Source organism: Pseudomonas sp. CIP-10 (assembly GCF_020911845.1).
Taxonomy (GTDB): Bacteria; Pseudomonadota; Gammaproteobacteria; order Pseudomonadales; family Pseudomonadaceae; genus Aquipseudomonas; species Aquipseudomonas alloputida.
Genome location: NZ_CP087160.1, coordinates 426811 through 542153 on the forward strand (window position 1 = coordinate 426811; position 115343 = coordinate 542153).

Below are 115343 nucleotides of genomic sequence, written 5' to 3' on the forward strand. Positions count from 1 at the left end.
CACGTGCGGCACGTTGAGCCAGCTGCGGTGCAGGTTGGCAGCACCGACCTGCATCAGGCGGGTCAGGGCCACTTCTTCCACTTCACCGAACTTGCTGAAGTCCACGGCAGGGATCGGCGGGATGCCAGCACCACCGGTCGCACCGGCGGCTGCCGGCGCTTCCTTGGCCTTCTGCATCATGGCCTTGACGTAGACCTGCACGTCTTCTTTCAGGATGCGACCGTGCGGGCCGGTGGCAGCAACTGCACCCAGCTCGACACCGAATTCACGGGCCAGCTGACGAACAGCGGGGCCTGCGTGAACCTTGGCATTGCTGCCAGCGGCCGGTGCGGTAGCAGCCGGTGCAGGGGCAGCAGCCGGGGCTGCAGCGGCAGGTGCGGCAGCCGGAGCAGCCTCAGCCTTGGCTGGTGCAGGAGCAGCAGCCGGTGCCGGCGCGGCAGCCGGGGCGGCACCCGCCACTTTCAGCTTGAAGATCAGGTCGCCAGTGCCGACTTCGTCTTCCAGCTTGCACAGCACTTCTTCGACCACGCCGGCGGCCGGCGACGGGATTTCCATGGAAGCCTTGTCGGACTCCAGGGTAATCAGCGACTGGTCGGCTTCGACGGTGTCGCCGACCTTGACCAGCACTTCGATGATCTTGGCCTTGCCCGACGAACCGATGTCCGGCACGTGGATGTCCTGCACGCTGGCAGCAGCCGGGGCTGCGGCCGGAGCAGCCGGAGCGGCTTCAGCGGCTGGCGCTGGCGCCGCAGCCGGAGCAGCGGCAGCGGCCGGAGCCTCAGGGGCCGCAGCAGCGGCGCCCTCGGCTTCCAGGACCAGCAGCTCGTCGCCTTCTTTCAGGCGGTCGCCCAGCTTGACCTTCAGTTCCTTGATGACGCCGGCCTTGGGCGCCGGAATTTCCATGGAGGCCTTGTCGGACTCCAGGGTCAGCAGGCTCTGGTCAGCCTCGATACGATCACCGACCTTGACGAACAGCTCGATGATTTCACCTTCACCGCTGCCGATGTCAGGTACGCGAATGAGTTCGCTCACTTAAAAATACTCCTCAGCAGTCCAGTGGGTTGCGCTTGTCCGGGTCGATACCGAACTTGACGATAGCGTCTGCAACAACCTTGGGTTCGATCTCGCCACGGTCAGCCAGGGCTTCCAGGGCAGCCAGCACCACGAAGTGGCGGTCGACTTCGAAGAAGTGACGCAGCTTCTTGCGGCTGTCGCTGCGACCGTAACCGTCGGTACCCAGGACTTTGAACTCTTTGCTCGGTACCCACTGGCGAATCTGCTCGGCGAACAGCTTCATGTAGTCGGTAGAGGCGATAACCGGGCCTTTGCGACCGTTCAGGCACTGCTCGACGTAGGTCTGCTGTGGCTTCTGGCCAGGCTTCAGGCGGTTGGCGCGTTCCACGGCCAGGCCGTCGCGGCGCAGTTCGTTGAAGCTGGTGACGCTCCACACGTCGGCACCGACGTTGAACTCTTCACGCAGGATCTTCGCGGCTTCGCGGACTTCGCGCAGGATGGTGCCGGAGCCCATCAGCTGTACGTGGTGTGCGGCTTCGCGGGTGTCCTCTTCCAGCAGGTACATGCCCTTGATGATGCCTTCCTCGACACCGGCCGGCATGGCTGGCTGCTGGTAGGATTCGTTCATCACGGTGATGTAGTAGAAGATGTCCTGTTGCTCTTCGGTCATCTTCTTCATGCCGTCCTGGATGATCACCGCCAGCTCGTAGCCGTAGGTCGGATCGTAGGTGCGGCAGTTCGGGATGGTGCCCGCCATCATGTGGCTGTGACCGTCTTCGTGCTGCAGGCCTTCACCGTTGAGGGTGGTACGGCCGGCGGTACCGCCGATCAGGAAGCCACGGGTGCGGCTGTCGCCAGCGGCCCAGGCCAGGTCGCCAATACGCTGGAAACCGAACATCGAGTAGAAGATGTAGAACGGCAGCATCGGCTGGTTGTGGCAGCTGTACGAGGTACCGGCAGCGATGAACGACGACATGGCGCCGGCTTCGTTGATGCCTTCCTCGAGGATCTGGCCCTTCTTGTCTTCGCGGTAGAACATCACCTGGTCTTTATCAACTGGCTCGTAGAGCTGGCCGACCGACGAGTAGATGCCCAACTGGCGGAACATGCCTTCCATACCGAAGGTACGGGCTTCGTCCGGGATGATCGGGACGATGCGCTGGCCGATGTCCTTGTCCTTGACCAGCTGCGCCAGAATACGCACGAAGGCCATGGTGGTGGAGATTTCGCGGTCGCCCGAGCCGTCCAGGATCGCTTTCAGCGTTTCCAGTGGCGGGGTCGGCACGCTGAAGCTCTTGGCACGGCGCTGTGGTACGAAGCCACCCAGGGCTGCGCGGCGCTCGGCCAGGTACTTGGCTTCGGCAGAGCCTTCTTCCGGCTTGAAGAACGGCAGGTTCTCCAGGTCGGCATCCTTGACCGGGATGTCGAAGCGGTCACGGAAGTGACGCAGGCTGTCGACGTCGACCTTCTTGGTGTTGTGCGCGGTGTTCTTGGCTTCGCCAGCACCGGTGCCGTAACCCTTGATGGTCTTGGCCAGGATGACGGTCGGCTGCTCTTTGTGGTTCACAGCCTGGTGATACGCCGCGTAGACCTTGTACGGGTCGTGACCGCCACGGTTGAGCTTCCAGATCTCTTCGTCGGACAGGTCTTCGACCATGGCCTTGAGTTCCGGGGTGTTGAAGAAGTGCTCGCGAACGTACGCGCCGTCTTTGGCTTTGTAGTTCTGGTATTCGCCGTCGATGACTTCGTCCATGCGGCGCTGCAGGGCACCGTTGGTGTCCTTGGCCAGCAGTGGGTCCCAGAAACGGCCCCAGACGACTTTGTTGACGTTCCAGCCACCGCCACGGAACACGCCTTCGAGTTCCTGGATGATCTTGCCGTTGCCGCGAACCGGGCCGTCGAGGCGCTGCAGGTTGCAGTTGATGACGAAGATCAGGTTGTCCAGCTTCTCGCGGCCGGCCAGGGCGATTGCACCCAGGGATTCCGGCTCGTCGCACTCACCGTCGCCCATGAAGCACCAGACCTTCTGCTTGCCGGCCGGGATGAAGCCACGGGCTTCCAGGTACTTCATGAAGCGTGCCTGGTAGATCGCCTGGATTGGGCCCAGACCCATCGAAACGGTCGGGAACTGCCAGAAGTCAGGCATCAACCATGGGTGCGGGTACGAAGACAGGCCGTTGCCGTCCACTTCCTGACGGAAGTTGTTCATCTGGTCTTCGCTGATACGGCCTTCCATGAAGGCACGGGCGTAGACGCCAGGCGAAGCGTGGCCCTGGAAGAAGACCAGGTCGCCGCCGTGTTCTTCGGTAGGGGCCTGGAAGAAGTAGTTGAAGCCGATGTCGTACAGGGTGGCACTGGAGGCGAAGCTAGAGATGTGTCCGCCCAGGTCCGAGTCTTTCAGGTTGGTACGCATGACCATGGCCAGCGCGTTCCAACGCACCATCGAGCGAATGCGGCGTTCCATGAACAGGTCGCCAGGCATGCGTGCTTCGTGGGTGACAGGGATGGTGTTGCGGTATGGCGTGGTGATCGCATACGGCAGCTGGGAGCCACTACGGGTGGCCAGCTCGCCCATACGGGTCATCAGGTAATGAGCGCGGTCTTCGCCTTCTTTGTCGAGGACCGACTCCAGGGCATCCAGCCATTCCTGGGTTTCGATTGGATCGAGGTCTTGCATGGCTTGCTCCAGGGCGGAAAGGCAACCAGAATCGATTGCCTGAGATTGCGACTGGCCTTATGGGCAGACGTCGTGAATTCTTGGATTACCGGGGTGTCTTCCGGCGCGTTGTAGTTTTACTACATTTGCTTTCGCATTTCATGCTTTTACACGACACGAGTAGTAGTAAAACTACATTTGTGCGACGTTTGGTCGCACCTTGGCTTGTGAGGAAAAACGTTCATGTTGGTTGGCATTGTGTCGCGAACGGGTGGTTCTTGATGTTTGTTGCCAAGTTTTCGTTTTTTTCAGCTATTTCCAACTTTTGTACGACAGTCCAACCGTGGTCCGGCTTCCCCTTGGCCGCTTTTTCCCCTCTATTTCACGCCGATCAAGGATAGACCATGCGCCTACCTTTGCCCTCCGATCTGCCTGCCACCTTGCAGCCGCTGGTCACTCGCAACCAGCAGTTCATCAGCGATGCCGTGGCCGGCCACCCCGAACTCGACCTGCAGGCCTGGAGCCCGCTGCACCGGCAGCAGTTCGACCAGGTGGCTGCTGCCAGCGAGTTCGTGCTCAGCCTGGCCCAGCGCGAGCCCGCCATGCTGTTCGCCCTGCTGGCCAGTGGCGAGCTGGAGCGGCGATACGCCCCGGGTGAGCTGCGCGGGCAAATCGCCGCAACAGCCCAGGCGGCACAGAGCGAGGACGAGCTGGCGCGCAATCTGCGCCGCGCGCGCAACCGCCAGCAGTTGCGCATTATCTGGCGCGACATTACCCGTCAGGCGGAACTTGGCGAAACCTGCCGCGACCTGTCGGACCTTGCCGATGCGGCCATCGACGAAGCCTACCAATGGCTGTACCCGCGCCATTGCCAGCAATTCGGGACGCCCATCGGCAACCGCAGCGGCCAGCCGCAGCACATGGTGGTGCTGGGCATGGGCAAGCTGGGAGCGGTAGAGCTTAACCTGTCGTCGGACATCGACCTGATCTTCGGTTTCCCCGAGGGCGGTGAAACCGAAGGGGTGAAGCGCTCGCTGGATAACCAGGAGTTCTTCACGCGCCTGGGCCAAAGGCTGATCAAGGCGCTGGACCCGGTTACCGTCGACGGCTTTGTATTCCGCGTTGACATGCGCCTGCGTCCCTATGGTTCGGCGGGTGCCCTGGTGCTCAGCTTCAATGCACTGGAGCAGTACTACCAGGACCAGGGCCGTGACTGGGAACGCTACGCGATGATCAAGGCGCGGGTGGTGGCCGGCGACCAGGCGGCCGGCGCGCAGCTGCAGGAGATGCTGCGCCCGTTCGTGTACCGCCGCTACCTGGACTTTTCCGCAATCGAAGCGCTGCGCACCATGAAGCAGCTGATCCAGCAGGAAGTGCGGCGCAAGGGCATGGCCGAGAACATCAAGCTGGGTGCCGGTGGTATTCGCGAAGTGGAATTCATTGCCCAGGCTTTCCAGCTGATCCACGGCGGGCGTGACCTCAGCCTGCAGCAGCGGCCGTTGCTCAAGGTGCTGGCCACCCTGGAAGGCCAAGGCTACCTGCCGCCAGCAGTGGTGGCCGAGTTGCGCGAGGGCTATGAGTTCCTGCGCTACACCGAGCACGCCATCCAGGCCATTGCCGACCGCCAGACGCAAATGTTGCCGGAAGGTGAGACCGATCAGGCACGCGTGGCCTATGTGCTCGGTTTTGCCGACTGGCAGAGCTTCCACGACCAGCTGATGTACTGGCGTGGCCGTATCGACTGGCATTTCCGCCAGGTCATTGCCGACCCGGATGATGAAGACGGCGAAGGCGAACTGGTGGTGGGTGGTGAGTGGTCGCCGTTGTGGGAGCAGGCGCAGGATGAAGAAGCCGCTGGCCGGCAATTGCAAGAGGCTGGCTTCAAGCAACCCGCCGAAGCCTTGAGGCGCCTGGCCGGGCTGCGCTCCAGCCCGCAGTTGCGCTCGATGCAGCGCATCGGCCGTGAGCGACTTGACGCATTCATCCCACGGCTGCTTGCCCAGGCGGTGGAGCATGACAACCCCGACCTGGTGCTTGAGCGGGTGTTGCCATTGGTCGAGGCTGTGGCAAGGCGTTCTGCCTACCTGGTACTGCTGACCGAAAACCCCGGTGCCTTGCGCCGTTTGCTGACGCTGTGCGCCGCCAGCCCGTGGATTGCCGAGCAGATTGCCCTTTACCCGCTGCTGCTCGACGAACTGCTCAATGAGGGCCGCTTGTTCAGCCCGCCCTTGGCGCCAGAACTGGCCAGCGAGCTGCGCGAGCGCCTGACGCGCATCCCCGAGGACGACCTGGAGCAGCAGATGGAGGCGCTGCGCCATTTCAAGCTGGCCCACAGCCTGCGCGTGGCCGCCTCGGAAATCAGCGGCAACCTGCCGTTGATGAAAGTCAGCGACTACCTGACCTGGCTGGCGGAAGCCATCCTCGACCAGGTGTTGGCCTTGGCCTGGCGCCAGACCGTGGCCCGCCACGGCCAACCCAAGCGCAGCGACGGCAGCCTGTGCGACCCGGGTTTCATCATCATCGGTTACGGCAAGATGGGCGGCCTGGAGCTCGGCCACGGTTCGGATCTGGACCTGGTCTTCATCCATGATGGCGATCCGCAGGCGGAAACCGACGGTGCGAAGCCTATCGACAGCGCGCAGTTCTTCACGCGTCTGGGGCAGCGCATCATCCACTTGCTGACCACCCAGACCAACTCGGGCCAACTGTACGACGTGGATATGCGCCTGCGCCCGTCCGGCGCCTCGGGCCTGCTGGTCAGCTCGCTGGGCGCCTTCGAGCGCTACCAGCAGAACGAAGCCTGGACCTGGGAACACCAGGCGCTGGTGCGGGCCCGCGTGCTGGTGGGTTGCAAGCAGGTGGGTGCGGCATTCGAAGGTGTGCGCGCCAAGGTACTGGGCCAGGCTCGCGACCTGGAAAAGCTGCGCGGTGAGGTGAGTGAAATGCGCGCCAAGATGCGTGACAACCTCGGTACCAAGGCTACGGCAGCCGGTACCGCGGCGAACGCCTTCGACGCCGGTGTACCCTTCGATATCAAGCAGGATGCCGGCGGTATCGTCGATATCGAATTTATGGTGCAATACGCCGCTTTGGCCTGGTCCCATGACCATCCGGCCATACTTCGATGGACCGATAACATCCGCATTCTGGAAGAGCTGGAGCAGGCGAACCTGATGCCGGCCAGTGACGCGGTGCTGTTGCGTGAAGTGTACAAGGCGTTCCGCTCGGCCTCCCACCGCCAGGCCCTGCAGAAGCAGGCCGGGGTGATCGATGCGGCACAGTTTGCCGATGAACGCCGTGAAGTGCGGCGGATCTGGGGTGAACTGGGGCTGACTTGAGATTGTTGGGGCCGCTGTGCGGCCCTTTCGCGACACAAGGCCGCTCCCACCATTGGCCGGCGTATGCAGTACCTTTTGTGGGAGCGGCCTTGTGTCGCGAAAGGGCTGCAAAGCAGCCCCAAAGGCTCATGCCTCACCACCGGTGTTACACTGTCGGCCACATAGCCTGAATATAAAGAGGGGAGGCCAGGCTGTACCGCAGCCTGTAGCCTCCCCGAGCGTTTCTGGACTAAGCATGAGAATACTGATCATTGGCCCCAGCTGGGTCGGCGACATGGTGATGGCGCAGACCCTGTTCCAGTGCCTGAAACAGCAGCACCCCGACTGCGTGATCGACGTGCTGGCCCCTGAATGGAGCCGGCCGATCCTCGAACGCATGCCTGAAGTGCGTCAGGCCTTGAGCTTCCCGCTCGGTCACGGCGCGCTGGAGCTGGCCACACGTCGGCGCATCGGCAAGTCCCTGGCCGGCCAGTACGACCAGGCTATCCTGCTGCCCAACTCGCTCAAGTCGGCGCTGGTGCCCTTTTTTGCCGGCATTCCCAAACGCACCGGCTGGCGCGGTGAAATGCGCTTCGGCCTGCTGAACGATGTGCGCAAGCTGGACAAGGCCCGCTATCCGCTGATGATCGAGCGCTTCATGGCCCTGGCTTACGCACCCGGCGCCGAGCTGCCGCAGCCATACCCGCGCCCCAACCTGCAGATCGAAGCGCAAAGCCGTGACGCCGCCCTGGCCAAGTTCGGCCTGGAACTGGACCGTCCGGTACTGGCGCTGTGCCCTGGCGCCGAGTTTGGCGAAGCCAAGCGCTGGCCGGCAGAGCACTATGCCGCTGTGGCCGATGCGATGATTCGCCAAGGCTGGCAAGTGTGGCTGTTCGGCTCGAAGAACGATCACCCGGTTGGTGAGCAGATCCGCGACCGGCTGATTCCGGGGTTCCGTGAAGAGTCGTCCAACCTGGCCGGTGAGACCTCGCTGGCCGAGGCCATCGACCTGATGTCCTGCGCCCATGCCGTGGTGTCCAACGATTCCGGTCTGATGCACGTGGCCGCTGCGCTGAACCGTCCGTTGGTGGCGGTGTACGGCTCGACTTCACCCGGCTTCACCCCACCGCTGGCCGAACAGGTGGAAGTGGTGCGCACCGGTATCGAGTGCAGCCCGTGCTTTGACCGCACCTGTCGCTTCGGCCATTACAATTGCCTGCGTCTGCTGGAACCGGGCAAAGTGATTGCCGCCCTGCACAGCCTCAGCGGACCGGACCTGATCGATACCGTGGCCGAGGTCGACTAAGTGCGGGTACTGATCATCAAGACCTCGTCGCTGGGGGATGTCATCCACACCCTGCCGGCGCTTACCGATGCCGCCCATGCCATTCCCGGCATCCGTTTCGATTGGGTGGTGGAAGAAGGCTTCGCCGAAATCCCCAGTTGGCACCCCGCGGTCGACCAGGTCATCCCGGTGGCGATCCGTCGCTGGCGCAAGAACCTTTGGCAAACCATCAAGAGTGGCGAGTGGAAGGCGTTCAAGCAGCGCGTGCGCGAGCGCAAGTACGACCTTGTGATCGACGCCCAGGGCCTGGTCAAGTCGGCCTGGTTGACCCGTTACGTGAAGGCACCCGTAGCCGGCCTGGATCGCTACTCGGCGCGCGAAGGCTGGGCCAGCCGCTTCTACGACCGGCCTCTGTCGGTCGCTACCGGCCAGCACGCGGTGGAGCGGGTACGCCAACTGTTTGCCATGGCCCTGGCCTATGACCTGCCAGAAGGCATCGGCAACTACGGCCTGGACCTCGACCGCCTGCAACTGCCCCCGGCTGCGCCCTATGTGGTGTTCCTGCATGGCACCACCTGGGCGACCAAGCATTGGCCCGAAGCCTACTGGCGCGAACTGGCCGAGCGCATGGGCCGGCGCAAGCTGGAAGTGCGCCTGCCTTGGGGTAATCCGGCTGAGAAGGCGCGGGCCGAGCGAATTGCCCAAGGCTTGAACAACTGCCAGGTGCTCCCCAAATTGAACCTTGCCGGCGTCGCTCGTGTTCTGGCGGCGGCAAAGGCCTGCGTGGCGGTCGATACCGGCCTTGGCCACCTGGCGGCGGCACTCGATGTGCCCACCCTTTCGCTGTTTGGCCCAACCAACCCGGGCCTGACTGGCGCCTACGGACGGACCCAGATTCACCAGGCCAGTGACTGGCCTTGCGCTCCCTGCCTGCAGAAGAAGTGCACCTACAAACCGAGCGCCGATGACCTGGCCCGGTTCGATCTGAAACGCGAGTGGCCACTGTGCTTCACTCGCCTGAATCCCGAGCATGTGGCGAGCCGCTTGAGCGCGTTGCTGCTGGCTGAGGATGTCCGTTGATGCAACTGGCTTTCGTGCTTTACAAATATTTCCCCTTCGGCGGGCTGCAGCGCGATTTCATGCGCATTGCCCTGGAATGCCAGAAGCGGGGCCACCAGATCCGTGTGTATACGCTGATCTGGGAGGGTGACATTCCGCCGGGCTTCGAAGTGCTGGTGGCGCCGGTGAAGGCGATCTTCAACCACCGCCGCAACGAGAAGCTCAGCGCCTGGATGGCCGCCGACCTGGCCAAGCGCCCAGTCGACCGCCTGATCGGCTTCAACAAGATGCCGGGGCTGGACGTGTACTACGCCGCCGACGGCTGCTTCGAGGACAAGGCGCAGACCCTGCGCGGTGGCCTGTACCGCCGCTGGGGCCGCTACCGGCACTTTGCCGAGTACGAGCGTGCGGTGTTCGCCAAGGACGCCCATACCGAAGTGCTGATGATTTCCGAAGTGCAGCAGCCGCTGTTCATCAAGCATTACGGCACCCCAGTAGAACGCTTCCACCTGCTGCCGCCAGGCATTTCCCAGGATCGCCGTGCGCCGGCCAATGCCGCCGAGATCCGCGCTGAGTTCCGCAAGGAATTCAACCTGGGGGATGACGACCTGCTGCTGGTGCAGATTGGCTCAGGCTTCAAGACCAAAGGTGTGGACCGCAGCCTCAAGGCACTGGCCGCGCTGCCGTCGGCCCTGCGCAAACGCACCAGGCTGATGGTGATCGGCCAGGACGACCCCAAGGTATTCCAGCTGCAAAGCGCTACCCTGGGTCTGGGCGACCAGGTGCAGTTCCTCAAGGGCCGTAGCGACATCCCGCGCTTCCTGCTGGGCGCCGACCTGCTGATTCACCCGGCGTACAACGAGAATACCGGTACGGTGCTGCTCGAAGCGTTGGTCGCCGGCTTGCCGGTGCTGGTGTCCAAGGTGTGCGGCTATGCCCACTACATTGCCGAGGCCGACAGCGGCCTGGTGCTGGACGAGCCGTTCGAACAAGAGCAGCTCAACGGCTATCTGCAGCGCATGCTCGAAGACCCGCAGGCGCGTGCCAGCTGGTCGCGCAATGGCTTGGCATTTGCCGATAGCGCCGATCTGTACAGCATGCCGCAGCATGCTGCCGACGTGATCCTGGGGCAAAAAACCGCATGAAGCTGATATTGGCCGAACCCTTCAAACGCCTGTGGGCCGGGCGTGATGCCTTCGACGCCGTGGAGGCGCTGCAAGGCGAGGTCTATCGCGAGCTGGAAGGGCGCCGCACGCTGCGCACCGAAGTGGCTGGCGAGGGCTTTTTCGTCAAGATCCACCGTGGCATCGGCTGGGGCGAGATTTTCAAGAACCTGTTCACCGCCAAGCTGCCGGTGCTCGGTGCCGGCCAGGAGTGGAAGGCCATCCAGCGCCTGCACGAGGTGGGTGTGCCTACCATGACCGCAGTCGCCTATGGCGAGCGTGGCAGCAACCCGGCCGCGCAGCACTCGTTCATCATCACTGAAGAGCTGGCGCCGACCATCAGCCTGGAAGACTTCAGCATCGACTGGGTCAAACAGCCGCCTGAGCCGCGCCTGAAGCGTGCACTGATCGCCGAGGTGGCGAAGATGACTGGCGGGATGCACCGCGCCGGGGTCAACCACCGCGATTGCTACATCTGCCATTTCCTGCTGCACACCGACCGACCGGTGACGGCGGATGACTTCAAACTGTCGGTGATCGACCTGCACCGCGCGCAAACCCGTGCCAGAATCAGCCGCCGCTGGCGCGACAAGGACCTGGCTGCGCTGTACTTTTCGGCCCTGGACATTGGCCTGACCCAACGCGACAAGCTGCGCTTCCTGCGCGGTTACTTCCAGCGTCCGCTGCGGCAGGTGCTGAAGGACGAAGCCGCGCTGCTCGCCTGGTTGGAGCGCAAGGCCCAGAAACTCTACGATCGCAAGCAACGCTATGGGGACGCACTCTGATGGCGAGTTGGACACTGGCGCCGGGGTACGAACACCTGGCGGCGGACTTCGGCAGCCTCGACGCGGTGTTCGCCCTCCAGGGCGAACGGCTGACCCGCGACCCGCTCAGTGAGGTGGTACGCATCGAGCGTGACGGGATCAACTACTACGTCAAGCGCTACACCGGGGCCGGCAAGCACATGCGCCGGTACCTGGGGCGGCCACGCATCAAGGCCGAATGGCAAAACCTCAAGCAGTTCGCCAAATGGGGTATTCCCACTGCCGAAGTCGTGGCCTGGGGCCTGGAGCGCAACGGCCTGGCCTTTGGCCGTGGCGCTATGATCACCCGTGAGCTGCCGCACACCGAAGACCTGTCGGCCCTGGCCGATAACAACGATGCGCGCTTGGCCGACCGCAGCTGGGTCGACCATGTCAGCCGTCAACTGGCGCGCCATACCCGGGTCATGCACCAACACCGCTTTGCCCATAACGACCTGAAGTGGCGCAACCTGCTGGTCGATGACCAAGGCACGCTATTCTTCATCGACTGCCCCACCGGCGACTTCTGGCGCGGTTTCATGTGGCGCCACCGGATGATCAAGGACCTGGCATGCCTGGACAAAGTGGCCAAATACCACCTGTCAGCTACCCAGCGCCTGCGCTTCTACCTGCAATACCGTGGCCGCGACCGGCTGAATGTGCGTGACAAGAAGCGCATTCATCGGGTACTGGGCTTTTTCGAGGGAAGGGAATGACCGATTACCTGGCCAGCGCGGACCTCGCGCTGCTCAAGCGCCATGGCCTGGACAACTTCGAGGCACTGTGGGCGCTGCAACTTGATGCTGTGGACGAACCCAACACCGGCCGTGGTGGCTGGAGCAGCGTCTTCCGTCTGGAACTCGAAGGCAAGGGCTACTACCTCAAGCGCCAGAGCGACTACCTGACCCGTACCTTGCACCGGCCGTTCGGCGAGCCCACCTTCGCCCGCGAATTCCGCAACATCAGTCGCTACCAGAAGCTGCGCATTCCGGCATTGCAGGCGGTGTTCTACGGCGAGCGCAAGCAGGGCGGCAAGCACCGGGCTATCCTGATGACCCGCGCTCTGGACGAATGGGCCGACCTCGACAGCCTGCTGGCGCAGTGGCCGCGGTTGGGTGAAGCCGAGCGCACTGGCATCCTGCAGGCCTGCGGTCAGCTGGCACGCACCCTGCACAGCGCCGGCCAGGTGCATGGTTGCTTCTACCCCAAGCACATTTTCCTGCGTCAACGCCGTGAGGGTTGGGACGCGCAATTGATCGACCTGGAAAAGACCCGGCCGCTGCTGTTCGGCATGCGTGACCGCCTCAAGGACCTGGAGCCGCTGCTGCGCCGCGCGCAAGCCTGGCGCGTGCCGGATGTACGTACTTTGCTGGCGACCTACCTGGGGCAGCCGGCTGACGGCGCGCTGGTCGACACCTGGCTGCAACGGCTGACGCAACGCCGTCGTGAAAAAGAGGCTCGCTGATGCGTTTGTCTGAACTGAAGGATGCCGGGCGCAGCCCGACGCTGCCCCTGAGTATCACGTTGGTTGATGCCGCCGGCAGTGCCGACTTGCAACTGCTCACCCTGCTGCGTGTGCTGCCGGGCCAGCGTTATGTGGGCGCTGGTGTCTGGCGTGGCACACCGGTGCTGGCGAAGCTGCTGGTCGGTGGTAACGCCGCGCGGCATTTCCAGCGCGAACTGCAGGGTGTGAAGTTGCTGGCCGAACAAGGCCTGACCACACCGACGCTACTGGCCGACGGCCTCAAGGAAGGCGAGGGCGGCTGGCTGCTGTTCGAGTTCCTTGACGGTGCCCAAAGCCTGGCCGATGCCTGGGCCGCAGTGGAAAACCTGCCAGTGCTGGCGGACGAGCAGCACCTGGTACTGGGCGAAGCGCTCACGGCTGTGGCGCACATGCACGCTCAAGGCCTTTGGCAGGAAGACCTGCACCTGGACAACCTGCTGCGCCATGCCGGCAAGCTGTACCTGATCGACGGTGCGGGCATCAGGGCGGAAACACCCGGTCAGCAGTTGTCGCGTCCACGCGTGCTGGAAAACCTCGGGGTGTTCTTCGCCCAGTTGCCCAAGCGCCTGGAGCCGTTCATCGAAGAGCTGCTGGTGCATTACCTGCTGGCCAATGCCGAGCATGCGTTGCCGCTGGAAGCCCTGCAGAAACAGGTGGACAAGGTGCGCCACTGGCGGCAGAAGGACTATCTGGACAAGGCTGGCCGCGAGTGCAGCCTGTTCAGCGTCCAGCGCACCCTCTCGGGCTTGCAGGCGATCCGCCGCAGTGAGGTCCAGGCCATGCAGCCTGTACTGGATCAGGCCGATGCGCTGATCGACAAGGGCCATTTGTACAAGACCGGTGGCGCTGCCAGCGTGGCGCGCATCGAGGTCAATGGTCGCCCGTTGGTGATCAAGCGCTACAACATCAAGAACACCGCACATTGGTTCAAGCGCTTCTGGCGCCCGAGCCGGGCCTGGCATTCCTGGATTGAAGGCCACCGCCTGGAATTCCTCGACATCGCCACGCCACGCCCCCTCGCGGTGCTGGAGCAGCGGGTGCTGGGCCTGCGCAGCCGTGCTTACCTGGTCACCGAGTATGTCGACGGCCCGGACCTGACGGCATGCTTCGCGCCCTACGTCGAAAGCGGCGATGCGCCCGAGGAGCAGGTGGATGCTTTGGTGCACGTGATGCAGCAGCTGATTCGCGAACGCATCAGCCACGGCGACTTCAAAGGCCATAACCTGTTCTGGCACAACGGCCAGTGGTCGCTGATCGACCTCGATGCCATGTGCCAGCACGCCACCCAGCTCAGCTTCGCACCGGCCTATGCCCGTGATCGGGCGCGGCTGCTGCGCAACTGGCCCAATGGCAGTGCCTTGCATCAGCGGCTGGACCGGCTGTTGCCAAAACTGGTCGACTGAGGCCGCCGGTTCCGGCTGTCAGTGGGCCGGCGGTGGTTGATCTGGCAATGTCAGCCAGTCACTGCTGCGCCCTGCCTGACGAACGCGTATCAGCCACTGGCCGTTTTCGTGGCGCAGCACCGCCCACGGCACCACGCCGGCGTTGCTGGCAACGGCAATCTGCAAGTGGTAATGATCCGGCAGCAAGTGGCGGCGCACAGGCAACTGCCCGTCCTTGAGCGCCAGGTACAGCTGATCGTCAGCTTGAAAAAGCCCTTGTTCGATGTTTACCGGCAGGCCGTCCACAGGCGTTTGCAGATAGCAGTCCTGCAGTAATTGTGTCAGGTCGGGCAGCCCGTCGTACCAGAGCACCGGTGAGTCGATGACCCACTGCCCGTCGGCTTTGCGCTTGAGCGGTTGCTGCAGATAGGCATCTGGCTGGTCAGGGTCGATGGCTCGCCAGCGGTAGCCGTCGAAGCTGACCCGGTAATAGCGGTTGTCGTTGTCCTTGACGAAGTACAGCGATTGCCCACCAAACGCCGAGCTTTGCTCGTAGACACCTTCACCGTAGATACCGTCTATGCGATAGCGCAGGCTGCTGCTGCCCGGTTGTACCTGGAGGCGTGCGGGCAGCGGCAGTGGCGGTTGTTTGGGGATCCCGCGCAGGGATCGGCGCAGCACTCTGGAACCCAGAAAACTGGTTCCCGCATCGTTGATGTGGCTAAGCGCCTGATAGGCATGCCGTATCACCCCTTCGACATCCTCTTGCTTGAAGGCCTCGGCGCCGTCCCAGATATCGATTGCCATGCGGCCGATCGACAGCACCAGCAGCGCACGGTTCGGCAGCAGCAGGCTGATGAAGTCCAGTAAGCGCCAGCTCAGCGCCATGACCGACTCCACATTCACTTCCCTGGTCGTCATGCTTTCGGCATCGGCCTGAGCGATCAGCGCCCGGGCTTCGGCCATGTAGTAGACGAAGAACAGGTCGTCCTTGATCTCGGGTGTCGTCAAATGTGTGCTCATGCGACCCTTCTCCAGCAGCCGCTCCACCGTGGCGGCAGGCAGCAATGGCAGGCGCTGGGCTACGTATGCTCTCAACGTGGGCTGTTGGCGCAATGTGCGAAGCAGTTCGCGGGTCGTGCGAAAACGGCGCCAGGCCCTGCGGTCCGGGGCATCCGGGGTGTACAGCACGCATGCCGGAGACTTGTAGGGGAGGCTGTTGAGCAGAAGCACGCCCTGCAGGGTATGGCCCATGATGTTCAACTGCCGAACAGTGACCGGGTAGCCTGCTACTGGCGCACGCAAGGCATTGTGTGGTTGGTCCAGCACTGCGCGCACCCAGTTGTAGCCATGTTCGAAAGGGTCTTCGCCAAAGTGTCCGGCGTAGCGCGCCTTCACGGCTTCAGCGTGCATGCGTGCATGGTTGACCTTGCTGTGCGCAGTCAGGCGCCATTTGCCTGCTCTGGAACTGATCAGTTGGGTGTGCAGGTACTTTGCGTAGCTGTCACCCACGTTCAGTTCCCGGACCATGTGCTTGACATACTGCGGCGTGAGCCCGGCGGGCATGGCTTTGCCGTGGGCATGGATCACCCGGGCAGTCAGCCAGTAGTCGGTATCGAACCACGGCAAGTTCTTGAGGGCGATCTCTTCGAGGGTGTTGATTTCCTCGACCATCTCCACCATCTCGTGGCCCACGCGTCGCATGCCTACATAGGTGACATAGGATGAGAGGGCGAAGGGATGCATGATGGCGCCCGTGCGGCGGGCGCGTACGACCACGATCTTGATCTCGCGAGGATCTGTGTCGTACCCCAGGTCATGGCTCAGGCGCTCGCGAAGGCGTGCGTTGGCCCAGGCCAGCAGGCTATTGCGTTGTTTGAAGTCGTTAAGGCTCAGCACTCCCGGGGCAGCAGCCTGCTCGGCGATTGCCACCAGCGTTTGCATGGCCTGCATCATATGGCTCAGGCCTTGCGCAGATGTATTGCGCAGCCAGTTGGGCAGATTCTTCTCAAGCAATTGAGAGTAGCGTGTTTGCAGGATGGGTTTGGCGCCGACTTCGGGCCATAGCGCCAGGGCTTTATGTATTCGGGTGTGCTGGTCGGGTGAGCCGTTGCTCCACAAGCCGGTGTCACTCAGGCGTTGGCGTTGGGCTTCTATCACGCTGTCGATCTGGGCCTCCAGCAGGCTGTCGGCGTACCAGTCATAGCGCAGGCGCTGTGACCGGCGAGCGCGGTCTGCCTGCGCGTCAGAGTACAGCTGCAGCAGCGGTCTGCTCTGGAGGGGGGCTTCTAGGCGTTCGCAAAGCTCTAAATGCAGTGCGGCAAGGGAGTCGAAGGCCTCTATGCCTTGTGACAGGCTGCACAGCAAAGCAGCGCCTGCGGCATCCTGAGGCGTGAGCATAGGGCCTTCGGCGGTACCGGCAACGATGATCAGTGTGCCTGGCAGGTAGCTTCGCCAGTTGGGCCGTAGGCCTTCCAGCAGAACGCGGTAGACCTGTGGCCTTTTGGCCAGGGGCATATGCCTGCGCTGGGAGGGTAGTGGCTGTTGCAGGCAGGCCCATAGTTGATCGGCTGAGCGGTAGCCCAAGGTCTCGTCGCCCAGGCGCAGTTCAACCTCGGCCAGCATCAGCGCCTTGCGCAGTGCCAGCAGCTTTTGTCTGGGGGTTTCGCCTTGCTCATCGGCCGTGGTCCAGAAGCTGGCCAGTTCGCCGTGCAGCCAGGTGCGCGTGTCGGGGTTGATGGGGTGTTGAAGGTCGAGGGTCGGAAGGCCGTCGAGCAAGTCACCGATTTGTCGGTCGATCTGTTCCAGTTGTTCGAGGGGGCGCATGGGGCGGTTCCTTGGTTGAGGAAAACCCCATGCTTGGCAATACCTGCGGTTGCGGGGTGGTAGCGGGCTAGCGCCCCCGACGCCAGAGCAGCCCGCGTAGGCTCAGCAGGGCCGGCAGGCCCAGGCCGGCCCATGCCAGAACGTCCCAGCCACCGTCGCCGAGCAGTGCGGCGAACAGGCCCAGAAAGCCAAGCAGGGCAATCAACGCTGGCCAGGCGAAGAGGCGCGCAGTGGGTTGCGACCTGTGGCTCATGCGCGTGCCTCCCTGGGTTTGCGCTGCTTGCCCCACCACAGGTAGAGGCCGCTGCCGAGCACGATGATTGTCAGCACGTCCAGTAACGCCCAGAGGATCTGCATCGGTCGCCCGCCGTAATCGCCGAAATGCAGTGGCTGCGACAGGCCCATGGCATCCATGTACCAGGGACGGTTGCCGACGGCAGTCACTTCAAGGGTGCGAGCATCGATCAGTACTGGCGTGAACAGGTGCGAACTCAGGTGGGTGGCACCGTTCATGAACACCGCATAGTGGTGCTCGCTGGAGAAACGCGTGCCAGGAAACGCGATGAAGTCCGGGCGCATGCCGGGTGCGGCCCGCTCGGCAATGTCCAGCAGGCGAGAGGCTGGGGCGCGCTCGACGAGCGGCGGGGCGTCGCGGTAGGGGGCAACCATCGCAGCCAGGCTGTCGTTGCGCCAGGCTGCGATGACCAGGTCGGACAGGGCACTGATTACCCCGGTCACGCTCACCGTCAATGCCCAGGCCAGGGTGACCACGCCGATCAGGTTGTGCAGGTCGAGCCAGCGCAGGCGGCGGGACTTCTTGTGGCGTACGGTGCCGAATTCCAGGCGGCGCATGAACGGCGCATAGAGCACGGTGCCGGAGACAATCGCGACAATGAACAATACGCCCATGAAGGCCAGCAGCAGCTTGCCCGGCAGGCCTGCGAACATGTCCACATGCAGGCGCAGCATCACCATCATGAAACCGCCGTTGGCGGCCGGCATGGCCACCGCCTCGCCGGTGCGTGCATCGAGCATGAAGGTGTGCGACAGGTTGGGGTCGGTGCCGGCGGTGGCGGCGGTAATGGCGACTACGCCGTTGGGCTCGTCTTCATCGTAGCCGAAGTACTGCATGACCTCGCCGGGGCGATGTTGTTCGGCCTTGAGCACCAGTTGTTGCAGGTCGAGGTGCGGGGTGCCTGCCGGCATTTCACGCAGTTCAGGGGCGTCGCCTAGCAGGTGTTCGAGTTCGTGGTGGAAGATCAGCGGCAGGCCGGTGACTGCCAGCAACAGCAGGAACAGGGTACAGACCAGGCTGCTCCAGGTGTGGATCAAGGACCAGCGGCGGATGGTGGGGCTCTTCATCACGGTACCGATTGTTGTCGGTTGGAACCCGGGGCCGCAAGGCGGCCCCAGCTCACTCAGAACTTGTAAGTGGCGCTGGCGACAACGCTGCGCTCATCGCCGTAGTAGCAGTAGTACGCGTCACAAGTAGAGAGGTAGTCCTTGTTCAGCAGGTTGGTGGCGGTGACCGCGACCGACGCGCCCTTCAGGCTGCCGTTCAGGCGACCCAGGTCGTAATGCACCGACCCGTCGAAGACGGTGTAGGCCTTGGCCTTGCCCAGGTAGGTATTGCCTTGGTCGCCGTAGGTATTACCGGTATAACGCGCGCCCAGGCCGATGCCGAAGCCGTCGAGCACGCCCGAGTGCCAGGTATAGTCGCCCCAGATGGACGCTTGCTGGTTAGGCATCAGTTGCAGGCGGTTACCTTTGAAATCGCCATCCTGCACCTCGGACTTGGCCAGGGTGTAGGCGGCAATCACCTTCAGGTTGTCGGTCACATCGGAAACCGCTTCCAGTTCAAGGCCGCGGACTTTCACTTCACCGGTCTGGCTGGTGATGGTCACACCACCGACCGTATTGGTGACCGAGACGTTTTTCTGAGTCAGGTCGTACACGGCTGCCGACAACAGGGTGTTGGACCCCGGTGGCTGATACTTCACGCCCAGCTCCCACTGCTTGCCTTCGGTGGGTTTGAACGAGTCCGAGGCCGACACACTGGCATTGCTGGACGGCTGGAACGACTCGGCATAGGACAGGTACGGCACGAAGCCCGAGTCGAACACGTAGCTGATGGCTGCGTTGCCGCTGAACTTCTTGTCCCGCTGGGTATTGGTGGCATCGCCCTGGTTGAAGAACTTGGTGCCGGTGTGCACCCAGTCTTCACGACCGCCCAGGGTCAGGCGCCAGTTACCAAGCGCCATCTGGTCCTGCACATACAGGCCAGTCTGACGGGTTTTCTGGTTGTAGTCGTAAAACGCGGTCGAGCGATCCGGGCGAGTGATCGGCAGCCCGTAGACCGGGTTGTTGACGTTGCTGTCCGGCACGGTGAAGTCGAAGATCGACAGGTAGTTGGTGTTGATGCGCTGGTGGTCCAGACCGATCAACAGCGTGTGGTTGATGTCCCCGGTAGCGAAGTCCGCCTGGAAGTTGTTGTCCACCGCGAACTGGCTGATGTCTTCATCGGTGTTGGTGGACATGCGGCTGACAGTGCCATCGTCTTTGACCGGGCCGCCGGGCTCGTAGTAACTGCCAGGGGTGATGGTCTGGAACGACAGGTCTGACTTGGTGTAGCGCAGGTTCTGGCGGAACTGCCAGACGTCGTTGATGCGGTGTTCGAAGGCGTAACCCAGCGCGTAGTAAGTACGGTCGTAGAACTCGTAATCCGGGTCACCCAGGTTCTTGTGGTGCGAGATCTTGCCGAACGGCATGTCGATCTTGGTGCCCTGGATGGGCCGGAATTGGCTGGTGGCACCGGTATCGTCACGGGTGAACTGGGTCAGGAAGGTCAGCGTCGTGTCTTCGTCAATGTTCCAGGTCAGGCTTGGGGCAATGTTGTAGCGCTTGTTGTCGATGTGGTCGATCTGGGTGCCACTGTCACGGATAACGCCACTGACGCCATAGAGAAAGCGACCTTCATCGTCGATCTTGCCGGTGCTTGCGAAGTTGATCTGGCGATGGTTGTCGCTGCCGTATTGAAGCTCGATTTCGTGAGCGCTTTCCGCTTGCGGACGGCGGCTGACCATGTCCAGCAGGCCGCCAGGTGGGGTCTGGCCGTAGATCGAAGAGGCCGGGCCGCGCAGCAGGGCGAGGCGGTCGAGGTTCCAGGTTTCGGCTTTCGGGTTGGCGTACACGCCGCGTGGCAGCGGCAGCCCATCGAGGAATTGCGTTGGTTCGAAGCCGCGCACGCGCATCCAGTCATACCGCGTATCGCTGCCGAAGCTGGCGGAGACGATACCTGGCATATAGCGCACTGCATCATCCAGGCTGTGTACACCGCGGTCTTTCATTTGCTCGCGGGTGGCCACAGAGATGGAGCGGGGGACTTCCACAAGTGCCGTGTCAGTCTTGGTGCCAGCAGCAGTGCGCTTGGCCACGTAGCCCTCAACCGGGCCCCAGGCGCTTTCGCTGGCGCTGGTGGCATTCACGGTGGTTTCCGGCAAGGCCAGTGTGCCATCCGGCACGGCCACCAGGCTGTAGCTGCCCGCACTGCTCTGCTGCAACTGCAGGCCGGTACCGCTCAGGGCGGCTTGCAGGGCGCCCAGGCCGTCGTATTGGCCGCTTACCGGGGCCGAGGTGCGTCCGCTGACCAGTGCCGGGTCGATGGCCAAGGCAATGCCGGCCTGACTGGCGATCTGGTTGAGGGTGGTGGCCAGTGGCGCGCTGGGCAGGTTGTAGGCGCGCGACATGGATTGCTCGGCGGCGAACAAGGCAGGGCTGGTCAGCGGGGCCGCCAGGCCGATGGCCAGGGCCATCAGGCTGGGGCGCAGAATATGATCAACGGCACGGGACATGCGGCGGTTCCTCGACGGGTAAGTGCTTGCTGCTTCCTTGCCGAGCGAGATCTGAAAAGTGACAGGGTGAATCTGAAAAATATTGAGAATTATTTAAAAGGTGGTTTGCCAGCACCGGCCTCTTCGCGGGTGAACCCGCTCCTACGACGACCCCGATGTGTGCCCACCACCGTGGTAGGAGCGGGTTTACCCGCGAATACGGTGGTGGCGGCAACGGTGAACGGCGGGTGGAAATTGGCCAGCAGGCCCGGCCTATTTGGAAGTGACGTTCACCCACCACTGCGTATGCCGCTCGATCTTCACCGGCAACGCCGGCACCAGCGAGGTCAGCGCCAGGTCGGTGTTGGTCAGCGGGAAGCTGCCGGTCACACGCAGGTCGGCGACCTTGGCATCCACTCCGAGGTAGCCGCTGCGGTACTGGCCCAGTGTGGCGAGCAGGTCGCCCAGGCGTACGTTGTCGACCACCAGCATGCCGCGGGTCCAGGCATCGGCACCGGCAGGCACCGTGCCAACCTCGCCTAGGCCGTTGGCGTTCATCAACACCTGCTGGCCTTCGCGCAGCACCTGTTCGTCGCCGCTGTTATGCGGCATGGCGGCGACCGAGGCTTGCAGCACTTCCAGGCGCGTACCGCCGGCTTCGCGGCGCACCAGGAAGCGCGTGCCCAGTGGCCGCAAACGACCGTCCTCAGTGCGTACCAGCAGCGGGCGCGAGTCCTGGTGGCCGGTTTCGACCGAGATTTCGCCTTGGTGCAGCACGATCACCCGTTGCGCGCCGGCGTAGTCGATGTCCACGGCGGTGTGGGTGTTCAGGCTCAGCAGTGTGCCGTCTTCCAGGCGCAAGGTACGCAACTCTCCCGTGGCGGTGCGCTGGTCAGCCAGCCAGTAGCTGGGTGCCAGCGACGGGGCGCCGCCCCATGCCAGCAGCGCGCCGAGGAGAAACGTGCCAGCCAGCCCGCCGCCAACCTTGCCAATGCGTCGCCGCAGGCTGGCGCGTGATTGCAGCAGCGCCTGGCGTGCCGGGCCAGCCGCCGCGCTAACGCGTTGGTCCATGGCGCCGAGCTGGCGCCAGGCACGTGCGTGCTCTTCGCTGGCGGCATGCCAGCGCATGAATTCATTGCGCTCATCAGGCGTGCTGCTGCTGTCGCCGAGGCTGAGTTTCCAGGCAATCGCGGCTTCCAGGACCCGGGACGAAACCGGGACGTTGCTCACGTCGGCTCCCCATACAGGGCTACATAGCACTGGCGCATCCCTTGGGCGATGTACTGGCGCACCCGCGACACCGAAACGCCAAGGCGCTCGGCAATCTCGGCATGGCCCATGCCGTCCAGGCGGCTGTGCAGAAACGCCGCGCGAGCCTTGCTCGACAGCTTGCCGAGCGGGCGGTCGATGGCTTTGAGGTCTTCAAGGATCAGGTGCTGCATTTCTGGCGAGGGCTGTTCGGCTTCAGGGATCAATGCCAGTTCGGCCAGGTAGGCTTGTTCCAGCGCGGTGCGACGGAAGTGGTCGAACATCAGCCCCTTGGCCACGGCGGCCAGAAACGCGCGGGGTTCGCGGGGTGTCTCCAGTTGCTCACGACCAAGCAGGCGCACGAAGGTGTCCTGGCTCAGGTCTTCGGCACGTTGGCGGCAGGCCATGCTGCGTTGCAGCCAGGCGAGCAGCCAGCCGCGGTGGTCGCGGTACAGCGCACCGACCAGATCGGCGTGTGGGCTTTGTGCAGAAGACAAGCAGCGTCCCCCCGGAACGAATGCATTAACTAACGATAATTATTCTCGATTGTTGCAGAGGGGAGGGGGTGGGTGCAATGGACGCTTATCGGATTGCCATCATGGGGCTTGGTTTGAGTTATGTGGCGCCGGTGGGATCGAGCTTGCTCGCGATGCGCCGCACGGGCGGCGCTCGATCTCACCGGCGCTGCAAATCCCACGCCCTACAAACCATGACTCTGCATCTTGCGCCGTCGCCACCCGCGCAACCGTTGCTCCAGCTGCAGCGGGCTGTCCAGCTGCTGGCGCCGGGCCTGGCTGAACAGGATCAGCGCAAGCTCTGCGGTCACCTGGGCATCGGCACTGGCATGATGGCGTTCTTCAACCTGCAAGCCAAACCGTGCCACCCAGTCATCCAGCCCGGCCTCGCGCAGTACCGTGTCTGGGTTGAGCATCGGTGCCAGTTCGGCAACGTCGAGGAACATTGACTGCAAGCGATGCCCAAGGGTCTCTTTCAGCGCACGGGCCAGCATGCGCTGGTCGAATGACGCGTGAAACGCCAGCACCGGGCTGTTGCCAATGAAATCGAGTAAATCCAGCAAGGCCTCGGCCGGGTCGCAACCGGCAGCCAATGCGCTGGGGCCCAAGCCGTGGATCAGTACGCTGGCGTTGGTCTTCTGCAAAGGCCGGTGCAATGTGCGTTCGAACTGCTGGGCAAAGTCGATGGCACCGTCTTCGATGGCCACCGCCCCAATCGACAGTACCTGATCACGGTTGGGGTTGAGCCCGCTGGTTTCCAGGTCCAGCACCACCCAGCGCTGCTCACGCAGGGTACATACCCCCAGCGGCACGGGCTTGGGCAACCGGGCCAGGCGCTGGCGCTTGGCGTGGTCCAGCTCGGGCGCGCTGGGGCGCAGCCAGGCGAACAGGCTCACAACTGGTACCTCAAGGCCAGGCTGCTTTGCAGGCGCTGGGCCTGGCGCAGCGACTCGCGCAGGATGCGCCGGTCCAGGTGGTTGAGGCTGTCCGGGTCGACCCGGTTGGAGTAAGGCAGGTTGTCGCGTATCTGGCGTTGGTGCTGCTGCATGCGGGTTTGCTGGATGAAGTGGTAGGCCTCTTCATAGGCGGCGCCGTCCAACGGTTCGATCACGCCCTTAGCTACGAGTTGGCGCAGGCGCTCCAGGGTATTGCAGGCAGCTATGCCATTGGCCAGGGCCAGCAAACGGGCACCATCCACGAAGGGCGTCAGGCCCTGGACCTTGAGGTCGAGGGTCGCCGCCTTGTCGTTGCCCTGGCGTGTCAGCACGAACTCGCGCAACCGGCCCACCGGCGGGCGTTGGCGCAGGGCGTTGTCAGCCATCATGCGCTGGAAGATGCGGTTGTCGGCTACCTGTGCCAGCAGGCCTTGGCGCAGCTGCTCGCAGCCTTGCTCGTCGCCCCACACCACCCGCAGGTCGAAGTAGATGCTCGAGCCCAACAGGTTCTCCGGGCTGGCTTCGCGAACAAACCCGGCAAAGCGTCGCGCCCACTCGCTGCGCGACAGGCACAGTTCGGGGTTGCCGGCCATGACGTTACCCATGCACAGGGTGAAACCGCACTGGGCCAGGCATTGGTTGATGTATTGCGCCAGCGGCAGCAGGCGAGCGCGGATCGCGTCGGCCTCGGCGCTGTCGACCGCTTCGAAGAGGATGCCGTTGTCCTGGTCGGTGTGCAGGGTCTGCTCGCGTCGCCCTTCGCTGCCAAAGCACAGCCAGCTGAACGGCACGCCCGGGTCGCCACGTTCGGCCAGGGCCAGTTCGATGACCCGGCACACGGTATGGTCGTTGAGCAAAGTAATGATCTGGGTGATCTGCGTCGACGATGCGCCATGGGCCAGCATGCGTTCTACAAGCTGGCTGATTTCGCCGCGCAGCGAAACCAGCGTATCCAGGCGTGGCGCATGGCGTATGGTGCGCGCCAGGTGAACCAGATCGACCCGTTGCAGGGAGAACAGGTCGCGCTCGGAAACCACCCCGCACAGGCGTCCGTTTTCCACCAGGCAGACATGGGCAATATGCCGCTCGGTCATGGCCATGGCGGCATCGAAGGCGCTGGCCTGGGGTGGGAGGTAGAACGGTTTGGCGGTCATGTGCCGGTCGATGGCGGCGCCCAGGTCGGCATCTACTGTCGCCACCACCTGGCGCAGGTCGCGCAAGGTGAAGATACCGATGGGGTAGCGCTGCGGGTCGACCACCACGATGCTGCCCACCTGTTGCTCGTGCATCAGCCGCACGGCTTCGCGCAGGGGCGTATGGGCGCTGCACACCACCGGGTGACGCATGGCCAGTTCACCCAGGGGGGTGTTCAGCGAGTATTGGGTGCCGAGGGTTTCCACCGCGCGCTGGCGTACTTGCTGATTGACCTGATCAAGCAGGCTGCTGACACCGCGCAGGGCAAAATCCCGAAACACTTCAGACATCGAGAACACGCGGATGAATGCGGCCTTGTTCAGTTGCAGGCAGAAGGTGTCTTCCCCGGCCAGGTGCTCGGTGCGGGTTGCCCGCTCACCCAGCAGGGCTGCCAGCGGGAAGCACTCCCCGCTGGTGATCTCGAACGTGGTTTCGACACCCGGTTTGGCCAGGTGCTGGCGCTCGCCAACCACGCGGCCCTGCTTGACGATGTAGAAGTGCTCGACCGGCCCGTCGGCAGGTTTGACGATGCTTTCACCGCAGGCGTAGAAGCGCAGCTGGCACTGCTCGACCAAGAAGGCCAGGTGGCTGTGCTCCATCTGATTGAACGGCGGAAAGCGCTGCAGGAACTGCAATGTGCCTTGGATGTTTTGCAGTACCGCTGTCTTGCCCGCCTGTCTGTAGGCGTCCTTTTTGCTCATGAAACTGACCGTATCGCTATGCCGAACTATATATATCTATATATAGGTACCGGCCATGTTGTTCTCTGCCTCCATGGTCGGCTTGCGGCGGGGTGGTGCCCATTGGACGTAAGTCTATGAGCGCCCTTGTCAAAGACCCGACGAAAGGCGAAACGGGTTACGCAAGTAATGCGGTCCTAATGCTGAAGCGGAATTATTTTGACGAGACAAGCATGCCCGAGCACACCGACATCCTGAGCGACGCCGAGCGCGAGGCCTTGGCCGTGATAAACCAAAGTGCGCCTGTGGCAGCCAGACCGTTGGTGCTGGTGGTGGATGACAACGCGGTGAACCGTGAGGCGCTGATCCTGTACCTGAAAAGCCGGGGCATTGATGCGGTGGGGGCGGATGGGGCCGAGGAAGCCAGGTTGTACCTGCACTACCAGAAGCGTATCGGGTTGATGATTACCGATTTGCGCATGCAGCCTGAAAGTGGACTGGACTTGATCAGGACAATTCGCGCGTCGGAGCGGGCGGCTTTGTCGATCATTGTGGTGTCGGGTGACACCGATGTGGAAGAGGCAGTGGATGTGATGCACCTGGGGGTGGTGGACTTCCTGCTCAAGCCGGTGGATTTGGGCAAGCTGTTGGAGCTGGTGAGGAAAGAACTGAAAATGGGTTGATGCGCCGAGGGGGCCGCAAAACGGCCCCCTGGCGCAGATGTTACTTACAACCCGTTACGCGCCTTGAACTCGCGGCGACGGCGGTGCAGTACCGGTTCGGTATAACCGTTCGGTTGCTTGCCACCTTCCACCACCAGTTCCACAGCCGCCTGGAACGCCACGTTGTCGTCGAAGTTCGGCGCCATCGGGCGGTACAGGGCGTCGCCAGCGTTCTGCTGATCGACCACCACGGCCATGCGCTTGAGGCTTTCCAGCACCTGCTCCTGGCTGACCACGCCGTGGCGCAGCCAGTTGGCCAGCAGCTGGGCAGAGATACGCAGGGTGGCACGGTCTTCCATCAGGCCGACGTTGTTGATGTCCGGCACCTTCGAGCAACCCACGCCCTGGTCGATCCAACGCACCACGTAGCCGAGAATGCCCTGGGCGTTGTTGTCCAGTTCGTTGCGGATCTCTTCGGCCGACCAGTTGGTGTCGGCAGCCAGCGGAATGGCCAGAATGTCGTCCACCGACGCCGGGGTACGTGAAGCCAGTTCACGCTGGCGCGCCTGTACGTCCACCTTGTGGTAGTGCAGGGCGTGCAGGGTGGCGGCAGTTGGCGACGGTACCCAAGCGGTGTTGGCACCGGCCAGCGGGTGGGCGATCTTCTGCTCGAGCATGGCGGCCATCAGGTCAGGCATGGCCCACATGCCTTTGCCAATCTGCGCACGGCCTTGCAGGCCGGTGGCCAGGCCAACGTCGACGTTGTTGTTTTCGTAGGCGCCGATCCACTTCTCGTTCTTCATGGCACCTTTGCGCACCACGGCGCCGGCTTCCATCGAGGTGTGGATTTCATCGCCAGTGCGGTCAAGGAAGCCGGTGTTGATGAACGCCACGCGCTCGGCGGCTGCCTTGATGCAGGATTTGAGGTTGACCGTGGTACGGCGTTCCTCGTCCATGATGCCGACCTTGACGGTGTTGCGCGGCATGCCCAGCAGGTCTTCGACCTGGCTGAAGATCTCGGCGGCGAAGGCCACTTCCTCAGGGCCGTGCATCTTCGGCTTGACGATGTACACGCTGCCGCTGCGGGTATTCTTGCGGCTGGTGTTGCCGTTGAGGTTGTGCAGGGCGATCAGGTTGGTGAACAGCCCGTCCTGGATACCTTCGGGGATTTCGTTGCCTTGGGCATCGAGGATCGCCGGGTTGGTCATCAGGTGGCCAACGTTGCGCACGAACAGCAACGAACGACCGTGCAGGGTCACGCTGCCGCCGTTAGGCGCCGCGTACTCGCGGTCCGGGTTCATGGTGCGGGTGAAGGTTTTGCCACCCTTGCTCACGCTTTCGGCCAGGTCGCCTTTCATCAAGCCCAGCCAGTTGCGGTAGACGATGACTTTGTCGTCAGCGTCTACGGCTGCAACCGAGTCTTCGCAGTCCATGATGGTGGTCAGTGCCGACTCCATCAGGATGTCTTTGACGCCAGCGGCGTCGGTGCTTCCGACGGGGGTGCTGGCATCGACCTGGATTTCGAAGTGCAGGCCGTTGTGCTTGAGCAACACGGCAGTCGGCGCGGCGGCGTCGCCGTGGAAGCCGATCAGTTGCGCATCGTCGCGCAGGCCGCTGTTGCTGCCGCCTTTCAAGGCAACAACCAGCTTGCCGCCTTCGATGCGGTAGCCCGTGGAGTCAACGTGCGAGCCGGCGGCCAGTGGCGCGGCTTCGTCGAGGAAGGCGCGGGCGAAGGCGATGACCTTGTCGCCGCGTACCTTGTTGTAACCCTGGCCTTTTTCGGCGCCGCCTTCATCGCTGATGGCGTCGGTGCCGTAAAGGGCGTCGTACAGCGAACCCCAGCGGGCGTTGGCGGCGTTCAGGGCGAAGCGGGCGTTCATCACCGGCACGACCAGTTGTGGGCCGGCCATGTGGGCGATTTCTTCGTCCACGTTCTGGGTGGTGGCCTGGAAATCGTCGGCTTGTGGCAGCAGGTAGCCGATTTCCTGGAGGAATGCTTTGTAGGCTGCGGCGTCGTGGGCCTGGCCTTTGCGTGCCTGGTGCCAGGCGTCGATCTTGGCTTGCAGCTCGTCGCGCTTGGCGAGCAGGGCTTTGTTCTTTGGAGCGAGGTCATTGATGATCTTCTCTGCACCCGCCCAGAACTGCTCGGCGACGATGCCGGTCCCGGGGATGGCTTCGTTGTTCACGAAGTCGTACAGGACCTTGGCGACCTGAAGGCCACCGACTTGAACGTATCCAGTCATTGCTTGCCTCACTCTGCTCAGCTATTTCGCTCTTCTGTATTAAGCCTGTAGCGCTTCTCTAAACACGGCACCAGTGCATGCCACCGGTTTTGCTCGGGGGCGGCTGGGTGCGGCCTGCCAGACAGGCTGGCGGGCAGTGTGCGTATTTTCACAGGCGCCTTGGCAGACATCCAAACGACGTTTTGTAGTCCGCGCCACGGGATACTACATGAAGCAGTAGGCGGGGCAAAATCAGACTAAAAGCGCCGTTATGCGACCCGTTGGTCGCGTATGGTCACGCTGGGAGAGGGTATGTTCGCAAAAAACAGGTGGATTGTTCCAGATAAATATTGAAACAGTACACGATTGGCTGTGCAGATTGCCCTGCGGCAGGTTGCCGCGCCTTGCCTATACTGACTCGATCCCCCGATTTTCTGCCGCCCGGCGCGGTCCGACACGAGGAAGGGCTTGTGGATCATCTTGTACTGACTGTAATTGCCCCTGACAAGGCCGGCCAGGTCGAACGTATTGCCCAGTGCATCGCCGACCACAGTGGTAACTGGCTGGAAAGCCGCATGTCGCGTATGGCCGGGCAGTTTGCTGGCATTCTGCGGGTGGCGGTGCCGGCAGAGAATTACGCCGAGCTTGTGGCCTCGCTGCAGGGGCTGGCCAGGTATGACATTCGCGTGCTGATTGCCGAGAGCGGGATCGAGCCGTCGTGCACCTGGAAGCCAATTGCCATGGAGCTGGTGGGTAACGACCGGCCGGGGATCGTGCGGGACATTACCCGCTTGCTGGCCGAGTTGCAGGTAAACGTCGAGCGGTTTTCCACAGACGTGCAGCCGGCGCCGATGAGCAGTGAGCCGTTGTTCCACGCCGACGCATTGCTGGCGTTGCCGTTGACCTTGCCGCTGGAAGAACTGCAGCAGCGGCTGGAGAGCCTGGCGGATGACTTGATGGTGGAGTTGAAGCTGCGGGCAGAGGATTGATCAGCGATTGCCGGGGCCGCTTTGCGGCCCTATCGCGACACAAGGCCGCTCCCACACGGTCCTGCGTACACCGGACAAATGTGGGGCGGCCTTGTGTTGCGAAGCGGCCATCTGCGGTTATCCCGATATCACGGGGAAGGCCCTGTGGATAACCTGGGGGTGTACCTCTCCAGCCCAGGTATCACGTGCCTTGTACTGTTTTGCTCAAAAAATGCTCAATTATCAGCAGCTTGTGCACAAAGCGCGGGGACGAGGGTGTGGATAACCTATGGAGATGTCTCTGCAGGCCAGGCGCTACATGGCCTGCAGAGTTTTGATCGTTTTCTGATCAGCTACGTTTGCGCAAGTTCAGCCATGCATCGACGCTGTAAATCGCCAAACCTGCCCAGATGAACATGAAGGCCGCCAGGGTGCTCGACGACAAATGCTCATCGAACAGCACTACAGCCTGCAACAGCACCAAGGTCGGTGCCAGGTACTGCAGGAAGCCCAGCGTGGTGTACGGCAGGTGCCGTGCGGCGGCGTTGAAGCATACCAGCGGCACCAGCGTCACCGGCCCGGCCGCCATCAGCCACAGCGCCTCGCTGCTGGTATAGAACGCGCCCTGGGCACTCATCGCGGCCGGGTGCAGCAGCAGCCAGCCAAGGGCCAGCGGCACCAGCATCCAGGTTTCCACCACCAGGCCGGGCAGTGCCGCCACCGGCGCCTGCTTACGGATCAGCCCATAGAAGCCGAAGCTCAACGCCAGCACCAGTGACACCCACGGCAGGCTGCCCACTTGCCACACCTGCTGCGCCACACCCACGGCAGCCATGCCCACCGCCAGCCATTGCAGGCGGCGCAGGCGCTCGCCAAGAATCAGCATGCCCAGCAGTACGTTGATCAGTGGGTTGATGTAATAGCCCAGGCTGGCCTCGAGCATACGGCCGTTGTTCACCGACCACACGTAGGTCAGCCAGTTACCGGCGATCAGTGCCCCGCTCAGTGCCAGGATGCCCAGCCGGCGCGGGTTGTTGCGCAGTTCCCGCCACCAGCCGGGGTGTTTCCACACCAGTAGCAGCAGCGAGCCGAACAGTGCTGACCAGAGCACCCGGTGGACAATGATTTCCACCGCCGGGACGCTCTGGATTGCCTTGAAGTAGAGGGGGAAAAGGCCCCAGATGATGTAGGCGCTCAAGCCCAGTATGTATCCGCGACGCGGGTTTGCGGCGTGCATGCAGAATCCTTGCTTAGGTTGCTAAATAAAGCGACGCCTATTGTAGACAGAGGCGGGCGTGCTTCTAGAACAATTTCAGCGGAGCTTCATCCAGCGCAGCCATCTGTTCGCGCAAGGCGAGAATCTGGTCGCCCCAGTAGCGTGGCTGGCCAAACCAAGGGAAGCTGGGCGGGAACGCGGGGTCGTCCCAGCGCCTTGCCAGCCAGGCGCTATAGTGCAGTTGCCGCAGGGCGCGCAGGGGCTCGATCAGGGCCAGTTCGCGCGGGTCGAAGTCGTGGAACTCGTTGTAGCCGTCGATCAGCTCGGCCAGTTGCCCCAGGCGCTCCTCGCGGTTGCCGGCCAGCATCATCCACAGGTCTTGCACCGCTGGGCCCATGCGGCAATCGTCGAGGTCGACCACGTGGTACACCTCGTCACGGTGCATCAGGTTGCCGGGGTGCAGGTCGCCGTGCAGGCGAATGAGCTGGTGTGGTGTGCGAGCGTAGATGTCCTCCACCCGCTTGAGCAGATCGCGGGCCACGGACTCGAACGCCGGCAGCAGTTCACGCGGGACAAAATTACCCTCCAGCAAGGTGTTCAGCGAGGCGTGGCCAAAGTTGTCCACAGCCAGTGCCTCGCGGTGCTTGAACGGTTTGCTGGCGCCCACGGCATGCAGGCGGCCAAGTAACTGGCCCAGGCGATACAACTGGTCGAGGTTGCCAGGCTCGGGGGCGTGGCCGCCGCGACGGGGGAACAGCGTGAAGCGGAAGCCCTTGTGTTCGAACAAGGTGCGGTCATCGTGCTGCAGGGGCGCAACCACCGGGACTTCACAGTCGGCGAGTTCGGCCGTGAAGGCGTGTTCTTCGAGGATGGCTGCATCGCTCCAGCGGCCTGGGCGGTAGAACTTGGCAATCAGCGGCTGCGCGTCTTCGATGCCCACCTGGTACACGCGGTTCTCGTAGCTGTTCAGCGCCAGCACCCGCGCATCGCTGAGAAAGCCCAGGCTTTCCACTGCGTCCAGGACCAGGTCGGGGGTGAGGGTGTCGAAGGGGTGGGACATGGTGGCTCCGGAGGGTAAGCGGCGTGGGGCCATGGTAGCGCGTTATGCCTGTGCCGGCCCCTTCGCGGGCGTGCCCGCACATTTCGGCCCAGATGCATCGGGTGGTGCGGTCCCTGTGGGAGCGGGCAAGCCCGCGAACCGCGCACCGCGCGGCCAGACTATGCGGGAACCCCGATCAACACATAAGACGGGTGAAACTGCACCCGCACCACACTGCCATCCACGACCTGCTGGGCAGCCAACCAGTGCGCATCAGCCATTGCACACAGGGTCTGCCCGTTGCCTAACGCCAGCCTGACTTCACTGGGCCCATCGACCTCTGCCAGCACTTCCTCCACCTTCGTGCAAAGGCAATTGCTCCCCGCTTCGGCCTCTTCCCCCTCCGCCAACAAGCGCACCCACCCGGCCTTGAGCAGCGCCACCACCGTTGTTCCCACTGTCAGCTCCAGGCGCGCAGTGCTGTCGTGGGTGATCAGCGCATCGATCTCCAGCCCGCCGCTCAATGCCAGGCTGACGCGGTCATACCGGCCTTCACGGCGCAGGCCGCTGACCTGGCCCTGCAACTGGTTGCGCGCACTGGTGCGCAGCATCAGGCGCCCGAGCAGGTCGAGGTCGCTGGATTCTTCGGCGGCTTCAAGGATTTGTGCCTGCAGGGCCTGCAGCCTTTGGTACAGGCGCAACACCCGCTCGCCTTCCGGCGACAAGTGCGCACCGCCACCGCCGCGGCCACCGGTGCTGCGCTTGACCAAGGGCTGGCTGGCCAGGTTGTTGAGCTCGTCGATGGCATCCCAGGCCGCCTTGTAGCTGATACCTGCGGCCTTGGCGGCGCGGGTGATTGAGCCTTGTTCGGCAATGTGCTGCAGCAGCGCGATGCGCTGTGGGCGGCGGGCGATGTGCTGGGTGAGAACGGGGGGTAGGGACATGGGTATTCCGTATACAAGGGTGCTTTACAAAGGGGCAGGTCGCGCCTGGTCATACATACCCCGGTTTGGGCGTACGTGCCAGGCAATACACATCCACCCGCCGCGCACCTGCCTTGCGCAGTGCCTGGGCGATAGCCTGCGCAGTGGCACCGGTGGTCAACACATCATCGACGATGGCGACATGCTTGCCTTCCAGTTTGCCCATGACCGCGAACGCCTGGCGCAAATTGCGCTGCCGTGCCTTGGCGCCCAGATGTTGCTGTGCCGGTGTCTCGCGTGTGCGGACCAGCAAACGCTCGTTGCAGGTTACCCCGACGTGCGACGACAACCACCGCCCAAGCATCCCCGCCTGATTGAACCCCCGCTCGCGTAGTCGACGCCTGGCCAAAGGCACAGGCAACAGCAGGTCAGGGCGAGGCAACCCTTCGGCATAGCGATACAGCAGCCCCTGCCCCAGCAGCTCAGCCATCAGGCGTCCCAAAGGCCATTGGCGATTGTGCTTGAAACGGCTAATCAACGTGTCCACCGGAAAACCGAAATGCCACAGGGCAATGACCTGATCGAAGGCCGGCAAGCAGCGGCCACACGGGGCGCAGGTCAAGCCGGCCATGGGCAAGGGCAGGGCGCAATGCCGGCACTGATCACCCAGCCAGGGCAGCGCCTGTTCGCAGGTAACGCACAGCGGGTAAGGCTGCTCGGCAGGCTCATCGCATAACAAGCACTTCTGATTAATAAGTGAGCACTTGTAAACCAGTCGCTTCCAGTGCAGTTGACAGTTCATAGGCCTTCCATGACTATGCGAGCTATCCGTGATGCGCTGGCGGGCTTTCCTGTCCCGGCGCCAGCTACAGCCTAAACAAGGAAACGCCGATGAGCGCCAGCACAACTGCAACAACACGTCACGATTGGGCCTTGGCCGAGGTCAAGGCGCTGTTCCAGCAACCGTTCAATGATTTGCTGTTCCAAGCGCAGACCGTGCACCGCGCGCACTTCGACCCCAACCGCGTGCAGGTTTCGACCTTGCTGTCGATCAAGACCGGCGCCTGCCCGGAAGATTGCAAATATTGTCCGCAGTCCGGCCACTACAACACCGGGCTGGAGAAACAGAAGCTGATGGAAGTGCAGAAGGTGCTGGAAGAAGCTGCCCGCGCCAAAGCCATCGGTTCTACCCGTTTCTGCATGGGGGCGGCGTGGAAGCACCCGTCGGCCAAAGACATGCCCTACGTGCTGGAGATGGTCAAAGGCGTCAAGGCCATGGGCCTGGAAACCTGCATGACCCTCGGCAAACTCGATCAGGAGCAAACCAAGGCCCTGGCCCACGCGGGTCTGGACTACTACAACCACAACCTCGACACCTCACCGGAGTTCTACGGCAGCATCATCACCACACGTACCTACAGCGAGCGCCTGCAGACCCTGGCCTACGTGCGCGATGCCGGGATGAAAATCTGCTCTGGTGGCATTCTGGGCATGGGTGAATCGCTGGATGACCGCGCCGGCCTGCTGATCCAGCTGGCCAACCTGCCGGAACACCCGGAGTCGGTGCCGATCAACATGCTGGTCAAGGTGGCCGGCACGCCGCTGGCTGAGGAAGAGGACGTCGACCCGTTCGACTTTATCCGTATGCTGGCCGTGGCCCGTATCCTCATGCCCAAGTCTCACGTGCGCCTGTCCGCCGGCCGCGAGCAGATGAACGAGCAGATGCAGGCCCTGGCCTTCATGGCGGGCGCCAACTCGATCTTCTACGGCGAAAAGCTGCTGACCACTGCCAACCCCCAGGCCGACAAGGACATGCAGCTGTTCGCACGCCTGGGCATCAAGCCCGAAGCGCGTGAAGAGCACGCCGACGAAGTGCACCAGGCAGCCATCGAGCAAGCGCTGGTCGAGCAGCGCAGCAGCGAGATGTTCTACGACGCCGCGACAGCCTGATATGGCTTTCGACCTGGCAGCGCGTCTGGCCGAACGGCGCGCCGCAGACCTGTATCGGCAGCGGCCATTGCTGGAAAGCCCGCAAGGGCCGGAAGTGGTGGTCGACGGCCAGCGGTTGCTGGCCTTCTGCAGCAATGACTACCTGGGCCTGGCCAACCACCCCGAGGTGATCGCCGCCTGGCAGGCCGGCGCCGAGCGCTGGGGTGTGGGGGGTGGTGCCTCGCACCTGGTGGTTGGCCACAGCACTCCGCACCATCAGGTTGAAGAGGCACTGGCTGAACTTACCGGCCGCCCGCGCGCACTGTTGTTCTCCACCGGTTATATGGCCAATCTGGGCGCCATCACGGCGCTGGTGGGGCAGGGCGACACGGTGCTGCAAGACCGCCTCAACCATGCTTCGCTGCTGGATGGCGGGCTGCTCAGTGGCGCCCGCTTCAACCGCTACCTGCACAACGACCCGGCCAGCCTGGCCAGCCGCCTGGACAAGGCGGTCGGCAATACCCTGGTGGTGACCGATGGCGTGTTCAGCATGGACGGTGACCTGGCCGACCTGCCGGCGCTGGCCAATGTCGCCCGTGCCCGCGGTGCCTGGCTGATGGTCGACGACGCCCATGGCCTGGGCACCCTGGGCGCCCAAGGCGGCGGTATCGTCGAGCACTTTGGCCTGGGCGTGGATGATGTACCCGTGCTGATCGGCACGTTGGGCAAGGCTTGCGGCACCGCGGGTGCCTTTGTTGCTGGCAGCGAAGCGCTGATCGAGGCGCTGGTACAGTTCGCCCGCCCCTATATCTACACCACCAGCCAGCCACCGGCGCTGGCCTGCGCCACACTCAAGAGCCTGGAGCTGCTGCGCCGCGAAACCTGGCGTCGTGAGCACCTGGCAGCCTTGATTCGCCAGTTCCGAGAAGGCGCGCAGCAGCTGGGGCTGCAGTTGATGGACAGCCCGACGCCGATCCAGCCCATCGTGATCGGTGACAGTGCGCAGGCGTTGCGCCTGTCACGCCTGCTGCGTGAGCGAGGCTTGCTGGTGACGGCCATCCGCCCACCCACCGTGCCGGCTGGCAGCGCACGCCTGCGGGTAACCCTGAGCGCCGCACACAGCGAGGCGCAGGTGCAGCTATTGTTGAATGCATTGGCCGAGTGTTATCCACAGTTGGAGAACGCCGATGCGTAATCGACTTGTTCTATTGCCCGGCTGGGGCTTGGGAACTGCTGCGCTGGAGCCGCTGGCCGCTAGCCTGCGTGCTCAGGACGCCCGCCTGCAGGTAGAGCTGATGCCCCTGCCAGAACTGGCCCACAGCGATGTGCAGGCCTGGATCGACCATCTGGACCGCAAGCTGCCCAGCAATGTCTGGCTGGGTGGCTGGTCACTGGGTGGCATGTTGGCCAGCGCGCTGGCGCACAAGCGTGGCGACCACTGCTGCGGACTGCTGACCTTGGCCAGCAACCCCAGCTTCCTGGCCCGGCCAGATTGGCCCCATGGCATGGCCGAAGACACCTTCGGCACCTTCCTCGACGGCTGCCGCAACCATACCCAGGTCACCCTCAAGCGCTTCCGTACCTTGTGCAGCGACGGCGCCCTGCAGCCGCGCACCTTGTTGCGTCAGCTGGGTGTCGGCGTGCCGGATACCGACCCGTTGTACCTGGCCACTGGCCTTGAAGTGCTGGCCAAGCTGGACACCCGTGAAGCCTTGCAGGCCTATGGTGGCCCGCAACTGCACCTGTTCGCCGGCAGCGATGCGCTAGTGCCGGCAGAGGCGGCAAAGGCGTTGAGCGAGCTGTTGCCCGATGTAGAAGTGGGCCTGGTCGAAGACAGTTCCCACGCGTTCCTGCTGGAGTATCCGCAGGAGCTGGCGGCGGGCATCAAGAGTTTTCTGCATGAGAGTGGCGATGACTGACCTTTCCCGTCCGACCCTGCCCGGCGCATTGCCCGACAAGCGCCAGGTGGCGGCCTCGTTCTCCCGCGCCGCGGCCAGTTACGACAGCGTGGCGGCCCTTCAGCGCGCTGTAGGCCTGAGCCTGCTGGAGCTGTTGCCGGCAGGCCTGCAGCCGTCACACTGGCTGGACCTGGGCAGTGGCACCGGCCATTTCAGCCGCATGCTGGCCGAGCGTTTCGTCCAGGCCAGCGGCGTGGCGGTGGATATTGCCGAAGGCATGTTGCTTCATGCCCGTCATGTAAAGGGTGGGGCGCAGTATCACGTGGTTGGCGACGCCGAGCGTCTGCCGCTGCGCGATGGCAGCGTCGACCTGGTGTTTTCCAGCCTGGCGGTGCAGTGGTGCGATCAGTTCACCAGTGTGCTGGACGAGGCGCAGCGGGTGCTGCGCCCAGGCGGTGTACTGGCCTTCAGCAGCCTGTGCGTGGGCACCCTTGATGAACTGCGCGCCAGCTGGCAGGCGGTGGATGGCCTGGTGCATGTAAACCGCTTCCGCCGTTTCGAAGACTATCAGCGCCTGTGCGCAGCCAGCGGTTTTGAGCAGCTTGAGCTGGAGCGGTGCCCGCATGTGCTGCACTACCCGGATGTGCGCAGCCTGACCCACGAACTGAAGGCGTTGGGGGCGCACAATCTGAACCCTGGGCGACCTTCCGGCCTCACCGGCCGGGCGCGAATGCAGGGCCTGTTGCAGGCCTATGAGGCATTTCGCCAACCCGCGGGGCTGCCAGCCACCTATCAAGTGGTCTATGGTGTGTTGCGCAAGCCACTGGCGTAAGGGGAGCACGATGAGCCAGGCCTTTTTCATTGCGGGTACCGATACCGATGTCGGCAAGACCACCATCGCCGCTGGCCTGTTGCATGCGGCGCGTTTGCAGGGCATGAGCACACTGGGTGCCAAGCCGGTTGCATCGGGCTGCACCATGACGCCGAAAGGTTTGCGCAATAGCGATGCCCTGGCGCTGATCGACGAAAGCACGGTCAAGCTGCCCTATGAGCAGGTCAATCCGTTTGCCTTCGAGCCTGCTATTGCCCCGCATGTGGCGGCGCGCGAGGCAGGGGTGACGCTGGCTGTGCCAGAACTGCTCGCGGCGATGCGCAATGTGCTGCAACAAAATGCCGACTTCACCCTGATAGAGGGGGCCGGTGGTTGGCGCGTACCGCTGTCGGGCCTCGAGAACCTGTCCGACCTTGCCGTTGCCCTGCGGTTGCCGGTGATTCTGGTGGTAGGTGTGCGGTTGGGTTGCATCAGCCATGCCTTGCTCAGCGCCGAAGCGATCGAGCGTGATGGGCTGCAGTTGGCGGGTTGGGTGGCAAACATCATCGAGCCGCGCACTTCACGCCTGGAAGAGAACCTGGCCAGCCTTGCAGAGCGCTTGCCGGCGCCTTGCCTGGGGCGGGTGCCCAAGCTCAAGCAGGCCAGTGCCGACATGGTGGCTGAGCATCTGCAGTTGGATCTGCTGGATTAGTGTGATGCAGGCCCGGCCTCTTCGCGGGTAAACCCGCTCCTACGAGGGGACGCATACCGTTGTGGGCGCGGGTTTACCCGCGAGGCGGCCAGTGCAGGAATACCCAAGGCCTATCAACTGGCATTGAGCCATTAGGGATTTAAACGGGCCTTTTCGCTCCTAGCCTGTTTTAATTGGGGCTGTTCGTCATCCAGCGTCAATGGAGTCCTGACATGGAAATCACCGGTAGCTCCGCCTACTACGCGGGCCTGAGCGCAATCCAGACCGGCCAGAACCGCGTCGATCAGGCCGCCAGCCAGATCGCCAACACCACTGCCGAACGTACCGCCACTAGCCAGTCCAGCGATTTTCAGGCCGAACGCCTGCGCGCGGTCGACCGCAGCCAGCAGATGGACCTGGCCACCAGTGTCGTGCAACAGGCGGTGGGCAAGACCGAAGTCGAGCTTGGCGCGAAGGTCGCCAAGGCATCCGACGAAATGCTTGGCCGGATCATCGACACCTACGCCTGAACACTTGCGTCATCCCCTATTTCAGCGCCTGCCCTTGTAGGAGCGGGCTTGCCCGCGAATGCGTCCGATCAGACAACAATTTTGTCTGGTCGGGCCTCTTCGCGGGCAAGCCCGCTCCTACAAGGGTTTGTGCCATGGCATGACTGATTTGCCATTTTTCGTGGCGTAAATGGCACTATAGTCCATCCTTGACAGAAAGCTGAGCTAAACGTAAGTTTCAAACAACTGTTTGATCGGCTTCCGCCAAGCGCGGGTCACCCCACAGAACTCACCTAGAGGTTCATCGCAATGCCTGACTACAAAGCCCCCTTGCGTGATATCCGCTTCGTTCGCGACGAGCTGCTTGGCTATGAGGCGCACTATCAGAGCCTGCCGGGCTGCCAGGACGCCACGCCCGACATGGTCGACGCGATCCTTGAAGAAGGCGCGAAGTTCTGTGAGCAGGTGTTGTCGCCGCTGAACCGCGTGGGTGACCAGGAAGGCTGCACCTGGAGCGAATCGGGGGTGAAAACCCCAACCGGCTTCAAGGAAGCCTACCAGCAGTTCGTCGAAGGCGGCTGGCCGAGCCTGGCACATGACGTCGAGCATGGCGGCCAAGGCCTGCCAGAGTCGCTGGGCCTGGCCCTGAGCGAAATGGTCGGTGGCTCGAACTGGTCGTGGGGTATGTACCCAGGCCTGTCGCATGGCGCGATGAACACTATTTCTGCGCATGGCACTGCCGAGCAGCAGCACACCTACCTGACCAAGCTGGTGTCCGGCGAGTGGACCGGCACCATGTGCCTGACCGAACCGCACTGCGGTACCGACCTGGGCATGCTGCGCACCAAGGCCGAGCCACAGGCCGACGGCAGCTACAAAGTGTCGGGCACCAAGATCTTCATTTCGGCCGGTGAGCACGACATGGCCGACAACATTGTCCATATCGTCCTGGCCCGCCTGCCGGACGCACCGGCCGGTACCAAGGGGATTTCACTGTTCATCGTGCCGAAGTTCCTGCCCAACGCCGAGGGCGGCGTGGGCGAGCGCAACGGCGTGAGCTGCGGCTCGATCGAACACAAGATGGGCATCCACGGTAACGCCACCTGCGTCATGAACTTCGATGCGGCCACCGGCTACCTGATCGGCCCAGCCAACAAAGGCCTGAACTGCATGTTCACCTTCATGAACACTGCTCGCCTGGGTACCGCGCTGCAAGGCTTGGCCCACGCCGAGGTGGCGTTCCAGGGTGGCCTGAAGTACGCCCGTGAGCGCCTGCAGATGCGTTCCCTGACCGGCCCGAAAGCACCGGACAAGGCCGCTGACCCGATCATCGTCCACCCGGACGTACGGCGCATGCTGCTGACCATGAAGGCCTTCGCCGAAGGCAATCGCGCGATGGTGTACTTCACTGCCAAGCAGGTGGACATCGTCAAGTACAGCCAGGACGAAGAAGAGCGCAAGAAGGCTGACGCCCTGCTGGCGTTCCTGACCCCGATCGCCAAGGCTTTCATGACCGAAGTCGGTTTCGAAGCCGCCAACCACGGCGTACAGATCTACGGTGGCCATGGCTTCATCGCCGAATGGGGCATGGAGCAGAACGTGCGCGACAGCCGTATCTCCATGCTGTACGAAGGCACTACCGGTATTCAGGCCCTCGACCTGCTCGGTCGCAAAGTGCTGATGACTCAGGGCGAAGCACTGAAGGGCTTCACCAAGATCGTGCACAAGTTCTGCCAGGCGCAGGAAGGTAACGAAGCGGTCAAGGAGTTCGTCGAACCGCTGGCGGCCATCAACAAGGAGTGGGGCGAGCTGACCATGAAAGTGGGCATGGCTGCCATGAAGGACCGTGAAGAAGTGGGTGCGGCTTCGGTCGATTACCTGATGTACTCCGGCTATGCCTGCCTGGCTTACTTCTGGGCCGACATCGCCCGTCTGGCCGCCGAGAAACTGGCAGCCGGTACCAGCGAGGAGGCGTTCTACACCGCCAAGCTGCAGACTGCCCGCTTCTACTTCCAGCGCATCCTGCCGCGTACCCGTACCCATGTGGCGACCATGCTGTCGGGTGCCAACAACCTGATGGCGATGGACGAAGAGCACTTCGGCCTGTCGTACTGATACTGGCGCTGTACCCAAAACCCGCCTGCCCTGACCGGGAGGCGGGTTTTTTTACGTCTTCAGGTTCAGCGTGGTCCCTCGTAGGAGCGGGTTCACCCGCGAAGAGGCCGGGCCTGCTGGCCAATCTCCATCAGCCGTTCACCGTTGCCGGCGCTACCGTATTCGCGGGTAAACCCGCTCCTACAAGGCTCGCGTGGCGGCCGGAAGTTCGGTCATCCAACCGCAAATTCAACTGTTCCAGTGCACTGCCGATGAAGTGAGGGCACAATGCCATTATTGATCTGCCGGGTTGGAGATTACCCTTGTTTCGTTTTAACGCTGTTCGCGCAAGCCACTTCCTGCCGTCGCTGTTCTTGTTGCTGGCAGGGCTCGCCGCAGCCTATGTGAGAGACCTCAGCGTCTTTTTCACATCGCTGTTCAATGTCCTGCCTACCTTGGTTCTACTGCTGGGCGGCGCCTACTGCGCGGTTTACCGCCGCCAGCGTGAGCTGTTCCTGATGCTGACGGTGTACATCGCCTACTTCCTGCTCGATACCCAGACCGACTTCTACCGTGACCATGGCCGCGTGCGTGAGGACGCCGCGGTGATCTTCCACCTGGTCTGCCTGTTGCTGCCGGCGCTGTTCGGGCTGTACGGCGCCTGGCAGGAGCGCACGCACCTGCTGCAGGACCTGGTCGCCCGCGGTGCCGTACTGTTTGCCGTGGGCAGTGTGGCGGTGGCCCTCCAGCAAAGCTACCCCGAGGCGTTGCTGACCTGGTTGGCGGAGATCCGCTGGCCGGCTTTGCATGGCCACTGGATGAGCCTGATCCAGATGGTCTACCCACTGTTCCTGGGTGTGTTCATTCTGCTGGTGGTGCAGTACCTGCGTGCACCCCGGCCGCTGCACGCTGCGCAGTTGATCGGCCTGCTGGGCATTTTCTGGATGCTGCCGCAAACCTTCATCCTGCCGTTTACCTTGAACATCATGTGCAGCCAGGTAATGTTGATGATCGCCGCAGCCGTGGCGCACGAGGCTTATCAGATGGCCTTCCGTGACGAGCTGACTGGCCTGCCGGGGCGTCGTGCGCTGAACGAGCGCATGCAGCGCCTGGGGCGTAACTATGTGATCGCCATGACCGATGTCGACCACTTCAAGAAATTCAACGACACCCACGGCCACGATGTCGGTGACCAGGTGCTGCGGTTGGTCGCCAGCCGCTTGTCCAAGGTCACCGGCGGTGGCCGCGCCTACCGTTATGGCGGGGAGGAGTTCGCCCTGGTGTTCGCCGGCAAGACTGCCGCGGAATGCGTGCCGCATGTGGAAGCCGTGCGTGAAGTGATCGCCAATTACGTGATGCACCTGCGCGATCAGCACAACCGCCCGCAGGACGATACCGCCGGGCGCCAGCGCCGGGCGGGCAGCGCCGGCGGCACGGTCTCGGTCACCATCAGTATCGGCGTGGCCGAGCGCCAGGCCGATCATCGAAACCCCGAGGCGGTGCTGAAATCCGCCGACCAGGCGCTTTACAGTGCCAAAGGCGCGGGGCGAAATTGTGTCATGGTGCATGGGCGACAATCACAGCGTGGGGCAGTGCGCACGGCGTGACCAGGCGAGACTATACAGTCGATTGATGACCCTATGTCTCGCAAAAGTTGTTCGGTTACACTGCCAGTAACCCCAGTGTCGCGGTTCCCCGAGACCGCCCCGACCCGACTAGCGAGAGGTTGTCATGGCTGACTATAAAGCGCCCCTGCGCGACATGCGCTTCGTACTGAATGAAGTCTTCAACGTGGCCGAGCAGTGGACGCAGTTGCCCGGGCTGGCCGAGGTTGTCGATGCCGACACGGCCATGGCCGTGCTGGAAGAAGCCGGCAAGGTCACCGCCAAGACCATTGCGCCGCTCAGCCGCGCCGCCGACGAAGAGGGCTGCCACTGGGACAACGGCGCGGTGCGGACCCCAGCCGGTTTCATTGAGGCCTACAACACCTACGCCGAAGGCGGCTGGGTGGGCGTGGGCGGCGACCCGCTGTTCGGCGGTATGGGCATGCCCAAGGCCATCTCGGCCCAGGTCGAGGAAATGGTCAACGCGTCCAGCCTGGCTTTCGGCCTGTACCCGATGCTGACGGCCGGCGCCTGTCTGTCGATCAACGCCCACGCCAGCGAGGCCTTGAAGGAAAAATACCTTCCGAACATGTATGCCGGCGTTTGGGCCGGCTCCATGTGCCTGACCGAGCCGCATGCCGGTACTGACCTGGGCATCATCCGCACCAAGGCCGAGCCCCAGGCGGATGGCAGCTACAAGGTCAGCGGTACCAAGATTTTCATCACGGGTGGCGAACACGACCTGACCGAGAACATCATCCATCTGGTGCTGGCCAAGTTGCCGGATGCACCGGCGGGGCCGAAAGGTATTTCGCTGTTCCTGGTGCCGAAATTCCTGGTCAATGAAGACGGTAGCCTCGGCGCGCGGAACCCGGCCACTTGCGGCTCGATCGAGCACAAAATGGGCATCCAGGCCTCGGCTACCTGTGTGATGAACTTCGACGAAGCTGTCGGCTACATCGTCGGTGAGCCGAACAAAGGCCTGGCGGCCATGTTCACCATGATGAACTACGAGCGCCTGGGCGTTGGCATTCAAGGCCTGGCGTCGGCCGAGCGCTCCTACCAGAACGCCGTGGAGTACGCCCGCGATCGCCTGCAAAGCCGTGCCCCGGCCGGCCCACAAGCCAAGGACAAGGCTGCCGACCCGATCATCGTCCACCCGGACGTGCGTCGCATGCTGTTGACCATGAAGGCGCTGATCGAAGGTGGCCGCGCATTCTCCACTTATGTGGCCATGCAACTGGACAGTGCCAAGTACAGCGAAGACGCCAGCGTGCGCAAACGCAGCGAAGAGCTGGTGGCACTGCTGACGCCGGTGGCGAAGGCCTTCCTCACCGACCTGGGCCTGGAGTGCGCAGTGCACGGCCAGCAGGTATTTGGCGGGCATGGTTACATTCGTGAGTGGGGGCAGGAGCAGTTGGTGCGCGACGTGCGCATTACCCAGATCTACGAAGGTACCAATGGCATCCAGGCCCTCGACCTGATGGGGCGTAAAGTGGTGGCCAGCGGCGGGGCATACTACAAGCTGTTCTCTGACGAGATTCGTCAGTTCATTACCGGTGCAGGCAGCGAACTGGACGAATTCGCCAAGCCACTGGGCGCTTCGCTCGATCAGCTCGACGGGTTGACCGAGTGGGTATTGCAGCAGGCCAAGGGCAACCCGAATGAAATTGGCGCGGCTTCGGTCGAGTACCTGCATGCCTTTGGCTATGTTGCCTATGGCTACATGTGGGCACTGATGGCGCGGGCGGCCCAGGCGGGCGAGGGGGATGCGCCGTTCTATTCGGGCAAGCTGGGTACGGCGCGGTTCTACTTCGCGCGGTTGCTGCCACGGGTGGATTCGCTGGTGGCTTCGGTGAAGGCGGGAAGTGAGTCGCTGTACCTGCTGGATGCCGAGCAGTTCTGATCGATTTCTGGGGCTGCTGCGCAGCCCAATCGCGACGCAAGGCCGCTCCCACAGGTATCGCCTAAGTTTGGATATGTGGGGCCTTGCGTCGCGATTGGGCCGCAAAGCGGCCTCAGCCATCGCATATCTGTGAATGAACTCCCTGTGTAAGCTTTTTCCTACACGACGCGGTGACTTTTCACCACTGTTCTAAGATTGGATCCACTGTTAATCTTTACCACATGGACGTTGCGCAGGAAGCGCATAGGACAGATCAAGGATGACGACGAAGGACCACCTGCCAGGATGGCGGGGCGATACGGATGTCACAGGGAAACAGTCTGGAAAACCCCGCTTCGGCGGGGTTTTCTTTGTGTGCGTGTTTTAGGCCAGCACATCCAGCGGTGATGCCCCCAGCAGGCGGGCGTCCGTCTCTTCCTCAAGCAATGTGCGCAGCAGCTCTACAGAGGCCTGCTGGCGCTGGGCATCGCGAAATACCAGGCCAACCTTCAATGGCACGCGCGGCTCGCTCAACGGCTTCCACAGCAGCCCCTGATCATCTTCGGCGGCCTCCTTGGCGCGCCCCGGCAGAATGGTAGCCAGCGCCGTGTGCGCGAGGCTATCGAGAATCCCTGCCATATTGTTCATCTCTGCCTGCACCTGCGGCCGTCGGCCTTGGCTGGCCAGCTGCGCCTGCCAGATCTGGCGGATCTGGAACTCTTCGCCCAGCATCAGCATGGGCAACTCGGCGGCCTGACGGATGGACACCTTCTTGAAGTCCTTCAGCGGGTGGGTATCGGGTATGACCAGTTGCAGCTCATCTTCGTACAACAGCAGGCCATGCAGCCCTGGCTGGCGCGGCGGCAAGTAGCTGATGCCGATGTCCAGGTTGCCATTGAGCAGGCGCCGTTCGATTTCTAACCCCGACAACTCGTAAATCTGCACGACCAGGTGAGGTTGAGCCTTGCGCAGCCGTTCAAGCAGCTGCGGTATCAGGCTTGGCCGCACGGTCTGCAATACACCGATAGCCAAGGTGCGCAGCGACTGGCCCTTGAAGTTGCGCATAGCCTCGTGGGCGCGCTGCAGGCCGTCGAGCAACGGCAGGGCATGGTTGTACAAGGTGTGGGCGGCCAGGGTCGGCAGCAAGCGTTTGTTGCTGCGCTCGAACAGGCTCAGGTCGAGGCTGTGCTCCAATTGGCGAATCTGCTGGGAAAGCGCCGGCTGTGACAGCGACAGGCGTTCGGCGGCACGGCCTACGTGGCCTTCTTCGTACACCGCGACGAAATAACGCAGTTGGCGGAAATCCATAAGCAATACTTATCGAAAATGCTGGAAAAACGAAATGGTCGAAAACCCTGCTGAAGCCTAGTCTATCGCCGTATTCCAAAGGGTTACAGCGATGATTCGGTCGATTGTTACCCCGGATGAAAAACACTTTTGATAGGAAAGGCAAAATATCGAGTGCCGGCACCAAGACCGCACCGTGGCTGCCCTTTACCGTGATTGGTTGGAGCCCTTGATGAACCTGTTCAACCTGCGCCGCTCGGCTCCTGCCGCCGCCGCCGAGCCCAAGCGTGCGCCGGTGATCGTGCCGCACGCGTCTGAGCTGTCGCCTGAGCGCCTGATGCCCGGCGCCGAACGTGCAGCGCAGGTATTCGTGCGTGGCCAGGGCTCATGGTTGTGGGACAACGAAGGGCATGCCTACCTGGACTTCACTCAGGGCGGTGCGGTCAACAGTTTGGGCCACAGCCCCAGCGTGCTGGTCAAAGCGTTGGGCAACCAGGCTCAGGCGTTGATCAACCCGGGCTCGGGCTTCCACAACCGTGGCCTGCTGGGGCTGGTCAACCGGCTGTGTCAGAGTACCGGCAGTGACCAGGCTTACCTGCTTAACAGCGGTGCCGAGGCCTGTGAAGGGGCGATCAAGCTGGCGCGTAAGTGGGGCCAACTGCACCGCAACGGCGCCTATCACATCATTACTGCCAGCCAAGCCTGCCATGGCCGGAGCCTCGGCGCGCTGTCCGCGTCCGACCCGTTGCCGTGCAATCGCTGCGAACCTGGCCTGCCGGGTTTCAGCAAGGTGCCGTTCAATGACCTCGCGGCGCTGCACGCCGAGGTGGATTCACGCACCGTGGCAATCATGCTCGAGCCGATACAGGGGGAGGCGGGCGTTATTCCCGCTACTCAGGAATACCTCAAGGGCGTGGAAACGCTCTGCCGCGAACTGGGCATCCTGCTGATCCTTGATGAGGTGCAGACCGGTATTGGTCGCTGTGGTGCGCTGCTGGCCGAGGAGCTCTATGGCGTGCGCGCCGACATCATCACCTTGGGCAAGGGCCTGGGGGGCGGCGTGCCGCTTGCCGCCTTGTTGGCAAGGGGCAAGGCATGCTGCGCCGAGCCTGGTGAGCTGGAAGGCAGCCATCACGGCAACGCGCTGATGTGCGCCGCCGGCCTGGCGGTGCTGGACAGCGTGCTGGAACCTGGCTTTTTAGCCCAGGTACAGGACAACGGTCGTCACCTGCGTGAAGGCCTGAGCCGCCTGACCGGGCGCTATGGTCAGGGTGAAGTGCGCGGTCACGGGCTGCTATGGGCCCTGCAACTGAAAGAAAACCTGGCCCGCGAACTGGTGGCTGCGGCCCTGCACGAAGGCCTGCTGCTCAACGCGCCGCAAGCGGATGTAGTGCGCTTTTCACCGGCGCTGACTGTGAGCAAAGGCAACATCGACGAAATGCTGCTGCGCCTGGCGCGCGCTTTCGCCCGCCTGCATGCCCAGCAGCAGGCCCGTCGCGAAGTGCCGGCGTAGCGGCCTGGCAAAGAATTCAACGAACCGTCTGGCGTTCCTGCGCATCGCCCCTGGCCTGTTTCATTCGGCCCGGGGCGTTTTTTTTTGCCTGTGGAACCTCTACGGCTGGGAGCTAGTCTTTGATGTAACCCTTCAGGAGAGACTCGCATGGACTTTATTCGCATCATCATCGCCATTCTTCTGCCGCCGCTGGGGGTGTTCCTGCAGGTCGGGTTTGGTGGGGCGTTCTGGCTTAATATCCTGCTGACCCTGCTGGGTTACATTCCGGGGATCGTGCATGCGGTGTATATCATCGCCAAGCGTTGATACAGGCAGAGATTGGCCCCTGCAGGAGCAGCACAAGGTTGCTCCTGCGGGGGCGCCTGGAACTATTGCACCAACACCCGGCAATAAAATTTCCACTCTTCTTCCAAGGCATGCGCCAGGTTCTCCGCCTTGCGGAACCCATGCCGCTCTCCCGCATAAAAGTGCCCTTCAGCGTCGATCCCGTTGGCCTGCAACGCTGCCAGCATGGACCGCGTCTGTTCCGGCACCACCACTGCATCCAGCTCACCCTGGAAGAAAATCACCGGCACCTTGATGCGCTCTGCATGCAGCAGCGGCGTGCGCTGGCGATAGCGGTCAGCGTCCCGCTGCGGGTCGCCGATCAACCAGTCCAGATAATCACCCTCGAACTTGTGGGTGGCACGGCCCAGGGCTATCGGGTCGCTGACCCCGTACAGGCTGGCGCCGGCGCGAAACACGTCTTGGAACGCCAAAGCGCACAGGGTGGTGTAGCCCCCGGCACTGCCGCCGCGGATGAACGCCTTGCGTTTGTCGACCACGCCCTGAGCTGCCAGGTATTCGACTACCGCGCAGGCATCGGCCACATCGCTCTCGCCCCAGCGCTGGTGCAGTGCCTGGCGGTATTCCCGACCATAGCCGGTGCTGCCCCGGTAGTTGAGCTCGGCCACGGCAAAGCCGCGCTGGGTCCAATACTGGATACGCGGGTCGAGCACGGGATAACAGGCTGAGGTTGGCCCGCCGTGGATGAACACCACCAGCGGTGCGGCGCCTTGCGGCTGCGCTGGCGGGTAGAAGAAACCATGGGCCTGCTCGCCGCCACTGTCGTAGTGGATCGGCTGCGGCAGGCTGATTTGCCCTGCCGGCAGCATTTCGGCACCACCGGCCAGCACGCGTACTTCATGGTTGCTGCGGTCAATGGCAATGACTGCCGGGGGGCTGATGGGCGACGCGGCGATGGCATACAGGTGTTCGCTGTCCATGGCCAGGCTGCGAAAGCGTGTGTAGGCACTGGCGAAACGCTCCATACGGCCATCTTCACCACGCAGCCCCAATTGCCCGAAGCCGTCTTCGAACCAGCTGGCCAGGTAGCTTTGCGGGCCCAGTGCCAACCAGGTACAGGTGCCCAATTGCCAAGGCGCAGCAGCATGGTCTGCCGGTGCGGCAGGCAACGCCTGCCATTGGCCATCGACCTCACCCCAGGGTTGCCAGAAACCATTGCGGTCGGACAGGCAGTAGAGCCGACCTTCGGCATCGAAGCGTGGTTGTTGCAGCGATTCTTCTGCGGCGGCTACACATTGCGTCGGCCCCCAGTGGCCGCTGGCATCGCGCGCGCGATACATCAGCCGGGTGACGGTCCAGGGCTGCGCCGGGCGGTCCCATTCGATCCACGCCAGGCGCTGGCCATCGGCACTGACAGCAGGCGAGGCATAGAAGTCGGCGCCCTCGGCGAGCACCTCGCGGCTGCTGTCACCCAAAGCGACCAGGCGGTGCTCTACCTGCTCGGCATGGCGCTCTTCGACGGCCAGCACCTGGCCGTTGTGCCACTGCACATCGCCATAGCGGCAGCTGGCATCCTGGGTCAGCGCACGCGGTAGCGAATCGTCCAGCGGCTGGGTGTAGACCTGCTGGTCCTTTTCGTTGACGAACACCAGCCCGTCGCCACCCAGGCAGAAGCTGCCGCCGCCGTACTCATAGACCCGGCTGCGTACGCTGAAGCCGTCCGGGGTCAGGCAACGGGCCTGGTAGTGCAGCCAGTGCCAGATACGGCACGCTCCATCGGCCGGGCGGAATTCGTTCCAGAACAGCCCGTCGGCACTGACCTTGAGTTCGGCGAAGTCGGTGCCGGCGGCAACCGCCTGGGCCGCGCTGAACTCAGCCGCGGGCGATGACACGGGAGTTTCGATCATTGCGGAAGGTCATCTGTTCGATCGCGAGCTGGGCGGTTTCTGCCTCCTCGCGGGCCTTGAGGATGATGCCGTGCTCGGTCGATTTGGCGCACACCGGGTCTGCGTTGCTGGCATCGCCGGTCAGCATGAAGGCCTGGCAGCGACAGCCGCCGAAGTCTTTTTCTTTCTCGTCGCAGGAGCGGCAAGGTTCGCGCATCCACTCATAGCCGCGGAAGCGGTTGAAACCGAACGACTCATACCAGATATGGTGCAAGTCGTGGTCGCGTACATTCGGAAACTGCACGGGCAGCTGGCGGGCGCCGTGGCAGGGCAAGGCGGTACCGTCCGGGGTGATGGTGAGGAACAGGTTGCCCCAGCCGTTCATGCAGGCCTTGGGGCGCTCTTCATAGTAGTCAGGGGTAACGAAAATCAGCTTGCACGGGTTGCCCTCGGCCTTGAGCTTGTCCCGGTATTCGTTGGTGATACGTTCTGCCCGCTCGAGCTGCGCGCGGGTTGGCAGCAGCCCAAGGCGGTTGAGGTGCGCCCAGCCATAGAACTGGCACGTGGCGAGTTCGACAAAGTCGGCCTCCAGGGCAATGCACAACTCGATGATGCGGTCGATCTTGTCGATGTTGTGCCGATGGGTGACGAAGTTGAGCACCATCGGGTAGCCATGGGCTTTTACCGCGCGGGCCATTTCCAGCTTCTGTGCAAAAGCCTTTTTCGAGCCGGCCAGCAGGTTGTTCACCTGCTCGTCGCTGGCCTGGAAGCTGATCTGGATATGGTCCAGGCCAGCCTTTTTGAAGTCGGCGATGCGCGCCTCGGTCAGGCCAATGCCCGAGGTGATCAGGTTGGTGTAGTAACCCAGGCGGCGGGCCTCTGCGATCAGCTGGGCAAGGTCCTGGCGTACCAGCGGTTCACCGCCGGAAAAGCCGATTTGTGCGGCACCCATTTCCCGCGCTTCAGCCATGACCTTGAACCACTGTTCGGTGCTCAGCTCTTGGCCCTGGGCGGCGAAGTCCAGCGGGTTGGAGCAATACGGGCACTGCAGCGGGCAGCGGTAGGTCAGCTCGGCCAGCAGCCACAGCGGCAGGCCGACCTCGGGCGTAGGTGGCAACTCAGGCGAGGACGATCCAGTGTTCGGCACGGGCCACCTCCATGAACTGCTCGATGTCATCGGCCACTTCCGGGACATCGGGGAATTGCTGTTCGAGTTCGCTGATAATCGCTGCCACATCACGCTGGCCGTCGATCAGGCCACCGATCAGGCTCGCGCTGTCGTTGAGCTTGATCATGCCTTCGGGGTACAGCAACACATGGCCCTTTTGCGCCGGCTCGTACTGGAAGCGGTAGCCGGGGCGCCAGTTCGGCACTTGGTTACGGTCGAAACTCATAGGGTGATTCCCTTGTGCCACACCCGTTCCTGGGTGACGGAGTGATAGGGTGGGCGGTTCAGTTCGTAGGCCATGCTCATGGCATCGAGCATACTCCAGAGGATATCCAGCTTGAACTGCAGTATCTCCAGCATACGCTCCTGGCCCGCACGGGTGGTGTAGTGCTGCAGGGTAATCGCCAGGCCGTGTTCCACATCGCGTCGAGCCTGGCCCAGGCGGGTACGGAAATACTCATAGCCGGCGGGGTCGATCCACGGGTAGTGCTGCGGCCAGCTGTCCAGGCGTGACTGGTGGATTTGCGGGGCGAACAGCTCGGTCAGCGAACTGCTGGCGGCTTCCTGCCAGCTGGCGCGGCGGGCAAAGTTGACGTAGGCGTCCACGGCAAAGCGCACGCCAGGCAATACCAGTTCTTGCGAGCGCAATTGGTCCGGGTCCAGCCCGACAGCCTGGCCCAGGCGCAGCCAGGCTTCGATGCCGCCATCCTCGCCGGGAGCACCATCGTGGTCGAGCAGGCGCTGGATCCACTCGCGGCGCACTTCGCGGTCCGGGCAGTTGGCCAGGATCGCGGCATCCTTCATCGGGATGTTGACCTGGTAGTAGAAGCGGTTGGCTACCCAGCCCTGGATCTGCTCGCGGGTGGCGCGCCCCTGGTACATCGCCACGTGGTACGGGTGATGGATGTGGTAATAGGCGCCCTTGGCGCGCAGGGCCTGCTCGAATTCGGCAGGGGACATTGGCAGTGCGTCGCTCATTCGGCTGGCTCCTGTAGAACGATTATCTGGCCTGGCACATCCCTCTCCCTTGTGGGAGCGGGCGTGCCCGCGAACACCGGCGAAGCCGGTGCCATGGACCGTGTTGGCTTTTTCGCGGGCATGCCCGCTCCCACAGGGTCTGGTGTCGCCTCACAGACTGTTTTACAACGCGATGCTCATGCCATCGAAGGCAACTTCGACGCCCCGGCGCAGGACTTCGGCGCGCTCGGGTGAGTCTTCGTCGAGAATCGGGTTGGTGTTGTTGATGTGGATAAGTACCTTGCGCTGGCGCGGGAAGCCGTCGAGCACTTCCAGCATGCCGCCAGGGCCGTTCTGGGCCAGATGACCCATCTCGCGGCCGGTGCGGGTGCCCACGCCACGGCGCTGCATTTCGTCGTCTTCCCACAGGGTGCCGTCGACCAGCAGGCAGTCGGCACCGTGCATCATCGCCAGCAGCTTTTCGTCTACCTGGCCCAGGCCCGGGGCGTAGAACAGCTTGCCGCCGGTGCGGGTGTCTTCGACCATCAAACCCAGGTTATCGCCCGGGTGCGGGTCGAAGCGGTGCGGGGAGTAGGGCGGCGCGGCGCTGCGCAGGGGGAAGGGGGTGAACTTGAGGTTGGGGCAGGCGTCGATCACGAAGCTGCCTTCCAGCTCGATACGGTTCCACTGCAAGCCACCGTTCCAGTGGCTGAGCATGTTGAACAGCGGGAAACCGGTGGTCAGGTCCTGGTGGACCATGTCCGTGCACCACACCTGATGCGGGCAGCCTTCGCGCAGGCTGAGCAGGCCGGTGGTGTGGTCGATCTGGCTGTCCAGCAGGACGATGGCGTTGATACCAGTGTCGCGCAGTGCCCGGGCCGGCTGCATCGGCGCAAAGGCCTGCAGTTGGGCGCGGATGTCGGGCGAGGCATTGCACAATATCCAGTGCACACCGTCGTCGGACAGGGCGATGGATGACTGGGTGCGCGCCGTGGCTTTCAGGGTGCCATCACGGTAGCCCTTGCAGTTGACGCAGTTGCAGTTCCACTGCGGGAACCCGCCACCGGCGGCGGAGCCGAGAACCTGGATGTACATGGCCACTCTCTATGCAGAAACCGGATCTGAAAAACGAAAACGCCCCGGCAGGCCGAGGCGTGAAACCCTAAGCCCGGCTTAGCGGTTAGCGAAGTACATGGTGACTTCGAAGCCGATACGCAGGTCAGTGTATGCAGGTTTGGTCCACATGGAATTACTCCTTCCGAATGAGGGTTGGGTTGTTCAGCTACTACTTGGGTACCGCCATGCGTTGGCAGTTCCGTGAAAACGGGATTGCGCTATCTTACAAGAAAAATTTGAACCGGAAGGTTAATTATTCGAGAAGCGCCGTTGCAGTTCGCGTAATAATCATCGATCTTCACCCTGCCAGGAAGTATCTGGCGCGGCAGCGTTGGCCAAACATAGCCAAGCGGAACCTGGGTCGAGCAGGTCGCTCAGCAGGTGGTCCAGATCCGTCTGCCGCGTAGTCAGGATAGACCTGCGCAGTACATCCAGCCTATCGGCTTGTGTGCCCAAGTGTGTCTGCCACGCCCATTCGGCGACATCGGCATTGGCCATGGCGGGTTCGTCGAATTGCCCGGCCAACGCCTGGCGAGCGGCCGGGTCAAGGGTGACGCCATGGCGCAGCAGGCTGAGCAGGTGGTCGAGCACCTGTGCCTGACCGGTGTTGGGGGACTGCACACCGAACAGCAGCCCACCGACCCCCTCGACCTGACGAAAGGCGCTGAACACCGCGTAGCCGAGTTGCAAGTCTACCCGCAGGCGCTGGTAAACCGGCCCTTGCAGCAATTGGGCTAACAGGCGGCCTGCGGCCTCTTTTGCTGCCGGCAACGGGCAGAACAGCAGCAGGGCATGTTCGCTGCCTGGCACTTGGGCATGCTGCCAGCGGTGGTTGGCCCATGATGGCAGGGGCCCCGGCCGCGAGCCTTGCCCAGGGCACTGCAACAGCGCGGCGCCCAAGGCGTTTAGCGCGGTATCCTCGAAACCTGCAGCCATGCCATGCCACTCGGTGTGCAGCCACAGGCTGTCGAGCTGCTGCTGGGTCAGCGTGCAGGCAGGCACCGCTGCGGGCAGGCTACCCCGTACCGCGTCTGGCAGTTGCTTGAGCAGTGCCCTGATGGGGATCAGGGCCGGGGGCTGCGCCGTGTCGGGCAGCCAGCAACTGGCAGGTGGCTTGAGCATCAAGGCCAAGGCTTGTTCCACTGCCCGCAGCACTGCTGCTGGCAGGCCGGCGCAGCGCAACTGCCAGTATTCTCCGGCGCTGCTGTACTGCAGTTGCACGGAGGCGCGGTCACAGCGTTCCTGCAGTGGTGCCAGGGCCAGTTCCAGCACACGCTGTAGCTGCTGGCGCAAAGGCGAAGGTACATACCAGCGCAGGTACAGCGCAGCGTATTGGCGCGCGGGCGGGAGCTGGTCACTGATCTTCAGCGCTGCCGGCAGCGGCTGCGCCTTGGCATGGGGCAGGTCAGCCTTCAGCAATGGATCGACTGGCAAAAGCTGCCAATCGCCATGGTCGCCACCTGGCAGGCTTTCCAGCAGGGCGCCAAGCGCCTGCAACCCTTGGGCATCCAGCTTGGCGAACGGCTGGCCTGTGCTGTCCCGGCGGGCCAGCTCGAGCGCGCTGGCACTGTGCGCACGGCTGTGCTGCAACAGGCCGAATTGGTGGTTCAACTGTTCGCGGTCGGCCTGGCGGATGAACCTGAACCAACCTTGCAGCAGGGCGCTGGCTTCGTCCGGGCAAGCGTCGGCACTGAGCTTCAGGTCAAGGTGCCACAGCAGCTGACCGGCGAACGCATACAGCCTTTCGGCCGTGAAACGTTGTAGCCAGCCACGCTCGCGAAGCGCGCCCAGCCAGGTACCTGGGCGGCTGTCCTCCAGGTAAGCGATCAGCAGTTCCAGGGCGTGCTCGGCACCACTGGGGAGGCTTTGGTGCGTGAAGGTCAAAGCGCTAGCCATTGCTGGCAGTGGCGGCGGCAGCATTTGCGGCACGCGCTCACCTGCGGCGAACAGTTCGGCATGCTGCCGGGCAAGGCGTTCAAGTTCATCCAGCGGCTGCGGACCGCAAAGGCTCAGGCAGATCTGGCCGCCTTGGTAGAAGCGCTGATGAAAGCCCGCAAGCGCTTGCTGGAAGGCCGCATCGTGCAAGGCCAGGGTGTATCGATTGCCAGCATGAAAAGCGCCCAGTGGATGCTTGGCTGACACTGACTGCAGCAAGGCGAACTGCTGTTGGGCCGATGGATTGCGCGACCAGGCGATGAATTCGGCATGGATCACTTCGCGTTCACGGCGTTGGCGTTCGATGCCCAGATCCGGTTCTGCCAGCATTTGGCACAGGCGCTCGAGACCGCCACCGAGCGTGTTGGGGGGCACCTCGAAGAAAAAGTCGGTGGCGCGTTCCCGGGTGCTGGCGTTGACCTGGCCGCCCAGGGCTTGCACGTAGCGCATCAGTCCGTCTTCCAGCGGGAAGCGCGGGGTACCGAGGAAGAACAGGTGTTCGAGGAAGTGCGCCAGACCGGGCCATTTGGCAGGCGCGTCGTGGCTGCCCGCGTGCACCCGCAGTGCGGCGGCCGAGCGCTTGAGGCGCGGGGCGTGGCGCAGGGTCAGCTGCAAGCCGTTGGCGAGGGTGAGGTGGCGGATGGCGTCAGGCATGGGGGCTCCGGTGGCTGCTTTCCATGCTAACCGATTTGTTCGCAGGCCCGGCCTTTTCGCGGGTAGGGCGCCGGTATGAAAGGCAGCGCAGACCCCGTGGGAGCGGGCGTGCCCGCGAATGGGCCGCATAGCGGCCCTTGTCAGCCTTTACGCAGGTGCAGCTCCTGGCGCAAATCGGTCAGGTAGGGAAACGCCGTGCGCCCCTGCACCACCCGCTCATGTTCAAGCTCTGCCAACAACTGGCACTCATCCCGCCCGGCCATGGCCAGCAAGCTGCCATCCGGGCCGATGATGCTGCTCTGCCCGCAATACTCAATCTCGTCTTCCGCACCGCAGTAGTTGGCATATACCAGGTAGCACTGGTTTTCCTGCGCCCGCGCTCTCACGGTCACCTGGCAGGTAAAGTCGTACGGCGTCATGTTCGCCGTCGGCACCAGGATCAGCTCGGCGCCATCCAGCGCCAGGCGTCGGGCGTTCTCCGGGAACTCGATGTCGTAGCAGATCAGCAGGCCAACCTTCCAGCCTTCCAGTTCCACCACCGGGAAGTGGTCGGCACCTGGGCTGAACATCGAGCGGTCCAGTTCACCGAACAGGTGCGTCTTGCGGTAATTGCTCAGGCTGCGGCCATGCGCATCGATCAACTGCACGCTGTTGTAGATCGCCCCGTCGTCACCGCGCTCCGGGTAGCCATAGACAATGGCGATGCGGTGCGCCTGGGCGATCTCTACCACGGTCATGGCTGCCGGGCCATCGGCGGCCTCGGCCAGGCGCTCGACCTGGGCCAGGCCGATGTTGTAGCCGGTCAGGAACATCTCCGGGCACACCAGCAACTGTGCGCCGCGTTCGGCTGCCAGCTGCGCCTGGTGGCGCAGCCGTTGCAGGTTGCCGGGCACATCCAGTGGCTTGGGTGCGCCCTGGTACAGAGCGATGCGCATGGTGCCTCCTTGTCTCAATCCGCCAGGGCGATCGGGCCGATTTCGTTGAACACATCGCCCGGGCCGGGGTTGTCGGGGTGGGTGTGGCCACCAAAGTGGTTCATGATACCCCACACTGCATTCAGCGACGTCTGCACCGCGCCTTCAACCCAGGCGGGGGTCCATGACACGTCGTCACCGGCAATGAAGATACCGCGCTGCTCTGCCGGCATGTCCTGCTGCATGAAGTGCGCGTACATGCGCTGGTTGTAGCGGTAATGGCCCGGAAGCGCGCCTTTGAAGGCGCCGAGGAAGTACGGGTCGGCCTCCCAGGAAACCGTGATCGGGTCGCCGATGATGTGGCCGGCGATATCGGTCTTCGGGTAGATCTTCTTCAGCGCATCCAGGGCCAGTTGTACGCGCTTCTCCACCGGGTGCGGCAGCATCTTCAGCGCGTCGCTCATCCACGAGTATGACAGGCAGATCACCCCGGGCTTGTCGTTGCCGTTGTCGAACAGGTAAGTGCCGCGGGTGAGGCGATCGGTGAGGGTCATGCTCAGCAGGTCACGGCCGGTTTCCGGGTCCTTGTCCTTCCAGAACGGGCGGTCGACCATGACGAAGGTTTTCGACGACTGCATGTAGCGGGTACGGTCCAGGGCCATCCACATCTTTTGCGAGAACAGCGATTCTTCGCAGTCGATCTGGGTGGTCAGCAACCAGGTCTGGCAGGTGGCGAGTACTGCGCTGTAGTGGCGGGTATCGCCCCAGTTGTCGGTGACCGCCAAGCGGCCATCGGCGGCGCGGGCAATGCGCTTGACACCGGTACGCGGTGCGCCGCCATGCAGCGTGCTCAGGCTGGTGCCCTCTGGCCAATGCACGCAGCGTTCCGGTACGTGGCGCCAGATGCCTTGTGGCACTTGTTCCACGCCCCCGACCACCAGGTGCTGGTGGTCGTCGCAATTGGTCATCACCACGCGGAAGATTTCCAGCATCGAGTTGGGGAAGTCCGAGTCCCAACCGCCGGTGCCGAAACCGACCTGGCCGAACACTTCGCGGTGCTGGAAGCTCAGCTTGGCAAAAGAGCGCGAGGTGGCGACGAAGTCGTAGAAGGTGCGGTCGTCCCACAGCGGCACCAGCTTGTTCCAAAGTTCCTTCAGGCGCGGTACATCACGGTCGCGGATGGCCTGCTGGATATCGGCGAACTGCGCACCGCTCTCCAGCGCATCGGCCCAGGCGTCGGCTACCTCATGAAACAGTTGTGGCAGGTCGGTGGGCTTCTCGGCGTAGTAGGTCTGGCCTTCCAGGTCGATCACCGTGCTGCCCGAAGCCGGGGTCAGCGGGTTGGGGAAGGGCTTGGTTTCCAGGCCCAGCTTGTCGACGTAGTGGTAGAAGGCGGTGGACGACACCGGGAAGCGCATGCCACCCAGCTCGGCAACGATCCCGTCAGTGCCATTGAAGGCTTGCGAGCGCAGCCGGCCGCCCAGCTTGGAAGCCTCGTACACCACCGGCTTGAGGCCCAGCTTCATCAGCTCGTAGGCCGCTACCAGGCCGGCGATACCGGCACCGACAATGGCCACCTCTTCCCCATGGCGCTCAGCCGGAATGCTGCCCAGGCCTGCCGGGTGTTCCAGCCAGTCGTCGAAAGCAAAAGGGAAGTCCGGGCCGAAAATGGTGATCGGCTTCTTGCCGTCGGCGGGGTGGCGGTTCTTCTTGTTCATGAAATGACCTTGCCAGAGAGGCTGCGCGAGGAGCGGAGCCTGAGTATAGGAGATGCCCGGCTGTCATTTTAGGGAGTGAGGTGTTCGTTATTAAGGTGCAGAGTGCTGTCTGAATGTAGTTAGTTTCGTCGTAATGATTAGGTTAATGTTCATTAAGACGAGGCAGGCGGTCGAGGTAATTCAAAAAACACCTTGGCCCTTTGTAGGCGCGGGTTCACCCGCGAATGCGTCGGTAGATTCTCTGCCCCATTCGCGGGTAAACCCGCTCCTACAACCGGCCTCATCGATAACCCCACCCGAGCGCCAGTCCGTTCAAAGCGGCTGTCCACGGTCCACCTTGCTGCTGAGAATGATCGACGTGGTGGTTTTCTCCACCCCGTCGACACTGCCAATCTGGTCGAGCAACTGATCCAGCTGCTCGGGCGAGTCCGTACGCAGCCAGGCCACATAGTCGAATTCGCCGCTTACCGCACACAGCTGCTGCACCTGGCCCATGGCACTCAGGCGCCGCACCACGTCCTTGCCGGAGCGTGGCTGCACCTTGATCCCGACATACGCCTGCAACCCGCCGCCTATCACACTCTGGCCCAGGCGTACGCCATAGCCGGAGATAACCTTGTTTTTCTCCAGCCGCTCCAGGCGCGAATTGACGGTGGTGCGGGCGATGCCCAACTGGCGGGCGAGGGTGGCGACGCTTTCGCGGGCGTTGATCTGCAGCAGGGCGATCAGCTGGCGATCGATTTCATCCAGCGTAATGGAGCGGGAGTCCGACATGGCGAGTCTCTACGGTTGGCCCGCTAGCCTAGCCAGCCTGTGCCAATCAGGGCAAGGCCAGGTACAGTCGATCACCGTTGACGGCGTCGGCTTGGCACTTTGGGTTAGAACGGCCACGCATGTCCGAAGGCTGCGTCTTCGACACTAATTCGGCATGATGAAGTGCTAGTTCAACGGGAACCTCAGCGTGAACCTCGACCACCTGCTCGAATGCTGGCGACTGGAAGTCTCCAACAAGAAAAGGCCCGGACGCCCTATCAGCCTGCTGTTCAACGTGCTGCGCCGCGCACGCAAGGACAACAAACTGCGTTTCCTCTTCGCCTATCGCCTGGCCCAGTACCTCGACGCCCGCGGCGGCCTTGCCCGGCGTCACGCCCGGCGCATGCAACAGCGGCTCAACCTCAAGTATGGGGTGGACATCGACATCGGCGCCCAGATTGCCCCGGGCCTGCGCATCGCGCACCTGCCGGGGGTGGTGATTACCCGGTACGTCAGCATCGGGCGCAACTTCTTCATCCGGCAGAACTGCTCGATCGGCATCAAGACCCTGGGGTTGCAGGAGTACGCACTGCGCATTGGTGACAACGTGAGCATGGGCGCCAACAGTTGCATCGTTGCTGATCGCATCGACATTGGCGATGACGTGGTGATTGGCGCGATGTCGTTGGTTACGCGGGATATTCCGCCTGGCATGACCTTCTACAACCCACGGCAGGTCGAGATGCGTCCGGGAGGGGATTAACCAACAGCGGTACATTTGCGGACGTTGGCAGAGGGGGTGGTGGAGCAGGCTGGGAGGGTTCTTATGGGGTTGCCCATGGTTGATCGCCTCACCCGATGGACTGGATCGTGCAGTGGTGCGGCCGTCTTCATTTATCCCCAGGCGCCGCGCCAGTGATGAGCGCACCGAACGAATACGCAAAAGGCTTGAGGCAGTTGGCTCTGTAGCCAGCTTCTTGGCGTCCGTTGTCACGGGGCAGGCCCAGGTTCATTCATAGGCTTACTCATCTGTGAGCCGATTAGCGAGCATATTCGGCTCATTTTGTGAGCTGATAATGGCGGCTATTCGGCTCATTGTCTGATCCTCAAGCTAGGGTGTTTGGCTTGAAGTATCGATAGGGCACCTTTCCGCGATTATCGGCGTGCTGGTTAGTCGGCTTCCTGGTGGGGCTGATTTCGCTGAGATAGTGTTTCAGCGCCACTTCCAAGGTCATGCGCTCGGCGCCGCTGCGCTGGATGTACACGCCCCGAACATTTATTTCTTGCGGGCATGAAAAAGCCGCGCAGTGCGCGGCTTGTAAGCTGGTGGGCCCACACGGACTCGAACCGTGGACCAAAGGATTATGAGTCCTCTGCTCTAACCGACTGAGCTATAGGCCCTCAGTAAGTGGGCGGATTATAACGAGGGTTTCGCACCTGTGCCATCTGAAAGATCCGATAGTGCTATGCGAAGAAACGCGGCCGCGAATTCCTCTGGCGGTAGCGGGAGGCTGACGATGTAGCCCTGGATCTGCTCGCAGCCCTCGGCCGCCAGAAAACGTTGCTGGGCCTGGTTCTCCACGCCTTCGGCAATGATGGTCAACTGCATGCTGCGGCCCAGGGCAATGATCGCCCGGGCAATGGCGGCGTCGTGTGGGTCGTCGGGCAGGCCGCGGATGAACGACTTGTCGATCTTGAGGATGTCCAGCGGCAGGCGCTTCAGGTAGCTCAGCGAGGAATAGCCGGTGCCAAAGTCGTCGATGGCTAGCTGTACACCCAGTTTTTTCAGTTGGTACAGCACGGCCAAGGCCTCCTCTGCCTGGCTCATGATGAAGTTCTCGGTGATTTCCAGCTGCAGGTCACCGGCCCTCAGCTGGTAGTGCTTGAGCAGTTGTTCGATGCGCCGTGCCAGGTGTGGGTGGCGCAGCTGGGCGCCGGCAAGGTTGATCGACAGCGGGCCGAAGGGTTCGTAGTGCTGCTTCCAGGCCTGCATCTGCCGGCAGGCTTGCTCCAGTACCCAGTCGCCGAGCTGCAGGATGGTGCCATTTTCTTCCGCCAAGTGGATGAAGTGTTCCGGCGGTACCTCACCAAAGGTCGGGTGGCTCCAGCGGATCAGCGCTTCGGCACCCACCAGGCTCTGGGTCTTCAGGCTGAGCTTGGGCTGGAAGCACAGGCTCATTTCGTTGCGTTCGACGGCCCGGCGCAGCTCATGCTCCAGGGCGATGCGCTCGCTGGCCTGGGCGGTGAGGTCGCGGGTGTAGGCTTCGACGCGGTTGCGGCCTTTGGCCTTGGAGCGGTACATGGCGGCGTCGGCGTTGCGGATCAGTGTGGAGACGTCAGTGCCATCCTGTGGGTAAAGACTGATGCCGATGCTGGCGCTGGTGAAAAACTCATGCTCGCCGGCCTGGAACGGTGCGTTGAAGCAGGCCAGTAGTTTGTTGGCGATAGTGCTGGCGTCACTGGGCTTGTGCAAGCCGGGCAGCAGAATGATGAATTCGTCGCCACCCAGGCGGGCTACGGTGTCAACATCGCGTACCTGCTCTTTCAGGCGCTGGGCGATGCCCTTGAGCAGCAGGTCGCCGACCGGGTGGCCAAGGCTGTCGTTGATGTGCTTGAAGCGGTCGAGGTCCAGGAACAGCACTGCGCCTTGGCGGTTGGACACCTGCGCGCAGGTGAGTACGCCCTGCAGCCGGTTTTCGAACAAGGTGCGATTGGGCAGGCCGGTCAGCGGGTCGTGGTGGGCCTGATAGTCGAGTTTGGCCTGGGCATGCTTGATGCTGGAGATGTCTGCAAAAACCGCCACGAAGTGGGTGATCTCGCGGTCGCTGTTGCGCACGGCGCTGATGGTCAGCCAGCTTGGGTAAAGTTCGCCGTTCTTGCGCTTGTTGTAGATTTCGCCCTGCCAGTGGCCCTCGGCGGTAAGCTGGTGCCACATGGCCAGATAGAAAGCGCTGTCGTGCTGGCCAGAGGCGAGCAGGCGCGGGGTCTGGCCGAGGGCCTCGATCTCGCTGTAGCCGGTGATCTCGCTGAAGGCGCGGTTGACGGCACTGATGCGCTGGTCAATGTCGGTAATCAGCACCCCTTCGGCAGTGTTCTCGAACACAGTGGCGGCCAGCTGCAGTTTTTCTTGCATCAGGTGACGCTCGGTGATGTCGCGGGCGATGGTCAGCATGCAGTCGACGCCGGTAATCGGCAGGGGCCGGGCGGACAGCTCGCACAGTCGGATCTGCCCGTCGCTGCGGCGGATATGGCAGGTGAAGTCGCGCACGAAGCCGTCACGGTTGAGCTGGTCGACCAGGCGTTTGCGCTCGTTGAGGTCGACCCAGATACCCAGGTCCAGCGAGGTCTGGTCAATGGTTGGGTTGAGGTCGTAGCCGGTGAGGCGGCAGAAGCCTTCGTTCACCTCCAGCAGCAAACCGTCGCTCTGGCGCGACAGCAGCAGGCCGTCGGGCGAAGCGTGGAAAGCCTTTGCGAACTTTTCTTCCGAAGTTTGCAGCTGCTGCTGGGTCTCCTTGAGCTGGCTGATGTCGCGTACCGCCACTACCAGCGCGGGTGTGCCGTCCAGTTCGAAGGTTTCAGCCGAAGTCAGGCCGGTGAACAGTTGGCCGTTGCTGCGGCGGAAGCTCATTTCCAGGTTACGGATACCCCCTTGGTGCAACCTTTGAAGCAGGAGCGGGCCACTGCCCTCTACGCCCCACAGGTCAAGGTCGGTGGCAGTGCGGCCTATGACCTGGTCTGGGGGCAGTCCGATCTGCTCTTCGAAAGCCTCGTTCACCTCCAGCAGGCAGCCATCGCTGTGGCGAGCGATCAGCAAGATATCGGGGCACTGCTGGAATACCGAGGCGAACTTCTGTTCGGACAGACGCAGGGCATCCTCCGTGCGCTTGGTTTCGCTGATGTCGATCATCAGCCCGCGCATCACTGGCTGGTGGCCGTGCTCGATCATACTGACGATGTTGCGTATCCAAAGGGGCTGACCGTCAGCCCGGATCACCCGGTAGTCCAGGCTGTGGTCGCGCCCCGCTGCGGTCTCGCTGTCGCAGTAGGCCTGGGCCCAGAGCGCGTCCTCCGGGTGCAGGATACTGCGCCAGAAACCGGGCCTGAGCCAGTCACTCAATGGGTAGCCGAGCAGATCTTCGGCATGGGGTGAAACGTAGCTGTAGGTGAAGTCGTTGGCATCGGCTTCCCAGGCGATGGCTGACAGGCTCTCGACCAGGCCGCGGTAGTGGTACTCGCTGCTGCGCAGTTCTTGCTCAAGGGCGATGCGCCGGGAAATTTCCGAGCTGAGCCGGCGGTTGATGCGAATGACCACTGCCAGCACAGCCATCAGCAACAGCACCGTTGGCAGGCCATACACCAGCAGGTCGGACCAGAACATCCGCTGGTCGACCACATTACCCACCCAGTGCTGCTGGATCTGGCTGATTTCGCTGCTGCTCATGTCGGCCATCACTTTGTCGAGGATGCCGACCAGCACGCTCTTGTCGCGGGGAACGGCCATCGCCAACTGGTAGCGGTAGGGTGTTTCGCCGCTGACGTAGAGGCCGTCGAGCTTGAGTTGGCGCAGGCTCCAGATACTGGAAGCGAGGTCGCCGACCACGGCATCCACTTGGTCGGTGGCCAGGGCTTGCAGCGTGGAGCTGACGTTTGGCAGGGCAACCAGGTTGAGGTCCGGGTGGTGGGTACGCAGCAACTCGTGCGGGGCGTAGTTCTCGACCACGGCAATTTTCAGGCCGTACAGGTCAGCCAGCTTGCGCGGTTGTGCGCCGCCTTTGTGCGCGAGGATGACAATGGGGAAGTCGAGGTACGGGCGAGTGAAAGCCAGGAAGCCCTGGCGTTCGGGGGTGGACATGATGCCGGGCAGCAGGTCGATACGGCTTTCCCGCGCTTGCGCCAGCACCTCGGTCCAGCTGCTGGGTTCGACCGGTTTGAACGTCACGCCCAGGCGCTGCTGGATCATGGCGATGTAGTCGGCGGCCAATCCCTGGTACCGGCCCTCCTGGTCGCGAAACTCGAACGGTGGCCAAGAGGCGTCTACACCCAGTTTCAGCTGCGGGTGGGCAGCCAGCCAGGCGTTCTCCTCATCTGTCAGGGTCAGGGCGCCGGCCGTTGTGTTCCACAAAATCAGGATCAGCAACAGAATGGCCGGCTTCAAGGACATGGCAGCCTCGCACTCAGGTGGTCTGAAGTCGAGTGTAGACGGGCATTGCTGCAGGTGTGCAACGGAAGGCGGGCTTTATGTCTCGGGCCACTAAAGAAAAACCCCGGCCTGGGCCGGGGTTTTGTCATCACTCGTCGAGGAAGGAGCGCAGGTGCTCGCTGCGAGTCGGGTGGCGCAGCTTGCGCAACGCCTTCGCTTCGATCTGACGGATCCGCTCACGCGTTACGTCAAACTGCTTGCCCACCTCTTCGAGGGTGTGGTCGGTGTTCATGTCGATACCGAAACGCATGCGCAGCACCTTGGCTTCACGTGCGGTCAGGCCCGAGAGCACGTCACGGGTGGCTTCCTTGAGGCTTTCGACCGTGGCTACGTCGATCGGGGACTGCATGGTCGAGTCCTCGATGAAGTCGCCCAGGTGCGAATCTTCGTCGTCACCGATCGGGGTTTCCATGGAGATCGGCTCTTTGGCGATCTTCAGTACCTTGCGGATTTTGTCCTCAGGCATTTCCATGCGCTCGCCCAGCTCTTCCGGAGTCGGTTCGCGACCCATTTCCTGCAGCATTTGGCGGGAAATACGGTTGAGCTTGTTGATCGTCTCGATCATGTGCACCGGAATCCGGATGGTGCGTGCCTGGTCGGCGATCGAACGGGTGATCGCCTGACGGATCCACCAGGTGGCATAGGTCGAGAACTTGTAGCCGCGACGGTATTCGAACTTGTCCACCGCTTTCATCAGACCGATGTTGCCTTCCTGGATCAGGTCGAGGAACTGCAGGCCACGGTTGGTGTACTTCTTGGCGATGGAAATCACCAGACGCAGGTTCGCCTCGACCATTTCTTTCTTGGCGCGGCGGGCCTTGGCTTCACCGATCGACATGCGACGGTTGATTTCCTTGATCTCGGCAACGGTCAGGCCGGTTTCGGTCTCAAGGTCGATCAGCTTCTGTTGGCAAGCGACGATGGCAGCGTTCTTTTCACCCAGGGCGGCAGCCCACTTGGTGTTGCGCTTGGCCAGGTCACCGCTCCAGGTCTGGTCGGTTTCGTTGCTTGGGAACATGCGCAGGAAGTCGGCTCGCGGCATGCGGGCGTCACGTACGCACAGCTGCATGATGGCGCGTTCTTGCTGCCGCAGACGGTTCAGGGCATCACGTACACGCTCGACCAGTACCTCGAACTGCTTCGGTACCAGCTTGATCGGCATGAACAGGTCAGCCAGGGCCTGCAGGGCCTCGATGCTTTCCTTGTGGTTACGACCATTTTTCTTCAGGACCTTGGAGGTCGCCTGAAGCTGATCGGATACCGCACCGAAGCGTTGGGCTGCGACTACCGGGTCCGGGCCGCTCTCGGCCTCTTCCTCGTCGTCACCGCTTTCGGATTCTTCTTCGTCGTCGTCGGACTCTTCCTTCGCCGCAGCGGCCTTGGCGCCTGGGATCGGCACTTCTTCGGTTGGCGCGGCAATGTTGTCGTCAGGGTCGATGTAACCGCTGAGAACGTCCGACAGGCGGCCACCCTCGGTGGTGACGCGATCATATTCGCCGAGAATGTAGTCGACAGTGCCCGGGAAGTGGGCGATAGCGCCCATGACTTCACGAATGCCTTCCTCGATACGCTTGGCGATTTCGATCTCGCCTTCGCGGGTCAGCAGCTCGACAGTACCCATTTCGCGCATATACATGCGCACCGGGTCGGTCGTGCGGCCGATATCGGTTTCAACTGCCGCCAATGCAGCAGCGGCTTCTTCGGCCGCGGCTTCATCGGTGTCGGCTTCCGCCAACAGAAGGGCATCCGCATCCGGAGCACTCTCGAATACGTTGATCCCCATGTCGTTGATCATGCGGATGATGTCTTCCACCTGTTCCGGATCTGAAATATCCTCAGGCAGGTGGTCGTTGACCTCCGCGTAAGTCAGGTAGCCCTGCTCACGACCGCGGGTGATCAACTCTTTGATACGAGACTGCTGTTGCGCTTTTCCGGACATAACACCCTATCCACTGAAGGTCTTGGCGGGCAAAAAACAAGCCGAGGATTATACCCGAGCATGGGCCTCACGCGCCAGATGAGGTCGGCGTTTGTGCGGGAACATTTCGGCTCAGCAGGGCAAGGAGCTGGGTTTTTTCCTCGCTGGTCAATTCGCTTTGACGTGATTTCCTGAGCAGTTGTTCCAGGCTGCGCTCGCGTTGGCGGGCGGACAAGCTAGTTATAGTGTCGAAAAACTGTTGTTCAAGGTTGTCGGCCACGATAAGCCATTCCTTTTCCGCCAGGGCCCGCAGCAGGCGGCCCTGTTCGGTGCCATGCCAACGTGCGATCAACTGCATTGAGCTTAGCCCAGGATTTTTCTGCGCGGCTTCGATCAACGCCACCAGCAGCTGGCTGTACAGGTGTTCTTCGTCGGCGAAGTGGCTGGCATCTTCCACCTTGCCTGCCAGCAGTGGGTGGTGCAGCAGGGTGCGCAGCGCGGCCAGGGTGGGCGGCTCGACCGGTGCTGGCACGCGGGGAGGTGCTTCGTCGCGTTGCTGCCAGGGCTTGCCGCCCTTGCGGTTCTTGTCCCAGGGTTTGTCACTCCACGGCTTCTTGCTACCACCCTTGTTGGGTTTCCATGCCTGCTCCTGGTGAACGGGGGCATAGTCGTGCTGCGGCATGTCGCCGTAGTCGGGGGTGTAGCTGGCCATGGCGTCGTAGTCGTAGCCAGGGTCGTAGTCCGGCATGCTGCTGGTCGCCGGCGCTTGTTGCGCCAGCTGCTCGACCTGCTGCGGGTCGAGGCCGGTGATTTCCTTCAGGCGGTTGCGCATCAGCTGACGCAGGTTGGCGCCGGGGATCTTTTCGATCAACGGTGCGGCCAAGGTCGCCATATGCGCCTTGCCTTCCAGTGAGCGCGGGTCGGCTTCGACGCCAAGTTGCTCGAAGAAGTAGTCGGCCAGCGGTTGGGCGTGCTGGTTGATACGGGCCATGAAGGCGTCGGTACCTTCGGCACGCACCAGGCTGTCCGGGTCTTCGCCTTCGGGCAGGAACAGGAAGCGCGCGCGACGGCCGTCCTGCAGGTTCGACAATGTCGATTCCAGTGCGCGCCAGGCCGCCTTGCGCCCAGCCTGGTCACCGTCAAAACAGAACAGCACGCTGGGCACCACGCGGAACAGGCGCTTGAGGTGCTCTTCGCTGGTGGCGGTGCCAAGGGTGGCCACGGCATTGCGCAGGCCTTGCTGGGCCAGGGCAATGACGTCCATGTAGCCCTCGACGACGATGATCTCGTCGAGGTTGCGGTTGTGCTTGCGCGCCTCGTACAGCCCGTACAGCTCCTGTCCCTTGTGGAACACGGGGGTTTCCGGGGAGTTCAGGTACTTGGGCTTGTCGTCGCCGAGCACCCGGCCACCGAAGGCGATGATGCGCCCGCGGCTGTCACGTATCGGGAACATCACCCGGTCGCGGAAGCGGTCGTAGCGCTTGCCGCTCTCGGCGTTCTCGATCAGTAGGCCGGCATCGATCATCACCTTCTGCTGCAGGGTGTCGGCACCCAGGTGCTTGAGCAGGTTGTCCCAGCCGGGCGGGGCAAAGCCCAGGCCGAAGTCGCGGGCAATTTCCCCGGACAGGCCGCGGCCCTTGAGGTAGTCCACCGCTGCCTTGCGTGACGGGTGGCTGCGCAGGGCCTGGCGGTAAAACTCCGAGGCGGCGTCCAGTAGCGGGTACAGTGGCGAGTCAGTGGGCTGGCGCGGCTTCTGGTCGCGGCGGCCTTGCTCGCGGGGGACTTCCATGCCAGCGGCGCGTGCCAGTTCCTCGACGGCCTGGGGGAAGTCCAGGTTGTCGTGGTCCATGACAAAGCCCAAGGCGTTGCCACCGGCGCCACAGCCGAAGCAGTAGTAGAACTGCTTGTCGGGGCTGACCGTGAAGGACGGGGTTTTTTCTTTGTGGAACGGGCAGCAGGCCGAGTAGTTCTTGCCGGTTTTTTTCAGCTGGACGCGCGAACTCACCACGTCGACGATGTCGAGGCGGTTGATCAGGTCGTCAATGAAACTCTGGGGAATCAGCCCGGCCATGGCAGTCTCGTTATCTGGCAACTGGCAAGTCTAATCGCTCACGCGCCGAAGGGGGCGAGTGCTGCTTGGGGAAGTGCGAGGGAATGTGTGCTCGTCGCCAGCCCCTAAGGGCTCGTCAGTCGGACGTGCACGCCTGGTCATACAGCAAGGAGGACCAGCTCTGACGTTTCAGGCAGGTTGCCCATGATGCAGTTCGCATGAAGCTTGTGCAGGGCCTTGAGCTAGCTGCTCAAGTTTGAAACGACCACTGCCATCGCCCGGGGGTTAGCCGGGCAGGGCAGAAGCTTTGCGTTGAACGTCTGTATTAGTACAGACGAACGGCGCGGCGCTGTTCGCGCTGAACTTTCTTGGCGTGACGCTTAACAGCAGCAGCTGCTTTGCGCTTACGCTCTGCGGTCGGCTTCTCGTAAAACTCGCGGCTACGAACTTCAGCCAGTACACCGGCTTTTTCGCAGGAGCGCTTGAAACGACGCAGAGCTACGTCGAAGGGTTCGTTCTCTTTAACTTTGACGGCTGGCATCCAGGGCTACCTTAATTCATTACCGGGGTAGACGTGCTCCTGGCAAAACAAAGGTGTGCTGGAGAACGTCGGTTTTCAAGGGTTGCGGATGTTAACCCTTAGCAAGCCGGAATGCAAAGCCTCTGATCGAAAACCGCTGGTCGGCACCCGACACGGGGACTATCATGCGCGGCTTCGAATTCAGCCCCCACAAGGGACGAGCCCATGCTAGTACTGGGATTGGAAACATCCTGCGACGAAACCGGCGTCGCATTATACGACAGTGAACGCGGTTTGTTGGCCGACGCACTGTTCAGCCAGATCGACCTGCACCGCGTCTTCGGCGGCGTGGTGCCCGAGCTTGCCTCGCGTGATCACGTCAAGCGAATGCTGCCGCTCATCCGCCAGGTGCTGGACGAGGCAGGCTGCGTTGCCACCGAAATCGACGCCATCGCCTACACCGCGGGTCCCGGCCTGGTCGGTGCCCTGCTGGTGGGCGCTTCCTGCGCCCAGGCGCTGGCCTTTGCCTGGGACATCCCGGCGATCGGTGTGCACCACATGGAGGGTCACCTGCTGGCACCCATGCTGGAAGAAAACCCGCCAGCGTTTCCGTTCGTCGCTTTGTTGGTTTCCGGTGGCCATACCCAGCTGGTTCGGGTCGATGGCATCGGTCAGTACGAACTGTTGGGCGAGAGCCTGGACGATGCTGCCGGTGAAGCGTTCGACAAGACCGCCAAGCTGATCGGCCTCAATTACCCAGGCGGTCCGGAAATTGCGCGTCTGGCCGAACAAGGTGTGGCCGGGCGCTTCGTCTTCCCGCGGCCAATGACCGATCGGCCAGGCCTGGAATTCAGCTTCAGTGGCCTCAAGACCTTCGCCCTGAACACTTGGCAGCAATGCAAGAATGCTGGCGACGACAGTGAGCAAACCCGTTGCGACCTGTCCCTGGCATTCCAGCAGGCGGTGGTGGAGACTTTGACCATCAAGTGCAAGCGGGCGCTCAAGCAGACCGGCCTCAAGCGGCTGGTCATCGCGGGTGGCGTGAGTGCCAACAAGGCCCTGCGCGCGTCCCTGGAGGACATGCTCGGTAGCATCAAGGGCAACGTGTACTACGCGCGCCCGCAATTCTGTACCGACAATGGTGCGATGATCGCCTACGCCGGTTGCCAACGCCTGCTGGCCGGGCAGCAGCAAGACCTGGCGATCAGCGTGCAGGCACGCTGGCCGATGGAACAGTTGCCGCCGCTGTAAGGCAGCGCGTCGAAGGTTCAGAAATGCCGTTCGCGCCCTGCAAACAAGTCGCGCAGGTTGTTGCGGTGGCGCCACACGATCATCACAGTCAGTACGCTGATCGGCAGCAGGGCTTCGGGCTCGCGCCAGGCCAGCAATGGCAAGGTGAGTGGCGTGGCAATCAGTGCGGCCAGTGAGCTGGTACGCGTGAGGTAGAAGGTCAGCAGCCAGGCGCCGATGGCCAGCAGCGCGGCCGGGAAATACAGGCCCATGAGCATGCCGGCAGCCGTCGCCACGCCCTTGCCGCCCTTGAAACGGAAGTACAGGGGGAACAGATGGCCCAGCACCGCGCATATGCCCACCCAGGCCTGCGCGTGCAGGTCCAGCCCGGCAACGCGGGCGAGCAGTACCGGCAAAAGGCCCTTGCACAGGTCGCCAAGCAGGGTCAGGATCGCCAGTTTACGGCCTGCCAGGCGTAGCATGTTGGTGGCGCCGGCATTGCCTGAGCCGCTGGAACGTGGGTCCGGGCTGCCCGAGAGGCGGCTGAGAACAATGGCGAAGGACAGCGAGCCGAGCAGGTAGGCGAGCAACGCCAGTAACCAAAACATGCTAACTATTCCGGGCGAGGACGCCCTGATTCTAACGGCGCCAGTCGCCCTTGTCGTGCTGTGGAGAGAAGTGCTTGGACAGAGTGTTCATCGAAGGCCTGGAAGTCGATACCGTTATCGGTGCCTATGACTGGGAGCGGGATATTCGCCAGTGCTTGCGCCTGGACCTGAGCTTTGCCTGGGACAACCGCCCGGCCGCCGCCGGAGACGACCTGAGCCTGGCGCTGGATTACGCCAGTGTGTCGGCGCGCATCCAGGCGTTTGCCGAACAGGCCCGTTTCGAGCTGGTTGAAACATTTGCCGAGCGCCTGGTGGCCACCCTGATGGACGAGTTCCACATCCCTTGGGTGCGCTTGAAGCTGACCAAGCCGGGCGCGGTGCCCGCGGCCCGTGGTGGTGTAGGCGTGGAGATCGAGCGCGGATGTCTTTGAGCACGGTTTACCTGGGCTTGGGCAGCAATATCGACCGTGAGGCGCATTTGTGCGCCGGGCTCGATGCGTTGGCTGGCATCCTGACCGACATGCGCTGTTCGCCGGCATTCGAAAGCCAGGCGGTGGGCATCAAGAGCGGGCCGTTCATCAACTTCGTGGTGACCGGGCAAACCGCGTTGCCGTTGATCGAGCTGGACCGCCGGCTGAAGTTCATCGAGGCCGACAATGGCCGCTATGCCCCGGACCGCAAAGGGTTGCCGCTGGATATCGACGTGCTGATGTATGACGATTTGCACGGTACCTTCGATGGGCTGGTATTGCCCCGGGCCGAGATTCTGAAGAACGCTTTTGTGCTGTGGCCGCTGTCGTTGCTGGCACCCGACCTGGTGCATCCGGGTGTGGGCAAGCGCATGGCGCAGCTGTGGCAGGAAGCGCAGATTGATCAGGTACTGGCCCCGGTCGCCTTTGAGTGGCGCGGGTTGCAGTTGACGCCCGCTTAAGCCTGTATCGGCCTCTTCGCGGGTTTACCCGCGGATACGGTGGCGGCTGCGACGGTGAACCGCGGGTGGAAATTGGCCAGCAGGTCTGGCCCTTTCGCGGGTAAACCCGCTCCTACAACGGGCTGTGCCCAACCCTCGATGTGTGCCCCTGTAGGAGCGGGTTTACCCGCGAAGAGGCCGGTAGGTCTAACCGCGCTGGTAAGCTTCGAGCGCTTTCAGCCGTTCACCTTTGAGTGCTTCGCCCAGTGCCTGCCCCGTGAGCCCGGCTTGCACCAACGGCTTCACATCCACCGCTCGCGCCGCCGCTGCTGCGCGTCGCAGGTAATCGGCCTGTGGGTAACCCTGCTCGCCATCGCCCCGCGCTGCCATCTCGCAAACGACCAAAAAATCCTCAAATCGCTGCGGCCGTCGGTAAACATCGAACTTCTGCAACAGCTCCAGCAGTGCCGTGGCAGGCAGTTCGAGCGCCTGATTGCCCTGCGCCAGGCATTCCCCTGCCAGCATGGCCAGTTCCTGGCACTCACGCGGTGCCTTCAGGCGCTGGTTGACGGCTTTGATTGATGTCGGTGACAACCCCCGCAACAGGCAGGCCCAGCGCACGTGCAGCGGTTGTTCGTGCACCGCTGCCTGCTCCAGCGCCGCCAATGTCCGGGAGCTGTCATCGAGCTCAGGCAGCAGCTCCTGCAGGGCCCCACACGCGCTCAGCACTTTGAAGAATACCTGCGGTTGCACTTCCATCAGCGCGCGCTCGATTTCCTTCCAGCTGCGCTCGGCAGTGAGTGCCTGCAGTTCGCCTGAGGCGCTGATCTGACGCATCAGCGCCAAGGTTTCATCGGCAACCCGGAACCCCAGTGGTGCGTAACGGGCAGCAAAGCGTGCAACACGCAGCACGCGCAAAGGATCTTCGGCGAATGCCGGGGAAACATGGCGTAGCAGGCGTTGATCCAGATCGTTCCTGCCTTGGTAGGGGTCGTAGACCGTGCCCGCCTCATCCTCGGCCATCGCATTGATGGTGAGGTCGCGACGGATCAGGTCCTCTTCCAGGGTTACGTCGGGGCTGGCGTGAAAAGTGAACCCGCCGTAGCCTCGCCCACTCTTGCGCTCGGTGCGCGCCAGGGCGTATTCCTCACCGGTTTTCGGGTGCAGGAACACCGGAAAATCGGCACCCACCGGCCGATAGCCCTTGGCGAGCATTTCTTCGACGGTGGCGCCCACCACCAGCCAGTCGATATCGCTGACAGGGCGGCCGAGCAGGCGGTCGCGCACGGCGCCGCCAACTTTGTAGATGTGCATGTGCAGCTCTCCATAACTGCCGACAGGATAACCCGTCGGCGGTCATGGGGTTGCATCAGAGGTGGTGGATAACAGCCAGGTCCATGCGGCCGTAGTCGGCGCTTTCGCTATGCTCGCCGCGCGGCGGCATGTGGTGAGTACTCATCACTTGCTCGCCTTGCACGGTCTCCAGGTGGATATCGAAGCCCCACAGGCGATGCAGGTGCTTGAGCACTTCGTCGGTCGAGTCGCCCAGCGGTTTGCGGTTGTGTTGCTGGTGTCGCAGGGTCAGCGAGCGGTCTCCGCGGCGGTCGACGCTCCAGATCTGTACGTTTGGTTCGCGGTTGCCCAGGTTGTACTGCGCTGCCAGCTGCTCCCGAATCACCCGGTAGCCGGCCTCATCATGGATGGCGGGCACCAGCAGGTCGTCGCGCTGGTCGTCATCGAGGATGCTGAACAACTTGAGGTCGCGCATCACCTTGGGCGACAGATACTGCAGGATGAAGCTCTCGTCCTTGAAGCTGCTCATGGCGAACTTGATGGTAGAAAGCCAGTCACTGCCGGCAATGTCGGGGAACCAGTGGCGATCTTCTTCGGTGGGGTTTTCGCACATGCGGCGGATGTCGGTGTACATCGCAAAGCCCAGCGCGTAGGGGTTGATGCCGCTGTAGTACGGGCTGTCGAAGCCGGGCTGGAACACCACGCTGGTGTGCGACTGCAAGAACTCCATCATGAAGCCTTCGGTAATCAGCCCCTCGTCGTACAGGTCGTTCATCAGGGTGTAGTGCCAGAAGGTTGCCCAGCCTTCGTTCATCACCTGGGTCTGGCGCTGCGGGTAGAAGTACTGGGCGATCTTGCGCACGATGCGCACTACTTCACGCTGCCAGGGTTCAAGCAGCGGGGCGTTCTTCTCGATGAAATACAGGATGTTTTCCTGCGGTTCGGCGGGGAAGCGCCCCTCATCGCGGTCGTTACCCTTTTCGGCGTTTTTCGGAATTGTCCGCCAAAGGTCGTTGATCTGACGCTGAAGGTGCTCTTCGCGCTCCTGTTGCCGGCGCCGCTCTTCTTCGGCAGAAATAGGGTAAGGCCGCTTGTAGCGGTCGACACCGTAGTTCATCAGGGCATGGCAGGAGTCGATCAAGTCCTCCACAGCATCGATACCGTGGCGCTCTTCGCACTGGGCGATGTACTGCTTGGCGAACACCAGATAGTCGATGATCGAACTGGCGTCAGTCCAGGTGCGGAACAGGTAATTGCCTTTGAAAAAACTGTTATGGCCGTAGCACGCGTGCGCAATCACCAGTGCCTGCATGCACATGGTGTTTTCTTCCATCAGGTAGGCGATACAAGGGTCGGAGTTGATCACGATCTCGTAGGCCAGGCCCATCTGGCCGCGGCTGTAGGACTTTTCCGTACTGAGGAACTGCTTGCCGTAGGACCAGTGGTGGTAGCCCAGCGGCATGCCGACCGAGGCGTAGGCGTCCATCATCTGTTCGGCAGTGATGACTTCGATCTGGTTGGGGTAGGTGTCCAGGGCGTAACGCTCGGCCAAGCGGCTGATTTCCCGGTCGTAGGTCTGGATCAGCTCGAACGTCCACTCGGACCCAGTGGAAATGGGTTGGCGTCTCTGTGCTCTGGCGGTCATGTGGCTAACCTGCGCTGGAAGAGTTCACGGAAGACCGGGTAGATATCGCCGGCCGATACCAACTGCTGCTGGGCGAATGTGTCGGGGAAAGCATCTCCGATACGCTCGTATTCATACCACAGCGCCTGGTGTTCACGGGGGGTGATCTCAACGTAAGTGTAGTACTGCACATGCGGCATGATCTGTTTGGAGAGGATGTCGCGGCAGATGGGCGAGTCGTCGTTCCAGTTGTCGCCATCAGAAGCCTGCGCGGCATAGATGTTCCAGTCGCTGGCCGGGTAGCGCTCGGCCATGATCTCCTGCATCAGCTTGAGGGCACTGGAGACGATGGTGCCGCCGGTTTCCCGCGAGTAGAAGAACTCTTCTTCATCGACTTCCCGGGCACTGGTGTGGTGGCGAATGAACACGACTTCGATGCGCTCGTAGTTACGCTTGAGGAACAGGTACAGCAGGATGAAGAAGCGCTTTGCGATGTCCTTGGTGGCCTGGGTCATCGAGCCGGATACGTCCATCAGGCAGAACATCACTGCCTTCGAGCTGGGGTTGGGTTGCTTGACCAGCAGGTTGTACTTGAGGTCGAAGGTGTCGAGGAAGGGCAGGCGGTTGATACGTGCCTTCAGGCGCTCGATTTCCTGTTCGACTTCCTGGATATCGGTGAAATTGTCTGGCTCTTCGACCCGCAGGCGATCGAGTTCCTTTTGTGCTTCGCGCAGCAGGGCGCGGCTGCTGCCGGTCAGGGCGATACGCCGGGCATGGGCCGAGCGCAGGGTGCGCACGATGTTGATGCGTGACGGGTTGCCTTCGTTGGCGATGCCGGCGCGAACAGTCTTGAAGGTATCGGCGCCAGTCAGGTGACGTTTGACCAGGTTGGGTAGCTCAAGGTCTTCGAACATGAATTCGAGAAATTCTTCCTGGGTGATCTGGAAGACGAACTCGTCCATGCCCTCGCCGGAATTGCCGGCCTTGCCGCGACCGCCACCGCCTCCACCGCCTTGCGGCCGTGGGATGTGTTCACCGGCAGTGAACTCTTTGTTGCCAGGATGCACGATGGTCTGTTTGCCCCCGCGACCATGATGCAAGACGGGTTCGTCGATGTCGCGCCCGGGAATACTGATCTGCTCGCCGTGTTCCATATCCATGATGGAACGGCGGCTCACCGCCTCTTCGACGGCCTTCTTGATATGTTCGCGGTACCGCCGCAGGAAGCGCTGGCGGTTGACCGTGCTCTTGTTCTTGCCGTTCAGGCGTCGGTCTATAACGTAGCTCATGGTCCCTCCGGTGACTGGATGCAGCTGCAACCCACAAGCTGCAAGCCACAAGCTTCAAGCTGCAAGAAAGAGCAGCCACCGCCGCTGCAAGCTGTGACGCGGGCAGCAATGCCAACGCCAGGCAGCTTGCAGCTTGCGGCTCGTAGCTTGCCGCTTTATTGCGATTTCCTGACCCGCAGGTACCATTCCGACAGCAGGCGCACCTGTTTGTCGGTATAGCCACGCTCCACCATCCGGGTGACGAAGTCGTTGTGTTTCTTCTGGTCCTCTTTGCTGGCCTTGGCGTTGAAGCTGATGACCGGCAGCAGGTCTTCGGTGTTGGAGAACATTTTCTTCTCGATCACGACCCGCAGCTTTTCATAACTCAGCCAGCTTGGATTCTTGCCATTGTTGTTAGCGCGTGCGCGCAGTACGAAGTTGACGATCTCGTTGCGGAAGTCTTTCGGGTTGCTGATGCCAGCCGGTTTCTCGATCTTTTCCAGTTCCTCGTTGAGCGCAATGCGGTTGAGAATTTCGCCGGTTTCCGGGTCGCGGTATTCCTGATCCTGGATCCAGAAGTCTGCATACAACACGTAGCGGTCGAAGATGTTCTGGCCGTATTCGCTGTAGGACTCCAGGTAGGCGGTCTGGATTTCCTTGCCGATAAACTCGATGTAGCGCGGTGCCAGGTATTCCTTCAGGTAGCGCAGATAGCGTTCGCGCACTTCAGCCGGGAACTGTTCCTGTTCGATCTGCTGTTCGAGGACATACAGCAGGTGCACCGGGTTGGCGGCAATTTCGTGTGGGTCGAAGTTGAACACCTTGGACAGGATCTTGAAGGCGAAGCGCGTCGACAGGCCGTTCATGCCTTCGTCGACACCCGCAGAGTCCCGGTATTCCTGGATCGACTTGGCCTTTGGATCGGTGTCCTTGAGGTTTTCCCCGTCGTAAACGCGCATCTTGGAATAGATATTGGAGTTCTCTGGCTCTTTCAGGCGGGAAAGCACCGTGAACTGAGCCAGCATCTTGAGCGTATCTGGCGCACAGTGGGCCTTGGACAGCGAGCTGTTGACCAGCAGTTTGTCGTAGATCTTTATTTCATCGCTAACCCGCAGGCAGTACGGCACCTTGACGATATAGATCCTGTCGATGAACGCTTCGTTGTTCTTGTTGTTACGGAAGGTGTGCCACTCCGATTCGTTGGAGTGCGCCAGCAGAATCCCGGTATAGGGAATCGCCCCAAGGCCTTCAGTACTGTTGTAGTTGCCTTCCTGGGTGGCGGTGAGCAAGGGGTGCAGGACCTTGATCGGCGCCTTGAACATTTCGACGAATTCCATCAGGCCCTGGTTGGCCCGGCACAGCGCGCCCGAGTAGCTATAAGCATCGGCGTCGTTCTGTGGGTATTCCTCAAGTTTGCGGATATCGACCTTGCCGACCAGGGCCGAGATGTCCTGGTTGTTTTCATCGCCGGGTTCGGTCTTGGCAATGGCGATCTGGTTAAGAATCGACGGGTACAGCTTCACCACCTTGAACTTGGAGATGTCCCCGCCAAACTCCTGCAGGCGCTTGGTGGCCCAAGGCGACATGATGGTATTGAGGTAGCGCCGTGGGATGCCGAACTCTTCCTCGAGAATGGCCCCATCTTCGGTGGCATTGAACAAGCCCAGAGGTGACTCGAATACCGGCGAGCCCTTGATCGCGTAGAACGGCACCTTTTCCATCAGCTGCTTGAGTTTTTCCGCCAGCGAGGACTTGCCGCCGCCTACCGGGCCCAGCAGATAGAGGATCTGTTTCTTCTCTTCCAGGCCTTGGGCGGCGTGGCGGAAGTACGACACGATCTGGTCGATGCACTCTTCCATGCCATGGAAGTCGGCAAAGGCCGGATAGCGGCGGATAACCTTGTTGGAGAAGATGCGCGACAGCCTGGAGTTGGTAGAGGTGTCGATCAGTTCTGGCTCACCGATGGCCAGCAACAGCCGTTCGGCCGCCGATGCGTAGGCACTGCGATCCTCTTTGCACAGCTCGAGGTACTCCTGCAGCGAGAGTTCTTCCTGGCGCGTAGACTCGAAACGTTGTTGGAAGTGGCTAAAAATACTCATGACGTCACCTCGCTCGATACGTGGAGACGACGCCGGATCAGTCAGCTGATGCTGGCATGCAACCGGGTTGGCCGATTGCTGTATACCCCCCAGAACACCCTGTAACGCTACCGATGACCCGCACGCCGGTGTACCGGCTCTCCCCTTTTTTGGATGGCCTGAGCTTAAGCGTAGTTGGTTATCTGCAAGGTCAAGGGGCGAGGAGGGCAGAAGTTACGAATGACCGTTCGTCAGATAAGCCGCAAGCCCGCACGGGGCGCGGGCTACAGGAAAAATTAAAAAAATTATTCAGTGCTGCCTTGGGCGGTCTCGGCCGGGTAGGTCGCACGCCACAGTTCGAAGCCGCCGTCCACGCTGTACACGTCGGAGAAACCCTGGCCTACCAGGTAGGCGGCAGCGCTTTGGCTGGAATTGCCGTGATAGCAGACCACCAGGGTTGGCGCGTCGAGGTCGGCGTTGCGGATGAAATCGGCGACCGAGTGGTTATCCAGGTGCCGGGCGCCGGTGATGTGGCCGGCGGCGAAGGCCTGTGGGTCGCGAATGTCGACGACGACCGCACCTTCTTTCTTGCGAAGCTCCAAGGCCTGCTCAGGAGGGATGCGCTTGAATTCGCTCATGGGTACTACTTCCTTCAGGTGTGGTCGTTGAGTGTAGTGGGTTGTGCCGGCTGGCGCAGGGTGCCGTCGTCGGCGCAGTCGCAGCGGTGGTATTCGCCGCTGTCGACGTTGTACAGGGTCATGGCGCCGCCCCATACGCAGCCAGTGTCCAGGGCGATGACGTCGGGCTCGGTGACCTCACCCTGCAGAGCGGCCCAATGGCCAAAGATGATCTTCACATGGCGTGAGCGGCGGTCCTTGTGCGCGTACCAGGCTTTGTAGCCTTTGGGCGCGCTACCCAGGCCTTCCTTGCTCTTGAGGTCGAGTTTGCCATCGGCCGTGCAGAAGCGCATGCGGGTGAAGTAGTTGGTGATGACCCGCAGGCGTTCGACGCCGGCGAGGTTCTTGCTCCACTTGTTCGGCTCGTTGCCATACATGCCGTCGAGGTACAGCTGCAGGCGGTTGTCGTCACGCAGCACTTCCTCGACCTCGGCAGCGAGCTCCAGGGCTTTGCCAAGGGTCCATTGTGGCGGTATGCCGGCATGAACCAGGGCGATGCCGCGGGGCTCGTCGTAATGCAGCAGCTTCTGCTGGCGCAGCCAGTCGAACAGCTGGTCGGCGTCCGGCGCTTCGATGATCTCGCGCAGTGTGTCGCTTTTCTTGAGGCGCTCGACGTTGTGCCAGGCGGCCAGCAGGTGCAGGTCATGGTTGCCCAGCACGCAGACCAGTGAATGACGGATCGAGTACAGGAAGCGCAGGGTTTCCAGTGACTCGGGGCCGCGGTTGACCAGGTCGCCGACCAGCCACAGACGATCGACGGCGGGGTTGAAACTGACGCGATCGAGCAGGCATTTGAGTGGCTGCAGGCAGCCCTGCAGGTCACCGACGGCGTAGGTGGCCATCAGTGCAGCGCTCCGGGCACTGCCAGCCGAAAGGGGGCAATCTCGGCGTCGAAGCGCTTACCGTCTTCGGCGAACATCTGGTAGCTGCCCTGCATGGTGCCAACGCGGGTGCTGATGACGGCACCACTGCTGTAAGTGTGGCTCTGGCCTGGGTCGATGTTGGGTTGCTGGCCGACCACACCGGCGCCGCGGACTTCCTCTACCTCGCCGTCACCGTTGGTGATCAGCCAGTGGCGCGACAGCAACTTGGCGCTGAGCGAGCCGTTGTTCTGCACGGTAATGGTGTAGGCGAAAGCGAAGCGACTGTTTTCGGGGTCGGATTGTTCTTTCAGGTAGCGGGTCACGACGCTGACGTCGATTTGATAGCGGGGGTCGGACATGCAAGGGCCTTGGGCGAACTGACGCAATAATGCAGTCTAGGCCATTGGGAGGGGGGAGGGCCAGCGGTGATCGGGCTTGGGGGGTGTGTTGTCTGTGCCGGCCGCTTCGCGGGTAAACCCGCTCCTACAAGGGGTCGCACAGGATTTGAGGGTTGTGCGATCCCTTGTGGCCCGCGAAGCGGCCGGTACAGGCTAAATCAGGCTTGTTGCTGATCCGCCAGCTGGTCAGCCAGGCGCACGAAGGCTGCCAGGTCGAGCTGTTCAGGGCGCAGGCTGCCATCAACGCCGGCAGCCTCGATGGCGGCGCTGTCCAGCAGGCCTTTCATGGTGTTGCGCAGCGTCTTGCGGCGCTGGTTGAACGCTTCGCGAACGACACGCTCCAGCAGCAGGTGGTCCTTGGCCGGGAACGGCAGCACTTCGTGCGGCACCAGGCGGACGATTGCCGAATCCACTTTCGGGGGTGGGTTGAAGGCACCAGGGCCGACATTGAACAGGTGCTCCACGCGGCAGTGGTACTGCACCATGATCGACAAGCGCCCCCAGTCACCGCCGCCAGGGCCGGCGGCCATGCGCTCGACCACTTCCTTCTGCAGCATGAAATGCATGTCGCGGATCAGCCCGGCGTGGCTGAGCAGGTGGAAGATCAGCGGGGTGGAGATGTTGTAGGGCAGGTTGCCAACCACCTTGAGGCTGCGCGGCGGCACGCCCAGCTGGTTGAAGTCGAACTTCAGGGCGTCGCCCTGGTGCAGGCGGAAGTTGCTGCGATCAGCGAACTTGTGCTGCAGGATCGGCACCAGGTCTTTGTCCAGCTCCACCACGTCCAGCTGTGCGCCACTGCCCAGCAGGCCTTCGGTCAGGGCGCCTTGGCCCGGGCCGATTTCCAGCAGGTGTTCGCCGGCCTTGGCGTTGATGGCACGCAGGATGCGGTCGATGATACCGGCGTCGTGCAGGAAGTTCTGGCCGAAGCGCTTGCGCGCCCGGTGTTGGTATTGCTCGTTCATGGTCGGTTCTCGGCCATCTGGTAGGCGGTTTCCAGTGCGACGCGCAGGCTGCCGGTGTCGACTTTGCCAGTGCCGGCCAGGTCCAGGGCGGTGCCGTGGTCAACCGACGTGCGGATGATTGGCAGGCCCAAGGTCACGTTCACTGCTGCGCCGAAGCCTTTGTACTTGAGTACGGGAAGGCCCTGGTCGTGGTACATCGCCAGCACCGCATCGCAGTGCTCCAGATATTTGGGGGTAAACAGGGTATCGGCCGGCAGCGGCCCGCGCAGGTCCATGCCTTCGGTGCGCAGGCGGGCCAGGGTCGGCTCGATGATGTCGATTTCTTCGCGGCCCAGGTGGCCGCCCTCGCCCGCGTGCGGGTTGAGGCCACACACCAGGATACGCGGGTTGGCAATGCCGAACTTGTCGCGCATGTCGGCATGCAGGATACGGGTTACACGTTCGACGCGCTCTGCAGTGATAGCGTCGGCAACATCACGCAGTGGCAGGTGCGTGGTCACCAGGGCCACGCGCAGGCCGCGGGTGGCCAGCATCATTACCACTTGTGCGGTGCGGGTCAGTTCGGCAAGGAATTCGGTATGCCCGGAAAAGGCGATACCGCTTTCGTTGATCACTCCCTTGTGAACCGGGGCCGTGATCATCCCGGCGAAGTGCCCGTCCAGGCAGCCTTGCCCAGCGCGGGTCAGGGTTTCCAGCACGAACGCTGCGTTGGCCTTGTTCAGCTGGCCTGGCACCACCGGAGCCGCCAAGGGGGTATCCCAGACGTACAGGCTACCTGCGGGTGCCGGGAGGTCAGGCCATTGGCCCGGGGCTACCGGCAGCAGGCTGACGGCCAGCCCCAGCTGCGTGGCCCGCTCGGCGAGCAGGTCACGGCTGGTGATGGCGATCAGGGGGTGGGGCTGGGCGTCTGCGGCGAGCAGCAGGCACAGGTCGGGGCCTATGCCGGCCGGCTCGCCGGGGGTGACGGCGAAGCGCAGGGGCTTCACTGGGCGGCCTGGTCAGCGCCAGGCAGCTTGATTTCAACGTAGGCTTCGTCGCGGATCTGGCGCAGCCAGGTTTGCAGCTCTTCGTCGTACTTGCGGTTGCGCAGTACGCTCAGGGCCTGCTGTTCGCGAGCCTGCTCGGTGCTGTCGGTGGCGCGGCGGCCCAGCACTTCCAGAACGTGCCAGCCGTACTGGGTCTTGAACGGTTTGGTCACCACGCCTTGCTGGGCATTGGCCATCTGTTCACGGAACTCCGGTACCAGGCTGTTCGGATCGACCCAGTTGAGGTCGCCGCCGTTGAGTGCCGACCCCGGGTCTTCCGAGAAGCTCTTGGCCAGTTCGCCGAAGTCTTCGCCGTTCTTGATCCGATCGTACAGGCGCTCGGCCAGCTGCTGGGTGGCCGCCTCGCTGCGGATCTCGCTTGGCTTGATCAGGATGTGGCGTACATGCACTTCGTCACGCAGTACGTTCTCGCTGCCGCCGCGCTTCTCCTCGAGCTTGAGGATGATGAAGCCGTTGGGGATGCGAATAGGCTGGGTAATTTCGCCCACCGGCATGCTGCTGAGCATCTTGGCGAAGTCGGGTGGTAGCTGACCGGCTTTACGCCAGCCCATCTCGCCGCCTTCCAGGGCGTTTTCGCTGGCCGAGTTGGCAATCGCCATCTGGCCGAAGTCAGCACCCTGGCGCAGTTGCTGGTAAACGTCACCGACCTTGCGCGCAGCCTTCTGGATATCGTCCGAGTTGGCGGCTTCCGGGGTCGGGATGAGGATGTTGGCCAGGCGGTACTCTTCCGACATCTGCATCTTGCCCAGGTCCGAGGCCAGGAAGTTCTTCACTTCCTGCTCGGACACCTGGATGCGTTCGGCAACGCGGCGTTGGCGCACGCGGCTGATGATCATCTCGCGCTTGACCTGCTCGCGAGCGTCGTCGAACGACAGGCCGTCATGGGCCAGCGCCGCGCGGAACTGGTCCAGCGACATGCCATTGCGCTGGGCAATGGTGCCAATGGCCTGGTTCAGCTCTTCGTCGGTGATGCGGATGCCAGAGCGCTCGCCGATCTGCAGCTGCAGGTTCTCGACGATCAGGCGTTCCAGTACCTGCTGTTCCAGAGCGCTGGTCGGCGGCACGCCGCCGCCGCGCTTGGCGATGGTTTGCTGGACCTCATGGACACGCTGGTCCAGCTGGCTTTGCATGACCACGTCGTTGTCGACGATAGCCACCACGCGATCAAGAGGTTGCACCGCGGCATGCACCGCGCCACTCAGCAAAGCGACGCCCAGCAACACTGGGCGCAGACGATCAATAAGCTTGGTCTTCACGTTCACGGTAACCTTGAATGCCTTGGTCGAGGAAAGACTCGACCTTGTTGCCAACTACGCCGCCGAGGCCTTTCAGGACGATCTGAAGGAAGACACCGTGGTCGCCTTTTTCGTTCTGTGGAAGGGCCTGGCTGAAATCGTCGTAGTCGATCCAGTAACGGTTGATCAGGCGCAGCTTCCAGCAGCAGTTGTCGTATTCGAAACCACCCATGGCTTCCAGGGTACGGTTGCGGTTGTAGTCATGCTGCCAGCGAGCGATTACGTTCCACTGCGGCACGATCGGCCAAATGACCGAGAAGTCGTGCTGCTGGATCTTGTAGTAATCCTTGATGTAGTTCGGATCGCCCGGGGTGCCATAGTCACCGCCGCCCACTTTCCAGGTACCCGTGGTCGAGTCGTAGGCAATGGTGTCGTTACGGTAGCGATAACCGAGGTTGACGATTTTGTTCGGGTTGTCTTCAGGCTGGTAGTGGAACATCGCGCTGCCCGAGCGGGTGCTGCGGCTGTCCGGGTCCCAGTTGAAGTCCGAATTGAGGCGCCAGTCGCGGTTGAAGTAGTAGTTGTACACCAGGGCGTATGGCGATACATCGGACTGCGCGTCCTTGCGGGTGCGGTAGTCGATGCCTGGCAGCTGGACCTTGCGGTCCTTGAAGTAGTAGGCCTGGCCGATGCTGAAGTTCTGGCGCTCGAAGCCGTTGTCTTCGATCCAGCGTGTGGTCACGCCCAGCGACAGTTTGTTTTCGTCGCCGATACGGTCAGTGCCGCTGAAGCGGTTGTCGCGGAACAGCGAATCGTAGCTGAACAGGGTTTCGCCGGTATCGAACAGCGGGATGTCCTTCTGGTCCTTGTACGGAACATAGAGGTAGAACATGCGCGGTTCGAGGGTTTGACGGTAATTGTTGCCAAACAGCGAGGTGTTGCGGTCGAAGTACAGGCCGCTGTCGACGCTGAAGATTGGCACGTCGCGGCTAACAGAGCTGTCGTAGCTTCCGTACGCGCCTGGATCGGCGGCTTGCAAGGCGATTGCATCGGCTTTGCCTTTGCTGTCCAGATCAAGATCGTACTGGGTGTAGGCGTATTTCAGTTTGGGTGTGAGGAACCCATAGCTGGCTGTCATTGGATAGCTGACTGACGGCGCGACGTTCAGGCGCGTGCCGTTGGCCCGCTCGATACCTCGAATATTTTCGTCAAGCCGACGACCATCGGGCCCCGCTGTGAGGTCCAGGTTGCCGTCCTTGTCGAACACAGTGTCGTTCTTCAAGTCACGTTCGAAGCGCGCGGCCTCGGTTTCGTAAGCGAAGTTCAACCCCCCTGGCTGAGAAGGCAGTACGCCATTGAGGGTAATCTGCGGCAGTCGATCATAAGGCGTGATCTGCGAAATGGTCGCCGCCTCATAGGCATGTACGTTCAGCCGCGCGGTGTAGCTATCGCCCCGGTAGGTCAATGCACCCTGCTGATTCAGGAAGTCGCGGCTTTCCACGCCAATCTGGTCAGATTCCAGGTCCTGGAAGTAGAACGGGTCGCTGATGTCGGTGTAGTCCACCTCGGTCATCAGGCGTTCGTCCAGGCCACCCTTGTGCTGCCAGTTGACCATCCAGCGCTGATCTTTGTAATCCGTCTGATCTTTGCGGTCGTCGTTCTTGTCGTTCAGGTAGGCGCCGCCGAACTGGCCTTCGCTGGAAGGTGTCAGGTAGCGGAACTCGCCTTCCATCAGCAGGCCGCGCTTGGCCATGTAACGCGGGTACAACGTGGCGTCGTAGTTAGGCGCCAGGTTGAAGTAGTACGGCGTGACCAGCATGAAGCCGGTGTCGCTGCTGGTGCTGAACGACGGCGGCAGGAAACCGGACTGGCGACGGTCGTCAATCGGGAAGTAGATGTACGGTGTATAGAACACCGGGAAATCCTTGACCCGAAGCGTAACGTTGGTCGCAGTACCGAAACCGGTGGCCGGGTTCAGGGTGATGTTGTTGCCCTTCAGCTGCCAGGCGTTGCTGCCCGGTTCGCAGGTGGTGTACGTACCGTCTTTGAGGCGGATGATGGCGTTTTCGCCACGCTTGGCGTATAGGGCACTGCCGCGGATGTGCGACTTGTGCATCACGTATTCGGCGTTGTCGACCTGAGCTTCGCCAGTGTCGAGCTGGATCTGGGCCTCGTCACCGACCACCAGCGAACCGTTGTCACGGATCTTGACGTTGCCCTTGAGCTCGCCACGGTTTTCGGCCTGGTAGAGGTTGGCCTCGTCGGCTTCGGCCTGCATGCTGCCTTGGCGCATCACCACGTCACCGGCGAGGGTAGCGACCTGCTGCTCCTGCTGGTACTTGGATACCTTGGCATTGATGTAGGTCGGCGACTCGTCCTTCGGCGTGGTGTCGGCCATGCCCGGGCGGGTTGGCTCGATATACGCGCCACCGCAGTACGGGCCGGTTTCAGCCAGCTGCGCGGCGGTGAGCTTTTCACGCGGAACCCAGTCCAGGTGGCTGTAGTCTTCGCTGCGCGACTTCAGACCACGGCCCTTGGCCTCGGTAACCAGCACGGGCCGGTCCGCAGTTTCGGCTTCGCCCGCCGCTTCGGTACCGGAGCTGACGGCTGCACCTTCGTGCACCGGGCGCGGTGGCAAGTTGTTGACTGGGTTTTTGGGCTTGCAGTCCCAACCACCGGCGGCGGACACTTGGCAGTCGAACTGTTCGGCTGCCACTACGTATGAGGTGGCCAGAGGTTGCAGGGCCAGCAGACCGCCGGTTACCAGCAACGGAAACTTTCTACGAAACGCGGGGGATTTCAATGCCATCTTATTAGTCCGGGCTTCCTGCGTGCCATCTGCCCGCGTGTGGGGCCGCACGCCTCTCGATGGTCTGAAAAAGATGCTGGATAATAAAGCATGACCCGCTTGACGGCTAGGGCCGTCGGAGACCCTTGCAATGCCTGAACACGATGTACGCCTGCAACAACTGACGGTCTGGCTCGATGAACAGCTCAATGATCTTTTCCGTGACAACGCCTGGGGCGAGGTGCCTGCAGGCAGCTTGACCGCTGCCAGCAGCGACGCCAGCTTCCGCCGCTATTTCCGCTGGCAGGGCGCTGGCCACAGTTTCGTGATCATGGATGCGCCCCCCCCGCAGGAGAACTGCCGACCGTTCGTCGCCATCGACCACCTGCTGGCCAGTGCTGACGTCCATGTGCCGCTGATCCACGCCCAGGACCTGGAACGCGGCTTTTTGTTGCTTGGGGATCTGGGCACTCAGACATACCTTGACATCATCAATGCCGACAACGCCGATGGCCTGTTCGCCGACGCCATCGATGCCCTTCTGAAGTTCCAGCGTTTGCCGATGGACGCGCCGCTGCCCAGCTACGACGACGCCCTGCTGCGCCGTGAAGTGGAACTGTTCCCCGAATGGTACGTGGGGCGTGAGCTGGGCCTGACCTTCACCGATGCACAGAAGGCCACCTGGCAGCGCGTCAGCCAGTTGCTGATCGACAGCGCCCTGGCGCAACCCAAGGTGCTGGTACACCGTGACTACATGCCGCGCAACCTGATGCAGAGCACCCCCAACCCTGGTGTGCTGGACTTTCAGGATGCGGTATACGGCCCGGTCACCTACGATATTACCTGCCTGTTCAAGGACGCCTTTGTCAGCTGGCCGCAGGCGCGGGTCGAAGGTTGGCTGAGCGACTACTGGCAGCAGGCGCAGGCGGCTGGCATCCCGGTGCACGCCGAGTTCGAAGCCTTCCACCGCGCCAGTGACCTGATGGGCGTGCAGCGGCACCTGAAGGTGATCGGTATCTTCGCCCGTATCTGCCACCGCGACGGCAAGCCGCGTTACCTGGGCGACGTGCCGCGTTTCTTCGCCTATATAAATGAAGTGATCGGTCGCCGGCCCGAATTGGCGGAGCTGGGTGAGCTGATTGCCGAGTTGCAGGCCGGAGCGCGTGCATGAAGGCCATGATCCTGGCTGCGGGGAAGGGCGAGCGCATGCGCCCGCTGACCCTGCACACCCCAAAACCGTTGGTCCCGGTCGCCGGCCAGCCGCTGATCGAGTACCACCTGCGCGCCCTGGCGGCAGCGGGCGTGACCGAAGTGGTGATCAACCATGCCTGGCTTGGTCAGCAGATCGAGGACCATCTGGGCGACGGTAGCCGCTTCGGCCTGAGCATCCGCTATTCACCTGAAGGTGAACCGCTGGAAACCGGCGGCGGCATCTTCAAGGCCCTGCCTTTGTTGGGTGAGGCGCCGTTCCTGCTGGTGAATGGCGATGTGTGGACCGACTACGACTTCGCGCGTCTGCAGGTTCCCCTGCAAGGTCTGGCTCACCTGGTGCTGGTCGACAACCCTGGCCATCACGGCCGCGGTGACTTCCGCCTGATGGGCGAGCAGGTCGTTGACGGCGATGACGCGCCAGGCACGCTGACCTTCAGCGGCATTTCGGTGCTGCACCCGGCGCTGTTCGAAGGTTGCCAGGCGGGTGCCTTCAAGCTGGCACCGTTGCTGCGCCAGGCGATGGCGGCCGGCAAGGTATCTGGCGAACACTACCGTGGGCACTGGGTGGATGTTGGCACGCTTGAACGCCTGGCCGAGGCTGAGTCTCTGATTGGCGAGCGCGCCTGACATGTGGTGGCCAGGCACGGTGATTGGTGTGAGTGCCGGTTTTGCCGTTGCGAGCATACCGGGTGCCTTGCTCGGTGCGTTGCTTGGGCAGGCCATTGACCGCCGGCTGCGCTTGCAAGGCTGGGAAGACATGCGCGAACGCCTGGGTGGGCGCCCTGCATTACGCGACGACGAGTTGTTGTTCGTGATGCTTGGGCGCCTGGCCAAGTGCGATGGCCGGGTAGCCGAGCAGCATATCCAGCAGGCGCGTCAGGAGATGGTGCGCCTGGACCTGGCCGAGGCAGCCCGGCTGCGCGCCATCAATGCGTTCAACCGTGGCAAGGCGGGCAAGGACCGGCTTGGCGGGCACCTGCGGCGCATCAGTCAGCAGCCCCACGCGGCGGAAGGTACCTTGCGGGCGTGTTGGCGCATGGTCTGGGCTGACGGCAAGATGGGCAACAAGGAGCGTGAGTTGCTGCTGGACTGGGGGCAGAAGCTGGGCATGAGCCGACGCCAGGTGCAGGCCATGTCGCTGGAGTACGAGCCGCGCAAGGCCACGGGCGCAGAAAGCGTGCCCATGACCTACGCGGCAGCGTTGCGCTTGCTGGCGGTGGACGCAGACACCGACACCGATAAGGTCAAGCAGGCGTATCGTCGGCTTGTCAGTCGGCATCACCCGGACAAGCTGGCGGGTACTGGTGCCAGCGAGGCGCAGGTGCGTGAAGCGACCGCGCGCACCCGTGAGTTGCACCAGGCCTATGCCATGATCCGCAAGCGGCGCGGCCTTTGACGCCCCGCCACAAGGATCAAGCCGAACTCAGCCCTGAGGGCTCATCCACCCCCGCACCCGGCGGAACAATTGCTCTTGTTCCGCCGCTTTGTTTGCTGGCATGGCAATCAATGACAATTGTCGGTACTGGCTATCCTTCTGCCGCTTGCTGGCCTGCAGCCGTTGCTGGGCTGCGTTGCGGTCAGCGCTGCGGGTGGCGTAGTAGATATCGGCTGTGGGTACCTTCAAGGTTGGGGCCAGGCTTTCCAGGTCCTGCTCCACCCGTGCAGGGGTCTGTGCAGCGACCATCACCAGTTTTTGTACCTGCGGTGGCTGCTTCTCGCTCAGGTAGCGCGCCGCCCAATATGCACCGCTACCATGGCCGATCAGTACGATGCTGCGGGCATTGTGTTGTTGGGCGAACGCCACGGCGGCATCCAGGCGGGCGAAGATGCGTTCGGCATCTGCCGGGTCGGCCTGCTCGCTGGCTTGTTCGGCATCGGTGCTTTCTGCTGTATCGGCATCGGCCGCGGTGGCTTGGGCCACGTTGGCGTTGGCGTCGGCCGGCACGTCTTTGACCGGTGCGCTTTCGCCTTTGTCTGGCGCAGGCGCTGCCGGTGGTGTGGCTTCGACCCGTGCTTGCGGGCTGTCTGCGAGCAGGTCGGGCAGGCTTACGCTGAGGCTGTGCCAGCCGATATCAGGGAATTTTTGCCGCAGTGGGCCGACTGCATTTGGCCAGTCGGCCGTTTCGCCTGCACCGGGGACAATGATCACCGCCCCTTGCGGATCGTTGTCGTTGGCCGGCTTCCACAGGGCCAGGAAGCTGTCGGCACCGGCCTGCAGGGTCTGCTGCTCAGCCTTGGGCAGCAGCCGCTCCAGCGCCAGTGCATCCTCCTGGCTGCGTTCCAGCAAGGGTGGGCGTGGGGCCTCGGCAGCCGGTGCCATGGTATTTGCAGGTGGTTTTTCGGCATCGGCGGCCAGGGCGCCGAGTGGAAGGACCGAGGCCAGGCAGCACATTGCCAGCGTCGTGCGATAAAGTGTGGACATGAGTCAACCCAAGGCCAGAATGAAACCGGCAGCCTAATAGTATTTGCCCGTGACGGCCATGCTGCATGGCCGTCTTTGCCAAGTCGAGCGTATAGATGAAGCGAGTGCGTCGCCTGTTGGTTATCGGCTGCTTGTGGCTGCCCTTGATTGCCTGGGCCAAGCCCGAGGCGCTGCCCTCTGTGGTGCTGGAGCCTGACCAGCAGCAGTGGCTGGACACCCACCGCAGCCTGCGTGTCGGCCTGGTGTTGCAGGCGCCCTACGCCCAGTTCGACCGGCGTCTGCAGCAACTGTATGGGGCCAATGTGGAGCTGGTGAACAGCTTGGCGCAGGCGCTGCGGCTGGACCTCACCTGGCGTAACTTCAGTGACCAGGCCAGTTTGGAGCATGCCCTGCAAAGCGGCGAAATCGACTTCGCCCCTGGCCTTACCCAGACGCCAGCCAGCCTGCGCCTGTGGCTATTTAGCGACCCGTACATGCGCGTGCCACAGCTGGTGGTGGGGCCGCGCACCGGGGCCATGGCCGTGGAGCTGGAAAAGCTTGAAGCCGAGCAACGCGTGGCGGTGCGCATGCCCAGCCCGCTGGCGGATTACCTGCGCGGCAACTACGGCAACCTCAACCTGCAGGGGGTGCCCGACGATCGTGAGGCCTTGCAACTGGTGGTAGGTGGCCAGGCCAGTTTCGCCGTGCTGGATGAAGCGCAGCTCAGCCGCCTGTCGCGCGAGAGCGAGTTCGGTGAGCTGGCGGTGGTCGGCGATATTGGCCTGCCGCAGCTGTTGCGTATCGGTTCGCGGCGCGACTGGCCGCTGCTGGCCGATGTACTTGAACGTGGCTTGCAGGCAGTGCCGGCCAAGGAGCTGGAACAACTGCATCAGCGCTGGTTGCAGCCGAAGTACCCGCGCCTGAGCGAGTCGCCGGGCTTCTGGCAGAACATGGCCTTGCTGTTCGGTCTGTTGCTGTTGTGTGCCTTGGCCACGCTGGTGTGGCAACGCCGTCAGCAACGCCAGCTGGAGCGCAGCCTGTTGGCCGCGCGGGAGAGCCTTGTTGAGCGCCAGGTGCGCGAAGAGGCGTTGCGCCTGAGCCAGTTCGCCATCGATCAGAGCACCGTGGGTATCCTCTGGGTCAACTGGGACAGCCATGTGCGTTACGCCAACCATGCCGCCGAGCGCATGTTGGGCTACAGCGAAGGGGCGTTGCTGGAGCGGCCGCTGAGCGACTTCGAGCCGAGCCTGAACATGGACCGTTGGCTGGAGCTGTGGAAAGGGGCGCGGACAGGGGCGGGGGGTGTCGGTCAGTTTGAGACGCAATGCCGGCGGGCTGATCAAAGCTTGCTACCCGTGGAGCTGTCACTGAGCTTTCTGCGCTTTCGTGATTCCGAATATCTGGTGGTCTACCTCGCCGATGTCACTGAGCGCCACCGTGCCTTGGCGGCCCTTCGCGAAAGTGAGGCGCGGCTCAAGGGCATTGCTGGCAACGTACCAGGGTTGGTGTTTCGCCTGGAACGTGACCCAGCCGAGGGCGATCTGGAGTTCCCCTATATCAGTGAGGGTAGCGAGGCATTGGTGGGTTATGCACCTAGCGAGATCCAGCACCCGCAGATGGGCCTGCGCAACCTGGTGCACCCCGAGGACCGTGCTGATTATCACAGGGTGCAGGACCTGGCCCTGGCCAGCGACCAGGACTGGTCCTGGCAGGGGCGCATCCTCACCCGGCAGGGCGAACAGCGCTGGGCCGATATCAAGGCCAGCGCCCGGCATCTGGGCAACGGCCAGGTGGTGTGGGACGGTGTAGTCTGGGACATCACACAGGGCAAGCGGGCCGAGCTGGCGCTGGCAAAGTCCCAGGAGCAGCTGCGCGAACTCTCGGCCCACCTGGAGAGCGTGCGTGAAGAAGAAAAAGCCCGTATCGCCCGGGAAGTGCATGATGAGCTGGGGCAGATGCTGACCGTGCTCAAGCTGGAAGTGTCGATGTGCGAGCTGGCCTATGCCGAGCTGGACCCTGGCCTGAATGATCGCCTGGCGAGCATGAAACGCCTGATTGCCCAGTTGTTCCAGTTGGTCCGCGATGTCGCCACTGCCTTGCGTCCGCCGATCCTCGATGCCGGCATTGCCTCGGCCATCGAATGGCAGGCGCGGCGTTTCGAGGCTCGCACGCAAATCCCCTGTCTGGTGCAAGTGCCCGATAATCTGCCAGCATTGAGTGATGCCAAGGCCACCGGGCTGTTTCGTATCCTCCAGGAGGCGCTGACCAATGTGATGCGTCACGCCCAGGCGCACAGCGTAGAGATTGAGCTGGTACGTGAGGGCGGACAGTTGCGCATGACGGTCAGTGATGATGGCCAAGGCTTTTGCCGCGAGCAGACCCGGCCTACCTCGTTTGGCCTGGTGGGTGTGCGCGAGCGGGTGCTGATGCTGGGGGGGAGCATGACGCTGGAAAGCGAGCCGGGCGAAGGCACCAGCCTGAGCGTGGCCATTCCGTTGGAGTAGGAGAGCAATCGTGATTCGAGTACTGGTGGCCGAAGACCACACCATTGTCCGTGAAGGCATCAAGCAGTTGATTGGCCTGGCCAAGGACATGCAAGTGGCGGGGGAGGCCGGTAATGGCGAGCAGTTGCTCGAAACCCTGCGCCACACACCGTGCGAGGTGGTACTGCTGGATATCTCGATGCCGGGTGTGAACGGCCTGGAGGCGATCCCGCGTATCCGTGCGCTGCACGATGCTCCAGCGATCCTGATGTTGTCGATGCACGATGAGGCACAGATGGCGGCGCGGGCGCTGAAGGCCGGTGCGGCGGGCTATGCCACCAAAGACAGTGATCCGGCGTTGTTGTTGACAGCGATTCGTCGGGTGGCCGGTGGCGGGCGTTATATCGACCCGTCGCTGGCCGACCGCATGGTGTTCGAAGTAGGCCTCACCGAATCCCGGCCGTTGCACACATTGCTCTCGGAGCGGGAGTTTTCGGTGTTCGAGCGCCTGGCCCAAGGCGCCAACGTCAACGACATCGCCCAGCAGTTGGCGCTGTCGAGCAAGACCATCAGCACCCACAAGGCACGCCTGATGCAGAAGTTGAAAGTGAACTCGCTGGCGGAGCTGGTGAAGTACGCCATGGAGCACAAGCTGGTCTGATTGCGACATACGGGTGCCCGAAACTTCCCGAAGCCTCTGTGGGAGCGGGCATGCCCGCGAACGGGCCTGGCCTGCTGATCTCTATGGCTGAGCCGGCCTCTTCGCGGGCATGCCCGCTCCCACAGGTTTCGTGGTTGGCTCGCAAGGGCATTCCAATCCCGCCATCCTTGTAGGGCGATCCCTACAACAAATCTTCCATCCGGATGATGGCATTCTCTCAGTACCCCCGATTTTCGGGCGCTTGCGTCTCTTCTACTCTTTTGCCTACGCAGTCATCCAACAAGAAGGTGCAGGCATGAGCGAGGCGAAGTCGAACGCTGCAACCGGCGAAACGCTGGTCAGCTTCCGTGGTGTGCAGAAGAGCTACGACGGCGAGTCGCTGATCGTCAAAGACCTCAACCTGGATATCCGCAAGGGCGAGTTCCTCACCCTGCTTGGCCCGTCCGGCTCGGGCAAGACCACCAGCCTGATGATGCTGGCGGGCTTCGAGACCCCCACCGCCGGTGAAATCCAGCTTGGCGGCCGCTCGATCAACAACGTGCCGCCGCACAAGCGTGATATCGGCATGGTGTTCCAGAACTACGCGCTGTTTCCGCACATGACCGTGGCCGAGAACCTGGCCTTTCCGCTGACCGTGCGCAACCTGAGCAAGACCGACATCAGCGAGCGGGTCAAACGTGTGCTGAACATGGTCCAGCTCGACGCTTTCGCCAAACGCTACCCCGGCCAGCTGTCTGGCGGCCAGCAGCAGCGTGTGGCGCTGGCCCGGGCATTGGTGTTCGAGCCGCAACTGGTGCTGATGGATGAGCCACTTGGCGCGCTGGACAAGCAGCTACGCGAACACATGCAGATGGAGATCAAGCACATTCACCAGCGCCTGGGTGTAACCGTGGTGTACGTGACCCACGACCAGGGCGAAGCGCTGACCATGTCCGACCGCGTGGCGGTGTTCCACCAGGGCGAAATCCAGCAGATCGCCGACCCGCGCACGCTGTACGAAGAGCCTTGCAACACCTTCGTCGCCAACTTCATCGGCGAGAACAACCGCATCAGCGGCACCCTGCTGGCCAGCGATGGCAAACGTTGCCAGGTGCAGTTGCCTCGCGGTGAGCGGGTCGAGGCGCTGGCGGTGAATGTCGGCCAGGCCGGCGAGCCGGTGACCCTGTCGATACGCCCGGAGCGCGTGCGTCTGAACGGCCACAGTGAAAGCTGCGTGAACCGGTTCTCTGGCCGGGTGGCCGAATTCATTTACCTGGGCGACCACGTGCGGGTGCGTCTGGAGGTTTGCGGCAAAGGCGACTTCTTCGTGAAGCAGCCCATTGCCGAGCTCGACCCGGCGTTGGCCGTGGGCGATGTGGTACCGCTGGGCTGGGAGGTGGAGCACGCCCGCGCGCTCGATCCGATTGCCGAAGCCCATTGATGGATTGCTTCACCAACCCTGTACTGTGGAGAGAATAATAATGCGCAAGCAGTTGAAACTGACCGCCCTGGCTTTGGGGCTGTTCACCGCTGGCCAGGCCATGGCCGCAGACCTCACCGTGATCTCGTTCGGGGGCGCCAACAAGGCTGCCCAGGTCAAAGCGTTCTACGAACCCTGGGAAAAAGCGGGTAATGGCAAGATTGTCGCGGGTGAGTACAACGGCGAAATGGCCAAGGTCAAGGCGATGGTCGACACCAAGAGTGTGTCGTGGAACCTGGTAGAGGTTGAGTCGCCAGAGCTGGCGCGCGGCTGCGACGAGGGCATGTTCGAAGAGCTCGACCCAGCCCTGTTCGGCGATGAGGCCGACTACGTGCCTGGTGCCATTCAGCCTTGCGGCGTGGGCTTCTTCGTCTGGTCCACGGTCATGGCCTACAACGCCGACAAGCTCAAGACCGCCCCCACCAGCTGGGCCGATTTCTGGGACACCAAGCAGTTCCCGGGCAAGCGCGGCCTGCGCAAGGGCGCCAAGTACACAATGGAATTTGCACTGATGGCCGACGGCGTTGCGCCCAAGGACGTCTACAAAGTGCTGGCAACCAAGGAAGGCCAGGACCGCGCCTTCAAGAAACTCGACGAACTCAAGCCCAGCATCCAGTGGTGGGAAGCGGGTGCACAGCCACCGCAGTTCCTGGCCTCTGGCGACGTGGTCATGAGCTCTGCCTACAACGGCCGTATTGCCGCTGTGCAGAAAGAGAGCAACCTCAAGGTGGTGTGGAACGGCGGCATCTACGACTTCGATGCATGGGCAATTCCTAAAGGCGCCAAAAACGTCGAAGAGGCGAAGAAGTTCATCGCCTACAGCGTCAAGCCCGAGCAGCAGAAGATCTACTCCGAAAACATCGCCTATGGCCCGGCCAACTCCAAGGCCGTGAGCCTGCTGTCGGACGACGTGAAGAAAGACATGCCGACCACGCCTGAGAACATTGCCAACCAGGTGCAGATCGACGTGGCGTTCTGGGCCGACAACAGCGAGCAGCTGGAGCAACGCTTCAACGCCTGGGCGGCGAAGAAGTAAACGTCCAGTGTGTGGGGCCGCAACGCGGCCCCCAATTCAGCCTGTATTGCGGAGTTCGCCATGGCCATTGCAGTGCCCCTCAACGAAGGCGCAGGTCCAAGTCTCAAGCAGCGCCTCAAACACGCCGAGCGGGTCAACCGCTGGAAGGCGCAGGCGTTGATCGCGCCGCTGGCGCTGTTTCTTCTGCTGGTGTTCCTGGTGCCGATTGCGGCGCTGCTGTACAAGAGCGTCGGCAACCCTGAAGTGGTCGGCGGCCTGCCGCGCACGGTGGAAATCATCAGCCAGTGGGATGGCAAAAGCCTGCCAGGCGAGGACGTTTACAAGGCGTTGAGCCAGGATTTGGCCGAGTCGCGCAAGAACCAGACCCTTGGTGACCTCTCCAAACGCTTGAACATGGAGCTGGCCGGTTACCGCAGCTTGTTGACCAAGACTGCCCGTGCACTGCCCTTCAAGGCTGAGCCTGCCTCTTATAAAGAGGCGTTGCAGGCTGTCGACGAGCGTTGGGGCGACCCGGCTTATTGGCAGGCGATACGCCGCAATACCAGTTCGGTGACTTCTTTCTACCTGCTGGCCTCGGTGGACCATCGCATCGATGACCTTGGTGAGCTGGCCAAGGCCACCCCGGACCAGGCCATTTACCTGGACATTTTTGTCCGTACCCTGTGGATGGGGGTGGTGATTACCACTATCTGCCTGGTACTGGCCTACCCACTGGCCTACTTGTTGGCCAACCTGCCGACCCGGCAGAGCAACCTGCTGATGATTCTGGTGCTGTTGCCTTTCTGGACATCGATCCTGGTGCGGGTGGCGGCCTGGATCGTGCTGCTGCAGTCGGGCGGGCTGATCAACAGCGCGCTGATGGCCATGGGCATCATCGACCAGCCGCTGGAGCTGGTGTTCAACCGCACAGGTGTCTACATCTCGATGGTGCACATCCTGCTGCCGTTCATGATCCTGCCGCTGTACAGCGTGATGAAGGGTATTTCCCCGAGCTACATGCGTGCGGCGATCTCGCTGGGCTGCCACCCGTTCGCCAGTTTCTGGCGGGTGTACTTCCCGCAGACTTACGCCGGTGTTGGCGCCGGTTGCCTGCTGGTGTTCATCCTTGCCATCGGTTACTACATCACCCCGGCGCTGCTAGGTAGCCCCAACGATCAGATGGTCAGCTACTTCGTCGCCTTCTACACCAACACCAGCATCAACTGGGGCATGGCCACCGCACTGGGCGGGCTGTTGCTGCTGGCGACCGTGCTGTTGTACCTGATCTATAGCTGGCTGGTCGGCGCCAGCCGTCTGCGCCTGAGCTGAGGAGCCTGTCATGCTGAGCCCATACATGTCGCCCGTGGAGCGGGTCTGGTTCTACAGCCTGCGTATTCTCTGCGGCTTGATCCTGCTGTTCCTGATCTTGCCAGTGCTGGTGATCGTGCCGCTGTCGTTCAACAGTGGCAGCTTCCTGGTGTACCCGCTGCAGGGCTTCTCGCTGCAGTGGTATCAGGACTTCTTCGGCTCGGCCGAATGGATGCGGGCGTTGAAAAACAGCATCATCGTTGCCCCAGCGGCCACGGTGCTGGCCATGGTGTTCGGCACGTTGGCGGCCATCGGCCTGACCCGTGGCGATTTCCCCGGCAAGTCGCTGGTGATGGCGCTGGTGATCTCGCCCATGGTGGTGCCGGTAGTGATCATCGGGGTGGCCAGTTACCTGTTCTTCGCCCCTCTGGGCATGGGCAACAGTTTCACCTCGCTGATTCTGGTGCATGCGGTACTGGGTGTGCCGTTCGTCATCATTACCGTGTCGGCGACGCTACAGGGGTTCAACTACAATCTGGTGCGTGCGGCGGCCAGCCTGGGAGCCTCGCCTCTGCTGGCTTTCCGCCGGGTGACCCTGCCGCTGATCGCGCCCGGTGTCATCTCGGGCGCCTTGTTTGCCTTTGCCACCTCGTTTGACGAGGTGGTGGTGACGCTGTTCCTCGCCGGGCCGGAACAGGCAACTCTGCCGCGGCAGATGTTCAGTGGTATTCGCGAGAACCTGAGCCCGACCATTGCCGCGGCGGCGACCTTGCTGATTGCGTTTTCGGTGTTGTTGCTGCTGACCCTGGAATGGTTGCGTGGGCGTAGTGAGAAGCTGAGGACTCAACAGCCAGCTTGATGATGGGTTGCCTGTGCCGGCCTCTTCGCGGCTAAAGTCGCGGAGGCCGGCACAGGTTGCGCTGGTCGACACCAATTGATACCAATCAGCCTTCATCGCTTTCCCTGAGTTACAATGCGCGCCACCGTGACTCTGCCAACAGGTGCGCCATGCAGCCCTACGCTATTGCCCCCTCCATTCTCTCTGCCGATTTTGCCCGCCTGGGTGAGGACGTCGACAAGGTATTGGCTGCGGGTGCAGACATCGTCCACTTCGATGTCATGGACAATCACTATGTCCCCAACCTGACCATCGGTCCGATGGTTTGCACCGCTCTGCGCAAGTACGGCGTTACTGCGCCGATCGACGTGCACCTGATGGTCAGCCCGGTTGACCGCATCATTGGCGACTTTATCGAAGCGGGTGCCACCTACATCACCTTCCACCCTGAAGCCACGCAGCACATCGACCGTTCGCTTCAGCTGATCAAGGATGGTGGTTGCAAGGCCGGCCTGGTGTTCAACCCGGCCACCAGCCTGGACGCCCTGAAGTATGTGATGGACAAGATCGACATGGTGCTGCTGATGAGCGTCAACCCAGGCTTCGGCGGGCAGAAGTTCATCCCCGGCACCCTCGACAAGCTGCGCGAAGCGCGTGCGCTGATCGACGCCAGTGGCCGTGATATCCGTCTGGAGATCGATGGTGGCGTGAACGTCAACAACATCCGCGAGATCGCTGCCGCTGGCGCCGATACCTTCGTGGCCGGCTCGGCGATCTTCAACGCCCCGGACTACCAGGAAGTGATCGCCAAGATGCGCGCCGAACTGGCCCTGGCCCGCCCATGAGTGGCTTCGAGCAGCTGTTCCCGGGGGCGCTGCCAAGGCTGGTAATGTTCGATCTGGACGGTACCCTGATCGATTCCGTGCCTGACCTGGCCGCCGCTGTGGACCGCATGCTGCTCGAACTGGGGCGCCCGCCTGCTGGCCTTGAGGCGGTGCGCCACTGGGTTGGCAATGGCGCCCAGGTGCTGGTGCGCCGCGCGTTGGCGGGCGGCATCGACCATGCCGACGTGGACGATGCGCTGGCAGAACAGGCGCTGGCGCTGTTCATGGACGCTTATGCCGAAAGCCATGAACTTACCGTGGTCTATCCTGGCGTGCGCGACACCCTGCGCTGGCTGCGCAAGCAGGGCGTGGAGATGGCGCTGATTACCAACAAGCCTGAGCGCTTTGTTGGCCCGCTGCTGGACCAGATGAAGATCGGTAATTTCTTCCGCTGGATCATTGGTGGCGACACCCTGCCGCAGAAAAAGCCCGACCCGGCGGCGTTGCTGTTCGTCATGCAGATGGCCGGTGTCACCCCGCAGCAGTCCCTGTTTGTCGGTGATTCGCGCAGTGACGTGCAGGCGGCCAAGGCGGCTGGCGTGCAATGCGTGGGCCTGACCTACGGCTATAACCATGGCCGGCCGATCGACGACGAATCCCCCAGCCTGGTAATCGACGACCTGCGCGCATTGCTGCCCGGTTGCGCAGACCCGGCCACTGGGATAACGTTGGCGGACCTTCAAGCCTCACAAGACAGAGAGTCCACCGTGGCGGTTACTGGCAAATTCTGGATGAAAGTCATCAAGGCCTTGGCCCGTTGGCGTTGGCGCGCCTGACTTCAGCCTGCCGGCGTGTGCCGGCCCGTCCGTTTGCCTGACCTATTGCTGCTTGCCACGAGACCACTCATGAACCGCGAAGAATTCCTGCGCCTGGCCGCTGCCGGCTACAACCGTATTCCCTTGGCCTGTGAAACCTTGGCCGACTTCGACACGCCGCTGTCGATCTACCTGAAACTGGCTGACCAGCCCAACTCGTACCTGCTCGAATCGGTGCAGGGCGGCGAGAAGTGGGGCCGTTACTCGATGATCGGCTTGCCATCGCGCACCGTGATGCGTGTGCATGGCTACCATGTCAGCATCCTGCACGATGGCGTCGAGGTGGAAAGCTGCGAGGTCGAAGACCCGCTGGCATTCGTTGAAACCTTCAAGGACCGCTACAAAGTTGCCGATATCCCTGGCCTGCCGCGTTTCAATGGCGGCCTGGTTGGCTACTTTGGCTACGACTGCGTTCGTTATGTAGAAAAGCGTCTGGGCGCCAGCCCCAACCCGGACCCGCTGGGCGTACCGGATATCCTGCTGATGGTGTCCGACGCGGTGGTGGTGTTCGACAACCTGGCGGGCAAGATGCACGCCATCGTGTTGGTCGACCCCGCTGAAGATCAGGCCTTCGAACAGGGCCAGGCACGTCTGCAAGGTTTGCTGGAAACCTTGCGCCAGCCAATCACCCCACGCCGCGGCCTGGACCTGAGCGGCCCGCCGGCGGCCGAGCCGGCGTTCCGCTCCAGCTACACCCGCGAGGATTACGAAAACGCCGTCGGTCGTATCAAGGAATACATCCTGGCCGGGGACTGTATGCAGGTGGTGCCGTCGCAGCGCATGTCGATCGACTTCAAGGCTGCGCCTATCGACCTGTATCGCGCGCTACGCTGCTTCAACCCGACGCCATATATGTACTTCTTCAACTTCGGTGACTTCCATGTGGTCGGCAGCTCGCCCGAAGTGCTGGTACGTGTCGAGGACAACCTGGTCACCGTGCGCCCGATTGCCGGTACCCGCCCGCGTGGTGCGACCGAAGAGGCCGATCGTGCGCTGGAAGACGACCTGCTGTCGGACGACAAGGAAATTGCCGAGCACCTGATGCTGATCGATCTGGGCCGCAACGATGTCGGCCGTGTGTCTTCGACCGGCAGTGTGCGCCTGACCGAGAAGATGGTGATCGAGCGTTACTCCAACGTGATGCACATTGTTTCCAACGTTACCGGCCAGCTGCGTGAAGGCCTGACGGCGATGGATGCACTGCGGGCGATTCTGCCGGCTGGCACCTTGTCGGGTGCGCCCAAGATCCGCGCGATGGAGATTATCGACGAGCTGGAACCGGTCAAGCGTGGGGTTTACGGCGGTGCTGTCGGCTATTTTGCCTGGAACGGCAACATGGATACCGCAATTGCCATTCGTACTGCGGTGATCAAGGATGGCGAGCTGCATGTGCAGGCCGGTGGCGGCATCGTTGCCGACTCGGTGCCGGCGCTGGAATGGGAAGAAACCATCAACAAGCGCCGGGCGATGTTCCGTGCAGTGGCGTTGGCAGAGCAGACTTCCGCCAGATAAATTGATTGGGGCTGCTGCGCAGCCCATTCGCGGGTAAACCCGCTCCTACAAGGGATGCGCAAGCCTCAGGTATACGGGGCCGTCGTGGGAGCGGGTTCACCCGCGAATGGGTCGGGCCTGCTGGCCAATCTCCACCCGCGGATCACCGTTGCCGCCGCCACCGTATTCGCGGGTAAACCCGCTCCTACAAGGGTTGCGCAAGCCTCAGGTATACGGGGCCGTCGTAGGAGCGGGTTTACCCGCGAATGGGCCGCAAAGCGGCCCCCAGCAATTCAGAAGTCCACGCTAACCCCCACGCTAACGCCCTGCTGCGTCAACTCATCACTCTTGCGCCAATTGTAGTTCCCGCGCAAATGCACCCCTGCCACCAGTTCATGGCTCACACCCAGGCTCGCCCGGGTCAGGTCGCTGTGCGGCGTATACCCGGTCAGGGTGAAATCATTCGCCGGCAAGCTGGTCAGGTGCATCGTCACATCCTGCTCGTCGTCCTCGAACTCATGCTCCTGCGCCACCTCGGCAAAAAGCCGGGTATTTGGCTGTACCTGCACACTGCCCAACAGCCCCACGCCCAGGCGACGTGACGTGCGCTCCTGGTCATCGAAGCCAAGCGCCGTCGAGCGCCCGCTCTTCTCTTCGTAGCCATCCACCTTCACCCGCGCATAGTCGGCACTGATGAAAGGTGCCAACTGCCAGTTGCTGGTGTCGGCCGCCAGGTTGTAGCCCAGCCGCCCGGACATTGCCCAGGCCTCGCCGTCGGTGTCGCCTTTTTCACTGCGGTCATTCACGCCCAGGGCGAAGGTACGCTTGAGGTCGCTGTAGTCCAAGTGCCCGGCGGTCAGCGCCGCGTCGGCCCACCAGCGATCCTGACGGTATTGGGCAAAGGCGCTGGCCATATAGCTGTTCAGCTTGTAGTCCGAATCCTGTTCGCCAGCTTCCAGCTTCTGCCGGTACGCACCGCCGGCCAGGCCCAGGCGCCAGGCGTCGTTCAGGCGATAGCTGCCGCCCACGGTCAGGTTGTAGCCGCGGCCGTCACCGCTGGCCGCGCTGCGCTGGCCGTCGAAGTCCAGGTCCTGAGCGCCACTGGCGACAAAGGCTTGCCATTGGCCAATGGCTTGCCAAGGCGTCTGCCACTGATTGCGCAACTCATCCTGATGAGCCCGCAGGCTGGCGTGGGCCATTTCCGGTAGCAGGGTCAGTTCCCAGGGGGCTGCGAGGATCGAGTAGGCGTAATCGGCAATCAGCTGCTGACCCGCGATGGTCGGGTGGACCGAGTCGTTGAACAGCAGTTTGGTCGGGTCTGGCGTTGTGCCGTTGATACCGTACACCGGGTTTTCCACGCAGCTATCGCCGCTGTAGCAGGTACCGACCAGGTTCTGGTCGCTGGCCAGGCCGAACTGACTGGGGCTGGACAGCGCCTCGCTCAACAGCACAGGGATGTTCAGTGGAATGATCTGGGCATCGATCTGCCCTAGCTGGCTGATCAGTGACTGGTTGAACGCAGCGGAGAGCAGTGACAGTGGGTTTTGCTGTGGCGTGCCGCTGAAATTAGGCGTTTGGCCGAGGTCAGGTAGCAGCCAGACCATGATGTAGCGCGCGCCTCCTTGCTGAAGGGCTTGGGCGCTGGCAGCCAGGCGGGCGCCGGCGGCTACGGCGTCGGCCGGGCTATTCACCAGGCCCTGCAGGAAGTCGTTACCGCCACCTGTCAGGTAATACAAGGCATTTGGGTCGGCGCGCAGGCCGTTGGCCAGGTAGCCGGGGCGCTCGCGCAGCACCAACCCGGCATTGGGGTTTCCTGGTTGGATGACGGTCTCGGACGTTGTCGTGATCGAGTCCAGGATCTGTTGGGTGGTGTACCCGCCAACTGCCCAGTTATTACCATCGGGCTGGATGCCTATGGATGTCGACGGGTTCAGGTCGCCAGGCGCGACGCCCAGGCGGCCACCGAGGATCATCGGTGACACCGGAGCGAAGTTGCCGTCGGCATCGCGGTTGGTGAAACGCGCGCCTGGGGTACCGCCGCTCAGGTCGGGAAACTGCCCTGCATCGGCGAGGCTGTCGCCAAACACGATGAGGGTTGAATAGGGCGAAGGGCCGGCCAACGCCTGGCTACAGGCCAAGGCCAGTGAAGCGAGGGTAAAGCGCAATAACGGGGCTTTTCGCATCAGGGAACATCCTTTTCTTTGTTTTTATCAGGACAACCCCATCGACCTTAGCAAATCGTAGTGCTTCGCTCCCAAGTCCATTCGTTTCCCCGTGTTTACAGGCATATTGCGCCCGTCGCCCCGGTAGGCTACTGTGCCGGGACGTATGAGCGAGACCTATCCTGTGTTGATCGTCAGCAAACTCTTGATGCGCGTAATCAAGGCCCACGCCCGTTGGCGTTGGCGCGCCTGACTTTATCTCCTGCCGGCCCGCCCGGCCCGCCCCCGTTTGCCTTCTCGTTTACCGCCTGTTGTGGCAAAGCCGCGCCTGTGGCTGGTGCAGGAAGGTTCGAATCATGAAGTCAGTAGATTCAAGAGGTTTAACACCATGTTACTGATGATCGACAATTACGACTCATTCACTTACAACGTCGTTCAGTACCTTGGCGAGCTGGGTGCCGAGGTCAAGGTCATTCGCAATGACGAATTGACCATCGCTCAGATCGAGGCCCTCAACCCTGAGCGCATCGTCGTATCCCCGGGCCCATGCACCCCAAGCGAGGCGGGCGTGTCCATCGAGGCCATCCTGCATTTCGCCGGGAAGTTGCCAATCCTCGGCGTATGCCTGGGCCACCAGTCAATCGGGCAGGCCTTTGGCGGCGACGTTGTACGTGCACGCCAGGTCATGCACGGCAAGACCAGCCCGGTATATCACCGCGACCTGGGCGTGTTCGCCAGCCTTAACAACCCGCTGACCGTGACCCGTTACCACTCGCTGGTGGTAAAGCGTGAAACCTTGCCCGACTGCCTGGAAGTGACCGCCTGGACCTCCCATGCCGACGGTTCGGTCGATGAGATCATGGGCCTGCGCCACAAGACGCTGAATATCGAAGGGGTGCAATTCCACCCTGAGTCGATCCTGACCGAGCAGGGCCACGAACTGTTCGCCAACTTCCTCAAGCAGACCGGCGGCCGCCGTTAAGGATCGAACATGGATATCAAGAGTGCGTTGAGCCGTATCGTCGGCCAGTTGGACCTTACTACCGAAGAAATGCGCGAGGTCATGCGCCAGATCATGACCGGTCAGTGCAGCGAGGCGCAGATAGGCGCTTTCCTGATGGGCATGCGCATGAAAAGCGAAAGCATCGACGAAATCGTCGGTGCGGTGTCGGTGATGCGTGAGCTGGCCGAAAAGGTCGAGCTGCAAAGCCTCGATGGTGTCGTCGATATTGTCGGGACCGGCGGTGATGGCGCCAACATCTTCAACGTGTCCACCGCTTCGTCTTTCGTCCTGGCGGCGGCGGGTTGCCCCGTGGCCAAGCATGGTAACCGCGCAGTATCGGGCAAGAGCGGCAGTGCCGACCTGCTGGAAGCTGCCGGCATCTACCTGAACCTGACGCCGACTCAAGTGGCACGCTGCATCGACAGCCTGGGCATCGGCTTCATGTTCGCGCAAAGTCACCACTCGGCCATGAAACATGCCGCTGGCCCACGTCGAGAACTGGGGTTGCGCACCCTGTTCAATATGCTCGGCCCGCTTACGAATCCGGCCGGAGTGAAGCACCAGGTGGTCGGTGTGTTCGCACAAACCCTTTGCCGCCCGCTGGCTGAGGTGCTGCAGCGCCTGGGGAGCAAGCATGTGCTGGTCGTGCACTCGAAGGATGGTCTGGACGAGTTCAGCCTGGCTGCGCCCACCTTCGTTGCCGAACTGAAAAACGGCGAAATCACTGAATATTGGGTAGAGCCGGAAGACCTCGGCATGAAGAGCCAGAGCCTTCATGGCCTGGCTGTCGAGAGCCCTCAGGCTTCGCTGGAGTTGATCCGCGATGCGCTGGGCCGGCGCAAGACCGAGGACGGTCAGAAGGCCGCCGAGATGATCGTGCTTAATGCCGGCGCGGCGCTGTATGCCGCTGACCATGCCATGAGCCTGAAAGCCGGTGTAGAACTGGCCCATGATGTACTGCACACCGGCTTGGCCTGGGAAAAGCTGCAGGAATTGGGTGCCTTTACTGCAGTATTCAAGGTGGAGAACGAAGCATGAGTGTGCCGACGGTGCTGGAAAGGATCATTGCCCGCAAGTTTCAGGAAGTGGCCGAGCGCAGTGCGCGCGTCAGCCTCGCCGAACTGGAGGGCCTGGCCAAGGCCGCTGACGCCCCGCGAGGCTTCGCCAACGCGCTGATCGAGCAGGCCAAGCGCAAGCAGCCAGCGGTGATTGCCGAAATCAAGAAAGCGTCGCCAAGCAAGGGCGTGATCCGCGAGCACTTCGTGCCAGCGGAAATCGCGGTCAGCTACGAGAAGGGCGGGGCCACCTGCCTGTCGGTGTTGACCGATGTCGATTATTTCCAGGGTGCCGATGAGTACTTGCAGCAGGCCCGCGCGGCGGTTTCGCTGCCGGTGATCCGCAAGGACTTCATGGTCGACCCTTACCAGATCGTCGAAGCCCGGGCCCTGGGCGCAGATTGCGTACTGCTGATCGTGTCGGCGCTGGATGACGTGAAGATGGCTGAACTGGCGGCCACCGCCAAGGACGTCGGCCTCGACGTGCTGGTAGAAGTGCACGATGGTGATGAACTGGAGCGCGCGCTGAAAACCCTGGATACACCGCTGGTTGGGGTGAACAACCGCAACCTGCACACCTTCGAAGTCAGCCTGGAAACCACCCTTGACCTGCTGCCGCGCATTCCGCGTGACCGTCTGGCGATTACCGAAAGCGGTATTCTCAACCGGGCCGATGTGGAGCTGATGGCAATCAACGAGGTTTACTCGTTCCTGGTGGGAGAGGCGTTCATGCGCGCCGAGCAGCCTGGCCTGGAATTACAGCGGCTGTTCTTCCCCGAGCAGGTGAAGAAGACTGTTCAGCAACTGGACTGATCAAATGAAGCCGGCGTTTTTGCCGGCTTTTTTGTACCTGTAATGGCCGTGTCGCGGGCAAGCCCGCCCCCACACAGGTACGCGCCCTGTTGTAGGAGCGGGTTAACCCGCGAAGAGGCCCTTGAAATCAACATCATAGGTGGATCAATGACCGATCAACCCCTGGCCCTGAGCGTCGAACAAGGCCTGCACGCCGAGCAGGAACTGCTGGCCGCCGTCTGCCTCGGCGAACGCGAGAATGGTGTGCTGTTCTGGCGCCCCACCGACCACGCGCTGGTCATGCCTCGACGCATGAGCCGGCTGGGCAACTTCGAGGTCGCCTGCGCGGAATTGGCTATTGCTGGCTGGCCGGTGCTGCTGCGAGAAACTGGCGGTGAGCCGGTGCCTCAGTCGCATTCGACGGTGAACGTTGCACTGGTCTACGCCGCGCCGCGCAGTGAAGGCGACCACGGCCGTATCGAAAATGCCTACGAGCGCCTGTGTCTGCCGCTGTGCGATGTGCTGCGCGAGTGGGGCGGGGTGGCGTCAGTCGGGGAAATCGACGGGGCCTTCTGCGATGGCCGCTACAACGTCAACCTCAATGGCCGCAAATTGGTGGGTACCGCCCAGCGCTGGCGTCAGGGCCTGGGTGGCAAGCGCCCTGTGGTGCTGGTGCACGGTGCGCTGCTGCTGGACAACGAGCGTGAGTCGATGGTGGCGGCGGTCAACCGCTTCAACGAGTGCTGTGAGCTGGAGCAACGCTGTCGCGCCGATGCGCACATCGCCCTGCACGAAGTGGCGCCGGCAGCGCCCTGGTTCGAGCGCCTTTCGCAGGCCTACGCCAAGGTGCTGGCCGAGTTGCCCAAGGACTAGCGGGTACCGTGGACCACCATGGTCTTGCCCTTGACCTGCACCAGGCTGCGTTCCTCGAGGTCTTTGAGAACGCGGCCGACCATTTCCCGAGAGCAACCGACGATTCGGCCGATTTCCTGACGGGTAATCTTGATTTGCATGCCATCGGGGTGGGTCATGGCGTCGGGCTGCTTGCACAGTTCCAGCAGGCAACGGGCAACTCGCCCGGTCACGTCGAAAAATGCCAAATCGCCAACCTTGCGCGTAGTGTTGCGCAGGCGCTGGGCCATTTGACTGCCCAGGGCGTAGAGGATTTCAGGGTCCTGGCGCGCCAGTTCGCGAAACTTTTCGTAGCTGATTTCGGCCACTTCGCATTCGGTCTTGGCGCGTACCCAGGCACTGCGCTGCTGCTCGCCATCAACGGGCTCGAACAGGCCTAGCTCGCCAAAGAAATCGCCATTGTTGAGGTAGGCGATGATCATTTCATGGCCGTCGTCGTCCTCGATGAGGATGGTGACCGAACCCTTGATGATAAAAGACAGTGTCTCGGCCCGGTCGCCGGCGCAGATGATGTTGCTTTTGGCGGTGTAGCGGCGGCGCTGGCAGTGTACCAGCAGCTTGTCGATGTTCTTTATCTTGGCGGGTAGGGCGGAGGCAACCATCACGAAATCCTGTTCGATACGACGCATAGGCTTTTTATAGAGGTTGGCTGACGGAGAGCGCCAGTCATTTGGCGCCAGCTTATCAGACACTACGAGATGTTTCGGTACTAAACCGACACATCTCGTGCTTTTCCCACAGCCGCACAAGGTCTAAGCTGACACCCTTTTCCGAAAATCAGGAGTCCGGGTAGATGAAGGCACGTATCCAGTGGGCCGGTGAGGCAATGTTCCTCGGCGAATCGGGGAGCGGCCATGTCGTCGTAATGGACGGCCCGCCCGAGGCCGGCGGCCGCAACCTGGGCGTGCGACCGATGGAAATGCTGTTGCTGGGCCTGGGTGGCTGCAGCAGCTTTGACGTGGTGAGCATTCTGAAGAAGTCGCGCCAGGCAGTGGAAAGCTGTGAGGCATTTCTGGAGGCAGAGCGCGCCAGCGAAGACCCGAAGGTGTTCACCAAGATTCACATGAACTTCGTGGTGAAGGGGCGGGGGCTGAAAGAAGCGCAGGTCAAGCGGGCAGTGGAACTGTCGGCGGAAAAGTATTGCTCGGCTTCGATCATGCTCGAGCGTGCCGGGGTTGAGATTACCCATGGGTATGAAATCGTAGAGCTGGGTTAAGGCTTAGATTCCAGGGCCGCTTTGCAGCCCTTGTGGAAGCGGGTGAGCCCGCTCCCACCTGCGGCCCGGGTGAGCTTCAGTCGCGCAGGGCCGGAAGGGCCATCCGCAACCATTGCGGAAGACTGCTTCTTAGCGCCTGGCTCAACCGCTCCCGGCGCTTTTGGTAAACCAGGCCAAGCCAGATAACCCCCAGCCCGATCATGGTCAGCACCAACGGGAACAGCAACGACTGGGCAAACACCTCGTACGACAGATATCCCAGATAAGCCGCCACCCCCAGCGCACCAAACACCATGAACACCGGCCGACGCAGCAGCACCGCCATGCCCATCAGCGCAATGTTGATCAGGCAGTACATGGCCTTGCCCAACTCACTGCCGCTGTCCAGTAGCGTCAACCCGCCCCAGAACGCTGCCAGCCCGGCGAGGTAACCCCAACGGGCGTAGTCCTCACGTGTGCGGCCGTCTATCACGAGGAAAACCACCAGCAAGCCCAGCCCAAACCACAGGGAGACGTGGCGACGCTGCTCCCAACTGAACGGTGAGCCGAAGAACCACTCGCTAAGGTCCATCGACATGAACCACAAGGCCACGGCCATTGGCATGACGACGAACGGGTAGGGGATCAGTCGCAGCATTAGCAGCCCGGCAAGCACCGTGGCTGCCTCCATCGCCAGCCAGCCGCCTTGCACGTAGGTGTAGTACTGGTGGTAGTCAGCCTGCGCATCGTTTAGTGGCCACCAGCCGAGCATGCGTTCGATAGCGAATACCGCCAGCGGCACGATGCTGACGGCTACTGCTGCCAGCACGCCAGCAGCGACGGGCTGGGCGCGGCGTTGCAGATTGAGGGCGAACAAGGTGAACAGCAGGATATAGAGGCTGGCGATGATCAACAGCGCGCCGTCACCGAGGCTCATCCAGGCCTCGGTGAGCAACCAGCCCATTGCCGCCATGATCAGCATGGCGCCAAAGTAGAAGGCAACATGGGCCAGCTGAAAGCTGCCACGTGGTGCGGGTTGCTGGCGCAGGAATGCCAACAGGCTTTGGTCCTGGCCTGGTTGGAGAATGCCTGCTTGCACGGCGCGCGCCAGGTCCTTGGCGTCGAATCGATCCGTCATGGTGATGCCTTCAGATGCGGTATGTGCTCTTGGTCATGACCTTGGCCAGCAAGCTCATGCCAAAGCGGACGGGGGCCGGGAAGCGATAACCACCGGCTTCCAGTGCAGACTCGGCGTGCTGCTCTTCGTCGATGCGCATCTGCTCGAGAATGGCCCGGGATTTTTCATCTTCGTGCGGGAGTTGCTCCAGGTGCTCGTCGAGGTGTTTGCACACCTGATGTTCGGTAGCGGCGACGAAGCCCAGGCTGACCTTGTCGCTGACCAGCCCGGCCAGTGCGCCAATGCCGAACGACATGCCGTAGAACAGAGGGTTGAGCACGCTCGGGTGGCTGTTCAGCTGGCGAATGCGCTGCTCGCACCAGGCCAGGTGGTCGATTTCTTCCTCAGCGGCATGCTCCATGGCCTTGCGCACTTCGGGCAGCTTGGCGGTCAGGGCCTGGCCTTGGTACAACGCCTGGGCGCAGACTTCACCGGTATGGTTGATGCGCATCAGCCCGGCAATATGGCGGGCCTGTTGCTCGTCCAGGTCAACGTCTGGCTGGACGATGGCCGGCGATGGCCGGGCAGGTTGGCCGCTGAAAGGCAGCAAGGTGCGCATGGCGGTATCGGCCTGCAGCAACAAGCGGTCGAGCGGCGAGTAGTGACGTTCGGTAGCCATCGGGCACCTCCGCAAGAATGTGCCCGACAGTTTACCGCAATAGCGGCGGGGTCGCTTGCCGTGGGTCAGCCCGGTGGCCAGTTCATCTGGCGCTGGCCAAGCACGTGCATATGGATGTGGTAGACAGTCTGGCCGCCTTTGGGGTTGCAGTTCATGACCACGCGGAAACCTTCCTCGCAGCCTTGTTCGACAGCCAGGCGCTGGGCGGTGAACAGGATGTGGCCAGCCAGGGCCTTGTCTTCTTCGGTCAGGTCATTGAGGGTGCGAATGTGCTTTTTCGGGATGACCAGAAAATGTACCGGTGCCGCGGGTGCAATGTCCTTGAAGGCCAGGATCTGGTCGTCTTCATAGATGATATCTGCCGGGATTTCCCGGTTGATGATTTTGAGGAATAGATCGTCCACAGCACTTGCTCCATGGTGAGGGTCGGGCCGAGTGTACTCAGCCGGGCGCCGCTCGCCCAGTGGCTATTCCATGCCTAAGGGGCAATAGCGGCGGTGGATGGCCCCGGCCAGCTTGCGCACCAGCCAGCGCGGCAACAGCCGCGGTGCGAACGCCAGCCAGCGGTTGCGCCGGCCAGGCATGATCAGTGCGCGGTTCTTGTCCAGTGCCCGCACGGTGTACAGCGCCACTTCCTCGGGGCTGAGACAGCGCGGCTTGCCATCGAGCCGCGCAATGCGCCGGCGTGCGGAACGTACCGGGCCAGGGCACAGTACAGAGACCTTGATGCCGGTGCGCTTGAGTTCTTCGCGCAGGGCCTGTGAAAAGCTCAGCACATAGGCCTTGCTGGCGGCATAGGCGGCCATCCATGGGCCAGGCGCCACCCCGGCCAGGCCGGCGACGTTGAGAATCTGCCCGCCACCCTGCACAGCCATCAGGTTACCGATGGCGTGACACAGGCGGCTCAGGGCCAGCACGTTGACTTCCAGCAGATCCTGTTCGTCGGCCCATTCATGGGCCAGGAACGGCCCATAGGTGCGCAAGCCCGCGCAGTTGACCAGCAAATCGATACGCCGCTCACCTTCTTCCAGCTCGAGCACGAAGCCTGAAAGGCGCAACGGCTGACTGAGGTCGCAGGCGCGGAACAGCACCTCGACACCGAAACGCTGGGTCAGCTCGATGGCGACAGGCTCCAGCGTTTCTCGTTGGCGTGCCACCAGGATCAGATTGCGCCCGCGCCGTGCCAGCGCTTCCGCCAAGGCCAGGCCCAGGCCGCTGGAAGCACCAGTGATCATGGCGTAACGGGTCATGCAAGGCTCCTGGGGGCGGAAGAGGGCGCCTAGTGTACAACTTGCCCGTGCAAGGTGTTGCCTTTTGCTACAAGGCGCGGGCGCGCAAAACCTGGCAGCGTTCCAGGGCTTGTCGGTACTCGCCATGCAGGCGCTCGATCAATGCGCTGGCGCTGGGCAGGTCATGGATTGCACCGACGCCCTGGCCCGCTGACCATACGGTCTTCCAGGCCTTGGCTTCGTCATCGATCGGCTTGAGCTTGCCTTGCACCTGCCCGCCTTTGAGGGCGTTCATGTCGTAGCCGGCCTGCTCCAGGCTCTGGCGCAGGAAGCTGGCGGGGATGCCGGACACCACGGGTGTGTGGATGATGTCGGCGGCATGGGCGTTCAGCAGCATCTGTTTGTAGGCGCCCTGAGCCTGGCTTTCTGTGGTGGCGATGAAGCGCGTGCCCATGTACGCCAGGTCCGCCCCCAGCAGTTGTGCGGCCAGGATTTCGTGGCCGTGGTTAATGCAACCAGCCAGCAGCAGGGTCTTGTCGAAGAACTGGCGAATTTCTGCGGCCAGGGCGAACGGGCTCCAGGTGCCGGCATGGCCGCCTGCGCCTGCGGCGACGGCGATAAGGCCATCGACACCCGCTTCGGCGGCTTTTTCGGCATGCCGGCGGGTGGTGACATCGTGGAGCACCAGGCCGCCGTAGCCGTGTACGGCATCGACCACTTCCTTTACTGCCCCCAGGCTGGTGATAACGATTGGTACACGGTGTTCGACGCACAAGGCCAAGTCGGCCTGCAGGCGCGGGTTGGTCGGGTGGACGATCAGGTTGACTGCGTAGGGCGCTGGCGCCTGCAGTTGAGCCAGGCCTGCCTCGATCTCTTCCAGCCAAGCCTTGAAGCCAGCGCTGTCGCGTTGGTTCAGGGCCGGGAAACTGCCAACCACGCCGCTGGCGCAGCAGGCCAGCACCAATTGGGGGTTGGAGATGAGGAACATCGGTGCGGCAACCACGGGCAGCCGCAGGCGTTGTTCGAGCGAGGCAGGTAGCGACATGGCAAGGCTCCTTGAGCGGGTGGCTATGTCAGAACGGTTTCACCACCACCAGAATGACGATACCCAGCAGGATCAGCACGGGCACTTCGTTGAACCAGCGATAGTAGACGTGGCTGCGGGTGTTGGTGCCATTGGCGAAGCGTTTGCGCTGGGCACCGCACACGTGATGGTAGCCGGTCAGCAGGATCACCAGGGTGAGCTTGGCATGCAGCCACCCCTGGCTCAGCCAGCCGGGATTGAGGTACAGCATCCAGGCGCCAAAAACGTAGGTGGCGATCATCGCCGGATTCATGATGCCGCGGTACAGCTTGCGCTCCATGGTCGCAAAGCGTTCCTGGCTGATGCTGTCCTGGCTCTGGGCGTGGTAGACGAACAGCCTGGGCAGGTAGAACAGGCCGGCGAACCAGCAGACCACGCTGACGATATGCAGCGCTTTGATCCATAGGTAAAGCATGGAGGGAGTTCCTTCAGGTAATCACGGTCGTCAGATAGTAGTGGTCAAGCGCCCGAAGGGTCACCCGAAGAGTTGTTACAGGCGCCCTGCGCCCCTATTATCGTGCGCTTTCCAGACGGCTCGTTGATAAGGGGCAAGCGTTATGATCAAGGTCGGTATCGTCGGCGGCACGGGTTACACCGGCGTCGAACTGTTGCGTCTGCTGGCACAGCATCCACAGGCCGAAGTGGCGGTCATTACTTCGCGCTCCGAGGCGGGCGTGGCGGTGGCGGACATGTACCCGAACCTGCGCGGCCACTATGACGGGTTGGCGTTCAGCGTGCCGGACAGCAAGGCTCTGGGGGCCTGCGACGTGGTGTTCTTCGCCACCCCGCATGGTGTTGCCCACGCCCTGGCCGGTGAGCTGCTGGCGGCCGGCACCAAGGTGATCGACCTGTCTGCCGACTTCCGCCTGCAGGATGCCGCCGAGTGGGGCAAATGGTATGGCCAGCCGCATGGCGCGCCAGAGCTGCTCAAGGACGCGGTATACGGCCTGCCAGAAGTGAACCGCGAGAAGATCCGCCAGGCGCGTCTGATCGCTGTGCCGGGTTGCTACCCGACTGCCACCCAGCTGGGCTTCCTGCCGCTGCTGGAAGCGGGCCTGGCTGACCCGTCGCGCCTGATCGCCGACTGCAAGTCGGGTGTCAGCGGTGCTGGCCGGGGCGCCGCGGTCGGTTCGCTGTTCTGCGAAGCCGGCGAGAGCATGAAGGCTTATGCAGTCAAGGGGCATCGTCACTTGCCAGAAATCAGCCAGGGCTTGCGCCTGGCCGCAGGCAAGGATATCGGCCTGACGTTCGTGCCGCACCTGACGCCGATGATCCGTGGTATCCACGCCACCCTGTACGCAAACGTGGTCGATACCTCGGTCGACCTGCAGGCGCTGTTCGAGAAACGCTATGCCGATGAACCGTTCGTCGACGTGATGCCAGCAGGCAGCCATCCGGAAACCCGTAGCGTGCGTGGTGCCAACGTCTGCCGCATTGCCGTTCATCGCCCGCAGGGTGGTGACCTGGTGGTGGTGCTGTCGGTGATCGACAACCTGGTCAAGGGCGCCTCCGGCCAGGCGGTGCAGAACCTCAACATCCTGTTCGGGCTGGATGAACGCATGGGCCTGTCCCATGCCGGCTTGCTGCCGTAAGGCCACCAGCATTGGAAAAGGCCCGCGTCGTGCGGGCCTTTTTGCAGGTCGCGACTAAAGCCGCACAATTCTTGACCGATTTTCTCGGGAAAGCGGATAATGCGCGTCATCGAGTTTTATGGCGGCTACCGCGCCGGGAGAATCAACATGAGCGTCGAAACCTTCACCCCTACCGGTCTGGAATTTACCCACGGGGCAGCCCAGAAGGTGAAGAACCTGGTCAATGAGGAAGGCAATGAGCGTCTGAAGCTGCGAGTGTTCGTTACCGGTGGCGGTTGCTCCGGCTTCCAGTACGGCTTCACCTTCGATGAAGACGTGGCCGAAGATGACACCATTGTCGAGCGCGAGGGCGTTTCCCTGGTGGTCGACCCGATGAGCTTCCAGTACCTGGCGGGTGCCGAAGTGGACTACCAGGAAGGCCTGGAAGGTTCGCGGTTCGTGATCAAGAACCCGAATGCCGCGACCACCTGCGGTTGCGGGTCGTCGTTCTCGATCTAAGGGCTGGGCATACGAAAACGCCGCGCAATTGCGCGGCGTTTTGCTTTCTGGCGTAGCGGCTATGCCGGGTAGATTGCGCCCAGTACGCGCAGGCCCTTGGCGGCAGTGACGCTGGGGCGGTTGGCGGCGATACCCTCCAGGCAGCAGTGAGCCAGCCAGGCGAAGGCCATGGCTTCGACCCAGTCCGGGTCTACGCCATAGGCGCCAGTGCTTGCAACACGGGCCGCCGGTAGCAGCTGGCCAAGACGGGCCATCAGCGCGCCGTTGCGGGCGCCCCCACCACAGACCAACAGCGCTTCGGTGCCTTGCTGGGCTTTGCCAAGCGAATCGATGATGCTGCGTGCGGTCAGCTCCAGCAGTGTCGCCTGCACGTCCTGGGCCCGGTATGCCGGCAGGTTGGCCAGGTGGCGATCCAGCCAAGGCAGGTTGAACACCTCGCGGCCGGTACTCTTGGGGCCGCTGCCGGCAAAGAACGGGTCAGCCATCAGTGCGCTGAGCAACCCGTGCTGAACCACACCCGAGGCAGCCCAGGCGCCATCTGCATCGTAGGCGTGGCCGTGCTCGCGCTCGATCCAGGCATCCAGCAGCACGTTCCCCGGGCCGCAATCGAACCCATGAACCGGCTTGTCCTGCTCGATCAGGCTGAGGTTGCTGAAACCGCCTACGTTGAGGATTGCCAGGCGTCGGCCAAGCTGGCTGAACAGGGTTTCGTGGAAGGCCGGTACCAGTGGCGCGCCCTGGCCACCGGCAGCCACATCGCGACGGCGGAAGTCGGCGACCACGCTGATGCCGGTCAGCTCGGCGAGCAGTGCGGGGTTACCGATCTGCACAGTAAAGCCGCGGGACGGTTCATGGCGAATGGTCTGGCCGTGGCTGCCGATGGCGCGAATGGCTTCGGGCTTCAGTCCCTGGCGAGCCAGCAGTTGGCGGATACCTTCGCCGGCCAGGCTGGCCCAGCGGTTTTCCGCCAGTGCGGCACGGGCAATCTCGTCAGTGCCGCTGCTGCACAGGGCCAGCAGGTCCTTGCGCAGGTCCGGGGGCATGGGCAGGTAGTGGGTGGCGAGCAGTTCAAGCTGCTCGCCGTGCTCGATCAGGGCGATATCCAGGCCATCGAGGCTGGTACCGGACATCACCCCCAGGTAGAGCGCCATGGCTTAGCGCTTGTTCGCTGCGAGCAGGGTGGCCTTTTCCTGATCCATGCGGGCAATCAGCGGCTGGCTCTGCTGCAGGAACCGCTGACGCTCGTTCTTGGCAATCGGGTCAGCCATTGGCACCTTCTGGCTCAGCGGGTCGACGTGCACGCCGTTGACCTGGAACTCGTAGTGCAGGTGTGGGCCGGTGGACAGGCCGGTAGTGCCGATGTAGCCAATGATCTGGCCCTGTTTGACCGTACTGCCGGTCTTGATGCCTTTGGCAAAGCCCTGCATGTGGCCATACAGCGTCTTGTAGCGGTTGCCATGCTGAATGATCACGGTATTGCCGTAGCCACCACGGCGCCCGGCCAGTTCGATGCGACCGTCACCGGCTGCCTTGATCGGCGTACCTCGTGGGGCCGCGTAGTCGACGCCTTTGTGGGCGCGGATTTTGTTCAGGATGGGGTGCTTGCGACCGGCGGAAAAGCGCGAGCTGATGCGGGCGAAGTCCACCGGGGTGCGGATGAATGCCTTGCGCAGGCTGTTGCCGTCGGCGGTGTAGTAGGTAGTGTTGCCCTGCTTGTTGGTGTAGCGCACGGCAGTGTAGGTTTTGCCGCGGTTGGTGAAGCGCGCAGAGAGGATGTTACCGGTGCCGACGACCTTGCCGTCCATCACCTTCTGTTCGTAGACCACGTCGAACTCGTCCCCTGGGCGAATATCCTGGGCGAAGTCGATGTCGTAACCCAGCACGCGGGCCATGTCCATGGTCATGCTGTGGGACAGGCCGGCGCGCTGGGCGGAAGCTGACAGCGAGCTCTTGATCACGCCGTGGGCATAGGCGGTGCGTATCACCGGCTTGCTGATTTCACGGTTGAATGTGTAGCCCTTGGCGGTTTTGGTCAGGCGAATGGTTTCGAGGTTGCTGACTTTGCTGTGCAGGCTGGCCAGCTGGCCATCCTTGTCGAGCTCGAACTGCAAGACCTGGCCGTGCTTGAGCTGGCTGAATTGCTTGGCCTGCTTGTTGCTGGCCAGCAAGTCATGCACAGCATTGGCGGGCAGGCCGACCTTGGCGAACAGGGTGGACAGGGTATCGCCGCGGGTCACGGTGACTTCGCGGTGGCCAGGCTCCTTGGCGGCCTCGGCAACCGGTTCGGCAGCCGGGGCCTGTTGATCGGCCTTCTGGGTTTCGGGGGTAGCCTCTTCGATCTGGGCGAAAGGCGAGCCTTGCTCACCTTCGCTTTGCACCAGGGGCGCAGCGCGGGATTCGTCTTTCAGCTGCTCGGCAGGGCTTTCGAGCTCGAGGTTGAGGGTAGTTTTCTTGGCTTCCACTTCGCTGGAAGGAAATACCAGCAAAGCCAGGCTGAGCAGGGCGGCGATGCCGCTGGCGGCCAACAGATGGCTCTTCGGATAAAGCGGGGGCGCTTTAGGCGGTTCGTTGGTCATGGGCAAGGTGACTTTGAAAAAGGTGAAATGGAAAAGATGAATGACATGATGAAGATGAAATAACTGTATAAAATATAACCAAATCCATTTTCACGCAAGGGCGCGTAGACGCCGCAAGCCTGTGTTCGGGTCACATTCCTTTGCGAAACTTGTATTTGACGGCCGA

Annotated in this window: 97 protein-coding genes, 1 tRNA gene and 1 pseudogene (1 of these 99 running past the window's edge); 44 read left to right on the forward strand and 55 right to left on the reverse strand. The window is 62.5% G+C overall.

Going from position 1 to position 115343, the window contains the following annotated elements:
- A protein-coding gene (gene aceF, locus LMH93_RS01885; protein ID WP_003255652.1) for a dihydrolipoyllysine-residue acetyltransferase crosses the window boundary here: on the reverse strand, positions 1 to 1032 show its 5' portion. The gene continues 609 nt to the left of window position 1, outside the view; the window shows 1032 of its 1641 coding nt (coding positions 1-1032); its start codon is at positions 1030 to 1032; its stop codon lies beyond the left edge, outside the window.
- Positions 1033 to 1045: 13 nt separating this feature from the next.
- On the reverse strand, positions 1046 to 3691 hold the full coding sequence (aceE, locus tag LMH93_RS01890; RefSeq protein ID WP_003255651.1) for a pyruvate dehydrogenase (acetyl-transferring), homodimeric type: 2646 nt from the start codon (positions 3689 to 3691) through the stop codon (positions 1046 to 1048).
- A gap of 383 nt (positions 3692 to 4074) precedes the next feature.
- Here aceE and glnE point away from each other — a divergent pair, with 383 nt between their 5' ends.
- The 8 genes from glnE (at position 4075) to LMH93_RS01930 (ending at position 14204) form a co-directional block, all read left to right on the forward strand.
- Positions 4075 to 7008: a bifunctional [glutamate--ammonia ligase]-adenylyl-L-tyrosine phosphorylase/[glutamate--ammonia-ligase] adenylyltransferase gene (glnE, locus tag LMH93_RS01895; RefSeq protein ID WP_003255650.1), complete on the forward strand. Its 2934-nt coding sequence runs from the start codon at positions 4075 to 4077 to the stop codon at positions 7006 to 7008.
- Between the two features lie 235 nt (positions 7009 to 7243).
- Positions 7244 to 8293, forward strand: coding sequence for a lipopolysaccharide heptosyltransferase II (gene waaF, locus LMH93_RS01900; protein WP_003255649.1), 1050 nt, complete (start codon positions 7244 to 7246; stop codon positions 8291 to 8293).
- Positions 8294 to 9352 carry a lipopolysaccharide heptosyltransferase I gene (gene waaC / locus LMH93_RS01905; protein WP_003255648.1) on the forward strand — a complete coding sequence of 353 codons (1059 nt, stop codon included), beginning with the start codon at positions 8294 to 8296 and terminating at the stop codon, positions 9350 to 9352.
- Positions 9352 to 10476 (forward strand): glycosyltransferase family 4 protein, encoded by a 1125-nt coding sequence (locus LMH93_RS01910; RefSeq protein WP_010951696.1) that lies wholly within the window; start codon positions 9352 to 9354, stop codon positions 10474 to 10476. Before waaC ends, LMH93_RS01910 begins: the two co-directional genes overlap by 1 nt.
- The gene (rfaP, locus tag LMH93_RS01915; RefSeq protein ID WP_003255644.1) at positions 10473 to 11279 is read left to right on the forward strand and encodes a lipopolysaccharide core heptose(I) kinase RfaP; all 807 of its coding nucleotides are present in this window, start codon (positions 10473 to 10475) and stop codon (positions 11277 to 11279) included. The genes LMH93_RS01910 and rfaP overlap by 4 nt, the downstream gene beginning before the upstream one ends.
- Positions 11279 to 12013 (forward strand): lipopolysaccharide kinase InaA family protein, encoded by a 735-nt coding sequence (locus LMH93_RS01920; RefSeq protein ID WP_003255642.1) that lies wholly within the window; start codon positions 11279 to 11281, stop codon positions 12011 to 12013. Before rfaP ends, LMH93_RS01920 begins: the two co-directional genes overlap by 1 nt.
- On the forward strand, positions 12010 to 12762 hold the full coding sequence (locus LMH93_RS01925; RefSeq protein ID WP_121782764.1) for a lipopolysaccharide kinase InaA family protein: 753 nt from the start codon (positions 12010 to 12012) through the stop codon (positions 12760 to 12762). Before LMH93_RS01920 ends, LMH93_RS01925 begins: the two co-directional genes overlap by 4 nt.
- On the forward strand, positions 12762 to 14204 hold the full coding sequence (locus tag LMH93_RS01930; protein WP_230064799.1) for a lipopolysaccharide kinase InaA family protein: 1443 nt from the start codon (positions 12762 to 12764) through the stop codon (positions 14202 to 14204). Before LMH93_RS01925 ends, LMH93_RS01930 begins: the two co-directional genes overlap by 1 nt.
- Before the next feature lie 18 nt (positions 14205 to 14222).
- Here the strand turns inward: LMH93_RS01930 and LMH93_RS01935 are convergent, their stop codons facing one another.
- The 8 genes from LMH93_RS01935 to LMH93_RS01970 all read right to left on the reverse strand — a co-directional run bounded on the left by LMH93_RS01935 (position 14223) and on the right by LMH93_RS01970 (position 25432).
- Complete coding sequence (locus tag LMH93_RS01935; protein ID WP_230064800.1) at positions 14223 to 17009, reverse strand: dermonecrotic toxin domain-containing protein; 2787 nt, start codon at positions 17007 to 17009, stop codon at positions 14223 to 14225.
- A 67-nt stretch (positions 17010 to 17076) separates the two neighbouring features.
- Entirely contained in the window at positions 17077 to 17262 is a 186-nt protein-coding gene (locus LMH93_RS01940; protein ID WP_014860432.1) for a hypothetical protein, read from the reverse strand.
- Positions 17259 to 18371 (reverse strand): PepSY-associated TM helix domain-containing protein, encoded by a 1113-nt coding sequence (locus LMH93_RS01945; protein WP_185279900.1) that lies wholly within the window; start codon positions 18369 to 18371, stop codon positions 17259 to 17261. Before LMH93_RS01945 ends, LMH93_RS01940 begins: the two co-directional genes overlap by 4 nt.
- A gap of 56 nt (positions 18372 to 18427) precedes the next feature.
- On the reverse strand, positions 18428 to 20860 hold the full coding sequence (locus LMH93_RS01950; RefSeq protein WP_003255632.1) for a TonB-dependent siderophore receptor: 2433 nt from the start codon (positions 20858 to 20860) through the stop codon (positions 18428 to 18430).
- A 252-nt stretch (positions 20861 to 21112) separates the two neighbouring features.
- Positions 21113 to 22069, reverse strand: a complete 957-nt coding sequence (locus LMH93_RS01955) for a FecR domain-containing protein (protein WP_185279902.1) — start codon at positions 22067 to 22069, stop codon at positions 21113 to 21115.
- Complete coding sequence (locus LMH93_RS01960) at positions 22066 to 22584, reverse strand: RNA polymerase sigma factor (protein WP_230064801.1); 519 nt, start codon at positions 22582 to 22584, stop codon at positions 22066 to 22068. The genes LMH93_RS01955 and LMH93_RS01960 overlap by 4 nt, the downstream gene beginning before the upstream one ends.
- Before the next feature lie 203 nt (positions 22585 to 22787).
- On the reverse strand, positions 22788 to 23498 hold the full coding sequence (locus LMH93_RS01965) for a 3'-5' exonuclease (RefSeq protein WP_004577114.1): 711 nt from the start codon (positions 23496 to 23498) through the stop codon (positions 22788 to 22790).
- Positions 23495 to 25432 (reverse strand): putative nucleotidyltransferase substrate binding domain-containing protein, encoded by a 1938-nt coding sequence (locus LMH93_RS01970; protein ID WP_185279903.1) that lies wholly within the window; start codon positions 25430 to 25432, stop codon positions 23495 to 23497. Before LMH93_RS01970 ends, LMH93_RS01965 begins: the two co-directional genes overlap by 4 nt.
- Before the next feature lie 116 nt (positions 25433 to 25548).
- Here LMH93_RS01970 and LMH93_RS01975 point away from each other — a divergent pair, with 116 nt between their 5' ends.
- The gene (locus tag LMH93_RS01975) at positions 25549 to 26094 is read left to right on the forward strand and encodes a response regulator (protein ID WP_033726058.1); all 546 of its coding nucleotides are present in this window, start codon (positions 25549 to 25551) and stop codon (positions 26092 to 26094) included.
- Between the two features lie 44 nt (positions 26095 to 26138).
- On the opposite strand, the gene LMH93_RS01980 is transcribed toward LMH93_RS01975, so the two are convergent.
- Positions 26139 to 28316 (reverse strand): malate synthase G, encoded by a 2178-nt coding sequence (locus LMH93_RS01980; RefSeq protein WP_003255621.1) that lies wholly within the window; start codon positions 28314 to 28316, stop codon positions 26139 to 26141.
- 449 nt (positions 28317 to 28765) lie between these two features.
- Here LMH93_RS01980 and LMH93_RS01985 point away from each other — a divergent pair, with 449 nt between their 5' ends.
- Positions 28766 to 29284 (forward strand): glycine cleavage system protein R, encoded by a 519-nt coding sequence (locus LMH93_RS01985; RefSeq protein WP_003255620.1) that lies wholly within the window; start codon positions 28766 to 28768, stop codon positions 29282 to 29284.
- A 328-nt stretch (positions 29285 to 29612) separates the two neighbouring features.
- Here LMH93_RS01985 and rarD read toward each other — a convergent pair whose 3' ends face one another.
- The 4 genes from rarD to LMH93_RS02005 form a co-directional block, all read right to left on the reverse strand.
- Entirely contained in the window at positions 29613 to 30500 is an 888-nt protein-coding gene (gene rarD, locus LMH93_RS01990) for an EamA family transporter RarD (protein WP_003255619.1), read from the reverse strand.
- Between the two features lie 64 nt (positions 30501 to 30564).
- A complete protein-coding gene (locus LMH93_RS01995) occupies positions 30565 to 31539 on the reverse strand; it encodes a serine/threonine protein kinase (RefSeq protein ID WP_004577117.1) in 975 nt (324 codons plus the stop codon).
- A gap of 158 nt (positions 31540 to 31697) precedes the next feature.
- Entirely contained in the window at positions 31698 to 32462 is a 765-nt protein-coding gene (locus LMH93_RS02000; RefSeq protein ID WP_047603140.1) for a TOBE domain-containing protein, read from the reverse strand.
- A 49-nt stretch (positions 32463 to 32511) separates the two neighbouring features.
- Positions 32512 to 33243, reverse strand: a complete 732-nt coding sequence (locus LMH93_RS02005; RefSeq protein ID WP_003255613.1) for a ComF family protein — start codon at positions 33241 to 33243, stop codon at positions 32512 to 32514.
- An 89-nt stretch (positions 33244 to 33332) separates the two neighbouring features.
- Here LMH93_RS02005 and bioB point away from each other — a divergent pair, with 89 nt between their 5' ends.
- The 9 genes from bioB to LMH93_RS02050 all read left to right on the forward strand — a co-directional run bounded on the left by bioB (position 33333) and on the right by LMH93_RS02050 (position 43883).
- Entirely contained in the window at positions 33333 to 34391 is a 1059-nt protein-coding gene (gene bioB, locus LMH93_RS02010) for a biotin synthase BioB (RefSeq protein WP_003255611.1), read from the forward strand.
- Between the two features lies 1 nt (position 34392).
- Positions 34393 to 35565 carry an 8-amino-7-oxononanoate synthase gene (bioF, locus tag LMH93_RS02015; RefSeq protein ID WP_003255609.1) on the forward strand — a complete coding sequence of 391 codons (1173 nt, stop codon included), beginning with the start codon at positions 34393 to 34395 and terminating at the stop codon, positions 35563 to 35565.
- Entirely contained in the window at positions 35558 to 36289 is a 732-nt protein-coding gene (locus tag LMH93_RS02020; RefSeq protein ID WP_003255608.1) for an alpha/beta fold hydrolase, read from the forward strand. The genes bioF and LMH93_RS02020 overlap by 8 nt, the downstream gene beginning before the upstream one ends.
- Positions 36282 to 37100, forward strand: a complete 819-nt coding sequence (bioC, locus tag LMH93_RS02025; RefSeq protein ID WP_003255607.1) for a malonyl-ACP O-methyltransferase BioC — start codon at positions 36282 to 36284, stop codon at positions 37098 to 37100. The genes LMH93_RS02020 and bioC overlap by 8 nt, the downstream gene beginning before the upstream one ends.
- 10 nt (positions 37101 to 37110) lie before the next feature.
- A complete protein-coding gene (gene bioD, locus LMH93_RS02030; protein WP_003255605.1) occupies positions 37111 to 37791 on the forward strand; it encodes a dethiobiotin synthase in 681 nt (226 codons plus the stop codon).
- Positions 37792 to 38003: 212 nt separating this feature from the next.
- Positions 38004 to 38300: a hypothetical protein gene (locus tag LMH93_RS02035; protein ID WP_003255603.1), complete on the forward strand. Its 297-nt coding sequence runs from the start codon at positions 38004 to 38006 to the stop codon at positions 38298 to 38300.
- 288 nt (positions 38301 to 38588) lie between these two features.
- On the forward strand, positions 38589 to 40394 hold the full coding sequence (locus LMH93_RS02040) for a phenylacyl-CoA dehydrogenase (RefSeq protein WP_010951720.1): 1806 nt from the start codon (positions 38589 to 38591) through the stop codon (positions 40392 to 40394).
- 302 nt (positions 40395 to 40696) lie between these two features.
- Positions 40697 to 41980 carry a GGDEF domain-containing protein gene (locus LMH93_RS02045; RefSeq protein WP_003255601.1) on the forward strand — a complete coding sequence of 428 codons (1284 nt, stop codon included), beginning with the start codon at positions 40697 to 40699 and terminating at the stop codon, positions 41978 to 41980.
- Between the two features lie 124 nt (positions 41981 to 42104).
- Positions 42105 to 43883 carry an acyl-CoA dehydrogenase C-terminal domain-containing protein gene (locus tag LMH93_RS02050; protein WP_003255600.1) on the forward strand — a complete coding sequence of 593 codons (1779 nt, stop codon included), beginning with the start codon at positions 42105 to 42107 and terminating at the stop codon, positions 43881 to 43883.
- A 363-nt stretch (positions 43884 to 44246) separates the two neighbouring features.
- On the opposite strand, the gene LMH93_RS02055 is transcribed toward LMH93_RS02050, so the two are convergent.
- Positions 44247 to 45170: a LysR family transcriptional regulator gene (locus LMH93_RS02055; RefSeq protein WP_003255599.1), complete on the reverse strand. Its 924-nt coding sequence runs from the start codon at positions 45168 to 45170 to the stop codon at positions 44247 to 44249.
- Positions 45171 to 45381: 211 nt separating this feature from the next.
- On the opposite strand from LMH93_RS02055, the gene LMH93_RS02060 reads away from it, so the two are divergent.
- Complete coding sequence (locus LMH93_RS02060) at positions 45382 to 46662, forward strand: aspartate aminotransferase family protein (RefSeq protein WP_011953286.1); 1281 nt, start codon at positions 45382 to 45384, stop codon at positions 46660 to 46662.
- Between the two features lie 147 nt (positions 46663 to 46809).
- Positions 46810 to 46968 carry a YqaE/Pmp3 family membrane protein gene (locus LMH93_RS02065; protein WP_003177654.1) on the forward strand — a complete coding sequence of 53 codons (159 nt, stop codon included), beginning with the start codon at positions 46810 to 46812 and terminating at the stop codon, positions 46966 to 46968.
- Positions 46969 to 47030: 62 nt separating this feature from the next.
- On the opposite strand, the gene LMH93_RS02070 is transcribed toward LMH93_RS02065, so the two are convergent.
- The 10 genes from LMH93_RS02070 to LMH93_RS02115 form a co-directional block, all read right to left on the reverse strand.
- Positions 47031 to 48854, reverse strand: coding sequence for a S9 family peptidase (locus LMH93_RS02070; RefSeq protein WP_230064802.1), 1824 nt, complete (start codon positions 48852 to 48854; stop codon positions 47031 to 47033).
- Positions 48820 to 49980 (reverse strand): pyrroloquinoline quinone biosynthesis protein PqqE, encoded by a 1161-nt coding sequence (gene pqqE / locus LMH93_RS02075; RefSeq protein ID WP_014860209.1) that lies wholly within the window; start codon positions 49978 to 49980, stop codon positions 48820 to 48822. The genes LMH93_RS02070 and pqqE overlap by 35 nt, the downstream gene beginning before the upstream one ends.
- On the reverse strand, positions 49952 to 50227 hold the full coding sequence (pqqD, locus tag LMH93_RS02080) for a pyrroloquinoline quinone biosynthesis peptide chaperone PqqD (protein ID WP_003255595.1): 276 nt from the start codon (positions 50225 to 50227) through the stop codon (positions 49952 to 49954). The genes pqqE and pqqD overlap by 29 nt, the downstream gene beginning before the upstream one ends.
- Positions 50224 to 50979 (reverse strand): pyrroloquinoline-quinone synthase PqqC, encoded by a 756-nt coding sequence (pqqC, locus tag LMH93_RS02085; RefSeq protein WP_003255592.1) that lies wholly within the window; start codon positions 50977 to 50979, stop codon positions 50224 to 50226. The genes pqqD and pqqC overlap by 4 nt, the downstream gene beginning before the upstream one ends.
- 162 nt (positions 50980 to 51141) lie before the next feature.
- A complete protein-coding gene (pqqB, locus tag LMH93_RS02090; RefSeq protein WP_003255590.1) occupies positions 51142 to 52053 on the reverse strand; it encodes a pyrroloquinoline quinone biosynthesis protein PqqB in 912 nt (303 codons plus the stop codon).
- Positions 52054 to 52131: 78 nt separating this feature from the next.
- A complete protein-coding gene (gene pqqA, locus LMH93_RS02095) occupies positions 52132 to 52203 on the reverse strand; it encodes a pyrroloquinoline quinone precursor peptide PqqA (RefSeq protein ID WP_003243383.1) in 72 nt (23 codons plus the stop codon).
- A gap of 159 nt (positions 52204 to 52362) precedes the next feature.
- Positions 52363 to 54663 carry a pyrroloquinoline quinone biosynthesis protein PqqF gene (gene pqqF, locus LMH93_RS02100; RefSeq protein WP_070096862.1) on the reverse strand — a complete coding sequence of 767 codons (2301 nt, stop codon included), beginning with the start codon at positions 54661 to 54663 and terminating at the stop codon, positions 52363 to 52365.
- Between the two features lie 140 nt (positions 54664 to 54803).
- Entirely contained in the window at positions 54804 to 55598 is a 795-nt protein-coding gene (locus LMH93_RS02105; protein ID WP_003255587.1) for a carbon-nitrogen hydrolase family protein, read from the reverse strand.
- A gap of 14 nt (positions 55599 to 55612) precedes the next feature.
- The gene (locus tag LMH93_RS02110; protein WP_003255585.1) at positions 55613 to 57295 is read right to left on the reverse strand and encodes a flavin monoamine oxidase family protein; all 1683 of its coding nucleotides are present in this window, start codon (positions 57293 to 57295) and stop codon (positions 55613 to 55615) included.
- 312 nt (positions 57296 to 57607) lie between these two features.
- Complete coding sequence (locus LMH93_RS02115; protein ID WP_003255583.1) at positions 57608 to 58069, reverse strand: Lrp/AsnC family transcriptional regulator; 462 nt, start codon at positions 58067 to 58069, stop codon at positions 57608 to 57610.
- Between the two features lie 187 nt (positions 58070 to 58256).
- On the opposite strand from LMH93_RS02115, the gene LMH93_RS02120 reads away from it, so the two are divergent.
- A complete protein-coding gene (locus LMH93_RS02120; protein ID WP_003255582.1) occupies positions 58257 to 58811 on the forward strand; it encodes a serine acetyltransferase in 555 nt (184 codons plus the stop codon).
- Positions 58812 to 59205: 394 nt separating this feature from the next.
- Here LMH93_RS02120 and LMH93_RS02130 read toward each other — a convergent pair.
- From LMH93_RS02130 to rpsU, 6 genes and pseudogenes are all read right to left on the reverse strand, one after another.
- Positions 59206 to 59322 (reverse strand): annotated as a pseudogene (locus LMH93_RS02130) (site-specific integrase); the annotation flags it as partial.
- A gap of 50 nt (positions 59323 to 59372) precedes the next feature.
- Positions 59373 to 59449, reverse strand: a tRNA-Ile gene (locus LMH93_RS02135).
- A 16-nt stretch (positions 59450 to 59465) separates the two neighbouring features.
- Positions 59466 to 63209 carry a bifunctional diguanylate cyclase/phosphodiesterase gene (locus LMH93_RS02140; RefSeq protein WP_003255580.1) on the reverse strand — a complete coding sequence of 1248 codons (3744 nt, stop codon included), beginning with the start codon at positions 63207 to 63209 and terminating at the stop codon, positions 59466 to 59468.
- Positions 63210 to 63336: 127 nt separating this feature from the next.
- On the reverse strand, positions 63337 to 65187 hold the full coding sequence (rpoD, locus tag LMH93_RS02145) for an RNA polymerase sigma factor RpoD (RefSeq protein WP_003255578.1): 1851 nt from the start codon (positions 65185 to 65187) through the stop codon (positions 63337 to 63339).
- Between the two features lie 67 nt (positions 65188 to 65254).
- Entirely contained in the window at positions 65255 to 67237 is a 1983-nt protein-coding gene (gene dnaG, locus LMH93_RS02150) for a DNA primase (RefSeq protein ID WP_003255577.1), read from the reverse strand.
- A gap of 304 nt (positions 67238 to 67541) precedes the next feature.
- Positions 67542 to 67757, reverse strand: a complete 216-nt coding sequence (rpsU, locus tag LMH93_RS02155; protein ID WP_003255575.1) for a 30S ribosomal protein S21 — start codon at positions 67755 to 67757, stop codon at positions 67542 to 67544.
- Positions 67758 to 67961: 204 nt separating this feature from the next.
- On the opposite strand from rpsU, the gene tsaD reads away from it, so the two are divergent.
- Positions 67962 to 68987 carry a tRNA (adenosine(37)-N6)-threonylcarbamoyltransferase complex transferase subunit TsaD gene (gene tsaD / locus LMH93_RS02160; RefSeq protein WP_011953302.1) on the forward strand — a complete coding sequence of 342 codons (1026 nt, stop codon included), beginning with the start codon at positions 67962 to 67964 and terminating at the stop codon, positions 68985 to 68987.
- Positions 68988 to 69004: 17 nt separating this feature from the next.
- Here the strand turns inward: tsaD and plsY are convergent, their stop codons facing one another.
- On the reverse strand, positions 69005 to 69574 hold the full coding sequence (plsY, locus tag LMH93_RS02165; protein ID WP_004576187.1) for a glycerol-3-phosphate 1-O-acyltransferase PlsY: 570 nt from the start codon (positions 69572 to 69574) through the stop codon (positions 69005 to 69007).
- 74 nt (positions 69575 to 69648) lie between these two features.
- On the opposite strand from plsY, the gene folB reads away from it, so the two are divergent.
- Positions 69649 to 70005 (forward strand): dihydroneopterin aldolase, encoded by a 357-nt coding sequence (folB, locus tag LMH93_RS02170; RefSeq protein WP_003255570.1) that lies wholly within the window; start codon positions 69649 to 69651, stop codon positions 70003 to 70005.
- The gene (gene folK, locus LMH93_RS02175) at positions 69996 to 70505 is read left to right on the forward strand and encodes a 2-amino-4-hydroxy-6-hydroxymethyldihydropteridine diphosphokinase (RefSeq protein WP_003255569.1); all 510 of its coding nucleotides are present in this window, start codon (positions 69996 to 69998) and stop codon (positions 70503 to 70505) included. Before folB ends, folK begins: the two co-directional genes overlap by 10 nt.
- Before the next feature lie 186 nt (positions 70506 to 70691).
- Here the strand turns inward: folK and LMH93_RS02180 are convergent, their stop codons facing one another.
- The 11 genes from LMH93_RS02180 to LMH93_RS02230 all read right to left on the reverse strand — a co-directional run bounded on the left by LMH93_RS02180 (position 70692) and on the right by LMH93_RS02230 (position 84737).
- On the reverse strand, positions 70692 to 71798 hold the full coding sequence (locus tag LMH93_RS02180; RefSeq protein ID WP_230064803.1) for a multifunctional CCA addition/repair protein: 1107 nt from the start codon (positions 71796 to 71798) through the stop codon (positions 70692 to 70694).
- A 55-nt stretch (positions 71799 to 71853) separates the two neighbouring features.
- Positions 71854 to 73422 carry a SpoVR family protein gene (locus LMH93_RS02185; RefSeq protein ID WP_003255566.1) on the reverse strand — a complete coding sequence of 523 codons (1569 nt, stop codon included), beginning with the start codon at positions 73420 to 73422 and terminating at the stop codon, positions 71854 to 71856.
- Positions 73419 to 74690: a YeaH/YhbH family protein gene (locus LMH93_RS02190; protein ID WP_003255564.1), complete on the reverse strand. Its 1272-nt coding sequence runs from the start codon at positions 74688 to 74690 to the stop codon at positions 73419 to 73421. Before LMH93_RS02190 ends, LMH93_RS02185 begins: the two co-directional genes overlap by 4 nt.
- A gap of 155 nt (positions 74691 to 74845) precedes the next feature.
- Positions 74846 to 76768: a PrkA family serine protein kinase gene (locus LMH93_RS02195; RefSeq protein WP_003255563.1), complete on the reverse strand. Its 1923-nt coding sequence runs from the start codon at positions 76766 to 76768 to the stop codon at positions 74846 to 74848.
- Positions 76769 to 77052: 284 nt separating this feature from the next.
- On the reverse strand, positions 77053 to 77385 hold the full coding sequence (gene glpE, locus LMH93_RS02200) for a thiosulfate sulfurtransferase GlpE (RefSeq protein ID WP_003255562.1): 333 nt from the start codon (positions 77383 to 77385) through the stop codon (positions 77053 to 77055).
- Positions 77386 to 77399: 14 nt separating this feature from the next.
- A complete protein-coding gene (locus tag LMH93_RS02205; protein ID WP_230064804.1) occupies positions 77400 to 78266 on the reverse strand; it encodes a symmetrical bis(5'-nucleosyl)-tetraphosphatase in 867 nt (288 codons plus the stop codon).
- On the reverse strand, positions 78266 to 78646 hold the full coding sequence (gene apaG, locus LMH93_RS02210; protein ID WP_003255559.1) for a Co2+/Mg2+ efflux protein ApaG: 381 nt from the start codon (positions 78644 to 78646) through the stop codon (positions 78266 to 78268). Before apaG ends, LMH93_RS02205 begins: the two co-directional genes overlap by 1 nt.
- A gap of 197 nt (positions 78647 to 78843) precedes the next feature.
- On the reverse strand, positions 78844 to 79647 hold the full coding sequence (rsmA, locus tag LMH93_RS02215) for a 16S rRNA (adenine(1518)-N(6)/adenine(1519)-N(6))-dimethyltransferase RsmA (protein ID WP_003255558.1): 804 nt from the start codon (positions 79645 to 79647) through the stop codon (positions 78844 to 78846).
- Complete coding sequence (pdxA, locus tag LMH93_RS02220) at positions 79644 to 80633, reverse strand: 4-hydroxythreonine-4-phosphate dehydrogenase PdxA (RefSeq protein WP_230064805.1); 990 nt, start codon at positions 80631 to 80633, stop codon at positions 79644 to 79646. Before pdxA ends, rsmA begins: the two co-directional genes overlap by 4 nt.
- Positions 80630 to 81955 carry a peptidylprolyl isomerase SurA gene (gene surA / locus LMH93_RS02225; RefSeq protein WP_019750284.1) on the reverse strand — a complete coding sequence of 442 codons (1326 nt, stop codon included), beginning with the start codon at positions 81953 to 81955 and terminating at the stop codon, positions 80630 to 80632. Before surA ends, pdxA begins: the two co-directional genes overlap by 4 nt.
- Entirely contained in the window at positions 81930 to 84737 is a 2808-nt protein-coding gene (locus LMH93_RS02230; protein WP_230064806.1) for an LPS-assembly protein LptD, read from the reverse strand. Before LMH93_RS02230 ends, surA begins: the two co-directional genes overlap by 26 nt.
- 130 nt (positions 84738 to 84867) lie before the next feature.
- Here LMH93_RS02230 and LMH93_RS02235 point away from each other — a divergent pair, with 130 nt between their 5' ends.
- From LMH93_RS02235 to LMH93_RS02245, 3 genes are read left to right on the forward strand one after another with little or no spacing between them, the layout of a single operon-like run.
- Positions 84868 to 85887, forward strand: coding sequence for an aminoglycoside phosphotransferase family protein (locus LMH93_RS02235; RefSeq protein WP_014755129.1), 1020 nt, complete (start codon positions 84868 to 84870; stop codon positions 85885 to 85887).
- A complete protein-coding gene (gene murU, locus LMH93_RS02240) occupies positions 85884 to 86555 on the forward strand; it encodes an N-acetylmuramate alpha-1-phosphate uridylyltransferase MurU (protein WP_108191992.1) in 672 nt (223 codons plus the stop codon). Before LMH93_RS02235 ends, murU begins: the two co-directional genes overlap by 4 nt.
- A gap of 1 nt (position 86556) precedes the next feature.
- The gene (locus tag LMH93_RS02245) at positions 86557 to 87324 is read left to right on the forward strand and encodes a TerB family tellurite resistance protein (protein ID WP_003255552.1); all 768 of its coding nucleotides are present in this window, start codon (positions 86557 to 86559) and stop codon (positions 87322 to 87324) included.
- Positions 87325 to 87351: 27 nt separating this feature from the next.
- On the opposite strand, the gene LMH93_RS02250 is transcribed toward LMH93_RS02245, so the two are convergent.
- Positions 87352 to 88350, reverse strand: coding sequence for an alpha/beta hydrolase family protein (locus tag LMH93_RS02250; protein WP_003255551.1), 999 nt, complete (start codon positions 88348 to 88350; stop codon positions 87352 to 87354).
- A gap of 95 nt (positions 88351 to 88445) precedes the next feature.
- On the opposite strand from LMH93_RS02250, the gene LMH93_RS02255 reads away from it, so the two are divergent.
- The 9 genes from LMH93_RS02255 to trpE all read left to right on the forward strand — a co-directional run bounded on the left by LMH93_RS02255 (position 88446) and on the right by trpE (position 99304).
- The gene (locus LMH93_RS02255; RefSeq protein ID WP_004576194.1) at positions 88446 to 90833 is read left to right on the forward strand and encodes a PAS domain-containing sensor histidine kinase; all 2388 of its coding nucleotides are present in this window, start codon (positions 88446 to 88448) and stop codon (positions 90831 to 90833) included.
- Between the two features lie 7 nt (positions 90834 to 90840).
- Entirely contained in the window at positions 90841 to 91473 is a 633-nt protein-coding gene (locus LMH93_RS02260; RefSeq protein ID WP_173401663.1) for a response regulator, read from the forward strand.
- Positions 91474 to 91768: 295 nt separating this feature from the next.
- Complete coding sequence (locus LMH93_RS02265) at positions 91769 to 92893, forward strand: ABC transporter ATP-binding protein (protein WP_003255547.1); 1125 nt, start codon at positions 91769 to 91771, stop codon at positions 92891 to 92893.
- Between the two features lie 40 nt (positions 92894 to 92933).
- Positions 92934 to 93968 carry an ABC transporter substrate-binding protein gene (locus tag LMH93_RS02270; protein WP_108191989.1) on the forward strand — a complete coding sequence of 345 codons (1035 nt, stop codon included), beginning with the start codon at positions 92934 to 92936 and terminating at the stop codon, positions 93966 to 93968.
- A 60-nt stretch (positions 93969 to 94028) separates the two neighbouring features.
- A complete protein-coding gene (locus LMH93_RS02275) occupies positions 94029 to 95276 on the forward strand; it encodes an ABC transporter permease (RefSeq protein ID WP_010951751.1) in 1248 nt (415 codons plus the stop codon).
- Between the two features lie 10 nt (positions 95277 to 95286).
- Positions 95287 to 96114, forward strand: coding sequence for an ABC transporter permease (locus tag LMH93_RS02280; protein ID WP_003255542.1), 828 nt, complete (start codon positions 95287 to 95289; stop codon positions 96112 to 96114).
- A gap of 149 nt (positions 96115 to 96263) precedes the next feature.
- Positions 96264 to 96938 carry a ribulose-phosphate 3-epimerase gene (gene rpe / locus LMH93_RS02285; protein ID WP_003255539.1) on the forward strand — a complete coding sequence of 225 codons (675 nt, stop codon included), beginning with the start codon at positions 96264 to 96266 and terminating at the stop codon, positions 96936 to 96938.
- On the forward strand, positions 96935 to 97753 hold the full coding sequence (locus LMH93_RS02290; protein WP_054888495.1) for a phosphoglycolate phosphatase: 819 nt from the start codon (positions 96935 to 96937) through the stop codon (positions 97751 to 97753). Before rpe ends, LMH93_RS02290 begins: the two co-directional genes overlap by 4 nt.
- Positions 97754 to 97822: 69 nt before the next feature.
- The gene (gene trpE / locus LMH93_RS02295; protein WP_003255536.1) at positions 97823 to 99304 is read left to right on the forward strand and encodes an anthranilate synthase component I; all 1482 of its coding nucleotides are present in this window, start codon (positions 97823 to 97825) and stop codon (positions 99302 to 99304) included.
- A 272-nt stretch (positions 99305 to 99576) separates the two neighbouring features.
- Here trpE and estP read toward each other — a convergent pair whose 3' ends face one another.
- Positions 99577 to 101466, reverse strand: coding sequence for an esterase EstP (estP, locus tag LMH93_RS02300; RefSeq protein ID WP_230064807.1), 1890 nt, complete (start codon positions 101464 to 101466; stop codon positions 99577 to 99579).
- Between the two features lie 367 nt (positions 101467 to 101833).
- Between estP and LMH93_RS02305 the strand changes: the two genes are divergently transcribed.
- From LMH93_RS02305 to LMH93_RS02320, 4 genes are all read left to right on the forward strand, one after another.
- The gene (locus tag LMH93_RS02305) at positions 101834 to 102427 is read left to right on the forward strand and encodes an aminodeoxychorismate/anthranilate synthase component II (protein ID WP_004574924.1); all 594 of its coding nucleotides are present in this window, start codon (positions 101834 to 101836) and stop codon (positions 102425 to 102427) included.
- Positions 102428 to 102436: 9 nt separating this feature from the next.
- Positions 102437 to 103486, forward strand: coding sequence for an anthranilate phosphoribosyltransferase (gene trpD / locus LMH93_RS02310; protein ID WP_003255529.1), 1050 nt, complete (start codon positions 102437 to 102439; stop codon positions 103484 to 103486).
- Positions 103483 to 104316, forward strand: coding sequence for an indole-3-glycerol phosphate synthase TrpC (gene trpC, locus LMH93_RS02315; protein ID WP_003255528.1), 834 nt, complete (start codon positions 103483 to 103485; stop codon positions 104314 to 104316). Before trpD ends, trpC begins: the two co-directional genes overlap by 4 nt.
- Positions 104317 to 104463: 147 nt before the next feature.
- Positions 104464 to 105168, forward strand: coding sequence for a lipoate--protein ligase family protein (locus tag LMH93_RS02320; protein ID WP_004574928.1), 705 nt, complete (start codon positions 104464 to 104466; stop codon positions 105166 to 105168).
- On the opposite strand, the gene crp is transcribed toward LMH93_RS02320, so the two are convergent.
- Positions 105165 to 105809 carry a cAMP-activated global transcriptional regulator CRP gene (gene crp, locus LMH93_RS02325; RefSeq protein WP_003255524.1) on the reverse strand — a complete coding sequence of 215 codons (645 nt, stop codon included), beginning with the start codon at positions 105807 to 105809 and terminating at the stop codon, positions 105165 to 105167. The two genes, LMH93_RS02320 and crp, sit on opposite strands and share 4 nt — an antisense overlap.
- A 191-nt stretch (positions 105810 to 106000) precedes the next feature.
- Between crp and LMH93_RS02330 the strand changes: the two genes are divergently transcribed.
- Positions 106001 to 106423, forward strand: a complete 423-nt coding sequence (locus LMH93_RS02330) for an OsmC family protein (RefSeq protein ID WP_004376171.1) — start codon at positions 106001 to 106003, stop codon at positions 106421 to 106423.
- A gap of 76 nt (positions 106424 to 106499) precedes the next feature.
- Here the strand turns inward: LMH93_RS02330 and LMH93_RS02335 are convergent, their stop codons facing one another.
- From LMH93_RS02335 to hemJ, 6 genes are all read right to left on the reverse strand, one after another.
- Positions 106500 to 107540, reverse strand: coding sequence for a DUF2157 domain-containing protein (locus LMH93_RS02335; protein WP_185279914.1), 1041 nt, complete (start codon positions 107538 to 107540; stop codon positions 106500 to 106502).
- Between the two features lie 10 nt (positions 107541 to 107550).
- Positions 107551 to 108198 (reverse strand): 2-polyprenyl-3-methyl-6-methoxy-1,4-benzoquinone monooxygenase, encoded by a 648-nt coding sequence (gene coq7, locus LMH93_RS02340; RefSeq protein WP_003255520.1) that lies wholly within the window; start codon positions 108196 to 108198, stop codon positions 107551 to 107553.
- Positions 108199 to 108263: 65 nt separating this feature from the next.
- The gene (locus LMH93_RS02345) at positions 108264 to 108602 is read right to left on the reverse strand and encodes a histidine triad nucleotide-binding protein (RefSeq protein WP_003255518.1); all 339 of its coding nucleotides are present in this window, start codon (positions 108600 to 108602) and stop codon (positions 108264 to 108266) included.
- Between the two features lie 63 nt (positions 108603 to 108665).
- Positions 108666 to 109448 (reverse strand): SDR family NAD(P)-dependent oxidoreductase, encoded by a 783-nt coding sequence (locus LMH93_RS02350; protein WP_003255516.1) that lies wholly within the window; start codon positions 109446 to 109448, stop codon positions 108666 to 108668.
- 67 nt (positions 109449 to 109515) lie between these two features.
- Entirely contained in the window at positions 109516 to 110472 is a 957-nt protein-coding gene (locus LMH93_RS02355; RefSeq protein WP_070096557.1) for an NAD(P)H-dependent flavin oxidoreductase, read from the reverse strand.
- A 28-nt stretch (positions 110473 to 110500) separates the two neighbouring features.
- Complete coding sequence (gene hemJ / locus LMH93_RS02360) at positions 110501 to 110926, reverse strand: protoporphyrinogen oxidase HemJ (RefSeq protein ID WP_004574934.1); 426 nt, start codon at positions 110924 to 110926, stop codon at positions 110501 to 110503.
- Between the two features lie 142 nt (positions 110927 to 111068).
- On the opposite strand from hemJ, the gene argC reads away from it, so the two are divergent.
- Together argC and erpA are read left to right on the forward strand one after the other, a co-directional pair.
- Complete coding sequence (gene argC, locus LMH93_RS02365) at positions 111069 to 112103, forward strand: N-acetyl-gamma-glutamyl-phosphate reductase (protein ID WP_110747311.1); 1035 nt, start codon at positions 111069 to 111071, stop codon at positions 112101 to 112103.
- Positions 112104 to 112250: 147 nt separating this feature from the next.
- On the forward strand, positions 112251 to 112601 hold the full coding sequence (gene erpA / locus LMH93_RS02370; RefSeq protein WP_003255511.1) for an iron-sulfur cluster insertion protein ErpA: 351 nt from the start codon (positions 112251 to 112253) through the stop codon (positions 112599 to 112601).
- 59 nt (positions 112602 to 112660) lie between these two features.
- Here erpA and LMH93_RS02375 read toward each other — a convergent pair whose 3' ends face one another.
- Both LMH93_RS02375 and LMH93_RS02380 read right to left on the reverse strand, forming a co-directional pair.
- Positions 112661 to 113752, reverse strand: a complete 1092-nt coding sequence (locus LMH93_RS02375; protein WP_230064808.1) for an anhydro-N-acetylmuramic acid kinase — start codon at positions 113750 to 113752, stop codon at positions 112661 to 112663.
- A gap of 3 nt (positions 113753 to 113755) precedes the next feature.
- Complete coding sequence (locus tag LMH93_RS02380; protein ID WP_230064809.1) at positions 113756 to 115177, reverse strand: peptidoglycan DD-metalloendopeptidase family protein; 1422 nt, start codon at positions 115175 to 115177, stop codon at positions 113756 to 113758.
- Positions 115178 to 115343: the final 166 nt, after the last annotated feature.

Bases quoted from the DNA above. Each gene is read 5' to 3' on its own strand.
- LMH93_RS02350 (WP_003255516.1), bottom strand. From the start codon at position 109,448: ATGACCCGTTACGCCATGATCACTGGTGCTTCCAGCGGCCTGGGCCTG.
- LMH93_RS02270 (WP_108191989.1), top strand. From the start codon at position 92,934: ATGCGCAAGCAGTTGAAACTGACCGCCCTGGCTTTGGGGCTGTTCACC.
- murU (WP_108191992.1), top strand. From the start codon at position 85,884: ATGAAGGCCATGATCCTGGCTGCGGGGAAGGGCGAGCGCATGCGCCCG.
- LMH93_RS02190 (WP_003255564.1), bottom strand. From the start codon at position 74,690: ATGAGCTACGTTATAGACCGACGCCTGAACGGCAAGAACAAGAGCACG.
- LMH93_RS01940 (WP_014860432.1), bottom strand. From the start codon at position 17,262: ATGAGCCACAGGTCGCAACCCACTGCGCGCCTCTTCGCCTGGCCAGCG.
- LMH93_RS02380 (WP_230064809.1), bottom strand. From the start codon at position 115,177: ATGACCAACGAACCGCCTAAAGCGCCCCCGCTTTATCCGAAGAGCCAT.
- LMH93_RS02185 (WP_003255566.1), bottom strand. From the start codon at position 73,422: ATGACCGCCAGAGCACAGAGACGCCAACCCATTTCCACTGGGTCCGAG.
- LMH93_RS02065 (WP_003177654.1), top strand. From the start codon at position 46,810: ATGGACTTTATTCGCATCATCATCGCCATTCTTCTGCCGCCGCTGGGG.
- glnE (WP_003255650.1), top strand. From the start codon at position 4,075: ATGCGCCTACCTTTGCCCTCCGATCTGCCTGCCACCTTGCAGCCGCTG.
- LMH93_RS02000 (WP_047603140.1), bottom strand. From the start codon at position 32,462: ATGTCCCTACCCCCCGTTCTCACCCAGCACATCGCCCGCCGCCCACAG.
- estP (WP_230064807.1), bottom strand. From the start codon at position 101,466: ATGCGAAAAGCCCCGTTATTGCGCTTTACCCTCGCTTCACTGGCCTTG.
- LMH93_RS02265 (WP_003255547.1), top strand. From the start codon at position 91,769: ATGAGCGAGGCGAAGTCGAACGCTGCAACCGGCGAAACGCTGGTCAGC.
- LMH93_RS02060 (WP_011953286.1), top strand. From the start codon at position 45,382: ATGAACCTGTTCAACCTGCGCCGCTCGGCTCCTGCCGCCGCCGCCGAG.
- LMH93_RS02245 (WP_003255552.1), top strand. From the start codon at position 86,557: ATGTGGTGGCCAGGCACGGTGATTGGTGTGAGTGCCGGTTTTGCCGTT.
- LMH93_RS02375 (WP_230064808.1), bottom strand. From the start codon at position 113,752: ATGGCGCTCTACCTGGGGGTGATGTCCGGTACCAGCCTCGATGGCCTG.
- LMH93_RS01935 (WP_230064800.1), bottom strand. From the start codon at position 17,009: ATGCGCCCCCTCGAACAACTGGAACAGATCGACCGACAAATCGGTGAC.
- hemJ (WP_004574934.1), bottom strand. From the start codon at position 110,926: ATGCTTTACCTATGGATCAAAGCGCTGCATATCGTCAGCGTGGTCTGC.
- LMH93_RS02140 (WP_003255580.1), bottom strand. From the start codon at position 63,209: ATGTCCTTGAAGCCGGCCATTCTGTTGCTGATCCTGATTTTGTGGAAC.
- LMH93_RS02280 (WP_003255542.1), top strand. From the start codon at position 95,287: ATGCTGAGCCCATACATGTCGCCCGTGGAGCGGGTCTGGTTCTACAGC.
- rsmA (WP_003255558.1), bottom strand. From the start codon at position 79,647: ATGAACGAGCAATACCAACACCGGGCGCGCAAGCGCTTCGGCCAGAAC.
- LMH93_RS02330 (WP_004376171.1), top strand. From the start codon at position 106,001: ATGAAGGCACGTATCCAGTGGGCCGGTGAGGCAATGTTCCTCGGCGAA.
- rpsU (WP_003255575.1), bottom strand. From the start codon at position 67,757: ATGCCAGCCGTCAAAGTTAAAGAGAACGAACCCTTCGACGTAGCTCTG.
- LMH93_RS02235 (WP_014755129.1), top strand. From the start codon at position 84,868: ATGCCTGAACACGATGTACGCCTGCAACAACTGACGGTCTGGCTCGAT.
- glpE (WP_003255562.1), bottom strand. From the start codon at position 77,385: ATGAGCGAATTCAAGCGCATCCCTCCTGAGCAGGCCTTGGAGCTTCGC.
- LMH93_RS01975 (WP_033726058.1), top strand. From the start codon at position 25,549: ATGAGCGCCCTTGTCAAAGACCCGACGAAAGGCGAAACGGGTTACGCA.
- LMH93_RS02110 (WP_003255585.1), bottom strand. From the start codon at position 57,295: ATGAACAAGAAGAACCGCCACCCCGCCGACGGCAAGAAGCCGATCACC.
- rpe (WP_003255539.1), top strand. From the start codon at position 96,264: ATGCAGCCCTACGCTATTGCCCCCTCCATTCTCTCTGCCGATTTTGCC.
- LMH93_RS01995 (WP_004577117.1), bottom strand. From the start codon at position 31,539: ATGTCCCACCCCTTCGACACCCTCACCCCCGACCTGGTCCTGGACGCA.
- LMH93_RS02275 (WP_010951751.1), top strand. From the start codon at position 94,029: ATGGCCATTGCAGTGCCCCTCAACGAAGGCGCAGGTCCAAGTCTCAAG.
- rfaP (WP_003255644.1), top strand. From the start codon at position 10,473: ATGAAGCTGATATTGGCCGAACCCTTCAAACGCCTGTGGGCCGGGCGT.
- LMH93_RS02230 (WP_230064806.1), bottom strand. From the start codon at position 84,737: ATGGCATTGAAATCCCCCGCGTTTCGTAGAAAGTTTCCGTTGCTGGTA.
- LMH93_RS02250 (WP_003255551.1), bottom strand. From the start codon at position 88,350: ATGTCCACACTTTATCGCACGACGCTGGCAATGTGCTGCCTGGCCTCG.
- LMH93_RS01980 (WP_003255621.1), bottom strand. From the start codon at position 28,316: ATGACTGGATACGTTCAAGTCGGTGGCCTTCAGGTCGCCAAGGTCCTG.
- bioC (WP_003255607.1), top strand. From the start codon at position 36,282: ATGACTGACCTTTCCCGTCCGACCCTGCCCGGCGCATTGCCCGACAAG.
- LMH93_RS02320 (WP_004574928.1), top strand. From the start codon at position 104,464: ATGACCGATCAACCCCTGGCCCTGAGCGTCGAACAAGGCCTGCACGCC.
- LMH93_RS02115 (WP_003255583.1), bottom strand. From the start codon at position 58,069: ATGTCGGACTCCCGCTCCATTACGCTGGATGAAATCGATCGCCAGCTG.
- bioD (WP_003255605.1), top strand. From the start codon at position 37,111: ATGAGCCAGGCCTTTTTCATTGCGGGTACCGATACCGATGTCGGCAAG.
- LMH93_RS02005 (WP_003255613.1), bottom strand. From the start codon at position 33,243: ATGAACTGTCAACTGCACTGGAAGCGACTGGTTTACAAGTGCTCACTT.
- aceE (WP_003255651.1), bottom strand. From the start codon at position 3,691: ATGCAAGACCTCGATCCAATCGAAACCCAGGAATGGCTGGATGCCCTG.
- LMH93_RS02195 (WP_003255563.1), bottom strand. From the start codon at position 76,768: ATGAGTATTTTTAGCCACTTCCAACAACGTTTCGAGTCTACGCGCCAG.
- pqqF (WP_070096862.1), bottom strand. From the start codon at position 54,663: ATGCCTGACGCCATCCGCCACCTCACCCTCGCCAACGGCTTGCAGCTG.
- LMH93_RS02180 (WP_230064803.1), bottom strand. From the start codon at position 71,798: ATGCACATCTACAAAGTTGGCGGCGCCGTGCGCGACCGCCTGCTCGGC.
- LMH93_RS02205 (WP_230064804.1), bottom strand. From the start codon at position 78,266: ATGGCCACCTACGCCGTCGGTGACCTGCAGGGCTGCCTGCAGCCACTC.
- trpD (WP_003255529.1), top strand. From the start codon at position 102,437: ATGGATATCAAGAGTGCGTTGAGCCGTATCGTCGGCCAGTTGGACCTT.
- LMH93_RS01925 (WP_121782764.1), top strand. From the start codon at position 12,010: ATGACCGATTACCTGGCCAGCGCGGACCTCGCGCTGCTCAAGCGCCAT.
- pqqD (WP_003255595.1), bottom strand. From the start codon at position 50,227: ATGAGTTTCGACCGTAACCAAGTGCCGAACTGGCGCCCCGGCTACCGC.
- LMH93_RS02035 (WP_003255603.1), top strand. From the start codon at position 38,004: ATGGAAATCACCGGTAGCTCCGCCTACTACGCGGGCCTGAGCGCAATC.
- rpoD (WP_003255578.1), bottom strand. From the start codon at position 65,187: ATGTCCGGAAAAGCGCAACAGCAGTCTCGTATCAAAGAGTTGATCACC.
- erpA (WP_003255511.1), top strand. From the start codon at position 112,251: ATGAGCGTCGAAACCTTCACCCCTACCGGTCTGGAATTTACCCACGGG.
- LMH93_RS01950 (WP_003255632.1), bottom strand. From the start codon at position 20,860: ATGTCCCGTGCCGTTGATCATATTCTGCGCCCCAGCCTGATGGCCCTG.
- folK (WP_003255569.1), top strand. From the start codon at position 69,996: ATGTCTTTGAGCACGGTTTACCTGGGCTTGGGCAGCAATATCGACCGT.
- LMH93_RS02255 (WP_004576194.1), top strand. From the start codon at position 88,446: ATGAAGCGAGTGCGTCGCCTGTTGGTTATCGGCTGCTTGTGGCTGCCC.
- LMH93_RS02055 (WP_003255599.1), bottom strand. From the start codon at position 45,170: ATGGATTTCCGCCAACTGCGTTATTTCGTCGCGGTGTACGAAGAAGGC.
- trpE (WP_003255536.1), top strand. From the start codon at position 97,823: ATGAACCGCGAAGAATTCCTGCGCCTGGCCGCTGCCGGCTACAACCGT.
- LMH93_RS01920 (WP_003255642.1), top strand. From the start codon at position 11,279: ATGGCGAGTTGGACACTGGCGCCGGGGTACGAACACCTGGCGGCGGAC.
- apaG (WP_003255559.1), bottom strand. From the start codon at position 78,646: ATGTCCGACCCCCGCTATCAAATCGACGTCAGCGTCGTGACCCGCTAC.
- pqqC (WP_003255592.1), bottom strand. From the start codon at position 50,979: ATGAGCGACGCACTGCCAATGTCCCCTGCCGAATTCGAGCAGGCCCTG.
- crp (WP_003255524.1), bottom strand. From the start codon at position 105,809: ATGGTTGCCTCCGCCCTACCCGCCAAGATAAAGAACATCGACAAGCTG.
- LMH93_RS02070 (WP_230064802.1), bottom strand. From the start codon at position 48,854: ATGATCGAAACTCCCGTGTCATCGCCCGCGGCTGAGTTCAGCGCGGCC.
- argC (WP_110747311.1), top strand. From the start codon at position 111,069: ATGATCAAGGTCGGTATCGTCGGCGGCACGGGTTACACCGGCGTCGAA.
- LMH93_RS01930 (WP_230064799.1), top strand. From the start codon at position 12,762: ATGCGTTTGTCTGAACTGAAGGATGCCGGGCGCAGCCCGACGCTGCCC.
- LMH93_RS02105 (WP_003255587.1), bottom strand. From the start codon at position 55,598: ATGCGCATCGCTCTGTACCAGGGCGCACCCAAGCCACTGGATGTGCCC.
- LMH93_RS01910 (WP_010951696.1), top strand. From the start codon at position 9,352: ATGCAACTGGCTTTCGTGCTTTACAAATATTTCCCCTTCGGCGGGCTG.
- LMH93_RS02335 (WP_185279914.1), bottom strand. From the start codon at position 107,540: ATGACGGATCGATTCGACGCCAAGGACCTGGCGCGCGCCGTGCAAGCA.
- LMH93_RS01945 (WP_185279900.1), bottom strand. From the start codon at position 18,371: ATGAAGAGCCCCACCATCCGCCGCTGGTCCTTGATCCACACCTGGAGC.
- tsaD (WP_011953302.1), top strand. From the start codon at position 67,962: ATGCTAGTACTGGGATTGGAAACATCCTGCGACGAAACCGGCGTCGCA.
- LMH93_RS02040 (WP_010951720.1), top strand. From the start codon at position 38,589: ATGCCTGACTACAAAGCCCCCTTGCGTGATATCCGCTTCGTTCGCGAC.
- trpC (WP_003255528.1), top strand. From the start codon at position 103,483: ATGAGTGTGCCGACGGTGCTGGAAAGGATCATTGCCCGCAAGTTTCAG.
- LMH93_RS02355 (WP_070096557.1), bottom strand. From the start codon at position 110,472: ATGTCGCTACCTGCCTCGCTCGAACAACGCCTGCGGCTGCCCGTGGTT.
- rarD (WP_003255619.1), bottom strand. From the start codon at position 30,500: ATGCACGCCGCAAACCCGCGTCGCGGATACATACTGGGCTTGAGCGCC.
- dnaG (WP_003255577.1), bottom strand. From the start codon at position 67,237: ATGGCCGGGCTGATTCCCCAGAGTTTCATTGACGACCTGATCAACCGC.
- coq7 (WP_003255520.1), bottom strand. From the start codon at position 108,198: ATGGCTACCGAACGTCACTACTCGCCGCTCGACCGCTTGTTGCTGCAG.
- waaF (WP_003255649.1), top strand. From the start codon at position 7,244: ATGAGAATACTGATCATTGGCCCCAGCTGGGTCGGCGACATGGTGATG.
- pqqB (WP_003255590.1), bottom strand. From the start codon at position 52,053: ATGTACATCCAGGTTCTCGGCTCCGCCGCCGGTGGCGGGTTCCCGCAG.
- LMH93_RS02050 (WP_003255600.1), top strand. From the start codon at position 42,105: ATGGCTGACTATAAAGCGCCCCTGCGCGACATGCGCTTCGTACTGAAT.
- plsY (WP_004576187.1), bottom strand. From the start codon at position 69,574: ATGTTTTGGTTACTGGCGTTGCTCGCCTACCTGCTCGGCTCGCTGTCC.
- LMH93_RS02020 (WP_003255608.1), top strand. From the start codon at position 35,558: ATGCGTAATCGACTTGTTCTATTGCCCGGCTGGGGCTTGGGAACTGCT.
- LMH93_RS01970 (WP_185279903.1), bottom strand. From the start codon at position 25,432: ATGAGCAAAAAGGACGCCTACAGACAGGCGGGCAAGACAGCGGTACTG.
- bioF (WP_003255609.1), top strand. From the start codon at position 34,393: ATGGCTTTCGACCTGGCAGCGCGTCTGGCCGAACGGCGCGCCGCAGAC.
- LMH93_RS02305 (WP_004574924.1), top strand. From the start codon at position 101,834: ATGTTACTGATGATCGACAATTACGACTCATTCACTTACAACGTCGTT.
- bioB (WP_003255611.1), top strand. From the start codon at position 33,333: ATGAGCGCCAGCACAACTGCAACAACACGTCACGATTGGGCCTTGGCC.
- LMH93_RS02290 (WP_054888495.1), top strand. From the start codon at position 96,935: ATGAGTGGCTTCGAGCAGCTGTTCCCGGGGGCGCTGCCAAGGCTGGTA.